Genomic DNA, 113,325 nt, shown 5'->3' on the forward strand with positions numbered 1-113,325 from the left:
GCCGAGACCGCGGCCACCGGATTCGAGCGGCTCCTGCGCGCCGACGACCCGGCGGGCCTCTGCGCCGCCCTCGCACCGGAGACCCGCGGCGAACTGGAGGACTCCGAGAAGGCGAGCTGTGAGAAGGCGATCTCCTCCCAGGACATCCCCCTCGGCAGCACCACCCACCGCGTGGACCTCTACGGCCGCCAGGCCCGCGTCGTCCTGGACGCGGACACCCTCTTCCTCTCCCTGTTCCCCGACGGCTGGAAGGTCGTCGCGGCCGGCTGCACCCCCCGCCCGGACCGGCCGTACCAGTGCACGCTCCAGGGAGGCTGACGGCGTATGCGGACCATGTTCACGCTCTGTCTGGTCGTCGTCCTCAGCGGCCTCGTCTACTTCACCGCCGTGGGGTTGATGCACCGATGACCACGCACACTACGACCACACGCACCCGCGGCTTCCTGCGCGACAACGGGCTCGGCCTGGCCTTCGGCATCGGATTCCTGCTCGCCCTCGCCGGCCAGGCGATCGCGGGGTACGCGGAGTTCAACAACCAGCTCACCACCGAGGGACTCGCCCAGGTCGGCTTCGGCGAATACCTCATGTCCTCCGACTTCGCCGTCGACGTGACGGAGAACTGGCAGTCCGAGTACCTCCAGTTCTTCCTCTACATCACCGCGACCGTCTGGCTCCTCCAGCGCGGCTCACCCGAGTCGAAGGAGATGCACAAAGCCGGAACCGAGTCCGACCAGGACCAGCGGGTCGGACAGTACGCCCACCGGGACTCCCCCCGGTGGGCCCGAGCCGGCGGACCGCGCCGGGCGCTCTACTCCCACTCCCTCGGGCTGGTCATGGGCACCATCTTCGCCCTCTCCTGGCTGGCCCAGTCGATCAGCGGCGTCGCCGCCTACAACGAGGAGCAACTGCGCCGACTCCAGGCCCCCGTGAGCTGGAGCGGCTACATCGGGTCCGCGGACTTCTGGAGCCGTACCCTGCAGAACTGGCAGTCCGAACTCCTCGCGGTGGCCTCCATGGCCATTCTCTCGGTCTACCTCAGACAGCGCGGCTCACCGGAGTCCAAGCCGGTCGGGGCGGCCCACACCTCGACGGGCGTCGAAGGATAGGACCGCCCGCGACCCGCGACCCGCGACCCGCGACCCGCGACCCGCTATCCGGCGTGCACGTCGTCCGTCGCCGCGATCTTCTTCCACGACTTCGGCCGCACAGGCGCGATCGACGTCTTCGCGACGGACGCACCCCGCGCCGCGGGCGCCCCCGGCTTCGACGGCTGGAACAGCCACGTGTCGAACAGCGCGGCCAGCGGCCGCCCCGACACCTCCTCGGCGTACCTCCGGAAGTCGGCGACCGACGCGTTGCCGTACGCGTACTTCCGCGGCCACCCCTTCAGCGCCGCGAAGAACGCCTCGTCCCCGATCTCGTTCCGCAACGCCTGGAGGGCCAGCGCGCCCCGGTCGTAGACGGCGATGTCGAACTGGTTCTCCGGCCCGGGGTCACCCGGCCGCACTGTCCAGAACGCGTCGTCGGCCGGGTGCGAGGCGTACACGTAGTCGGCGAGTTCCTGCGCGGTCCCCTCGCCCTCGTGCTCGGACCACAGCCACTGCGCGTACCGCGCGAACCCCTCGTTGATCCAGATGTCCTTCCAGCCGCGCACGGACACCAGGTCGCCGTACCACTGGTGGGCCAACTCGTGCACGACCACCGAGGTGTTGGACCCGTTCGCGAACTGCCGGGGGCTGTAGAAGGGGCGGGTCTGGGTCTCCAGCGCGTACCCGGTGTTCGTGTTCGGCACATAGCCGCCGAGCGCGTCGAAGGGATACGGCCCGAAGTACGAGCTCAGCCAGTCGGCGATCTCGCCGGTCCGCTCGACGCTGGCCCGCGCGGCACCGGCGTTGGCGCCGAGGTCCTTGCTGTACGCGTTGACGACCGGAATGCCGCCGTCGGTCGTCCCGGTCGTGAGGTCGAACCTACCGACGGCGAGGGTCGCGAGATACGTGGCCTGCGGTTTGTCGGAGCGCCAGTTCCAGCGGGTCCAGCCGAGGCGTGAACTCGTGGACTGGAGCGTGCCGTTGGAGATGGCCTGGCTGCCGTCCGGCACCAGGACCGACACGTCGTAGGTGGCCTTGTCGAGCGGGTGGTCGTTGCTCGGGAACCACCACCAGGCCGCCTCGGGTTCGTTCGCCCCGACCCCGCCGTCCGGCGTGCGGTGCCAGCTCGTGAAGCCGTACGCCTGCTTCGACGACGGCACCCCGCTGTAGCGGACCACCACGGTCACGGAAGTGCCCTTGGGCAGCGGCGACTTCGGCGTGATCTCCAGCTCGTGCTCGCCCGAGGTGCTGAACGACGCCTTGGTGCCGTTGACCCGCACCTCGCTCACGTCGAGGAGGAAGTCCAGATCGAAGCGGGACAGGTCCTGCGTGGTCGTCGCCAACAGGGTCGCCGTGCCCTCCAGTTCGTCCGTCGCCGGCTGGTACTTCAGCCGCAGGTCGTAGTGGGAGACGTCGTATCCGCCGTTGCCGTAGTCCGGGTAGTAGGGGTCGCCGATGCCCGGAGCGCCGGGAGGAAAGCCCGCCGCCGACGCCGGGATCGCCAGCATCAGGGAGGCCGCCGCGAAGGCGCCCGGTGCGATGAGTCTGCGGTGCACGAGAACTCCAAGTCGTGGGGGGACGAAGTCTGTTCGCAGCCTATTCACCACCTGTGAGCTGGATGTGTCCATGGCCACCCCCGTCACACGATCGTCATTCGGCCGTCACGGACCCAAGGGGCCCTCTTTTGTGCGGGAGTTGACCGCAGTACCGTCCGCGGCATGTCGAAACGCACGCGCTTCACGACCTGGAGACCGCTCGCGACCGCCGCCGCGGCCACCGCCGCCCTGCTGGCGACCTTCCTGGCACCCGCGACCGCCCAGGCGCAGACCGACAAGGGCCCGCGGGAGAGCCGACCGATCTACTCGTACGAGAACGCCGTCCGCGAGGCCGTCTGGGTGGACACCCGGCTCGACGGCGACGGAGACGGAAGGACCGACCGCGTCGCCGTCGACATCGTCCGGCCCCGCGAGCCCGCCCAGAAGGGCCGCAAGGTCCCCGTCATCATGGACGCCAGCCCCTACTACTCGTGCTGCGGGCGCGGCAACGAGAGCCAGTTGAAGACGTACGACGCCGACGGCGACGTCGTCCAGATGCCGCTGTTCTACGACAACTACTTCGTGCCCCGCGGCTACGCCTTCGTCGGCGTCGACCTCGCCGGCACCAACCGCTCCGACGGCTGTGTGGACGTCGGCGGCCGCTCCGACATCCAGTCCGCGAAGGCCGTGGTCGACTGGCTCAACGGCCGGGCCACCGCCTACACCAGCCGCACCGGCACCCAGAGGACCAGGGCCACCTGGACCAACGGCAACACGGGCATGATCGGCAAGAGCTGGGACGGCACCATCGCCAACGGCGTCGCCGCCACCGGTGTCAAGGGCCTGCGGACCATCGTCCCGATCAGCGCCATCTCCACCTGGTACGACTACTACTTCTCCCAGGGCGCCCCGCTCTACGACTCCGGCCCCGACTGGCTCTCGGACTACGTCGACAGCCCCGACGCCCGCGCCAAGTGCGCCGCCGTCCAGCAGAAACTCGTCGACCAGGCGCCCCGCACCGGCGACCGGACCCCCCTCTGGGCCGAGCGCGACTACGTGAAGGACGCCAAGAAGGTCAAGGCCAGCGTCTTCCTCGTGCACGGCATGCAGGACCTCAACGTCCGCCTCCAGCACGTCGGTCCGTGGTGGGACGCCCTCGCGAAGAACGGCGTCGAGCGCAAGATCTGGCTCTCCCAGACCGGCCACGTCGATCCCTTCGACTTCCGTCGCGCCGAGTGGGTCGACACCCTGCACCGCTGGTTCGACCACGAGCTCCTCGGCTACGACAACGGCATCGACCGCGAGCCCATGGCCGACATCGAGCGTCACCCCGACCAGTGGGTCACCTCCACCTCCTGGCCCCCGCGCGGCACTTCGGCGGCCACCCTGCGCCCCGCCCACGGCACCCAGCCGGGCGTCGGCACCCTCGGCCTCACCAAGGCCAAGGGCACCGAGACCTTCACCGACGACCCGGCGCTGAGCGAGACCGACTGGGCCGCCCGGATCGACACCTCGACCCCCGACAAGGCGGGCTTCACCACCGGCACCCTGACCAAGGACCTCCGCCTGTCCGGCTCCTCCAAGGTCACCGTGACGGCCACGCCGACCACCGCCACGGCCCACCTCTCCGCCGTCCTCGTGGACCTCGGCCCCGACACCATCCGCGACTACGCGGCGAGCGGGGAAGGGATCAGCACCCTGGCCGACCGCACCTGCTGGGGTCTGAGCACCACCGGCGACAGCGCCTGCTTCAAGCAGACCCGGGCGAAGACCACCGCCGTCGACTACACAGTCGTCAGCCGCGGCTGGGCCGACCTCGGCACCTACGCCGACCCCGCGAAGGGCGTGCCGCTCACCCCGGGCAAGGCGTACACCATCACCCTGGACCTCGGCGCCACGGACCATGTCGTCCCGACGGGTCACCGCCTCGCCCTGATCGTCGCGGGCACCGACAAGGACCTCATCGACCCGCCGTCCACCCGGCCCACCCTCACGCTCGACCTGACCCGCACCTCGGCCCGCGTCCCGCTGGTCGGCGGCGCCTCCGCCTTCGCGCACGCGACGAAGGGCGCCGAGAGGGTCGTACCGCAGGAGGCAGGAGCCCTCGACGGTGTCCGGGCTCCGCGCACCGCCCACCGCGTTCCGGAGGCAGGACGGTGATCCGGGCCGTCACCGCGAGCGTGGCGGCGCTGGCCGCGTCCCTGGTCGCGACACCGGCCGAAGCCACCGAGCCCCCGCCCCGCACCGGCTTCGAGCGGACCGCGGGCGCCCGCTGGACGAGCGAGGCCGAGGAACAGGACTTCCTCGCACAGGTCGACCGAGCCAGCGGCCGGGTCTCCCTCGGTCGCATCGGTACGACGAGACAGGGCCGCCCCCTCCACCTCGTCCAGGTCGGCGCACGCCACGCCCCGAACAAGGTCCTGCTCGTGTGCAGCCAGCACGGCGACGAGCCCTCCGGCCGCGAGGCCTGTCTCACCGAGGTGCGCGACCTGGCGTACGCGAAGGACGCGCGCACCCGGCGCTTCCTGGACCGCACCACCGTGCTGGTCGTGCCCACCGCCAATCCGGACGGCCGGGCCGCCGACACCCGCGGCAACAGCGACGGCGTCGACATCAACCGCGACCACCTCACCCTGGCCACCGCCGAGGCCCGCGCCCTGGCACAGGTCGTACGGGACCGGCAGCCGGACGTGATCTACGACCTGCACGAGTACTCGGCCACACCCCGGTACTACGACAAGGACCTCTTCGACCTCTGGCCCCGCAACCTCAACACCGACGAGGCCGTGCACGACGAGGCCGAGACCCTGTCCCGGGCGTATGTGCGACCGGCCGCGCAGAGAGCCGGCTACTCGACCGGCACGTACGGCATCTGGACCGACCCGGTCACCGGCGACCCGGTCCGACAGGTCGCCGGTGACGGGCAGGAGCGCATCCTGCGCAACATGTCCGGCATCAAGCACGCGATCGGCCTGCTGATCGAGAGCCGGGTCGAGCCGCTCGCGGACACGGACGCGCCGAGCAACAACCGGCGCCGGGTGGGCTCTCAACTGGCCGCGCTGAAAGGCCTGTTCTGGTTCACCGCCGAGCGCCGCGGCCAGATCGAGAGGGCCACGACCGCGGCCCGTCACAGGCCCTCGTCCGGTCCCGTCTTCCTCGGCGGCGCCGACAACGACCCGCCCGAACCGGCCGAGGTGATCCAGGACCCGCCCTGCGGCTACCGGCTCACCGACGCCCAGTACACGGAGGTGAAGGACGAACTCGCCCTGCACGGAGTGCGCACGACGGGCACCTACGTCTCCTTGAGGCAACCCCTGCGCGCCCTCGTCCCGCTGCTCCTCGACGGACGCGCCCCGTACCACCTCACGGCCGGGGAACCGGTCGGAGGGTCCGACACCGGCTGCTGAATCGGTCGAGATCTGCGGCACCTGTGGTAGGTCCTGGGGAACTGCGTGAAAACTGGTGTAACCGCCGCCCCAGGGGAAGGTGCCGCAGATGACTGAAGACCTGAAGAAGAGAGGCGGCCGGAGAGACCCCGCGGGCATCCTCGGCCACGAGACCGACCGGGTGGTGTTCGGCGTCACCGCCGTCATCACCCTTGCCTTCGTGATCTGGGGCTGGGCGGCGACGGACTCCCTGGAGGACGTCTCGACCACCATGCTGGGCGGGCTCATCCACAACGGCGGCTGGGCCTTCATGCTGGCCGCCTCGTGCTTCGTGGTGTTCGCCCTGTGGCTCGCCATGAGCCGCTACGGCCGCATCCACCTGGGCGCCGAGGGCGAGGAACCCGAGTTCAAGACCGTGTCGTGGGTCGCCATGATGTTCAGCGCCGGCATGGGCATCGGCCTGATGTTCTACGGCGTCAGCGAGCCCCTCTCGCACTACACGACCCCGCCCCCGGGTACGAACCCCGCCAACTCCGGTGAACGCATGGAGACGGCGATGGCCACCACCCTCTTCCACTGGACCCTGCACCCCTGGGCGATCTACGCGGTGGTCGGCCTCGGCATCGCCTACAGCACCTTCCGCAAGCGCCGGCGCCAGACCATCAGCGCCGTCTTCACCCCGCTCATCGGGGAGAAGCACGCCAACGGCACCGCGGGCCGGGTGATCGACATCCTCGCGATCATCGCCACCGTCTTCGGCTCCGCGGCCTCCCTCGGCCTCGGCGCCCTCCAGATCGGCTCCGGCTTCCAGGAGCTGGACTGGATGGACCACGTCAGCACCGGCCTGCTCGTCACGATCATCGCCGTGCTGACCCTGGCCTTCGTGCTGTCGGCCGTCTCCGGCATCGAGCGTGGCATCCAGTGGCTGTCCAACACCAACATGGTGCTCGCCCTGATCCTCGCGGTGTTCGTGTTCATCGCGGGCCCCACGATCATCGTGCTCGACCTGCTGCCCACCTCGGTCTTCTCCTACCTCGGCGACCTGCCCCAGCTCGCCGGGCGCACCGAGGCCAGCGGCGGCAAGGGCGTCGCGGACTGGCTGGGCAGCTGGACCGTCTTCTACTGGGCCTGGTGGATCTCCTGGACGCCCTTCGTCGGCATGTTCATCGCCCGCATCAGCCGCGGCCGCACCATCCGCCAGTTCGTCGGCGGCGTCATCCTCGTGCCCAGCACGGTCAGCCTCGTCTGGTTCGCGATCTTCGGCGGTACGGCCATGAAGCTGAAGGAGGGCGGCGCGCTCGGCGGTGAGTCGACTCCGGAGGGCCAACTCTTCGGCGTGCTCCAGGAGTTCCCCATCGCGACAGTGACCAGCCTGCTCGTGATGATCCTGGTCGGCATCTTCTTCGTCTCGGGCGCCGACGCCGCGTCCATCGTGATGGGCACGCTCTCCCAGAAGGGCGCGCTCGAACCCGGCCGTTTCGTCGTCGTGTTCTGGGGCGTGGTCACCGGAGCGGTCGCCGCCATCATGCTGCTCGTCGGCAGCGGCCAGGGCGACGCCCTCACCGGACTGCAGAACCTCACGATCCTGGCCGCCGCGCCCTTCGTCCTCGTGATGATCGGCATGTGCGTCGCCCTCATGCGCGACCTGCGCCGGGACCCGCTCATCGTGCGCGGCGAGATGGGCTCCGAGGCCGTCGAACTCGCCGTGATCGAGGGCCACCGGAAGTACGACGGCGACTTCGGGATCCAGATCGGCCCCGGCCCCGGCACCGAGACGGAGGGCGACCCACTGGGTCACGACCACAGCTGAGTTCGGCGCATGCCGGAGGAGGCGAGCCGTTCCGCCTCCTCCGCGCACCACGGTCACGCCCTCTCCGACCGACCCCCCTTCGACCACGCGTACGCCGCCGCGCACCCACATCGAGCGACGCGACACCCCGCCTCAGCGGAATGACTCATGCCGTGCTCAGACCGGCCCAAAGCCGGGAATACTCACACCATGTCTGCCGCATACGCGACCTTCGGCCTGGCACCGGCGATGCGTGCCGGTGGAGTCCTCGCCAACGGTGACTTCCAGGTGCACCGGGACTTCGTGGACTTCGTCGTCGACGGCCGCCCGCTCCTCTTCCAGCTCTCCGACCTCGACGCCGTCTCCCCCCTCGCCTCCGACGTACCGCCCGCGATCTTCACCGCCCAGGTCCGCAGCCTCCTGGGCGAGACGGACGCCCCGCTTCCGAGCGGCCGTCACGTCATCTACGGCTGCCCCGAGTGCGAGGACCTCGCCTGCGGTGCCGTCACCGCCGTCATCGAGCGGGACGGCGACGACTTCATCTGGCGGGACTTCGCCTGGCAGACCACCGAGGCCGTCGACCTCCAGCTCAACGGCTACCACGGCATCGGTCCGTTCCGTTTCCAGGGCACCGAGTACCGCGCGGCGCTCGCCTCCCTGCTCCGGGGCGACAGCGAAGCCGAGGGCGCCCGCCGCCGCGTCCTGCTCATCGGCGCCCGTGTCGCCGTCCTCGCCAAACTCGCCGCCGCCCTGCGCACCATCGGCATCGGCGCCGACATCACCCGCGAGGTGGGCGACGTCCCCGCCGACGAACTGCGCGGCTACGGCGCCGTCGTCTTCGGCCGCGCGGTCTCCGAGGAGGAACGTGCCGCCGTACGCCGCTCCTTCACCCGCGCCGGCGTCGACGTGGCCTACGTCGACGGCCTCGCCCCGATCGTCCCGCTGCTCGTGGCCCAGACCGAGCACGCCCTGGACCGCAGCCCCGTCGAACAGCGCCGTCTGACCCGCCTGGTCGCCGCCGACGGCGAGGCGGGCGTCGAGGTCACCTCGCCGTGCCGGGTGCGCCTGACGGCGTACCGGATCGACCGGCTGTACCGCACCCACGCCCAGGAGGTCTTCGACGGCGTCCTGGAAGCGGGTCGGCACCGGATCGCCCTGGACGCCAAGGCGGTGCGGGGGGAAGCGTTCGTGGTCGCGCGGACCTCGGGAGGTGTCCTGGTGGAGGCGATGGCCCACTGAGAACCGGAACGCCGGGCCACCACCGCCGCCGTTAGGATCGACGGTCTGATGACTGCCACCCTCGTCGCCAAGAACCTCGCCGCCGGCCACGGCGACCGTTCCCTGTTCAGCGGGCTCGACCTCGTGGTCGCGCCCGGAGATGTGATCGGCCTGGTCGGGGCCAACGGCGCGGGCAAGTCCACGCTGCTCAGGATGCTCGCGGGCCTGCTGGCACCGGAGGAGGGGGAGCTCAGGCTCTCCCCGCCGACCGCCACCGTCGGACACCTGCCGCAGGAGCCGGAGCGGCGCCCGGGCGAGACCGTGCGCGCGTTCCTCGCCCGCCGCACCGGAGTCGCCGAGGCGCAACGCGTGATGGACGAGGCGACCCAGGCCCTGGTCGACGGGGCCCCCGGCGCCGACGACGCGTACGCCACCAGCCTGGAGCGCTGGCTGGACCTCGGCGGCGCCGACCTCGACGAACGGGCCGAGGAGGTCGCCGACTCCCTGGGCCTCACCGTCGACCTGGACCAGCCGATGACCTCCCTGTCCGGCGGCCAGGCGGCCCGGGCCGGCCTCGCCTCCCTCCTGCTCTCCCGTTACGACGTCTTCCTCCTCGACGAGCCCACCAACGACCTCGATCTGGACGGCCTGGAGCGCCTGGAGCGGTTCGTGAAGGGCCTGCGGGCCGGCACGGTGCTCGTCAGCCACGACCGCGAGTTCCTCACCCGCACCGTCACCAAGGTCCTCGAACTCGACCTGGCCCAGCAGCAGATCACCCTCTTCGGCGGCGGCTACGAGGCCTACCTGGAGGAGCGCGAGGTCGCCCGCCGGCACGCCCGGGACGACTACGAGGAGTACGCCGACAAGCGGTCCGCGCTCCAGGACCGGGCGCAGATGCAGCGCTCCTGGATGGACAAGGGCGTGAAGAACGCGCGCCGCAAGGCGAGCAACGACAACGACAAGATCGGCCGCAAGTTCCGCAGCGAGGCCAGCGAGAAGCAGGCCGCGAAGGCCCGCCAGACCCAGCGCATGATCGAACGCCTCGACGTGGTCGACGAACCGCGCAAGGAGTGGGAGCTGCGCATGGAGATCGCGTCGGCTCCCCGCTCGGGCGCGGTCGTCGCGACGCTGAGGGACGCCGAGGTGCGCCACGGCGACTTCGTCCTCGGCCCGGTGTCCCTCCAGATCGACTGGGCGGACCGGGTGGCGGTCACGGGCGCGAACGGAGCCGGCAAGTCCACCCTGCTCGGCGCCCTGCTGGGCCGCGTGCCCCTGACCGCCGGCCAGTCCTCGCTGGGCTCCGGCGTCCTGATCGGCGAGGTCGACCAGGCCCGCGCGCTGTTCCACGGCGAGGAGTCACTGCTGGACGCCTTCTGCGCGGCGGTGCCCGACACCGAACCGGTGGAGGTCCGCACCCTGCTGGCCAAGTTCGGCCTGAAGTCCGACCACGTCACACGCTCGGCGGCGACGCTCTCCCCGGGGGAGCGGACGAGGGCGGCGCTCGCGCTGCTCCAGGGCAGGGGCGTCAACCTCCTGGTCCTGGACGAGCCGACGAACCACCTGGACCTGCCGGCCATCGAGCAGCTGGAATCAGCGCTCGACGCCTACGAGGGCACGCTGCTGTTGGTCACCCACGACCGCAGAATGCTGGACGCGGTGAGGGTGAACCGCCGCCTGGAGATCGCATCAGGCAAGGTGACGGAAGCGCCCTGAAGGGGTTCGGGGAACTGCGCGACCAGCCACAACCGGCCCGCAGTTCCCCACAACCCGCTACCGCCCCTTTTTCTTGGAATCAAGCAGTCCGGCCTTGCGCAAGGCATCAGCCATCGCACTGTTCCCCGGAGCAGGCGCCGACCGCTGCTGCTGACGCGGCTGCTGCTGCCGCTGCTGAGGCGGCCGCCCACCCCGCTGCGGCTGACGGCGTTCCCCACCGGAGGTCTTCGCCTGCGCCTCGTCGTCGAGCCGCAGCGTCAACGAGATCCGCTTGCGCGGGATGTCGACCTCCAGCACCTTCACCTTGACGATGTCACCCGGCTTGACGACATCCCGCGGATCCTTGACGAACGTCTTCGACAACGCGGAGACATGCGCGAGTCCGTCCTGGTGGACGCCGACGTCGATGAACGCCCCGAACGCCGCCACGTTCGTCACGACCCCCTCCAGCACCATCCCGGGGGACAGGTCGGAGATCTTCTCGACGCCCTCCTTGAAGGTCGCCGTCTTGAACGCGGGCCGCGGGTCGCGCCCGGGCTTCTCCAGCTCCTTGAGGATGTCGGTCACCGTGGGCAGACCGAACGTCTCGTCCACGAAGTCCTGCGGACGCAGCGACCGCAGCACTCCGGTGTTGCCGATCAGGGAGGCGACCTCCTGCCCCGCGGTCTTCACCATCCGCCGCACCACCGGATACGCCTCGGGGTGGACGCTGGAGGAGTCCAGCGGGTCGTCGCCGCCACGGATCCGCAGGAAGCCCGCGCACTGCTCGTACGCCTTGGGGCCGAGCCGGGCCACCTTCTTCAACTCGGTGCGCGACTTGAACGGGCCGTTGGCGTCCCGGTGCGAGACGATGTTCTCCGCCAGCCCGGAGGTGATGCCGGAGACCCGGGCCAGCAGGGGAGCGGACGCGGTGTTGACGTCGACCCCCACGCCGTTCACACAGTCCTCCACCACCGCGTCCAGCGAACGCGACAGCTTCACCTCGGACAGGTCGTGCTGGTACTGGCCGACGCCGATCGACTTCGGGTCGATCTTCACCAGCTCGGCCAACGGGTCCTGGAGCCGGCGCGCGATGGAGACCGCCCCGCGCAGCGACACGTCCATGTCCGGCAGCTCCTGCGAGGCGAACGCGGAGGCCGAGTACACGGAGGCGCCCGCCTCGGAGACCATCACCTTGGTGAGCTTCAGCTCCGGGTGCTTGGCGATCAGTTCCCCGGCGAGCTTGTCGGTCTCGCGGGACGCCGTGCCGTTGCCGATCGCGATCAGCTCGACCGCGTGCTCCTTGGCGAGCCGGGCCAGCTTGGCGATGGCCTCGTCCCACCTGTTGGCCGGGACGTGCGGGTGGATGACGTCGGTGGCGACGACCTTGCCGGTCGCGTCGACCACGGCGACCTTCACGCCCGTACGGAATCCGGGGTCCAGGCCGAGTGTCGCGCGCGTGCCCGCCGGGGCGGCGAGCAGCAGGTCGCGGAGGTTGGCCGCGAACACGTTGACCGCCTCGTCCTCGGCGGCCGTCCGCAGCCGCAGCCTGAGGTCGATGCCGAGGTGCACGAGGATGCGCGTCCGCCAGGCCCAGCGGACGGTGTCCGTCAGCCACTTGTCGCCGGGACGGCCGCGGTCGGCGATCCCGAACCGCGAGGCGATGATCCCCTCGTACGACGAGGGACCAGGCTGCTCGGAGGGCTCCTCCGGCTCCAGGACGAGGTCGAGGACCTCTTCCTTCTCGCCGCGCAACATCGCCAGGATCCGGTGCGAGGGCAGGTTCGTGAAGGGCTCGGAGAAGTCGAAGTAGTCGGCGAACTTGGCGCCCGCCTCCTCCTTGCCCTCCCGCACCTTCGCGGCCAGCTGCCCGCGCACCCACATGCGCTCGCGGAGCTCGCCGATCAGGTCGGCGTCCTCCGAGAAGCGCTCGGTGAGGATCGCGCGGGCGCCGTCCAGCGCGGCCTGCGCGTCGGGTACGCCCTTGTCGGCGTCGACGAACGCGGCGGCCGCGGCGAGCGGTGCGACACCCGGGTCACCGAGCAGGCCCTCGGCGAGCGGCTCCAGACCGGCCTCGCGGGCGATCTGCGCTTTGGTGCGGCGCTTCGGCTTGAACGGCAGGTAGATGTCCTCCAGGCGCGCCTTGGTCTCCGCGCCCAGGATCCGCGCCCGGAGCTCCTCGGTGAGCTTGCCCTGTTCACGCACCGAGTCGAGGATCGCCGTGCGCCGCTCCTCCAGCTCCCGCAGATACCGCAACCGCTCCTCGAGCGTGCGCAACTGCGCGTCGTCGAGCATCTCGGTCGCTTCCTTGCGGTAGCGGGCGATGAAGGGAACCGTGGAACCGCCGTCGAGCAGTTCCACGGCAGCCTTGACCTGCCGCTCCCGTACGCCGAGTTCCTCGGCGATCCTGCTTTCGATCGACCCTGCGCTGGTGGACCCGCTGGACCCGGGTGTCGTCACGATCCCGTACCGCCTTCTCACTGAGGTTGCGCGGCAATTGTGGCAGGCGGCACCGACAGTCGGGGATCAGGGCGCGGTCATCGGGCCGTGGTCGTCAGGCCCTGCGGCTCCGCGTGGAGCCGGACGCACCGCCGAAGAGCCGGGCCAGCGCCCGGAAGGGCAGGGTGACCACGGTGGCGATGGCGCCACCGATCTGGCGCAGGACGTCTGCGATCGCGCGGAACATGTGAAATCCCCTTTCCTCTCCCGGCCAAGACGGCCGGGAGAAGAACGGGTACCTCCGAGACGGCCCCGCAATCTTCGAGGCGCCGAAAGATCAGCGCTTGCCGATCAGGTCCGCGGGATAGGCCCCGGCGGCCGCCGCGGTACGCGCGAACCCCACCGCGAGCTCCGTCAGCCGTCGTACGCCCTCGGCCCCGAGGTGCTCGTAGGGGGCCCGGTCCAGCCGGTCAGTCTCCGCCTCGATCCCGTCCCGCAGGGCGACGCCCCGCTCGGTCAGCTCGCCGTCGGCGTCCAGCAGCCCGCGTGCGCGGAGCCGTCCGACGGCCGCGTCCCACTCCTGCCGGGTCCACCCGCGCGTGGTGAACACCCAGGACGGCGTCATGCCCCGGCCCGTCGCGGTGTGGGTCACCAGGGCCTCCAGGCCGTCGAGCTCCGCGGACATCAGGGCGGCGAGATGGCCGTCGCCCCGGTGCTCGCGCAGCAGCGTCGCGGCGTGCCAGAGCGCCAGGTGGGGCTCCTGGGGCACCGGCAGGTCGGCGTGCGCGGAGTACAGCGGGCGCGCGGCGCGCGAACAGGCCTCGGTGGCCCGGAGCGCCAGCCGTGCCGCCTCGGCCATCGCGTCCGTTGCCACGGTCTCGTCGCCGAGCAGGCGGCGCAGGGTCGTGTCGACGGCACGCGCGCGTGCCGCCAGGACCTGTTCGGGCGTGGCGGTCCGCCACACGGCGGGCACGTGCTCGGCCACCAGCTCGTGCTTGTAGTTGTAGAACGCGGCCGTCACCGCTCCCGGTCCGACCGGCCCCAGGGCGGCGGCCCGCACCGCGAAGTTGACGGCCCTCGGGTGCGTGACCCCGATCGCGGCCAGCTCCTTGCCCAGGTCGGGGGAGAAGTAGTGCGCGGCGTGCAGGGAGTTGAGCGGGTTGTGACAGCGGCGGCCGGCGCGCGGTTCCAGGACGGCAGTAGTCATGGAGTGCAGGTTACCGACCGCTTGGTATCCCCTCGACGGGTGTGCCCGGCATGGCAGAAAAGGTGGGGAACTCGTCATTGCGGCCATCGCGAAGCCACCCAAGAATCGAGGGCATGGCCCAGCGAACCGTTCTCTTCGTCCTCTTCGACGGCGTGCAGAGCCTCGACGTCTTTGGCCCGCTGGAGGTCTTCGCCGGGGCCGAACAGCACACCCCGGGCACCTACCGCATCCGTACGGCCTCGCTGGACGGCGCTCCCGTCCGCACCTCCAGCGGCCTGACCGTCGTACCGGACGAAGACCTCGCGCGGGCCGACGCCCCGCACACCCTCCTCGTGCCCGGCGGCCAAGGCACCCGGCGACCCGACGCCCTCCTCACCGACTGGTTGCGCGAGCACGGGCCCCGGGCCGAACGCCTGGTCTCGGTGTGCACCGGCGCCATCCGCCTCGCCGAGGCGGGGCTCCTGGACGGCCGCCGGGTCACCACGCACTGGGCGTACTGCGACAGGCTGGCCCGCGACCACCCGGGCATCGAGGTGGACCCCGACCCGATCTACGTGCGCGACGGCCGGGTGTCGACGTCCGCCGGCGTCACCTCGGGCATCGACCTCGCGCTCGCCCTGGTCGAGGAGGACCTGGGCCGGGACGCCGCCCTCGCCATCGCCCGACACCTGGTCGTCTTCCTGCGCCGGCCCGGGAACCAGGCCCAGTTCAGCGCCCAGCTCGCCGCCCAGACCGCGCAGCGCGAGCCGCTGCGCGAGGTCCAGCAGTGGATCACCGAGCATCCCGCCGACGACCTGGGCGTCGAGGCCCTCGCCGCCCGGGCCCGCCTCTCGCCCCGCCACTTCGCCCGCGCCTTCCAGACCGAGACCGGCATGACACCGGGCCGGTACGTCGACCGGGTCCGGCTCGAACACGCCCGCCGCCTCCTGGAGGACACCTCCGACGGCATCGAGGAGATCTCCCGCGCCAGCGGCTACGGCACCCCCGAGGGGATGCGCCGCGCATTCATCAAGGCCCTCGGCACGGCCCCCTCCGAGTACCGCCGCCGCTTCCACCCGACCCCGGCCCACTGAAAGGCTCACCGTGCAGATCGCCATCGTCCTCTATGACCGCTTCACCGCCCTGGACGCCGTAGGACCGTACGAGACCCTCGGTCGCCTCCCCGACGCGGAGACCGTGTTCGTCGCCGAGCGGGCCGGTCCCGTGCGCACCGACACCGGCAGGCTCGCCCTCACCGCCGACAGGACGCTCGCCGAGGTGCCGAGCCCCGACATCGTGCTCGTGCCGGGCGGCCCCGGACAGACCCCGCAGATGGAGAACACGGCGCTGCTCGACTGGCTGCGCGCCGCCGACGCCACCAGCACCTGGACCACGTCCGTCTGCACCGGGTCCCTGCTGCTCGCGGCCGCGGGCCTGCTCCGGGGCCGCCGCGCGACCTCCCACTGGCTGGCCCTGGACCTCCTGAAGGAGTTCGGCGCCGAACCGACCGGCGAGCGGGTCGTGTTCGACGGCAAGTACGTCACCGGCGCCGGAGTCTCCGCCGGCATCGACATGGGGCTCACGCTCCTCGGCCGGATCGCCGGCGACGAACACGCCCAGGCCGTACAGCTCGGCATCGAGTACGACCCGCGGCCGCCCTACGACGCCGGCTCGCCCGAGAAGGCGCCCGCGCATCTCGTCGACAAGCTCCGCTCCGGGAGCCGCTTCATCCTGACGTAGTCCAGGTGAAGCGCGGTGTCCTGCGCTCCAGGAAGGCGGCGACCCCCTCCGCGGTGTCGCCGCTGCCGCGCGCCTGTGCGGCCCAGTGGGCGTCCCGGTCGGTGCGGCCGTTCGCGAACTCCTTCGCCGCGGCCTGCGTGAGCTGCGAACGGGACGCCAGGATCCGGGTGAACTCCCCGACCCGCTTGGCGAGTTCACCCTCCGGCAGCACCTCGTCGACCAGGCCCGTGCGCAGCGCCCGCTCGGCGTCGATCAACTCACCGGAGAACAGCAGGTACTTGGCGGTGGCTGGACCGACCAGCGACACCAACCGCCGGGTGGAGGACGCCGGATACACGATCCCGAGCTTCGCAGGCGTCACCCCGAACAGCGACCCCTCCTGGGCGAACCGCAGATCGCAGGCCGCCGCGAGCTGCGACCCGCCGCCCACGCAGTGCCCCCGGATCGCCGCCAGCGTCGGCTTCGGGAACGCGGCGAGGGCCTCCTCGGCACGCACCGCGAGCCCCTGCGCCTCCTCGGACGACCCTCGCAAGGTCGAGATGTCGGCGCCCGCGCAGAACGTCCCACCCTCCCCGGTCAGCACGAGTACCCGGACACCGGGATCGGCGGCCAGCGCGTCCAGCAGCGGCGGCAGCGCCCGCCACATCGCGGCCGTCATGGCATTGCGCTTGGCCGGATGGTGGACCACGACGGTGGCGACCGCGTCGGTGACGGTGTGCAGAAGCTGCGGTTCCGGGTACTCCATGCGTCGGATGCTAGCCCCACGCCCCGACCGAACGATCAAGAAGGGGTCCGCAGTGCGAGGAGGCCCCGCATGGCAGTGAACAAGGCGGAGAACCCGGAGACGGCCAAGCTGAGCCGCGGGTTCGGCTGGCTGGCGGCGCTCGGTGTGATCCTGGTGATCGCCGGACTCGTCGGACTGGTCTACACCGGGGTGGCCACGCTCACCTCGATGATCCTGTTCGGCTGGCTGCTGCTGATCGGTGGTGTGGTCGGCCTGCTGCACGCGGTCCAGGCCCGGGGCTCCAACTTCTTCTGGCTCGGTGTCGTGGTCGCCGCCCTGAACATCGCGGCCGGTGTCGTCGTCATCGGGCGACCGGAGGCGGCGGCAGCGGCACTGACCATGTTCGCCGCGTTGCTCTTCCTGACCGGCGGGGTGTTCCGGCTGGTCGGCAGCCTGGTGGTGCGGGGACCGCAGTTCGGCTGGACGCTTGTGCAGGGCGCCTTCGGTCTGCTGCTGGGCATCCTGGTGCTGGCCTCCTGGCCGAGCAACAGCAAGTACGTGATCGGCTGCTTCTTCTCGCTCGGTCTGCTCTTCGACGGCCTAGGGCTCGTCGCCACCGGCTACGGCGGACGCAAGATCGTCGGAATGGTCACCGAACAGCACGAAGCGGCCGCCAAGCCGACACAACCCGAGTAGTTCCGCGCGGATCCGGTCAGAGGCGCTCGATATGCGCTGACTTCTGTTCAGGTATCCGGAGTGGGGCGAAGCGCTACCAACACTCGACCTGTGGTGACAATCGAGCGCAAGGGTGGCGACCGAAGAATGGACGACCATGGGCGCGGGTCCGGCCCCCGCCCGACGGGGAGCGGCGAAGACCCCCTTCAACCGCCTCCCCCCGACCCGGGTGAACCGGACCCGCTGCCGTACGAGGGGGTGTGGCGGTTCACCGCCCCCGCCGTCGACGCCTCGGTCCCGCAGGCGCGACACGCCGTGCGGGACCTGCTGTACCGCCAGGGAGTGCCCGTCTCGGACGACCTCGTCCAGGGCCTCCTGCTGATCGTGTCCGAACTCGTCACGAACGCCGTCCGGCACGCGGCCCTGCTCTCCCCGATGCTCGCCGTGGAGGTGGCCGTGGGCGCGGAGTGGGTGCGCGTGTCCGTGGAGGACAACCACCCCTACCGGCCGACCGCCCTGGAGGCCGCGCACAGCGAGACCGGGGGGCGGGGACTGCTGCTGGTGCGGGAGATCACCCTGGAGGCGGGCGGCGCCTGCGACGTCGAGCACACCTCCAGCGGTGGCAAGGTGATCTGGGCCGCCCTGCCGCTCAAGGCCCTGCGCGTGTCCTGAGCGCCCGGGGCCCTCACCAGCCGGCGGACGGGCCCGTCAGCTCCCTGACCGCGGGACGGGCCGCGTCCAGCACCGTCATGAACCAGGCGGAGAACGTGTCCTTCGCGTGCCGCTCCGCCAGCTCGGCCGGGGTCACGAAGGCGGTCGTGGCGACCTCCTCCGGGTCCGGGCCGAGCGGGGACTGCACCATGCCGACGAACAGGTGGTTGTACTCCTGCTCGACCAGGCCCGAGTCCGGGTCCGGGTGGTTGTAGCGGACCGTGCCCGCCTCGGCGAGCAGCGACGGGGAGACCCCCAGCTCCTCGTACGTGCGCCGGGCCGCCGCGGCGAAGGGCGCCTCGCCCGGGTAGGGGTGGCCGCAGCAGGTGTTGGACCACACACCGGGCGAGTGGTACTTGCCCAGCGCGCGCTGCTGGAGGAGCAGCCGGCCCCGCTCGTCGAAGAGGAACACCGAGAAGGCGCGGTGGAGCTGCCCCGGCGGCTGGTGGGCGGCGAGCTTCTCCGCGGTGCCGATCGTCACACCGTGCTCGTCGACCAGTTCCAGCAGGATCGCGTTCGCGGCGCCGTTCGACGGAGTGTGCGTCGTGGTGGCAGGTGTGGTCGGCATACCCATCCTTCACATCGGTCTTCGCGCCCCAAGTGTGCCGCACGGATCCGGCACTCCCGGCTGTTGATCGTGCCCGGCGCGGCGTGTGGGCAACCGCTCGGCGCGGGGCTGTGGGATGGAGGACGCGAAGGTGCGCCGGATCGCTGCATTCCGCCAGAACGGGCGTTTCATGCGCCGTACACCTGTCTCAGTGGCACAGATGCGCCTCGTGCTCCGCGTGCCCGCCCGGCTCCAGTTGGAAGGTGCAGTGCTCCACGTCGAAGTGGTCGCCGAGGCAGTTCTGGAGCTCGTGCAGCATCTTCTCGTGGCCGATGGCGCTGAGGACGTCGGTGCGCACGACCACGTGCGCGGAGAGCACCGGCATCCCCGAGGTGATCGTCCAGGCGTGCAGGTCGTGCACGTCCTCCACGCCGTCCAGGGCCAGGATGTGGGTCCGCACCTCCGTCATGTCGACGTCCTTGGGTGCCGCCTCCAGCAGGACGTCGAGGGTCTCGCGCAGCAGCTTGAAGGTGCGCGGCACGATCATCAGACCGATGACGAGCGAGGCGATCGGGTCGGCGGCCTGCCAACCCGTGGTCAGGATCACCGCCGCCGCGATCAGCACCGCGAGCGAGCCCAGCGCGTCCGCCGCGACCTCCAGGAAGGCCCCTCGCACGTTCAGGCTCTCCTTCTGACCGCGCATCAGCAGGGTCAGCGAGATCATGTTCGCCACCAGACCGATCGCACCGAACACGAGGGTCAGCCCGCCCTCGGTGTCGGCCGGCGTGACGAACCGCTGGATCGCCTCGTACAGGACGTAGCCGCCGACCCCGAGCAGCAGCAGACAGTTGGCGAGGGCGGCGAGGATCTCGGCCCGGGCGTAGCCGAAGGTGCGGTTGCCGGTCGCGGGGCGGTTCGCGAAGTGGATCGCGAGGAGAGCCATGCCGAGGCCCAGCGCGTCCGTCGCCATGTGCGCCGCGTCCGCGACCAGGGCGAGGGAGTCCGCGACGACTCCGCCGACGATCTCGACCACCATGACGGTGAGCGTGATCGACAGTGCCACCCGCAGTCTGCCGACGTACGCCGCGGTCGCCGTACCGCCGGCCGGCGCATGTGAGTGCGCGTGCCCGTGGTCGTGCCCTGCCCCCATGGAAGCCGCCTCCTACTGTTGACCCGGAACAGCCGAACGGCCCGCCCGGGATCACAGTCAACTACGGGCGGGGGGTATCGGGCAACGCGGCACTGAACACCGTTGTCATGTGCCCTGACCTGCGGAAACGAAGCGCAGGTCAGGGCAGGCCCCATGGTGGTTCAGCGGTGGTGCAGCTGCCATCCGCTCCAGGCGGACTCGATCATCTCGCGCACCCCTCGCCGCGCGCTCCAGCCCAGCGTCTCGGCGGCTCGGGCGGCCGAGGCCACCGACACCGGGGCGTCCCCGGGGCGCCGGGGCTCCACGACCGCGGGCCGTCTGTCTCCGGTCACCTCGCCGATCACCGTGACCATCTCGCGCACGGAGACGCCCTCGCCGCGACCGATGTTGACCGTCAGGTCACCGTGCTGTCCGCCTTCGGACAGCCGCCGGGCCGCAGCGAGATGCGCCTCGGCGAGGTCGGACACATGGATGTAGTCACGGACGCAGGTGCCGTCCGGTGTCGGATAGTCGTCGCCGAAGATGCGGGGGGCCTCGTCGCGGGTGAGCCGGTCGAAGACCATGGGCACGATGTTGAAGACACCGGTGTCCGCGAGCTCCGGCGCCGCGGCCCCGGCGACGTTGAAGTAGCGCAGGCAGACCGTGGAGATCCCGTGTGCCTGTCCGGCCGCCCGCACCAGCCACTCCCCGGCGAGCTTCGTCTCGCCGTAGGGGTTCACGGGCGCGCACGGTGTCTCCTCCGTGATGAGTTCCACAGCGGGGTTGCCGTAGACGGCCGCCGAGGAGGAGAAGAGGAAACGTTCGATCCCGGCCTCCGCGACCGCCTCCAGGAGGGTCGCGAGACCGCCGACGTTCTCCTGGTAGTAGCGGGTCGGCTGGGCCACCGACTCGGCGACCTGCTTGCGCGCCGCGAGATGCACCACACCCGTCACCGCGTGCTCGGCCAGCACCCGCTTGAGCAGGCCGCCGTCCAGCGAGGAGCCGCGGACCAGCGGCACGTCGGCGGGAAGCCGCGCGGGCACCCCCGCCGAGAGGTCGTCCAGGACGAGCACCCGTTCCCCGGCCCCCGTCATGGCCCGCGCCACATGCGCCCCTATGTACCCGGCACCGCCGGTGATCAGCCACGTCATGGTCGCCCACCCTATGCCGACGCCCCCGGACCCTCACGATGTCCCGGATGTCCGCTCTGCGGGGCACGGTTTGTGAGCGGGGCCCCGGATCACCGATGATGATCGCGGCAAAGGCCGGGGGAGACGCTGTTGATCGGTCCGTTAACGGGCGGTGAACGCCGCCTTCTTGGCATCCGATAGCCTCTGCCGACATGCCGCCCGCCTGGCCCGGCCAAGGGGCGCCCCCATCGTGCACATGACCGGCGCCCGCGCGTCGGCACCCAGGGAGTGAGTTCGGTTGTCGACCGCCATCCTCACCGGTCAGCCGGTCCCCGGATCGTCGATCGAGGGTGATCTGCGGTCCCTCGGCTTCGACGTGCGGGTCGCCGCGGACGCCGCCGACGCCGAGCGGCTGGTCGCCGAGGCCCCCTGCGACCAGCGCGTCGCCCTCGTCGACGCCCGGTTCGTCGGCCACGTGCACGCTCTGCGCCTGGGCCTCACCGACCCCCGCTTCCCCCTCGCCGCCGTGCCCGGCGCGGTCACCGCGCAGCCCGACGGCCGTGCGACCCTGACCCGCGCGCTGGCCCGCCAGAACTCCACGGGCGGCGGCACGGCGGTCGCTGTGGACAGCCTCCCGGACCGTCTCGTCGCCGCGCTGGTCGACGACGGCGCCGACGTGCACCGCCCCGAGCTCGGCAGCCTGGTCGCCGCCGTCCCCGCCGACCCCCAGGCCCGCAACGAGGCACGGCAGGCCGTCGCGGACGTGGACGACGAGGCCGTACGCCTGAAGTCCGCCGTGAAGTCCCGAGACGGCTTCTTCACCACCCACTTCATCAGCCCCTACTCCCGCTACATCGCCCGCTGGTGCGCCCGCCGCGGCCTGACCCCGAACCAGGTCACCACGGCGTCCCTGATCACCGCGCTCATCGCGGCGGCCTGCGCGGCCACCGGCACCCGGGGCGGCTTCGTGGCCGCGGGCGTCCTCCTCATCGCGTCCTTCGTCCTGGACTGCACCGACGGCCAGCTCGCCCGCTACTCCCTCCAGTACTCCACCCTCGGCGCCTGGCTCGACGCCACCTTCGACCGGGCCAAGGAGTACGCCTACTACGCCGGCCTCGCCCTCGGCGCGGCCCGCGGCGGCGATGACGTCTGGGCTCTCGCCCTCGGCGCGATGGTCCTCCAGACCTGCCGGCACGTCGTCGACTTCTCCTTCAACGAGGCCAACCACGACGCGACCGCCAACACCAGCCCCACGGCGGCCCTCTCGGACAAGCTCGACAGCGTCGGCTGGACGGTGTGGGTGCGGCGGATGATCGTCCTGCCCATCGGCGAGCGCTGGGCGATGATCGCGGTGCTCACGGCCGTCACCACCCCGCGGATCACCTTCTACGTCCTTCTCGTCGGGTGCGCCTTCGCCGCGACGTACACCACGGCGGGCCGGGTGCTGCGGTCGCTGACCCGCAAGGCACAGCGCACCGACCGGGCCGCGCAGGCGCTGGCGGACCTCGCGGACGACGGACCGCTGGCCGGGCTGCTGGCGCGTGTCTCGCTGGCCCCTCTCGGGGGACCCCGGGTGGTTGTGGCGCTGGCGGGCACCGTAATCCTGACCGGCACCCTCTTCTCCGGGGACACCTGGGCGCCCGTCGGCGGTGCCTTCGTCTACGCGATCGCCGCCGGTCAGGCCCTGTACCGCCCCCTCAAGGGCGCCCTCGACTGGCTCGTCCCGCCGCTCTTCCGCGCCGCCGAATACTGCACGGTTCTCGTCCTCGCGGCCGAAGCGGACGTGCACGGAGCGCTTCCCGCGGCTTTCGGCCTGGTGGCGGCCGTCGCCTACCATCACTACGACACGGTGTACCGCATCCGCGGCAACGCCGGAGCGCCCCCGGCCTGGCTGGTGCGCGCCGTCGGGGGACACGAGGGACGGACGCTGCTCGTCACCGTCCTGGCCGCCGCGCTCACCGCCTCGCAGTTCACGGTCGCGCTCACGGCCCTGGCCGTGGCCGTTGCCCTGGTGGTCGTCGTCGAGAGCATCCGCTTCTGGGTGTCCGCTGGGGCGCCCGCCGTACACGACGAAGGAGAAACCGCATGATCGGCCTCGTGCTGGCGGCCGGCGCCGGACGCCGACTGCGCCCCTACACCGACAGCCTCCCCAAGGCGCTGGTGCCGGTGGGCCCCGCGGGCATAGAGGGCGAACCCACGGTTCTCGACCTCACCCTCGGCAACTTCGCCGAGATCGGCCTGACCGAGGTCGCGGTCATCGTCGGCTACCGCAAGGAAGCCGTGTACGAGCGCAAGGCCGCCCTGGAGGCGAAGTACGGCCTCAAGCTCACCCTCATCGACAACGACAAGGCCGAGGAGTGGAACAACGCCTACTCCCTGTGGTGCGGCCGTGACGCCCTCAAGGACGGCGTGATCCTCGCCAACGGCGACACCGTGCACCCGGTCTCCGTCGAGAAGACGCTGATCGCCGCCCGCGGCGAGGGCAAGCGGATCATCCTCGCCCTGGACACGGTGAAGAACCTCGCCGACGAGGAGATGAAGGTCGTCGTCGACCCCGAGCGGGGCATGACGAAGATCACCAAGCTGATGGACCCGGCCGAGGCCACCGGCGAGTACATCGGCGTCACCCTCATCGAGGGCGACGCCGCCCCCGAACTGGCCGACGCGCTGAAGACGGTCTGGGAGACCGACCCGCAGCAGTTCTACGAGCACGGCTACCAGGAGCTGGTGAACCGCGGCTTCCGCATCGACGTCGCGCCGATCGGCGACGTCCCGTGGGTGGAGATCGACAACCACGACGACCTCGCCCGTGGACGGGAGATCGCGTGCCGGTACTGACAAGGCTGATCCCCTCACCGGTCGTCGTGGACATCCGCCCGGGTGCCCTCGAGGACCTGGCGTGCGTGCTCGCCGACGAGCGGATCTCCCACTCCGGCAAGCTGGCCGTCGCGGTCAGCGGCGGCTCGGGCGCGCGACTGCGCGAACGCCTTGAGCCGTCCCTGCCCGGGGCCACCTGGTACGAGGTCGGCGGCGGCACCCTCGACGACGCGATCCGGCTGGCCGGGGAGATGAAGGCCGGCCACTACGACGCGGTCGTCGGACTCGGCGGCGGCAAGATCATCGACTGCGCCAAGTTCGCCGCGGCACGCGTCGGCCTGCCCCTGGTCGCCGTACCGACGAACCTCGCGCACGACGGCCTGTGCTCACCCGTCGCCACCCTCGACAACGACGCGGGCCGCGGCTCCTACGGCGTGCCCAACCCGATAGCGGCCGTCATCGACCTGGACGTCATCCGCGAGGCCCCGGTGCGCTTCGTGCGCGCGGGCATCGGCGACGCGATCTCCAACATCAACGCGATCGCCGACTGGGAGCTCGCGAACCGCGTCAAGGGCGAGAAGATCGACGGACTCGCCGCCGCCATGGCCCGCCAGGCCGGCGAGGCCGTGCTCCGGCACCCGGGCGGGGTCGGCGACAACGACTTCCTCCAGGTGCTCGCCGAGGCCCTGGTCCTCACCGGCGTCGCGATGTCGATCTCCGGCGACTCACGGCCCGCGTCCGGCTCATGCCACGAGATCAACCACGCGTTCGACCTGCTCTACCCCAAGCGCGCCGCCGCCCACGGCGAACAGTGCGGCCTGGGCGCGGCCTTCGCGATGTACCTGCGCGGAGCCCATGAGGAAGCGGCCTACATGGCCGAGGTGCTGCGCCGGCACGGACTTCCGGTACTGCCGGAGGAGATCGGCTTCACGCCCGCGGAGTTCGTGCGCGCTGTGGAGTTCGCCCCGCAGACGCGCCCCGGCCGCTACACCATCCTCGAACACCTCGACCTCAAGACCGACCAGATCAAGGACATCTACGCCGACTATGTCAAGGCCATCGGTAGCTGAACTCCGTCCGGTCGTCCACCCCGCAGGGGTCAAGGACCGGCGCAGCGGTGAGCACTGGATGGGACGCCTCTACATGCGTGAGGTGTCCCTGCGGGTGGACCGCTACCTGGTGAACACCAAGGTCACGCCCAACCAGCTCACGTACCTGATGACCGTCTTCGGTGTCCTCGCGGCCCCGGCCCTCCTGGTGCCGGGGATCCCGGGCGCCGTGCTCGGCGTGGTGTGCGTCCAGATGTACCTGCTGCTCGACTGCGTCGACGGCGAGATCGCGCGCTGGAAGAAGCAGTACTCCCTCAACGGCGTCTACCTGGACCGGGTCGGCGCGTACCTGACCGACGCGGCCGTGCTCGTCGGCTTCGGCCTGCGCGCCGCCGACCTGTTCGGCAGCGGCCGTATCGACTGGCTGTGGGCCTTCCTCGGCACCCTCGCCGCCCTCGGCGCGATCCTCATCAAGGCCGAGACGGACCTGGTGGGCGTCGCCCGGCACCAGGCAGGCAAGCCGCCCGTGCAGGAGGCCGCCGCCGAGATGCGCTCCTCCGGCATGGCACTGGCCCGCAAGGCCGCCTCCCTGCTCAAGTTCCACCGGCTGATCCTCGGCATCGAGGCGTCCCTGCTGATCCTGGTCCTGGCGGTCGCCGACCAGATGCGCGACGACCTGTTCTTCTCGCGGCTCGGGGTCGCGGTGCTGGCCAGCATCGCGCTGCTCCAGACCCTGCTGCACCTCGTGTCGATCCTCGCCTCCAGCAGGCTGAAGTGAGCACCGGCATGAAGGTCGGCGCGGTGATCATCACCATGGGCAACCGGCCCGAGGAGCTGCGTGCCCTGCTCGACTCGGTCGCCAAGCAGGACGGCGACCCGGTCGAGGTGGTCGTCGTCGGCAACGGCTCGCCCGTCCCGGACGTCCCCGACGGCGTCCGGACCATCGAACTGCCCGAGAACCTCGGCATCCCGGGCGGCCGCAACGTCGGCATCGAGGCCTTCGGCCCCAGCGGTCGAGACGTCGACATCTTGCTCTTCCTCGACGACGACGGCCTCCTCCCGAACCACGACACCGCCGAACTGTGCCGCCAGGCCTTCGCCGCCGACCCGAAGCTCGGCATCGTCAGCTTCCGCATCGCCGACCCCGACACCGGCGTCACCCAGCGCCGGCACGTCCCCCGGCTGCGGGCCGCCGACCCGATGCGCTCGTCCCGGGTCACCACCTTCCTCGGCGGCGCCAACGCCGTACGCACCCAGGTCTTCGCCGAAGTCGGCGGCCTCCCGGACGAATTCTTCTACGCCCACGAGGAAACCGACCTGGCATGGCGGGCCCTCGACGCGGGCTGGATGATCGACTACCGGTCCGACATGGTGCTGTACCACCCCACGACCGCGCCCTCGCGGCACGCGGTCTACCACCGCATGGTCGCCCGCAACCGCGTCTGGCTCGCCCGCCGCAACCTGCCCGCGCTCCTCGTCCCGGTCTACCTCGGCGTCTGGATGCTGCTCACCCTCGTGCGCCGCCCCTCACGGCCCGCCCTGAAGGCGTGGTTCGGCGGCTTCCGGGAAGGCTGGAGCACGCCGTGCGGTCCGCGCAGGCCGATGAAGTGGCGTACCGTCTGGCGCCTGACCCGACTGGGCCGGCCCCCGGTCATCTGACAAGCTCGTTCCTGAGAGCGGCCGGGCCGCACCACGGCCCACGCTCGTGCCCTGCCCCCACAGGCCGCGCATCCCGAGGCATCCCGAAGAGGAAAGCTATCCATCAGTGAGTGAGACAACGCACGACGGCACGGTCGCGGTGAGCGCGCCCGCGTCGCCCGACGAGGGCCTCACGGCGGCACAGCTCGCCGGCCGGTACGGCCTGACCGTGAGCGGTGCCCGGCCCTCGCTCCTCGACTACGTCCGCCGGCTCTGGGACCGGCGCCACTTCATCCTCGCGTTCTCGCGGGCGAAGCTGACCGCCCAGTACAGCCAGGCCAAGCTCGGTCAGCTCTGGCAGGTCGCGACGCCACTGCTGAACGCGGGCGTGTACTTCATCATCTTCGGCGTCATCCTGAACGCCAGCCGGGGCATGTCGAAGGACGTGTACATCCCGTTCCTGGTCACGGGTGTCTTCGTGTTCACCTTCACGCAGAGCTCCGTCATGGCGGGCGTACGCGCCATCTCCGGCAACCTCGGCCTGGTCCGCGCGCTGCACTTCCCGCGGGCGTCCCTGCCGATCTCCTTCGCGCTCCAGCAGCTCCAGCAGCTGCTGTTCTCGATGGTCGTGCTGTTCGCCGTGGCGGTCGGCTTCGGCCACTACCCGGACCTGTCCTGGGCACTGATCGTGCCGGTGCTGATCCTCCAGTTCCTCTTCAACACCGGCCTGGCGCTGATCATGGCCCGCGCGGGTGCCAAGACGCCCGACCTGGCGCAGCTCATGCCGTTCGTGATGCGTACCTGGATGTACGCGTCCGGCGTGATGTTCTCGATCCCGATCATGCTGGCGGACAAGCCGCAGTGGGTCGCCACGGTCCTCCAGTGGAACCCGGCGGCCATCTACATGGACCTCATGCGCTTCGCCCTGATCGACGAGTACGGCGCTGAGAACCTGCCCGACCATGTCTGGGCGGCCGCGGGCGGCTGGGCCGCGCTCTTCGCGCTCGGCGGTTTCGTGTACTTCTGGAAGGCGGAGGAAAGGTACGGCCGTGGCTGAGGACACCAGGGACGAGCACATCCCCACGGTCATCGCGGACGAGCTGCACATCGTCTACCGCGTCAACGGCGCCAAGACCGGCAAGGGCAGCGCGACCGCCGCGCTGAGCCGCATCCTCAAGCGCGGGGAGGAGCGGGGCGTGCGCAAGGTGCACGCCGTCAAGGGCGTCTCCTTCGTCGCCTACAAGGGGGAGGCGGTCGGCCTGATCGGCTCCAACGGCTCCGGCAAGTCGACCCTGCTGCGCGCCATCGCCGGTCTGCTGCCCGCCGAGAGCGGCCGCGTCTACACCCACGGCCAGCCCTCCCTGCTCGGCGTCAACGCGGCCCTGATGAACGACCTGACCGGCGAGCGCAACGTCATCCTGGGCGGCCTCGCCATGGGCATGTCCCGGGAGCAGATCAAGGAGCGCTACCAGGAGATCGTCGATTTCTCCGGGATCAACGAGAAGGGTGACTTCATCACCCTTCCGATGCGCACGTATTCCTCCGGTATGGCGGCCCGATTGCGCTTCTCCATCGCCGCCGCCAAGGACCACGACGTCCTCATGATCGACGAGGCCCTGGCCACCGGTGACCGCAAGTTCCAGAAGCGCTCCGAGGAACGCATCCGGGAACTGCGCAAGGAGGCCGGCACGGTGTTCCTCGTCAGTCACAACAACAAGTCGATCCGTGACACCTGCAACCGCGTCCTGTGGCTGGAGCGCGGCGAGCTGCGCATGGACGGCCCGACCGACGAGGTCATCAAGGAGTACGAGAAGTTCACGGGCAAGTAGTCCACCCCGCCCCGGACGAACAACACCGCTCCGCTCGACCGGGCCCCGCCGGAACTGTTCCGGCGGGGCCACACGTCTGCAAAGGAAGCGTCAACTTCGGCGCCCCTTAGGAATCTTGGGGCCAATCGGTGTGTTGTTGTGATGTGCAGGACACCCCGACGATCCTTGCCGCGTTGTACAACGTAAGCTGTACCGGTGCCCAATCGCGGCAAGTGGGGCGATAATGCGCGACACCCGATCGCAGGGAAACCGCGCGGACGGCTGGGCGGCGTGTCCGAAATAGTGTGTATTGGGTCGGCGGTGTAGAACGGGAGATGTGACGGCGATGGCTACGGAAACTCCCCAGCTCAACGCAGCACGTGCCGTCCCCGCCCCGGGCAGGCAGCGATGACGGAGACCGGCACGACGCGCCCCGGCACAACGGAGCGCGGAACGCTCGACAAGGCCGCGGCGGAGAACTTCCCCGTGGCTCCCTTCTTCCTGCCCAAGGACTGGCGCACCGACCTCATGGCGGTCTACGGCTTCGCGCGCCTCGTCGACGACATCGGCGACGGCGATCTCGCCCCCGGCGGCGCCGACGCCCGGCTGCTCGGCGTGGAGCCCGAGGAGGCCGAGGACCGGCTGGTCCTGCTGGACGCCTTCGAGGCCGACCTGCACCGCGTCTTCTCCGGAGAGCCCCGCCACCCGCTGCTCCGCCGGCTTCAGCCCACGGTCCGCCGCCGCTCCCTCACCCCCGAGCCCTTCCTCGGCCTGATCGCCGCCAACCGCCAGGACCAGCTCGTCACGCGCTACGAGACCTACGACGACCTGCTCGCCTACTGCGAGCTGTCCGCCAACCCCGTCGGCCGTCTCGTGCTCGCCGTCACCGGCACCTCGACCCCCGAGCGGAACCGTCTCTCGGACGCGATCTGCACGGCCCTCCAGATCGTCGAACACCTCCAGGACGTCGCCGAGGACCTCGGCAGCGACCGGATCTATCTGCCCGCCGAGGACATGAAGCGCTTTCACGTCCAGGAGGCGGATCTCGCCACGAAAACCGCGGGCGCATCGGTGCGCGCTCTGGTTGCATACGAGGCACAACGCGCCCGCGAACTCCTGAATGAAGGCGCCCCCCTGGTGGGTAGCGTCCACGGCAGACTGAAGCTGCTGCTCGCAGGGTTCGTGGCGGGGGGAAGGGCGGCGCTCCGCGCGATCTCCGCCGCCGAACACGACGTACTTCCCGGCCCGCCCAAGCCCGGCAAGCTCCAGTTGCTGCGCGAGGTGGGCGTCACTCTGCGAGGAGAGGGGTGATCCGGACGGTGGAGGCACCACCACACGCGTCCGCACCGGTACTCGCCGCCTACAGCTACTGCGAGGCCGTGACCGGACAGCAGGCCCGTAACTTCGCGTACGGCATCAGGCTGCTGCCGACGTCCAAGCGGCGTGCGATGTCGGCGCTCTACGCGTTCTCGCGGCGCGTCGACGACATCGGCGACGGAGCGCTGGCGGCCGACGTCAAGGCCGCGAGACTCGAGGACACCCGGGCGATGCTGACCCGGGTGCGGGAGGGCTCGGTCGACGAGGACGACACCGATCCGGTGGCCGTCGCCCTCGCCCACGCGGCCGAGACCTTCCCGATTCCGCTGGGCGGCCTGGACGAGCTGATCGACGGCGTCCTGATGGACGTACGCGGCGAGACCTACGAGACCTGGGACGACCTCAAGGTGTACTGCCGCTGTGTGGCGGGTGCCATCGGGCGGCTGTCGCTCGGCGTCTTCGGCACCGAACCTGGGGCGCGCGCCGCCGAACGCGCGCCGGAGTATGCCGACACGCTTGGTCTGGCGCTCCAGCTCACCAACATCCTCAGGGACATCCGTGAGGACGCCGAGGGCGGGCGCGTCTATCTGCCCGCCGACGACCTCGCGAAGTTCGGCTGCTCCGCCGGCTTCAAGGGGCCGAAGCCACCGGAGGGCGCCGACTTCGCGGGCCTCGTGCACTTCGAAGTGCGACGGGCCCGCGCCCTTTTCGCCGAGGGCTACCGGCTGCTCCCCATGCTCGACCGGCGCAGCGGAGCCTGTGTCGCCGCCATGGCCGGCATCTACCGCCGCCTGCTCGACCGCATCGAACGCGACCCCGAGGCGGTGCTGCGCGGCCGGGTCTCGCTGCCCGGGCGGGAGAAGGCGTACGTCGCCGTCCGCGGCCTGTCCGGCCTGGACACCCGGCATGTGACGCGGCGGGCCGTCAGGAGGCGCGCCTGATGGATGGGGTGGACAATTCGGTCCAAGGTGATGCCGCCGGAGGAAAACGGCACGCAACCCTCCGCTCGAAGACGGCGTCCCTGACTGCGACGGCCGGCCGTGCACCGTTCGAGCACCACGGCGTCCGGGCAGGGGAGGGTGTGCGATGACCGACGGACAGCGGTCCGGACGGGACGCCGTCGTGATCGGCGGCGGGCTCGCCGGGATCACCGCCGCGCTCGCGCTCGCCGACGCCGGGGTGCGCGTCACCCTGCTCGAAGGCAGGCCGCGCCTGGGCGGGCTCGCCTTCTCCTTCCAGCGCGGCGAACTGACCGTCGACAACGGACAGCACGTCTACCTGCGCTGCTGCACCGCCTACCGCTGGTTCCTCGACCGTATCGAGGGCGCGGCGCTGGCGCCGTTGCAGGATCGTCTCGACGTGCCCGTACTCGACCTGGCCCGGCCGGAGGGCCGACGGCTCGGCAGACTGCGGCGCGACGCGCTGCCGGTCCCCCTGCATCTGGGGCGCAGCCTCGCGACCTACCCGCATCTCTCGCTCGCCGAGCGGGCCGCCGTAGGACGTGCCGCGCTCGCGCTCAAGGGACTCGACCTCGCCGATCCGAGCCTGGACGCACAGGACTTCGGCAGCTGGCTGACCGCGCACGGTCAGTCGGCGCGTGCCGTGGAGGCCCTGTGGGACCTGGTCGGGGTCGCCACCCTCAACGCGGTCGCGGGCGACGCCTCGCTGGGGCTCGCCGCGATGGTGTTCAAGACCGGTCTGCTGTCCGACCCGGGCGCGGCCGACATCGGCTGGGCGCACGTCCCGCTGGGTGAACTGCACGACCGGCTGGCCCGCAAGGCGCTCGACTCCGCGGGCGTGCGTACCGAGGTCCGTACACGCGTCACCTCCATCTCCACTGACGAGAACGGCACTTGGAACGTTCAGGTTCCCGGGGAGACGCTCCGGGCCGACGCGGTCGTGCTCGCCGTGGCCCAGGGCGAGGCGGCTGACCTGCTGCCGGAGGGTGCGCTGGACGCCCCCGAAAATCTTCGGGAGATCGGCACCGCGCCGATCCTCAACGTCCATGTGGTCTACGACCGCAAGGTGCTCGACAAACCCTTCTTCGCGGCCCTCGGCACCCCGGTCCAGTGGGTCTTCGACCGCACCGACGCCTCCGGGCTGCGCGAGGGCCAGTACCTCGCCCTGTCCCAGTCGGCCGCGCACGACGAGATCGACGAGCCCGTGGCCGAGCTGCGCCGGCGCTATCTGCCCGAGCTGGAGCGGCTGCTGCCGCCGGCCCGCGGCGCCGAGGTGAAGGACTTCTTCGTGACCCGGGAGCGCACGGCGACGTTCGCTCCGGCCCCCGGCGTCGGACGGCTGCGGCCCGGCGCCCGTACGAAAGCCCCCGGCCTCTACCTGGCCGGCGCGTGGACCGCCACAGGGTGGCCCGCGACCATGGAGAGTGCGGTCCGCAGCGGTGTGAGTGCGGCGGACGCCGCCCTCGCCGCCCTGGGCCGGCCCCGCCCCGCCCGTCTCTTCGAGTTCGAGGAGGCCGCGTGATGCTCGACCAGCACGGCGTATCCGGCCCCAGCACCTCCGGTACCGCAACAAGAGGAGAGACTGTGCCCACTGTGCCCCCGGCCGAGACGGCCGCTGCGAGGTCCGCGGTGGACGTGACCGCGCTCCTGGAGCGCGGCCGGACCCTGGCCACTCCGGTGCTGAAGGCGGCCGTCGACCGCCTCGCATCCCCGATGGACACCGTTTCCGCCTATCACTTCGGCTGGATCGACGCCGAGGGCAACCCCGCGGACGGGGACGGCGGCAAGGCCGTGCGGCCCGCCCTCGCCGTCCTGTCGGCCGAGGTCACCGGCGCCGCGCCCGAGACCGGCATCCCCGGCGCGGTCGCCGTCGAACTGGTCCACAACTTCTCCCTGCTGCACGACGACCTGATGGACGGCGACGAGCAGCGCCGCCACCGCGACACCGTGTGGAAGGTGCACGGCCCCGCCCAGGCCATCCTGGTCGGGGACGCCCTGTTCGCCCTCGCCAACGAGGTGTTGCTGGAGCTCGGCACCGTCGAGGCCGGGCGCGCGACCCGTCGGCTGACCACCGCCACCCGCGCCCTGATCGACGGCCAGGCGCAGGACATCTCCTACGAGCACCGCGACCGCGTCAGCGTCGAGGAGTGCCTGGAGATGGAGGGCAACAAGACCGGCGCCCTGCTGGCCTGTGCCTCCTCCATCGGCGCCGTGCTCGGCGGCGCGGACGACCGCACCGCCGACACCCTGGAGAAGTACGGCTACCACCTGGGCCTCGCCTTCCAGGCGGTCGACGACCTCCTCGGCATCTGGGGCGACCCGGTCTCCACCGGCAAGCAGACCTGGAGCGACCTGCGCCAGCGCAAGAAGTCCCTGCCCGTCGTGGCCGCGCTCGCGGCGGGCGGTGCCGCCTCCGAGCAGCTCGGCGAGATCCTCGCCGCCGACGCCAAGAGCAGCGACTTCGAGAACTTCTCCGAGGAGGAGTTCGCGGCCCGCGCCGCCCTCATCGAGGAGGCCGGCGGCCGCGAGTGGACCGCCGGAGAGGCCCGCCGTCAGCACACCATCGCCATCGAGGCCCTGAACGCCGTCGACATGCCCGACCGGGTGCGGGACCAGTTCACGGCGCTCGCCGACTTCGTCGTCGTACGGAAGAGATGATCACTATCGGTCGAATAGCCCTCGCGTAGTCGCCGGCCGGTGCTGCGAGGAAAGGAAAGGCACCGGCCGACGGCGGACCCACAGCAGAGCACCACATTGCACACTGCACGAAGGGGAAGCCATGACAGCGACGACCGACGGAAGCACCGGGGCCCTGCCGCCCCGCGCTGCCGCGGCCAGCGAAACCCACCTCGAGACCCCCGTGGCGGCCGGGATACAAGAAGCCGCCGTGCGTGCCGTCCAGCGCGCCACCGACCACCTGCTCGCCCGGCAGGACGCCGAGGGCTGGTGGAAGGGCGACCTCGAGACCAACGTCACGATGGACGCCGAGGACCTGCTGCTGCGCCAGTTCCTCGGCATCCGCGACGAGTCGACCACCCGCGCCGCCGCCAAGTTCATCCGCGGCGAGCAGCGCGAGGACGGCACCTGGGCCAGCTTCTACGGCGGGCCAGGCGAACTCTCCACCACCGTCGAGGCGTACGTCGCCCTCCGCCTGGACGGCGACGCGCCGGACGCCCCGCACATGGCGAAGGCCTCCGCCTGGATCCGTGCCCAGGGCGGTATCGCCGCCGCCCGGGTCTTCACCCGGATCTGGCTCGCCCTGTTCGGCTGGTGGAAGTGGGAGGACCTGCCCGAACTCCCGCCGGAGCTCATCTACTTCCCCAAGTGGGTCCCGCTCAACATCTACGACTTCGGCTGCTGGGCGCGCCAGACCATCGTCCCGCTGACGATCGTCTCCGCGAAGCGTCCGGTACGCCCCGCGCCCTTCCCGCTGGACGAGCTGCACGCCGACCCGGCCGACCCGAACCCGGCCAAGCCCCTGGCTCCGGTGGCGAGTTGGGACGGCGCCTTCCAGCGGCTCGACAAGGCCCTGCACCAGTTGCGCAAGGTCGCCCCGCGCAGACTGCGCAGAGCCGCCATGAACAGCGCGGCCCGCTGGATCATCGAGCGGCAGGAGAACGACGGCTGCTGGGGCGGCATCCAGCCCCCGGCCGTGTACTCCGTGATCGCCCTGCACCTGCTCGGCTACGACCTCCAGCACCCGGTCATGCGGGCCGGCCTGGAGTCGTTGGACCGGTTCGCCATCTGGCGCGAGGACGGGTCCCGGATGATCGAGGCCTGCCAGTCACCGGTGTGGGACACCTGCCTCGCCACCATCGCGCTCGCCGACGCGGGCGTGCCCGCCGACCATCCGCAGCTCGTCAAGGCCGCGGACTGGATGCTCGGCGAGGAGATCGTGCGGCCCGGCGACTGGGCGGTCAAGCGACCCCAACTGCCGCCGGGCGGCTGGGCGTTCGAGTTCCACAACGACAACTACCCCGACATCGACGACACCGCCGAGGTCGTCCTCGCGCTGCGCCGGGTCCGGCACCACGACCCCGAGCGGGTGGAGAAGGCCATCGGGCGCGGGGTGCGCTGGAACCTCGGGATGCAGTCGAAGAACGGCGCCTGGGCCGCGTTCGACGTCGACAACACCAGCCCGTTCCCCAACCGGCTGCCGTTCTGCGACTTCGGCGAGGTCATCGACCCGCCGTCCGCCGACGTCACCGCCCACGTGGTGGAGATGCTCGCCTTCGAGGGGCTCTCCCACGATCCGCGCACCCGGCGCGGCATCGAGTGGCTGCTCGCCGAACAGGAGCCGGACGGCTCGTGGTTCGGCCGCTGGGGCGTCAACTACATCTACGGCACAGGGTCGGTGGTGCCCGCGCTGACGGCCGCCGGTCTGCCCGCCTCGCACCCGGCGATCCGGCGCGCGGTGGCCTGGCTGGAGAAGGTCCAGAACGACGACGGCGGCTGGGGCGAGGACCTGCGCTCCTACAAGTACGTCAAGGAGTGGAGCGGCCGCGGCGCCTCCACCGCCTCCCAGACGGCCTGGGCGCTGATGGCGTTGCTGGCCGCGGGGGAGAAGGACTCCAAGGCGGTCGAGCGCGGCGTCGAGTGGCTCGCGAGCACCCAGCGCGAGGACGGCTCCTGGGACGAGCCCTACTTCACCGGCACCGGCTTCCCCTGGGACTTCTCCATCAACTACCACCTCTACCGGCAGGTCTTCCCGCTCACCGCCCTGGGCCGTTACGTCCACGGAGAACCGTCCTCCAGGACCGAGGCCGTCTGATGAGCACCCAGCCCGCCACCGCCCCGCTGCTGATCGCCTGCGCCCTCGGCATCGAGCACCTCGCCCTGCGCACCGGCGAGCGGGGCGGGGCCGGCGGGCCGGTCACCCTGCTCAGGACGGGCATGGGCCCCAGGGCGGCGGAACGGTCCGTCACCGGGCGCCTGGCCGACCCCGCCCTCGCCGGGGCCGCCGTACTGGCCACCGGGTTCTGCGCGGGACTCGCCCCCGGGATGCACCCCGGCGACCTGGTCGTCGCCGAGGAGACCCGGGATCCGGACGGAACCGTTCCGTGCGCGGAGACCGACCTGCTCGTCAAGGAGCTGGTACGGGCCGTGCCGGGACGTACCGTGCACACCGGACCCCTCACCGGCTCCGATCACGTCGTCCGCGGTCACGAGCGGTCGGAGCTGCTCGCGACCGGCGCGATCGCGGTCGACATGGAGTCCGCGGCCACGCTCCTGAGCGCCGTGCGCACGGGCGAGCGCCCCGTTGCGGCCGTCCGGGTGGTCGTGGACGCTCCCCAACATGAACTCGTCCGGATCGGCACGGTACGCGGTGGAATATCAGCCTTCCGCGTTCTTCGTTCCGTCCTTCCCGCTTTCTATGAATGGCACCGTTCCTTGCTGCTCCCCAGGAGGTGAGCCAGATGGCCATGCCGCTGCGTCAGTCCATCAAGGTCGCTACATACTTGGCCGAACAGAAGCTCCGCAAGCGGGACAAGTTCCCGCTGATCGTGGAGCTGGAGCCCCTCTTCGCGTGCAATCTCAAATGCGAAGGCTGCGGCAAGATCCAGCATCCGGCGGGCGTTCTCAAGCAGCGCATGCCGGTGGCCCAGGCCGTCGGGGCGGTGTTGGAGTCCGGTGCGCCCATGGTGTCCATCGCCGGCGGTGAGCCGCTGATGCACCCCCAGATCGACGAGATCGTGCGGCAGTTGGTGGCGAAGAAGAAGTACGTCTTCCTCTGCACCAACGCCATGCTGCTGCGCAAGAAGATGGACAAGTTCACGCCCTCGCCCTATTTCGCCTTCGCCGTGCACATCGACGGGCTGCGGGAGCGGCACGACGAGTCCGTCGCCAAGGAGGGCGTGTTCGACGAGGCGGTGGAGGCGATCAAGGAGGCCAAGCGGCGCGGCTTCCGGGTCACCACCAACTCGACCTTCTTCAACACGGACACCCCGCAGACCATCATCGAGGTGCTCAACTTCCTCAACGACGACCTCAAGGTCGACGAGATGATGATCTCGCCCGCCTACGCCTACGAGAAGGCGCCCGACCAGGAGCACTTCCTGGGCGTGGAGCAGACCCGCGAGCTGTTCAAGAAGGCCTTCGCGGGCGGCAACCGGCGCAAGTGGCGGCTCAACCACTCCCCGCTCTTCCTGGACTTCCTGGAGGGCAAGGTCGACTTCCCGTGCACGGCCTGGGCGATCCCGAACTACTCCCTGTTCGGCTGGCAGCGCCCCTGCTACCTGATGAGCGACGGGTACGTGCCGACGTACCGCGAACTCATCGAGGAGACCGACTGGGACAAGTACGGCCGCGGCAAGGACCCGCGCTGCGCCAACTGCATGGCGCACTGCGGCTACGAGCCCACCGCCGTCCTCGCCACCATGGGCTCGCTGAAGGAGTCCCTGCGGGCCATGCGCGAGACCGTCAACGGAAACCGCGAGTAGCGCCATGACCGCCATTCCTCTGGGCGTCCCCGAGGTACCGGTCCGGCCGATCGCCGAGCGGCGCGTGTCGCGGCAGATCATGGTCGGGCCGGTGGCGGTCGGGGGCGGGGCCCCGGTGTCGGTGCAGTCGATGACGACGACCCGTACGTCCGACATCGGCGCCACCCTCCAGCAGATCGCCGAACTCACCGCGTCCGGCTGCCAGATCGTCCGCGTCGCCTGTCCCACCCAGGACGACGCGGACGCCCTCGCGACGATCGCGCGCAAGTCGCAGATCCCGGTGATCGCGGACATCCACTTCCAGCCCAAGTACGTGTTCGCGGCGATCGAGGCCGGCTGTGCGGCCGTACGCGTCAATCCCGGCAACATCAAGCAGTTCGATGACAAGGTGAAGGAGATCGCGCGGGCCGCGAAGGACCACGGCACGCCGATCCGGATCGGGGTCAACGCCGGGTCGCTGGACAGGCGGCTGCTCCAGAAGTACGGGAAGGCGACTCCGGAGGCGCTGGTCGAATCGGCCCTGTGGGAAGCGTCGTTGTTCGAGGAGCACGGCTTCCGGGACATCAAGATCTCCGTCAAGCACAACGACCCCGTGGTGATGGTGGGCGCCTACACGCTGCTCGCCGAGCAGTGCGACTACCCCTTGCACCTCGGGGTGACGGAGGCCGGGCCCGCCTTCCAGGGGACGATCAAGTCGGCGGTGGCCTTCGGGGCTCTGCTGTCGAGGGGGATCGGCGACACCATCCGGGTGTCCCTGTCCGCGCCGCCCGCCGAGGAGGTCAAGGTCGGCATCCAGATCCTGGAGTCGCTCGGGCTCAGGCAGCGGCGCCTGGAGATCGTCTCGTGTCCGTCCTGCGGGCGGGCGCAGGTGGACGTCTACAAGCTGGCCGACGAGGTCACCGCGGGTCTGGAGGGCATGGAAGTGCCCTTGCGGGTCGCGGTGATGGGGTGTGTGGTCAACGGTCCCGGCGAGGCGCGGGAGGCGGACCTGGGGGTCGCCTCCGGCAACGGCAAGGGGCAGATCTTCGTGAAGGGCGAGGTCGTCAAGACCGTCCCGGAGTCGAAGATCGTGGAGACCCTCATCGAGGAGGCGATGAAGATCGCCGAACAGATGGAGCAGGACGGCGTCGCGTCGGGGGAGCCGGCCGTCACCGTGAGCTGAACAGCACGGACCGAAGGGGGCCCGACCGTGACCATTCTGGAGAACATCCGGGGACCACGCGACCTGAAGGCGCTGTCCGAGTCGGAAATCGGTGAACTCGCCGAAGAGATCAGGGAGTTCCTGGTGCACGCCGTGGCCAGGACCGGCGGACACCTCGGGCCCAACCTGGGGGTGGTGGAACTCTCCATCGCGCTCCACCGGGTCTTCGAGTCGCCGGTCGACCGCATCGTGTGGGACACCGGCCATCAGAGCTATGTGCACAAGATCCTGACGGGACGTCAGGACTTCTCCAAGCTGCGCTCCAAGGGCGGCCTGTCCGGCTATCCCTCGCGCGCGGAGTCCGAGCACGACATCGTCGAGAACAGCCACGCCTCCACCGCCCTCGGCTGGGCCGACGGGCTCGCCAAGGCCCGGCAGGTGCAGGGGGAGCAGGGACATGTCGTCGCGGTCATCGGCGACGGGGCGCTCACCGGCGGGATGGCCTGGGAGGCGCTCAACAACATCGCGGCCGCCAAGGACCGCCCGCTGATCATCGTCGTCAACGACAACGAGCGGTCGTACTCGCCGACCATCGGCGGTCTCGCCAACCACCTGGCCACCCTGCGCACGACCGACGGCTACGAGAAGGTGCTGGCCTGGGGGAAGGACGTACTCCTGAGGACCCCCGTGGTCGGCAGCACCATCTACGAGTCCCTGCACGGTGCGAAGAAGGGCTTCAAGGACGCGTTCGCGCCGCAGGGCATGTTCGAGGACCTCGGGCTGAAGTACGTCGGCCCGATCGACGGACACGACATCGGTGCCGTCGAGTCGGCGCTGCGGCGGGCGAAGCGCTTCCACGGGCCGGTGCTGGTCCACTGCCTCACCGAGAAGGGGCGCGGCTACGAGCCCGCCCTCGCCCACGAAGAGGACCACTTCCACACCGTCGGCGTGATGGACCCCCTGACCTGCGAGCCGCTCGCCCCGTCCAACGGGCCTTCCTGGACCTCGGTGTTCGGCGACGAGATGGCGGCGATCGGGGAGGAGCGGGAGGACGTCGTGGCGATCACGGCGGCCATGCTGCATCCCGTCGGGCTGGGCAAGTTCGCGGCGCGCTTCCCGGACCGGGTGTGGGACGTCGGCATCGCCGAGCAGCACGCGGCGGTCTCGGCGGCGGGTCTCGCGACGGGCGGGCTGCACCCCGTCGTCGCCGTGTACGCCACCTTCCTGAACCGGGCCTTCGACCAGCTCCTGATGGACGTCGCCCTGCACCGGTGCGGGGTCACGTTCGTCCTCGACCGGGCCGGGGTCACCGGAGTCGACGGGGCCTCCCACAACGGCATGTGGGACATGTCGATCCTCCAGGTCGTGCCCGGACTGAGGATCGCCGCGCCCCGGGACGCCGACCAGCTCCGGGCCCAGCTGCGGGAGGCGGTCGCCGTGGACGACGCGCCGACCCTGGTGCGGTTCCCGAAGGAGTCGGTGGGTCCGGCGGTGCCGGCGATCGACCGGGTGGGCGGCCTGGACGTCCTGCACCGGTCCCCGAGTGCGCCGGAGGTCCTCCTGGTCGCCGTCGGCGTGATGGCCCCGGTCTGCCTCCAGGCCGCCGAGCTGCTGGAGGCACGGGGCATCAACTGCACGGTGGTGGACCCCCGTTGGGTCAAGCCAGTCGATCCCGCGCTGCCGGGCCTCGCGGCGGAACACCGGCTGGTGGCCGTCGTCGAGGACAACAGCCGGGCCGCCGGAGTGGGCGCCGCGGTGGAGCTGGCCCTCGGTGACGCCGAAGTTGACGTGCCCGTACGGCGGTTCGGGATCCCGGAGCAGTTCCTCGCGCACGCCAAGCGGGGCGAGGTGCTCGCCGACATCGGTCTGACGCCGGTCGAGGTGGCGGGACGGATCAGCGCGAGCCTGGCCGTGAAGGCGGCCGCGCAGGAGCAGGTCGAAGTCAAGGAGACAGCACAATGACCACCGAGTTCGACCTCGGCAGACTCCTGGCCGAGCGCGGGGCCGAGCGCTACGAGCTGCATGGCAGGTACCTGAACCACCAGCTCCCGCGCATGCTGCACACCATCGGCTTCGACAAGGTCTACGAGCGCGGCGAGGGCGCCTACTTCTGGGACGAGGACGGCAACGACTACCTCGACATGCTCGCCGGGTTCGGAGTGATGGGCCTGGGGCGCCACCACCCGGTCGTCCGCAAGGCACTGCACGACGTCCTCGACGCCTCCCTCGCCGACCTCACCCGCTTCGACTGCCAGCCGCTGCCCGGGCTCCTGGCGGAGAAGCTGCTCACCCACAGCCCGCACCTGGACCGGGTGTTCTTCGGCAACAGCGGCACCGAGGCAGTGGAGACCGCGCTGAAGTTCGCCCGGTTCGCCACCGGCAGGCCCCGCGTCCTGTACTGCGACCACGCCTTCCACGGGCTGACCACGGGCTCGTTGTCGGTCAACGGCGAGTCCGCCTTCCGGGACGGATTCGCGCCCCTGCTGCCCGACACGGCCGTGCCCCTCGGCGATCTCGACGCCCTGGCCCGGGAGTTGAAGAAGGGCGACGTCGCCGCCCTGGTCGTCGAACCGATCCAGGGCAAGGGGGTGCACGAGGCGCCACCCGGGTACCTGCGGTCCGCGCAGGAGCTGCTGCGCAGGCACAAGGCGCTGCTCATCGCCGACGAGGTGCAGACCGGGCTCGGCCGGACCGGGGACTTCTACGCCTACCAGCACGAGGACGGGGTCGAGCCCGACCTGGTGTGCGTCGCCAAGGCGCTCTCCGGCGGCTATGTCCCGGTCGGCGCCACCCTCGGGAAGGACTGGATCTTCAAGAAGGTCTACTCGTCGATGGACCGGGTGCTGGTGCACTCGGCGAGCTTCGGATCCAACGCCCAGGCGATGGCGGCCGGGCTCGCCGTCCTCTCGGTCATCGAGAACGAGCAGATCGTCGCGAACGCCCGCGCCACCGGCGATCTGCTGAGGTCCCGGCTCGCGGAACTGATCGACAAGTACGAGCTGCTCGCCGACGTGCGAGGCCGGGGCCTGATGATCGGCATCGAGTTCGGCAGGCCGAAGTCGCTGAAGCTGCGCAGCCGCTGGACCATGCTCCAGGCCGCGCGCAAGGGCCTGTTCGCGCAGATGGTCGTCGTACCACTGCTCCAGCGGCACCGGATCCTCACCCAGGTCTCCGGTGACCACCTGGAGGTCATCAAGCTGATCCCCCCGCTCGTCGTCGGGGAGAAGGAAGTGGACCGGTTCGTCGACGCCTTCACGGACGTCATGGACGACGCGCACAGCGGCGGCGGGCTGATGTGGGACTTCGGCAAGACGCTGGTGAAGCAGGCGGTGGCCAACCGGTAACGGCCCACCGCAAGGCTTTTGCCTCTGAGGCAAGAAATTTGCCGCAGAGGCAAAGCTGCGTCTCAATGGAGGTATGACCTCCCCGGAAGCCTTCACGGAGCTGCCCTCGGTGGCTCCCCAGCTTCGCGCGCTGCGCCGTCGCGCCTCCCTCACCCTGGAGGCGGCGGCCGGGGCCGCGGGGCTGTCGCCCGCCCATCTCTCCCGGCTCGAGACCGGTCAGCGCCAGCCCTCGCTGCCGATGCTGCTCGCGCTGGCCCGCATCTACGGTACGACGGTCTCGGAACTTCTCGGCGAGACGGCCGCCGACCGGGACGCCGTGGTCCGCGCCGCCGACATGGAACCGACCGAGGCGGGCGGCTGGACCTACTTCCAGGCGGGCGCGGCCGGCCGTGGCATGCAGGCCCTGCGGGTGCAGGTGCCGCACGGATCCCAGGGTGACATCGTGCGCGTGCACCCCGGCGAGGAATGGCTGTACGTCCTCAGGGGGCGGCTCCGGCTCCGCCTCGGGGACACCACGCACCGGCTCGGCCCGGGCGACAGCGCGCACTTCGACTCGCTGACCCCGCACCGCATCGCCGCCCAGGACCCCGACGGTGTCGAGCTCCTGTTCGTCCACACCCTTTTGCAGAGTCCCACGGCCACGCTGTGCCTGGGCCCCACCCCTGGAGAGACGTCATGAGCGACATGGAGGAGAAGTTCCCCCGCGCCCTGTGGGTGCGCCTGATCATCTACCTGGCGGTCGGCCACGTCTTCGCGGCCTTCATCTACTTCCTCTTCGAGGTGGGAGCCGGGCAGTAGCGGCCGTACTGTTCAGTCGAGCAGGCGCTCCCGCAGCCGCTCACGGATCTCGGGGGTCAGGCCGAGGCCCTCTTCCAGATACGCCTCAACACCGCCCCACGTCTCCTCGATGGTCTCGAAGGCCGCCGTCAGATACTCGGCGCGCGCCTCGAACAGAGGGCTGAGCAGCTCCATGACCTCGGGGGAGTAGGCGTCGGCGGAGGCGCTGGTGCGGCGGACCTTGTAGCGGCGGTGCTTGGCGTTCGACTCCAGGTAGTCGGCGATGATCGCCTCGCGCTCCACCCCCAGGGCGAGCAGGGTCACGGCGATGGACAGACCCGCGCGGTCCTTGCCGGCCGCGCAGTGCATGAGGGCGGGCACGCTGTCCTCGGCGAGCGAGCGCAGCACCTGGGAGTGTTCGGCGGTGCGCTCCTTGACCATCGTGCGGTAGGAGCCGATCATGCGCTCCGCGGCCTTGCCGTCACCCAGGAGCTCACGGAGCTGCTCTATGTCGCCGTCGCGGACCATCTTCCAGAACCAGGTGCCCTCCGCCGGGTCGCTCAGCGGCAGGTTCACATTGGTGACGCCCGGCAGGTCGACGTCGGGGCCCTCCAGCTTCTGGTCCGCCGAGTTGCGGAAGTCGAAGATCGTGTGCAGGCCCAGGGAGGCCAGGAAGGCGGCGTCGTCCTCGGTCGCGTGCGCGAGGTGACCGCTGCGGAACAGCACTCCGTACCGCACCCGCCGTCCGTCCGCCGTCGGCAGTCCGCCCACGTCACGGAAGTTGCGAACACCTGCCAGTTCGGGTTCGGTCGACGGGATCTGCTGCGTCACGGGGGCTCCTCCCAGCCGGGCTCCGCCGACGCGGCTCGTCGACGGGGCACGTTCTCGACGATACGACATGGGTTCCTGGGGCAATGAAGTTGTCCACAGGGGCGGCAATGACTTGTCCACAGCCGTTGCAGCCAGGGCTGTCGGCCATTGATGATGTTGGGGCCTGAGTGCACCTGTTGGCACCTGTTCGGATCTGTGAGGAAGCACCATGCTGGAGATCGCCGAGAACGGCCGTACGTGGATTCTGTCCGGGCCGGCCAGCAGTTACGCCCTGCACCTCACCGCCGAGGACGAGCTGCTGCACCTGCACTGGGGGGCGAGGATCGCCCTGGCCGACGCCGAGGCCCTCGCCGTCCGCCCGCTGCCCGAGTACTGGCCCTTCGAGGCCCCGCTCGACGGACGCGAGGAATACCCCGTCGAGGGTGGCCCCCGCTTCACGCGCCCCGCCCTGTCCGTGCGCACCGACGAGCGGCGCGGTACCGAGTGGATCTTCGAGGCCTACGACACCGATGACGACGAACTGCGGCTGCGGTTCCGCGACGGCGGGCTGATCATCACGCTGCACTACCGGATGCGCGACGACGTCCTGGAGCGCTGGGTGACCCTGGACAACCAGGGCCCGGCCCCGGTCGAGCTGCTGCGCGCCGACTCCGCCACCTGGACCCTGCCCGACCGCGAGGACGGCTGGCGGCTTTCCCAGCTGCACGGCCGCTGGGCCGCCGAGTCCCTGCTCACGCGGACCCCCCTCACGTACGGCGAGAAGGTCGTCGGCAGCCGCCGCGGCCACACCGGGCACCAGCACCTGCCGTGGGTCGCGCTCGACACCGACGCCACCGAGGAGCGGGGCGAGGTCTACGGCGTCGCCCTCGGCTGGTCGGGTTCCTGGCGGATCGCCGTGGCGCAACTGCCCGACGCGCGTGTGCAGATCACCGGCGGCGCCGGATACGACGACTCGGGTCTGCTCCTGCTGGCGGCCGGGGAGTCCTTCACGACCCCCCTCTTCGCCGGTCTCTGGAGCGACGGCGGCTACGGCGGCGCGAGCCGCGCCTGGCACGCCTACCAGCGGGCGTACGTCATCCCGGACGCGGACCAGGACAGGCCCGTGCTGTTCAACTCCTGGGAGGCCACCAACTTCGACATCTCCGAGGAGCAGCAGGGCACCCTCGCCCGGCGGGCCGCGGCCATCGGTGTCGAGCTGTTCGTGGTGGACGACGGCTGGTTCGGCGCCCGGACCAGCGACCGGGCCGGGCTCGGCGACTGGACGCCCAACCCCGACCGCTTCCCGTCCGGCCTCAAGCCGCTCGCCGACTACGTGCGCGCGCTCGGCATGCAGTTCGGCATCTGGGTCGAGCCGGAGATGATCAACCCGGACAGCGAGCTGTACCGCGCCCACCCGGACTGGGTGCAGTACCAGACAGGGCGAAAGCGGACGGAGTTCCGCAACCAGCTCGTGCTGAACCTCGCGCGCGAGGACGTCCAGGAGTACTTGTGGGAGCAGCTCGACACTTTGCTCTCCTCGGCCCCGATCGACTATGTGAAGTGGGACTTCAACCGCTGCTTCACGGACGCGGGCTGGCCCGGTGAGCCCTACCCGCAGCGCCTGTGGGTCGACCATGTGCGCGGCTTCTACGCCCTCCTGGACCGGTTGCGGGCGGCTCACCCGGGTGTGGCCTTCGAGTCCTGCTCCGGGGGCGGTGGCCGGATCGACCTCGGGGTGCTGAGCCGTACCGACCAGGTGTGGACCTCGGACAACACCGACCCGCTCGACCGGCTCGCCATCCAGCACGGCTTCAGCCAGATCCATCCCGCGCGGGTGATGGCCGCCTGGGTCACCGACAGTCCCAACACCCAGCTCAACGACCGGGTGAGTTCTCTTCGGTTCCGGTTCGTGAGCGCGATGGCCGGCGTGCTCGGAGTCGGCGGCGACCTCGCGGAGTGGACCGAGGAGGAGCTGGCCGAAGCCGGTCGGTGGGTGAACCTCTACAAGGAGATCCGCCCCGTGGTGCAGCGCGGCGACCTCTACCGGCTGCGGCCTCCGCGGGGTGGGCTGAGCGCGGTGCAGTACGTCCTCGGGGACGAGACCGTCGTTCTCGCCTGGCTCCAGGCGCAGAAGTACGGCGAGTCGGTCCCCTCGCTGCGGCTGCGCGGACTTGACCCGACAGCAACGTACGAATGCCGTGAAACGGGCGAAGTGCACCGAGGGGGCGTACTGCTGCATCACGGACTTCGTACCGGCTTGCGCGGCGACTTCGATGCCACGGTTATCCGCCTGCGTCGCATCTAGGGCTTCTGTCCGAATTAATGGCTTCCTTCCAACTCCGCCCAAGATGAGGGTTCCTGTGAATTCGTGACGTGAGGAGCGTCATACCCGTGACCGTGTGTCGCCCGTCATGTTCACGTAATTCGCAGGTTTGGCAAGGGGATTTGTGTGGGGGAAGGGCGTCCGATTCACGCAGCGTGACCGGCAATTCTCATTAGGGATCAACAAAAACGCATACCCGCGCAACCTCTCACTTGTCCCTTTGCGTCTTGCTCGTTTACGTTCGCCACCGATCCGGTCGGACGCCCAATCCTGCCGCCGAACGGATTCCCCACACTCACTCACCCGTGCACGGCAGGAGCGGGGGACCCACAGGTATCAACGCCTGTTTCGGTTCCCGGAACAGGCTTGGGGTTAAGTCGCGTCTCGGCGCGGCCGGGCATCTCCAGCTCGCACCCGACAGCTCACCTCGCAGGCGCCGGAGAGGAATTCGCCATGCCCGCGAAGGGTAAGCACCGCCGTCCGAAGTCCCAGCGCTTCACCCGCTCGATCGCCGTCGCCGGAACCGGGGGTGCCGCGCTCGCCCTCCCGCTCATGGGGGCCACCGGCGCGCACGCCGCCACTTCCCAGTCCGTGTCGGAAAAAGCGGTTCAGTCGCTTCCGGTCACGCAGAAGTCCGCCGAGAAGTCCGCTGAAAAGACGGCTGCGAAGAAGAACTCCGCGAAGACCCCGACCGTACGCACCTATTCGGTGCGGGTCGGCGACTATCTCTCGAAGATCGCCGACGAACAGCACGTCAGCGGTGGCTGGAAGAAGCTCTACGCCGACAACCGTGAGGTCGTCGGCGACGACCCGTCGTTGATCCACCCGGGTCTGAAGCTCACGATCGGCAAGAAGGCCAAGGCGAGCACGGCGAAGACCCAGTCCTCGGCGCCGTCCTCGGCGAAGGCCGAGAAGACGGAGTCGAAGAAGTCGTCCTCGAAGCCGGCGACCGCCACCCAGAGCTCCGACACCGCCGGCTCCAGCGGCTACACCCTCCCGGTCAGCGGCGCCACCGTCGGCACCGGGTACCGCGTCGCGGGCAGCATGTGGTCCAGCGGCTACCACACCGGCGTCGACTTCGTCGTCCCGACCGGCACCTCCCTCAAGGCCGTGGCCGCGGGCACGGTCGTCTCCGCGGGCTGGGGCGGCGCCTACGGCAACCAGGTCGTCATCAAGCTGAACGACGGCTACTACGCCCAGTACGCCCACCTGTCCCAGCTCTCCGTGTCGGCCGGTCAGACCGTGACCGAGGGCCAGCAGATCGGCCTCTCCGGCGCAACCGGCAATGTGACCGGCCCGCACCTGCACTTCGAGATCCGCACCACGCCGGACTACGGCTCCGACGTGGACCCGGTCGCCTACCTCCGCTCGAAGGGCGTCGCCGTCGGCTGACGATGCCTCCCTGTGCCACCGAAGGCCGGACCCCGATCCCCGGGTCCGGCCTTCGGTGTTTTCTCGGAAGCCTTGAGAAGCCCACAGAAGCCTTTTGAGAAGCCTTCAGAAGCCTGAGAAGTCTTCAGAAGGGCTTCAGAAGCCTTCCGGAGTCTTTTCAGGAGCGGGAGGCCGACCGTGCTTGTCGGCGCCCGCATGGTCACTTCGTGGCGTTCTTGTGGCAGGCGCGCCCGAGGCGTCGACAGGTGGGGGAGGGGCGCGGCAGAGTGAACTCCGTTGCTGTGCAAGCGCTTTCTAACGGCTTCGGAGTTCATCCCCTTCCCGGAAGGAACCGTCCCCCATGACGACCACGCGCAGAGCCTTCGGGGCTCTCGCCGCCGGCGCCGCCCTGGGCGCCCTCGCCCCCGCGGCCACCGCGAGCGCCTCCCCCCGCCACCGCCGCCTCGTCGCTCACGACGACTTCCGCCACGGTCTGGGCCGTTGGGCCGTCGAACTGGAGCAGGGCGGCACGGTCACCGCACGGCGCGGGGTCCTGGAGGTCGACGTGCCGGCCGGTGCGACGATCTGGTTCCGGCAGCCGCTCGAAGGGCCGTACGTCCTGGAGTACACCGCCACGCCCGTGTCCGCGGGCGGGGTCAACGACCGGGTGTCCGACCTGAACAACTTCTGGAACGCGGTCGACGTCCGGTCCCCCGACGACCTCTTCGCCACGCCCCGGAACGGGGCGCTGGCGGAGTACGACTACCTGAAGACGTACTACTCCGGCTACGGCGCCAACTACAACACCACGACACGGCTGCGCCGCTATGTCGGAGAACCCGGCGTGCGGCCCCTCGTCCGCGACTACACCGAGCCGCTGCTGGTCGCGAACGAGCCGAACCGGGTGCGGATCGTCTCCGACGGCGCCGCGGTGCAGTGGTGGAACAACGGGCGGCTCGTCTTCGACTACACCGACCCGCAGCCCTACACGAGCGGGCACTTCGCCTTCCGGACCACCTGGAGCCACTTCCGGATCCGGGACTTCGGGGTGTGGCGGTCGCAGCGTCAACATCACTGATGAAAGGCCTATTCCTAGTTTGGCCAACACTTTAGGAGTGGCTTATCTCACCGCCCGTCAAGCCCTGCCTACGGTCGCGTAGGTCACATTCGAAGGTGAATCATGAACGGCTGTGGCAGACGATTCGAAGAATGACAGCAGCTCAGTGATCGGGTCGTACGTGGCGGTGGGGGACAGCTTCACCGAGGGCGTCGGCGACCCCGGCCCCGACGGGGCGTTCGTCGGCTGGGCCGACCGGTTCGCGGTACTCCTCGCGGACCGGCGGCCCGAGGGCGACTTCAGGTACAGCAATCTCGCCGTACGCGGGAAGCTCCTGGACCAGATCGTCGAGGACCAGCTTCCGCAGGCCGTCGACATGGCACCGGACCTGGTGTCGTTCTGTGCGGGCGGCAACGACATCATCCGGCCCGGCACCGACCCCGACGAGGTCGCCGAACGCTTCGAGCGGGCGATCGCCCGGCTCACGCAGGCGTGCGGCACGGTCATGGTCACGACCGGCTTCGACACCCGTGGTGTGCCCGTGCTCAAGCATCTGCGCGGCAAGATCGCCACGTACAACGGACATGTGCGGGCCGTCGCCGACCGGTACGGGTGCCCGGTGCTCGACCTGTGGTCCCTGAAGACCATCCAGGACCGGCGGGCCTGGGACAGCGACCGGCTGCACCTGTCTCCCGAGGGCCACACGCGTGTGGCCCTCCGTGCGGGACAGGTGCTGGGACTGGAGGTGCCGGCGGACCCGGACCAGCCCTGGCCGCCGCTACCCCCTCGCGGGCCGCTGGACGTGCGGCGGGACGATGTGCACTGGGCGCGTGAGTTCCTGGTGCCGTGGATCGGGCGCCGGCTGCGGGGGGAGTCCTCCGGGGACCATGTGACGGCCAAGGGCGTGCTGTCGCCGGACGACATCAAGTCGCGGATCGCTCCGGTGGCTTGAGCCGTGCGCGGTGCTGGTGCTGGTGCTGGTGCTGGTGCTGGTGCGCCGGGTGCCGGGCCGGTCTCGGCCGGCGCGCGCGGCCGGGTCGTCCCTCGGGGCGGCCCGACCACGCTCCGCCGCTAGACCGAACTCGTGCCGTCCAGCCCGAGTTCGCGCGCCAGGGCCTCGTCCACCCACTCCTGGGCCCGGTACCTGGCCACCGCGCCCGCGTAGGACGTCAGCTGGACGGCCAGGCCGTCCAGCAGGGCGGTCAGGCGCAGGGCGGTGGCCTCCGGGTCCGGGCAGTGGAACTCGCCCGCGGCCACGCCCTCGGCGATCACCTCCGTGAGCGCCGCCTTCCAGCGCCTGTCGAGGTCGCGGGTGACCTCCTGGAGCGCCGGCTCGCGCAGGGCCACCGCCCAGCCCTCGATCCACAGGCGCCAGCCCTTGGCCTGGCCCGTCGGGGCGTACCAGCGCACGGCCGACCGGAGCCGGCGCAGGGCGCTGGTACGGCGGCCGAGAAGCTTGCGCAGATGGGCCAGGTCGTCCTCGGCGGCGTAGGTGAACGCGGCGGCGACCAGCTTCTCCTTCGTGGAGAAGTGATAGAGCACCAGGGCGTTGCTCACCCCGAGCGCCGAGGCCACGTCGGCGATCCTGACGGCCGCCACACCCCGCGCCTCGATCTGCTCGATGGCGGCCCGCAGCAACTCCTCGCGCCGCTCGGCCACTGTCAACCGCACTCTCGCCACGGGGTCACCCTAGTCCGTCCCGCGACCGGCACAGCGTGACGGGCCAGGTCAGCGGTACCGGCCGAACCGCTCCGCGATCACCGGCAACCGGTCCGCGACCAGCGCGTGTGCGGCGGCCCGGGGCGAGGTGCCGTCCGCCTCCGCGCGCGCCAGCAACTGCTCCACCAGGGCGCGCATGGAACGCCGTATGTGCGCGAAGGCCTCGTCCGCGTCCGCGCCGATGTCGCCGAACAGGGTCCACCACCACCAGGCGTTCGTCCCGGAGTTGACCACCACGTCCGGCAGTACGGTCACCCCGCGCGCGGCCAGCAGCGCCTCCGCCGCGGGCAGGACGGGCATGTTGGCCGCCTCGACGATCCAACGGGCCCGGATCCGCTCCTGGTTGCCGGAGTCGATCGCGTAGGACACCGCCGCGGGCACGAGCACCTCCGCGTCGAGCGACAGCCAGGCCTCACCGGGTAGTTCACGGTCGGCGGGGCGCAGGGCGGAGCGGTCCACGGTGCCGTGGGCGTCCCGCGCGGCCAGCAGCGCCTCGACGTCGAGCCCTGCCGGGTTGAAGACCGTGCCCTTGATGTCGGCGACGGCCACGACGGTGAGCCCCGCGCGCGTGAGGAAGCGGGCCGTGGCCCCGCCCATGGTGCCGAGACCCTGCACGGCCACGCGCGTGCCCGCGTACGGCACCCCGGCCGCGTCCAGGGCCGCGAGCGCCGACTCGGCCACCCCGCAGCCGCCCGCCAGCTCGTCGAGCCCGATGCCGTCCACCTCCACGGCGAAGGCGTCCGCGAGCCGCCGCCGGGCCGCGGCCTCGTCGTCGAGCAGGGGATAGACCGCCTGGATCGAGGAGACCAGGCCTGCCTCCGCGGCCGCCCGGTCCACCAGGTCCTGGCTGAGACCGAGGTCCTCGCCGGTCGTCCAGAGGCTCTCGATGTACGGCCGCAGGGCGCGCAAGTAGCGCACGAGCAGGCCGTACGCCTCCGGGTCCCGGGGGTCGCAGTCGATGCCGCCCTTCGCCCCGCCCAGCGGGACGTACCGCGCCGCGGGGTCGTAGTGCAGGGCCTCCTTCATGGTCATGCCACGGGCGAGCCCGGCGACCTCGTCCAGCGTGCAGCCCGGGCGCATCCGCAGACCGCCGCTGGCGACTCCCCGCACCAGCCGGTCGACGACCAGGAAGCCCTGGCGGCCGGTGACGTGGTCGGTCCAGGTGAGCGACAGCAAGGGGGTGGTCACGCGGGCTCCGGTACGGGCGGGCGGTTACTGAACGGGGAGTCAGTATTTGCATCCGGGGGCGCCCTGTCAACGTGATCGGCTCCGGCGGCGTCCTCACCGGTGTGACCGGGCAGTCCCGGCGCTGTCAGAGGGGCGGACCATAATGGATGCCTCAGCGACTCCACCTGGAGGTACCGTGACCGGCTTCCGTCCCCTGAGCTCCGGGCTCCGCGCGCTGCAGCCCGCGGCCTTCGGTGCGGACCCGAGCGGTGAGCGCATGGCGCGCATCCGCAGATCCCCCCACTTCGCGAACGGTGTCTTCCAGAACCCCGGCGGAACCGCCCGGATCCGGCCCGAGGGGTCGGCGACGTTCGCCAGGACGTTCTTCGACAGCGACGGCCGAAAGCTGCGGGCTCCGGAAGGCCGGATCCCGGTGCATGCCACCACGCTCGCCGACCTCTCCAAGCCCCCTGCCACCGGCCTGCGGCTGACCTGGATGGGGCACTCCAGCGTGCTCGCCGAGATCGACGGGCAGCGGGTGCTGTTCGATCCCGTGTGGGGCGAGCGGTGCTCCCCGTTCCCCTTCGCCGGGCCCAAACGCCTGCACCCCGTGCCCCTGCCGCTCGGCGCGCTCGGGCCGGTCGACGTGGTCGTCATCTCCCACGACCACTACGACCACCTCGACATGCCCACGATCAAGGCACTGGCCGGGACGGACACCGTCTTCGCCGTGCCGCTCGGGGTGGGGGCCCACCTCGAGCACTGGGGCGTGTCCGCGGACCGGCTGCGTGAGCTGGACTGGCACGAGTCGACGCAGGTCGCCGGGCTGACGTTGACGGCCACCCCGGCGCGGCACTTCTGCGGACGGGGGCTGCGGAACACCCAGCACACGCTGTGGGCGTCCTGGGTCGTCGCCGGCGGGGAGCACCGGATCTTCCACAGCGGAGACACCGGGTACTTCGAGGGGTTCAAGGACATAGGCGCGGCCTTCGGGCCCTTCGACGCCACGATGATCCAGCTCGGCGCCTACTCGGAATTCTGGCCGGACATCCACATGACGCCCGAGGAGGCCGTGCGGGCCCATCTGGACCTGCAGGGCGGGGACGCGGCGGAAGGGGTGCTGCTGCCGATCCACTGGGGGACCTTCAACCTGGCTCTCCACGCGTGGGCGGAGCCGGGGGAGTGGACGAAGGACGCGGCCGCGGAGGCAGGCCAGGCGGTGGCGTTTCCGCGGCCGGGCGAGCCGTTCGAGCCGGCGGGGAAGCTGCCGGTCGAGCCGTGGTGGCAGACGGTCTCCGGTCCGATCGCGCACCCCTGGCGACGTCCCCGGAACGCGGAGGGTGTGGGCGAGCCGAACAAGGGTGATCTCGACCTCGCCGGTGGGCGGTGACGTCGATCGGGGACGAGTCGTAGATGGCCCGGATGCTGGAACGTCTCACGGGCTGAGGAGCGGCATCGAGTGCTGGGAGCCTTGGACGGGGCGCCCCGTGCGGAGCGTGAAGCCACTGCTCAGCCAGGGGGTGTCTTCCCGGCCGCCTTGCGGGCGGTGACGGCCGCTCAGGTGCTCGTCGCAGTTCACCGCCGCCACCGGTATCCCGGTCTGCTTCTGCGCCCCAGTCGGCCCCTGGCACGGTGGATCGAGCGAGACCACCAATGGACTGCTGCGCCAGTACTTCCCCGAGGGCACCGACCTGTCCCGCCACACGGCACGCAAGACGCTCGGCTGGGAGACTCCGGCCGAGCGTCTGTCTGAACTGTTCGCGGCTTGATCAACTCACCACGGGTGGCAACGCCCCCTCGAAGGCGCCGTTGTGGCCGCGGCCCCGCTCGGGCGTTTGGGTCAGGACGGATCGCCGTACTGGAGGCCGCGTCCGTTGGACCCGACGTAGACGCGGCCGTAGGTGTCGGGGTCGCCGGTGATGACGCCGACGCTGCCGATGGCGCCCCACTGGTGGGCCTCGTCGTTGACGCGGAGCCAGGTGGCGCCCTTGTCGGTGGAGCGGAACACTCCGGTGACGTTCTTGACGGTGCCGATCAGGTACAGGGCCTGGTAGTTGGCGCCCGGCTTGGCCTTGCCGAAGCCGAGGGCGGAGGCGGACCGCACCGAGCTGAGCGTGGTGAAGGTGCGGCCGCCGTCGGTGGAGTGCAGCAGCCCCTTGCCGCCGCCGGCGATCCACAGGTCACCGGCGATGCCGGGGACGGCGGTGAGCCGGCCGGAGGGCAGGCCGCGGGCGCGGGCGGTGAAGGACGCGCCGCCGTCGGTGCTGGCGTGGAGCGTGCCGCCGGACAGTGAGTAGAAGGTCCTGCCCGAGGAGCGGTCGGCGACGACCACGGCGTCGGCGCCCAGGCCGTCGACCCGCGACCAGCTCGACCCGTTGTCGGTCGAGCGGTAGGGGGCCTGACCGGCCTGGGTCCAGACGACGGTGGAGCCGTTCGCCGCGAGCGCGACATGGCCGTCCTGGGCACTGGCCACCGGCTCCGCCTTGAAGCCGTGCCAGCTGCGGCCGCCGTCGGAGGAGTAGGCGCCGTCCTGCGCGCCGCCGCGGCCGACGCGGACCATCAGCGCGGGCTTCGACTGGGCGAAGTCGATGTCGGTGCTGTTGGTCATCATCGGGTTCTTCAGGCGCCCGGAGGGCACCTTGGTCAGGGAGTCGTGCCGGAAGCCGCCCTGGTCGCCCATGGAGGTGATGACGGTGGCGCCGCCGGGCGGGGCGATCGCGTCCAACAGCGCGCTCTCCTCCAGTCCTCGGGCGCCCATGCTCCAGTGGCTGGTGCCACCGCTGTCGGAGGCATTGGCGTCCTTGCTGCGCAGGATGCCGTTGCCGGTGCCGTACAGCACGTGCCCGGAGTTGAAGGGATCGATGGCCAGGGCGGTCATCCAGTGCCCGGTGTGAGTGCCGACGTAGGGAGCGGCGGAGGCGTTGCGCACCGACTTGTCGGCCAGTGCCTTCCAGGTCGCGCCGCCGTCGGTGGTCCGGTAGATCTCGTCCTCGGGCCACCAGCGGCCGAGGGTGGTGACCATCACCGTGGACGGCTTGCGCGGGTCGACGGCCAGACCGGAGAACCCGTAACTGCCCTGCGAGGGGGAGATGTTCTTCCACGACCCGCCGGCCGGTGTGTACCTCCACACCGAACCCGCCGTCACGCCGTTGGGCCCCAGGTTGTCGGTGTACGTCAGGTACAGCGAGCCGTCACGGGAGAGCACCCCGTGCTGCGGCAGCCGGCCGGTCGGCTGCCCTGAGACGGCCTGCCAGGTGCCGCCGCCGTCGGTGGAGCGGTACAGGGAGGTGGATCTGTCGTTGACGCCGACGTAGATCGTCTTGCTGCCGGCCGGGCCGTACGTCACGAACGAGATGCCCGCACCGCTGCCCGCCCCGTCCTTGACGGGGAACGAGGAGACCTGACGCCATGTCACGCCGTGGTCGGTGCTGCGCCACAGGCCGTTCTTGCGGGTGCCCAGCAGCAGGGTGCCGTTGTCCGCGGGGTCGACCACCAGCCGTTCGCCCGCCCCGCGGCCGTCCTCGTTGCCACCCACCTTGAACGGCAGGTCGGTGCGCTTGAAGGTGCGGCCCCGGTCGGTGGAGCGCAGGATCGCGCCGTTGCCGGCCCAGTCGTTGGTGTAGGTGCCCGCCGAGAGGTAGAGCCGCTTGGGGTCGACGGGGTCGGTGGCCACCGAGTCGATGCCCAGCAGGTTCCAGTCCTTCTCGCCGATCCAGTCGGTCAGCGGGATCCACCGCTCGGCCGCGGTGTCCCAGCGGTAGGCGCCGCCCATGTCGGTGCGCGCGTACAGCAGGCCCTTCTCCCGCGGGTTGAACACCAGCCCGGTGACGTAACCGCCGCCCACCACCTGGGCGTTCTTCCACACGTACGGTCCGGCCGCGACCGAGGACTTCGCACTGTCGGCCTGAGAGTCGTCCTGCGTGAACACGAGGTACGGCACGACGGCGGCGGGCACACCGAGCAGTACGGCGGTGGCGGTCAAGCGGCGGCGATGACGCCCGCGGCGCCCGCCCTTCACGTTGTTGCTCATGGGGGGTGAGGTGCTCCTTGCATGCTGTCACTGGAGGAAAGCCGGCCACCGGAACTGGCCGGATCCGCTCCCTTGTCGTCGCAGATTCCTCACACGGTTGCCTTGAGCCGGGAACTTTTTCAGGTCATTCCGTGGTGAGGTGGACGTCGACCAGCGTTCACGCGGGCGTCGGGGCCCGCACACCAGCGGCGTCCACGGACCGTTTCCCGGGCGGATGACGCCCGAGGAGGCCGTGCGGTTCCCATCTGGACCTGCAGGGCGGGGACGCGGCGGAAGGAGTGCTGCTGCCGATCCATGTGGGGCACGTTCCACCTGGCGACGCATCCCTGGGTGAAGCCCGCCGAGCAGACGATGCGGCTGTCACAAGGCCGGCGTCACCATGGCCGCGCCTCGGCCGGGTGAGCCGGGGCGGTGCCGGGAGTCGAGGGCGGGGGCTGGCGGTGGCGCCTGTCGGGGGGGGGGTGGGCCGCTTTGCCTACGGCCTTGGGGGCGCGGGAGGCTGCGGCTGAGCGGTGAGGTGAGGCGAGGGGTGGGGCTGGTGGCGGGGCCGGTGGTGTCGCCTCCCGTTGCCGGCCGGTTCTCCTTGCCCAGTCGTCGGCTGGTTTCCGCCGGGCGGGGACGGTCAGCGCCTACAGGGCGGGGTGACGTCCGTGTCGTCGAAGTGGAGCATCATGGCACGCGGGTGGATCGACACGGTCAGTGACGATCCGGAAGGTTCAGGCCAAGGGTCCTGAGGGGTGCGGGAGAGCCTGCCGTACCTGAAGGACGGGCCGGTTCGGCGACCGGGGTGCGCGTACGCGTCCGGCTCTCGCCGGTCATGCGTGACCGGTTCTGACCAGGGGTGATCGGTATTCACTCGTTCGAGGGTGCTCTGCCGTTCGACTTGTCGGTCTGTCGTGCGAGTCCTCATACCAGAGCGGGACGCTCCGCGGAGGAGTTTGTCAACTGCCGCTCGCACATGATGCGTTGGCGACTACTGTGAGTGTCCGCCGGGCGACGAGGGGTTGAAGTCTTCGGTTCTCTCGACCGGTACGCCATGACGCATGCCCACGGCGAACAGCCGAGCTGCGGGGAGGAGGGAGGCGACGCGCCGGTGACCGACGACCATGCCGCCGCGCGAGCCGCCCGGCAGACCGCCCCGCAGCCCGTGGGGCCACGCGCCGGAGGCCGCCGACCCGGGCCGCCCGGCCCGGAGCCCTCCGGCCAACAGGACCGACGGACCACTACAAGGACACCGATGTCTCACCTCCGCGCACCGGCCGCACGCGCAGACCGCCGCGAGAGCGGGCGGCACGGGCGGCCGGTCGCCCGCCCCGCCCCCTCGCTGCCTGAGACGCACATACGGCCCCAACTGCTGCGGCTGGCCGTGCTCCCGCCGACCGCGGTCGCCCTCAGCGGCTGCGCGGCCGTCCTGTTCACCGTCCGCTCCACCGGGACACACCCCGGCCTCGTCCTGTGGGGTGTCCTGGCCGGCGCCGTCTCGGTGACCCTCGCGGGCATCCTCATCGCCGCAGTGGCGGCAGACCGCGCCGCGAAGACGGTGAGCGACCGCGTCGGAGCGTTGCGCCGCAGCAGCGCGCGCAGCGAGGCCGACCTGCGGACCCTGGTCGAGGGACTGCGCCGCGGCGAGGTGCCGCCCGGGCGCACCCCGCACGGCGGACCGCCCGACGACGCGGACGACTTCGAACTGCTCGCCGCCGACCTGGCCCGTGCCCACGACGGGGCCGTCACCGCCGTCGTCCAGGCCGCCCAGCTCTCCAGCCAGGCCGGCAGCGAACAGAAACTGGAGGTCTTCGTCAACCTCGCGCGGCGGCTTCAGTCGCTGGTGCACCGCGAGATCTCGATCCTCGACGAGCTGGAGAACGAGATCGAGGACCCCGACCTGCTCAAGGGGCTCTTCCACGTCGACCACCTCGCCACCCGGATCCGCCGGCACGCCGAGAACCTCGCCGTCCTCGGCGGTGCCGTCTCGCGTCGGCAGTGGAGCAACCCCGTCTCGATGACCGAGGTGCTGCGCTCCGCCATCGCCGAGGTCGAGCAGTACTCGCGGGTCAAGCTGGTGCCGCCGATCGACGGCACGCTGCGCGGGCACGCCGTCGCCGACGTCATCCACCTGCTGGCCGAACTGGTCGAGAACGCCACGGTGTTCTCGGCTCCGCACACCCAAGTGCTGCTGCGGGCCAACCTCGTGACCTCCGGGCTCGCCGTCGAGGTGGAGGACCGCGGGCTCGGCATGCCGGTCGCCGAACAGCACCGCATGAACGCCCTGTTGGCGGACCCGGACCAGGTCAACGTGGCGAGTCTGTTGGCGGACGGGCGCATCGGGCTGTTCGTGGTCTCCCAGCTCGCGAAGCGGCACGGGATCCATGTCCGGCTCCAGACCAACATCTACGGCGGCGTCCAGGCCGTCCTCGTCGTGCCGCAGGCGCTGCTGGGTTCGGCGCCGGGAGCGGTCGGGGCGCGGCCGCCGGAATCGGCGGGGACGGGCGGGGTCGCGGTGGCGGCCGTATCACCCCAGGGGCCGGGCCATCCGCGGCCGGCGCACGAGGCACGGCACGCGGGAGCGCCCGCGGAGCCGCGTCCAGGAGCCGATCCGCAACGGCGGGAGTACCGGGGCGCGGAGTCCGGCCCCAACGGCGGTACGGCGCCCGCGGTGAAGAGCGGCGCGGCGGAGCCGCAGGGTGCCCGGCACGGACGGGCCGGCCGGGGGTCGGGGTTGAACGGGCACGGTCGCGCGCCGAGTGACGGTGGCGGCGCGACGGAGCCGGGTGGCGGCGAAGGCGTTTCCGTCGGCGACGGGGCTGTGACGGACGGCGGGGGGACCGTGTCGAGCGGCGGCGGGCCTGGCGCCGGCGGGCGTGGGCTTCACGGCGGCGAACGTCCGCCCAGTGGTGGCGGGTCCTTCTTGAACGGCGTTTCGGGGGCAGCGGTCGGCGGCGGGACCGTTCCGTATGAGGGCGGGAGCGTCTCGCACGAGGGCGGGCGGCTGCCCGATGATCGCGCGCCGAGCCGGTTCGGCGGGGTTTCGCCGGACGGTGGCGGAGGCGTGGCGGGCAGTGGCGAAGGCGTGCCAGGTGGTGGCGAAGGCGTGCCGGGTGGTGGCGGGCACATGCCCAGCGGCACCCAGGCGTCTGGCGGTGATGCGTTGCCCAGGGGTGGCGGAGCCTTTCTGAACAGTGGCGCGGGGGCGCCGGGTGACGGTGGTCCGGTGCCTGGCGGTGATGCGCTGTCCAGCGGAAGCGGGTCCTCCCGCAACGGTGGCTCGGCCGTACCGAGCGGCGGGAGCGGGCCCCTGGCCGGTGGCGAGACAACGGTGACCGACCGCCGGCTCGGTGGTGAAGGCGGTCCGGGCGGCGGCGGAGCACGTTCCGGGCGTCCCGCGCCGCTGCCCGTGCGCGGGGCCCGCGGGGCGCGGCCCACCCCCGCCGACGCCGTGCCCGGGATCAGGCCCGACGACCGGCGGCTGGTCGCGGAGCACGTGGTCGCGCCGCCCACCCCGCGCGCCGGGGCCGTGCGCGGCACCATGGGCAAGCCCCAACTGCCCCGGCGCCGCGCCCAGGAGCACATCGCACCCCAACTGCGCGGCGGACCGGCCCCCCGGCAGGACGCCGAGTACCTCACCGGCCACGACCCGGGACTGATGGCGGCCTTCCAGCGCGGGATCAGCCTCGCCGAGGCTCAGCAACATCTGGAACCGGAGGACGGTGAACCCGCCACGGCGGCGCCCCTGCCGGTGCCGTCGCCGCGCAGGGAGTTCGGCCCCATGAAGCCCGCCCCCGAGGAGGCGGCCCACATGGACCCGACGCACATGGACTCCACGCACATGGACTCCACGAACATCGACTCCACCCACATGGCCTCGGCCCACACGGACACGGCAGCGACGGCCCGTACGCAGAGGGACACCGCCTACACAGGTACGGCCGCCAGCGACACCGGATCCTCGGCATCCGCCTCTCTGGAGTCCCGGCCCGCCCCGTCCCCCGACCCGTCCGCCTCCTTCGGCTTCGACCTCGACCCGGCCGCGCGCCGCACCGACGCCGCGCCCCCGACCGACGCCGCCGCCCTAGACGTAACCCCCATGGAGCGGCCCCACATATCCGAACCGCACGGCCTCGATCACGACCGCACCACCCACCGGCACGACGGGAGCGCACCCGCCGGATGACCAACCCCGCGTTCACCCCACCCCCCAGCGCTCCCGCACACCTTCGTACCTCAAGGAGTCGATCCACCATGGCGAGCGAAGCGCCGACCGGCCATGTATCCGATCTCGACTGGCTGATGAGCGGCCTCGTGCAGCGCGTGCCGCACACCAGCAGCGCGGTCCTGCTGTCCTGCGACGGGCTCGTGAAGTCGGTCCACGGCCTCGACGGGGACAGCGCCGACCACATGGCTGCCCTGGCCTCCGGCCTGTACTCCCTCGGCCGCAGCGCGGGCGTCCGCTTCGGCGACGGCGGAGAGGTCCGCCAGGTCGTCGTCGAGCTCGACTCGACACTGCTGTTCGTGACCACCGCCGGTTCCGGTACCTGTCTCGCCGTCCTGGCGGGACGGGAGGCCGACGCCGCCGTGCTCGGCTACGAGATGGCGATGCTCGTCAAGAGCGTGCGCCCCTACCTGGTGACCGCGCCCCGGCAGCACGCCGTCGAATCCCCGGCGATGAGGCCTTGAGCGTGGCGGCGGCCGGCGACGGGCCCTGGCTCGACGACGCGGCCGGGCGGCTGGTGCGGCCCTTCACGGTCAGCAACGGTCGCACCCGGCCGTCCATCGCGTTCGACCTGCTGTCGCACGTGATGGCCACCGGTGCCACCCCCATCGGCTACCTCGGCCCCGAGCACGCGCAGGCGCTCGACCTGTGCCGCGCGCCCGTCTCGGTCGCCGAGGTCGCCGCCCATCTCAAGCTGCCGGCGGTGGTCACCAAGGTGCTGCTGTCCGACCTCGTCGACTGCGGGGCGCTGACCACCAAGCCCCCCGAGTTCACCCACAACCCGACTGACCGGGCTCTTCTGGAGGCAGTGCTCGATGGACTACGACGACAGCTCTGATCCCTTCCCCACCGCACTGAAGATCCTGGTGGCGGGAGGGTTCGGGGTAGGCAAGACGACCTTCGTGGGCGCGGTCAGCGAGATCGCTCCCCTCAGCACGGAGGAACTGCTCACCACGGTCAGCGCCGCGACCGACAGTCTCGACGGCATCGAGAACAAGGTCGAGACCACGGTGGCCATGGACTTCGGCAGGATCACCCTCGACCCGGAACACGTCCTGTACCTGTTCGGCACGCCCGGACAGGAGCGGTTCTGGTTCATGTGGGACGAGCTCTCCGAGGGCGCGCTCGGCGCGGTGATCCTCGCCGACACCCGCAGACTGGAGGACTGCTTCGCGGCCGTGGACTTCTTCGAGCAGCGCGGCCTCGGATTCATCGTCGCGATCAACGAGTTCGACGGGGGGTACCGCTACGACCCCGAGGAGGTCCGCGCCGCCATCGACCTCCCGCCGGAGATCCCGATCGTGCGCTGCGACGCGCGGATCTCCAGTTCCGGGGTACAGACCCTGCTCACCCTCGTACGGCATCTCATCGCCCACAGCCCGGCGCCCGCGCCGAGCCACGGCGCCCACATGTGACCCCCGCACACACCGCCACGGAGCCGCACATGACCGACGTCGACAGCGACGGCCGCCCATGACCTACGACCCACCGCGCCCGGTCGGCCGGCTGCTGCTCACCCCGGAGGACAAGGAGGCCCCGGACCGGGCGCGACGGCTGCGCCTGCTCGGGCTGGGGGAGCATCCGGAGCCCGCCCTCGACACCTTCGCCGAGTGGCTCGCCGGGCACGCGGGGGCGCCGTACGCGATGGTCAACTTCCTGGGCGAGCACCGGCAGTTCTTCGCCGGTCTCAGGATTCCGGCGGCCCGGCCCCCGGCGGACGGCGAGGAGGCCAAGCCGGAAGTGGGCCGCTATATGGCGCGCGACCATGGGTTCTGCCCCCATGTGGTCGCCCGCCGCAAGGCACTGGTCCTGGAGGACGTCCGTGACTACCCGCGGTTCGCGGGCAACCCGGTCGTCGACGAGTTCGGCATCCGTTCCTATCTGGGCGCTCCGCTCATCGACTCCACGGGCATGGTGCTGGGCACGGTGTGCGCGGCCGACGTGGAGCCGCGGAGCTGGGGAAAGTCCGGGCTGGAGATCATCAAGTCGTCGGCGGCGGACCTGGTCGCACGTCTGGAGCGACGGGAGGCCGACGGGCTCCCCGTGCTGTGACGGACGGGACGGCCCGCATTCCTAGCCGACCGGTCTAGTACCCACGTACACTCGCCGTGTGGGACGCACCAGTGACGCCAGGCAGAAGATTCTCGGAGCCGCGCGCTCGCTCATCGAGGGGCGCGGTTACTCGGCGCTGGGCGTGGCCGAGATCTGCAAGGCGGCCGGGGTGCCGAAGGGCAGCTTCTACTACTTCTTCGAGTCCAAGGAGGCCCTCGCGCTCGCCGTCGTCGACGAGCACTGGGCGGCTCAACGTGCCGAGTGGGAAAGCGCGTTGGGCGCGGACACGGACCCCTTGCGGCGGCTGCGTGCGCTCTTCGAGCAGACCGAGGCCGGCCAGCGCGCCGTCCAGGAGGGCTGCGGCACGGTCTCGGGCTGTCTGTTCGGGAACCTCGCCCTGGAACTGAGCAACCACGCCGAGCCCGTGCGCGGACGGCTTCAGGAGATCTTCGACGCGCAGGTCGACATGGTGGAGGCCGTCGTCGCCGAGGCCCGGGACCGCGGCGACGTCACCGTGTCCGACGCGCGGCAGACGGCGCGGGCGGTGGTGGCCCAGTTGGAGGGCCAGGTGATGTTCGCCAAGCTCTACAACAGCCCCCAGCGCCTGAGCGCCCTCTGGGACAACTGCCGGGCACTGCTCGGCGTGTCCGGCTCCTAGTAACCGCGCCAGACGTTGTCGAACGCGGCGTTCTCGATGGCCTTCCGCTGGCGTACGGCCTCCAGCTCCATCACGGCGTCCCCGACCGCGGCCAGCACGGCGGCGGTCTCGTCGGCGAGTTCACCGGCGGGTTCCTCGCCGATCCCGGCGGCGGCCGCCAGTGCCGCGAGGACGGGTTCGCCCGCCGCCCAGCGTTCCTCGGCCTGCTGCCGGGCCGCCGAGTCGACCAGCTCCGTCCGCCCGGTCCGCAGCGGGATCCGCCGACCGCGGCGCCGGCTCGCGAGCCCGGTCCGTTCCAGGTCGTCGACGTAGGCCGCGGACAGCCCACGGCCCCGGCGCCACAGCCAGTCCTCGACCGACTCGTACGGCTCCTGCCGTACGAGGGTCTCGGCGGCGTCGTCCAACAGGCGGTCGCCCGTGGGGGATTGGGCCTGGGGCAGGATGCGGTCGCCGTCCAGGACGAGGGCGCGGGCGTCGAGGAGGTCGAACACCTCGGCCCCCGCCAGCGCGAGCGAGAGATCGCCCTGCTCCACCGGTTCGTCGGCGGTCACGTCGAGGGCGACGATCGCGAGGTCCCGTGCGGTGGTCATCGGCGGCTCCAGGTCAGTCGGCCGGGTACGGCGGTGCGTGCTGAGGGAGGCCGGCCGCGGTGGACCGGGCGTCCTCGGTCGATTCTCGCTGCTGTTCGCGGCCCGTGTGCCCCAAAACGACCATGTGGTGCGGGAATCCGATCCGCAGCACGCCGGCGGCCGCGGCCGCCGCCAGGACCACGAGGGCGGCCGGCAGCAGCGCCCGGTCGTAGCCGCGGTGCAGCAGCGGGGCGACGGCCGGCGGGCCCAGGAGCTGCCCGACCGAGTACCCGGCGGTCAGCAGGGCGACCGAGCGGGGAAACCGCAGGTGGGCCCCGATGCCCAGGGCGAGCGTGCTGATGCCGATGAACGTGGCGCCGAACAGGACCGCCGAGCCGAGGGCCGCGGCCGTGCCGCCGACCAGGGCGGGCAGGGCGATGCCGGCCGCCTGCACCACGAGCGCCGTGAACAGCAGTCCGGGCCGTGACCAGCGGCGACCCAGCCAGGCCCACAGCGCCGCTGACGGTACGGCGGCCAGGCCCACGAGCACCCAGGCACCGCTGCCGACCCAGCCGGGGGAGCCCTGTCCGACGGCGGCGACCAGGAAGGTCCCGGCGACGATGTAGCCGACGCCCTCCAGCGTGTAGCTGACGAACAGCGCCCCGAACCAGCGGTGCGTGCGGGGCCCCGCGGTGCTGCCGTCCACGGCGGCGACGGGTGCCTCGTCCGGCCGTAGGTTCCACGAGACGGCGCCGAGCAGCGCGGTGAGGACGGCGGCGGCCCACCAGGCGGTGCGCCAGTTGGCGACGGGCCGCACGACCAGGACCAGCAGGCCGGACAGCGCGATGCCGGCACCCACCCCGCCGAACGCCCAGCCGGGCAGGTGCGGCGGGTGGTCCCGCAGGTGGTGCAGGAGGGCTGCGGCCGCGACGACGAACACCAGGGCGCTCGCCATGCCGGCCGCCAGCCGCAGCAGGCTCCAGACGGCGGTGCTGTGGGTGAGGGGCATCGCGGCGAGCGTGCCGGTCAGCACGAGGAGACAGGCACGCAGGACGGCGCGCGACCGGACCAGCGCGGGGGCCAGGATGCCCGCGAGGGCGCCGACGAGATAGCCGGCGTAGTTGGCGGTGGCCAGGTTCGCCCCGGCCCCGGCGGACAGGCCCGCCTGGGTGTGCATCAGGGGCAGGATCGGGGTGTAGACGAAGCGGCCGACCCCCATGGCCGCCGCGAGCGCGGCCGCGGCCCGGACAACATGGCTCCAGGGGGATGAGGCGCTCACTTCGTGCCGGGCTCGTCGGGGTGTGACTCGGGCTTCGTGCCGGGGTCGTTGGGGTGCGGCTCGAGCGGGGTGACCGTGAGGGTCATCCACGGGCGCAGGGGCAGCGTGCCGAGCACCTTGGCGTGCAGCTCCTCCTCGTCGGCGGCCCGCCACACGCCGATGCTGCGCAACTCGCCCACCGGGCGCCACAGTCGGGTCAGATGGCCGGTCGCGGCCAGTTCCCTCGCGCGGACGGCCTCGGCGGCCCGCCGCCGGTCCACCTCCGGCTGTCCGATGCCCTCGGGAACGGTGGTGGTGATCTCGACCAGGAACTCTCGCATGACGCGCTCCGCTCGTCGTAGGTGAGCCCATCCTGCGCGCCCCACCTGCGCCGATGCCACGACCGGCTTCCTCGCTGCTGATAGGCGCAGGCTCCCACGGGCGTACGATGGCGCCCGTGGAACTGCGCCAGTTGCGGTACTTCGTCGCGGTCGCCGAGGAGCTGAACTTCGGCCGGGCCGCCGAGCGGCTGCTCATCGCCGGTCCCTCGCTCTCCCAGCAGATCAAGGCGCTCGAACGGGACCTGGGCGTCCGGCTGTTCGACCGGGACCGCCGCAAGGTCTCCCTCACCGCGGCCGGTGCCGCCCTCCTCCCGCACACCCGTGCCCTGCTGGACCGCGCCGACGACCTCAAACACCGGGCCGGCCGCCTGTCCGGCTCGCAGTCGGTGCGGCTCGGATACGTCAACTGGCTTCCCCCGGACCTCATGTCGCGTACGGCGGCGGTGGCGCAGGTGCACGTCGACGCCTGGGTCGCCCCCTCCCACACCCAGGCCGCGCGCGTCGCCGACGGCAGCCTGGACCTCGCCGTCTGCTGGGTGCGCACCGAGGATCTCCGCAGGCTCGGGCTACGGGCACGGCTGATCGGCGCCGACCGGCTCTACGCCGTGTCCAGGGGCGGCGACAGCGGCGACGTGCCTGAGGTGACGGCACGGGACACCGACGTGCTCATCGACGACGACGTCACCGCCTGGGCGTCCTGGAACGTGTACGGAGAAGAGCTCGCGCAAGCCACCGGCGCCCGTACGGTCCGCATCTCCGACGGCGCGATCACCGGCCCCGCCTTCTTCGACCACGTGCGCCGCTGCACCCGCCCGGTCGTCAACTCGCCCAAGGGACAGACGAGTCCGCTCCCGCCCGACCTCGTCCGCCGCGAGATCGTCGCACCGAAGGTCTACTGGACCTGGTCCCTGGTCCAGCGCGAGAACGAGGACCGCGCCCATGTCCTGGCCGTGGTCGGCGCCCTGTGCGAAGGCGTCGGTGACCTCGGCCTCCATGCCCCGGACGCCTGGCTGCCCGCCGACGATCCGTACGCGCTCCCCGGCTGACCTGCGCTGGGAGCCGGTGCCTCCCAGACGGGAGGAAGCCGATCCTTCCGTGTCGTGCCGGGACCGGCCTACCTTCCAAATAGTCGACCGGTCGGCTAGGACCGGTCACCGACTCGGAGAAGGTCACCATGAGCACGCAGAACCAGAAGGTCGCCATCGTCACCGGCGCCTCGCAGGGCATCGGCGCCGCGCTCGTCGAGGGCTACCGCAAGCTCGGATACGCCGTCGTCGCCACCTCGCGCACCATCGCGCCCGTCGACGACGCGGACGTCCTCACCGTCCAGGGCGACATCGCCGACCCGGCGACCGCGGAGCGCGTGGTCGCGGCCGCCGTGGAGCGGTTCGGCCGCGTCGACACCGTGGTCAACAACGCGGGTGTCTTCGTCGCCAAGCCGTTCACCGAGTACACGGCCGAGGACTACGCCGCCGTGACCGGCATCAACCTCGCCGGTGTCTTCCACCTCACCCAGCGGGCCGTCCCGCACCTGCTGGCCCGGGGCGGCGGCCACATCGTCAATGTGACCACCAGCCTGGTCGACAACGCCGACTCCAGGGTCCCGTCGGTGCTGGCCTCACTGACCAAGGGCGGTGTCCAGTCCGCCACCAAGTCGCTCGCCGTCGAGTACGCCACCCGCGGCATCCGCGTCAACGCCGTGTCGCCCGGCACCATCAAGACGCCCATGCACACCGAGGAGGCCCATGAGTTCCTCGCCGCGCTGCACCCGGTCGGACGGATGGGCGAGGTGAGCGACATCGTCGACGCCGTGCTTTTCCTGGAGACGGCGCCGTTCGTCACCGGCGAGATCCTGCATGTCGACGGCGGTATGAGCGCGGGTCACTGACGAACCGTCAACGCGCCTACAGGGAAGCGAAAATGATCACTACACTCGACGAGAAGACGATCCTGAGCGGCGTCCTCGACCGCTGGAAGTCCGGCGTCGACGCCCACCGACCGGACCGTGTGGCCGCCCTCTTCACCGAGGACGCCGTCTTCCAGGGACTGCACCCGTACAGCGTCGGACGGCAGGGCGTCGCCGAGTACTACGACTCCCAGCCGCCCGGCATGAAGGCGGCCTACCGGATCCTGGAGACGCGGCGCCCCGCCGACGGCCTCGTCCTGGGCTACCTGGACGCCGAGTTCACCTTCACGGACCGCCCCCCGGTCACGGTCAAACTGGCGGTTCTCCTGACCCGCACGGGCGACGACTGGTCCATCGCCCACTACCAGGTGTCCCGCCTCGACTAGGGGCCGCGGGGGCGTCGGTGGGCTGTGTCCTCACGTCGGGCCCGCAATGATCGCGGGCCCGGTCGTGGGGTGCCGGGTGCCGGCCGGCGCCGGTACTGCCCAGGCTCACTCCGGTGGCCTACACCGCCGACCCGGCGCTGGTCGGCCAAAGGCTCGGCGGACCGTTCAGCGGCGGCGAGTTCCGGGTCCCCGTGCGAAGGTGTGAAGCGGAGCTGTGGCACCGCTTAAGAAAGTCTCGATGGACCGCGGCGGTGTCGTACGGCAGATTGCTGGGCGTTTCCACCCCTCGCACCCACAGGAGCCGTACCTTGAAGGCGCTGGTCAAGGAGAAGGCGGAGCCCGGGCTGTGGCTCGCGGACGTTCCGGAGCCGGCCGTCGGGCCCGGTGACGTGCTGATCAAGGTGCTGCGTACCGGTATCTGCGGCACCGACCTGCACATCCGGAACTGGGACGGCTGGGCCCAGCAGGCGATCCGGACCCCGCTCGTGCTCGGGCACGAGTTCGTCGGCGAGGTGGTGGAGACCGGGCGCGATGTGCCGGACGTCCGGGTCGGCGACCGGGTGAGCGGCGAGGGGCACCTCGTCTGCGGCAAGTGCCGCAACTGCCTCGCCGGGCGGCGGCACCTGTGCCGGGCCACGGTCGGGCTGGGTGTCGGCCGGGACGGGGCCTTCGCCGAGTACGTCGTCCTGCCCGCCGCCAACGTGTGGGTGCACCGCGTCCCCGTGGACCTCGACGTGGCCGCGATCTTCGACCCGTTCGGCAACGCCGTGCACACGGCGCTGTCCTTCCCGCTGGTCGGTGAGGACGTGCTGATCACCGGGGCCGGGCCGATCGGGCTCATGGCGGCGGCGGTGGCCCGGCACGCCGGTGCCCGCAACGTCGTCGTCACCGACGTCAGCGAGGAGCGCCTCGAACTGGCCCGGAAGATCGGCGTGAGCCTCGCGCTGAACGTGTCGGAGGCCCAGATCGCCGACGGACAGCGGGAGTTGGGGCTGCGGGAGGGCTTCGACATCGGCCTGGAGATGTCCGGACGGCCGGAGGCCCTGCGCGACATGATCGCCAACATGACGCACGGCGGCCGGATCGCGATGCTGGGACTGCCGGCCGCGGAGTTCCCGGTCGACTGGGCCCGGATCGTCACCTCGATGATCACCATCAAGGGCATCTACGGCCGCGAGATGTTCGAGACCTGGTACGCGATGTCGGTCCTCCTGGAGGGCGGCCTCGACCTCGCCCCCGTGATCACCGGCCGGTACGGCTACCGCGACTTCGAGGCGGCGTTCGCCGACGCGGCGAGCGGCCGCGGCGGCAAGGTCATCCTCGACTGGACCAACTGACTTGACTGGACGACGGACTTAGGGACTGACGATGTTCGACTCCGTGCGCGACGACCTGCGCGCCACCCTCGACGAGATCCGCGCCGCCGGGCTGCACAAGCCCGAGCGGGTGATCGACACCCCGCAGTCGGCGACCGTGAACGTCTCCGCGGGCGGCCGCCCCGGCGAGGTCCTGAACTTCTGCGCCAACAACTACCTCGGTCTCGCCGACCATCCCGAGGTGATCGCCGCCGCGCACGAGGCCCTGGACCGCTGGGGCTACGGCATGGCCTCGGTCCGCTTCATCTGCGGCACCCAGGAGGTCCACAAGGAGCTGGAGGCACGCCTTTCCGCCTTCCTCGGCCAGGAGGACACGATCCTGTACTCCTCCTGCTTCGACGCCAACGGCGGTGTCTTCGAGACGCTGCTCGGCCCCGAGGACGCGGTGATCTCCGACGCCCTCAACCACGCGTCCATCATCGACGGCATCCGGCTCTCGAAGGCCCGCCGCTTCCGCTACGCCAACCGCGATCTGGCCGATCTGGAACGGCAGTTGAAGGAGGCCGCGGGCGCGCGCCGGAAGCTGGTCGTCACGGACGGCGTCTTCTCCATGGACGGTTACGTGGCGCCCCTCCGCGAGATCTGCGACCTCGCCGACCGCCACGACGCCATGGTCATGGTCGACGACTCCCACGCGGTCGGCTTCGTCGGCCCCGGCGGCCGCGGCACCCCCGAGCTGCACGGCGTCATGGACCGCGTCGACATCATCACCGGCACCCTCGGCAAGGCGCTCGGCGGTGCCTCCGGTGGTTACGTGGCCGCCCGCGCCGAGATCGTCGCACTCCTGCGCCAGCGCTCACGGCCGTACCTCTTCTCCAACACCCTGGCCCCGGTGATCGCCGCGGCCTCCCTGAAGGTCCTCGACCTGCTGGAGTCGGCCGACGACCTGCGGGTGCGGCTGCGGGAGAACACCGCGCTGTTCCGGCGCCGGATGACGGAGGAGGGCTTCGACGTCCTGCCCGGCGACCACGCCATCGCGCCCGTGATGATCGGGGACGCGGCGAGGGCGGCACGCCTCGCGGAGCTGCTCCTGGAGCGGGGCGTGTACGTGATCGGCTTCTCGTACCCGGTGGTGCCGCAGGGCCAGGCGCGGATCCGTGTGCAGCTGTCGGCCGCGCACTCCACGGACGACGTCAACCGCGCGGTGGACGCCTTCGTCGCGGCCCGGGCGGAACTCGATGGCTGAAAAGCCCCCGTGACCTGAGAGAATCGTTCACATGATCGAAGCGCGGCGGCTGCACATCCTCCGTGCGGTGGCCGACCACCGCACGGTCACGGCGGCTGCCGCCGCGCTGTATCTCACACCCTCGGCGGTCTCCCAGCAGCTCACGGCCCTGGAGCAGGAGACCGGCCACCGCCTGGTGGAGCGCGGCGCCAAGGGCGTACGACTGACTCCCGCGGGCGAGATCCTGCTCAGCCACACCAACGCCGTCCTTGCCCAGCTGGAGCGGGCGGAGGCCGAGCTGGCCGCCTACAGCTCGGGCGCGGCCGGCACGGTCACGGTCGCCTCCTTCGCGACCGGGATCGCCCTGGTCGTGGCGCCCGCGGTGGCCCGCCTCGCCGCGACCGCCCCCGGCATCCGCATCCGCGTCCAGGACGCCGAGGGCGACGCCAGTCTGCCGATGGTCCTGGACCGGCAGGTCGACGTGGCGGTCGCGGTGGAGTACCGCGGGGCACCCCCCGCCGACGATCCGCGTCTGGCGCACGTGCCGCTGTACGCCGAGCCCTTCGACGCGGTCGTGCCGGTGAGCCACCGGCTGGCCGACACGGACGAGGTGCCGCTGGCGGAGCTCGCCAAGGACCCGTGGATCGGCCCCTACCCCGGCAACCCCTGCCACGACGTCGTGGTCCTCGCCTGCGAGCACGCCGGTTTCCAGCCACGCCTGGAGCACTCCTCGGACGACTTCCGCGCGGTGGTCGCACTCGCGTCGGCCGACGCGGGGGTGGCGCTGGTGCCGCGCTCGGCGCTGATCGGCATGGACCTCGCCGGAGTCGTCGTACGGCCGGTCGACGGGGTGGCCCCGACCCGCCGGGTCTTCGCCGCCGTACGGCGCGGAGCCGAGGAGCACCCCCTGATCCGTCCGGTCCTCGACGCGCTCGAAGCGGTCGCCGAGGGATAGGCAACCTTGGGACTGGAGGAGATCCCGGATATGGGATAGCGTCCCGAATGTGAGACAAGACGACTCCGTGCCCGATCCCGTCGACACCCGGCTGGGCGTCAGGCTCGCCGAGCTGCGGGCCGAACGCGGGTGGTCGCTGGGCGAGTTGGCCGAGCGCAGCGGCGTCAGCAAGTCCACCCTCTCCCGTGCCGAGCGGGCCGAGATCAGCCCCACCGCCTCGCTGCTGAACCGGCTGTGCGGGGTGTACGGGCGGACCATGTCCCAGCTGCTCAGCGAGATCGAGGCCGAGGCCGAGCCCGTGCCGCTGGTGCGCAGCGCCGAGCAGCCGGCGTGGGAGGATCGGGCCTCCGGGTTCCTGCGGCGGTCCGTGTCGCCGCCGCACCCCGGGCTCCGCGGCGAACTCGTCGAGGGACGGCTCGCGGCCGGTGCCGACATCGCCTACGACCGGCCGCCCGTACCCGGCCTGGAGCAGCACATCTGGGTCCTGGAGGGCGTGCTCGACGTCACCGCCCAGGACGTCGAGCACCACCTCGACACGGGGGACTGTCTGCGGCTGCGCGTGTGGGGGCCGACGCGGTTCCGGTGCGCGGGCCCGGACGCCGTGCGGTATGTGCTGGCGGTGGTCCTGCCGTGATCGTCAACCGACTCGACCAGGGCCAACTCGCGCACTGCGTAGCTGAGTTGGCCGATCTGCTGATCGACACCGTGGACGGCGGCGCCTCCATCGGGTTCCTCGCGCCGATGGACCGCGCGGCGGCCGTCGCGTGGTGGAAGGAGCGCGTCGGCGCCGTGGCCGCGGGACACCTGGCGGTGTGGGCGGCGTACGACGGTCGCCGCGCGGTCGGCACCGTCAGCCTGGCCTTCCCCGACAAGCCCAACTCCCGCCACCGCGCGGAGCTGGTCAAGCTGATGGTGCACCGGGACGCGCGGGGCCGGGGCCTCGGGCGGCGGCTCCTCGGTACCGCGGAGGAGGCCGCCCGCTCGGCCGGGATCACCCTGCTGCACCTGGACACCGAGACCGACAGCCCCGCCGAACGCCTCTACGGCGCGGCCGGCTGGACCCGGGCCGGTGTCATCCCCGACTACGCGGCCGACCCCGCCGGGGTGCTGCGGCCGACGACCCTGTACTACAAGCGGCTCGGAGCGACCGCTCCGACCAGGTGATTGTCAGTGCCAGCCGCTACGGTGCCTGTCATGCCGGACGCCGAAGACGTACGCCGTATCGCCCTGTCCCTGCCGGACACGACGGAGAAGATCGCCTGGAGCATGCCCACGTTCCGGGTAGCGGGCAAGATGTTCGCCACGCTGCCCGAGGACGAGACCTCCATCGCCGTGCGCTGCCCCAAGGAGGAGCGCGACGAGCTGGTGCTGGCCGAACCGGGGAAGTTCTGGATCGCCGACCACGAGGCGCAGTTCGCCTGGGTGCGCGCCCGCCTCGCCGCGATCGAGGACGAGGACGAACTGCGCGACATCCTCGCCGACTCCTGGCGGCAGGCCGCCCCGTCCCGGCTCCTCGACGCGTACCCGGAGCTGGGGCTGTCCGATCCGCCCAGGGGGTGAGGCGGACGAAAGGGGTGCGCGACCACCGACCCGAGTGCGGTATGGTTTCTCTGCACGTTCGGCCAGGGGAAACCCCAGGTCAGGCGGGCATCGGGACGTGGCGCAGCTTGGTAGCGCACTTGACTGGGGGTCAAGGGGTCGCAGGTTCAAATCCTGTCGTCCCGACTGGAGACAGTTGCAGGTCAGGGCCGGTTTCGGAGGTATCCGAAACCGGCCCTTGATCGTTTTTGAGGGGCCGGCGGACAGGACGCGCTGAGCGGCCCCGCGCAGGGAACCGGGATGATCGGCCGATCGTCCTAGTGGTCGTGCCTCGTGCTCTCACCCCTGGAATCGGCCCGTACACGGTGCCTGGCACGGGTAACGACGTCATGCGTGCGGCTTTTGACCAGAAACCGGCGCGCCGTGGCGAACGTTCCACTCACGAGGCGGCGGCGAAGGGGCGACCGTGACCGAGGGGTGCGCCCTGCCCCGTGCGCAGGCACCGGGTCGGCGGAAACCTCCAGGCGTCTCTACAATCCTGGCGACCACATCGGGGGAAAGGCCGTATGGAAACGATCATTGTGCAACCGCCCGGCCCGTCACGGCCGAGTGAAGTCGACGTCGGCGGACCCGGGCTGCTCCACATGGGACCGGGGGACGTGGCCGACTTCGGGCGCGGGACGCCCGGCGGCCGGGCAGTCTCCATCGTCCTGCCCGACCCCGGGATCTCCCGGCGTGCGGGACGGCTGGAGGCGGCCGAGGACTACTGGCGGCTGTCGAACTTCAGCCATGACACCGCGTATGTGGTCGAGAACCTGGAGGGGGCCGGCGAATACATCACCGTCGCGCCAGGTCGGCTCGGAGCGCCGGTGCCCTTCGAATTCTCCAGAGTCGTCCTGCCCGCGCTGGGCGGGACCGTCGACTTCAAGGTGTTCGCACCGCAACACGCCTATCTGGACGAGCAGTCTCCGCCCGGCGCCGGGGAGTTGACCGTGCATCCCTACGCGCTCGACGCGACGGCGAAGTACTTTCTGGTGCTGGTGGCCCTGTGCGAGCCGCGACTGCGGAACCCCTCGGACGACGTACTGCCGGGCGCCGGGGACATCGCGGAGCGACTTCGCCCGCTGGAGAGCTGTCGTGGTCTGACCCGCTCCGCGGTGAACTACCACATCGACTACCTGGCCTTCGCCAAGCTGCGCCTGGACCTCGGCGACGAGCCCGGCGCCGACGCCAACGGCCGCACCGGCGTCAAGCGCGCTCGACTGGCCTCCCTCGCCCTGCGCTTCGGCCTGGTGCGCGAAGAACACCTCGCCCTGTTGCCGTCCCGCAGACGGCCCGTCTCCCAGGAGAGCGACGCATGACCTCCTCAGGCGCCGAGCGGGGCGCTCTCGAATCGCCGCGGCTGCCCACGGGTTTCCGCATCGAGGGCTGGCAGGTGGACGCCGTCATCGGGTCGGGCGGCTGGGGGACCGTGTACGAGGCCCACGCGGTCGACGATGACGCGGTCGTGGCGGTGAAGGTGCTGCCGACGAACGCCCTGGCACCCGGTCAGCGTGCCGCGCTCGGCGAACTCGTCGCGCGCGAGGTGCGCTTCAGTGCCGAGGCGGACCACCCGCACCTCGTACGGACCCATGCGGTGTGCACCGTGGACGCGCCCGAGCTGCCCGCGCTGGACGGTGCCATCGCGCTCGTCATGGACCGGGCCGAGGCCAGTCTGCGTCAGGTGCTGGACGCCGCCGCGACAGGCCGCCCGATCCCGGACGCCGTGCGGGTCCTGCGCGGCGTCGCCGCCGGACTCGCCCATATGCACGGCGCCGGTTGGGTGCACGGCGACCTCAAACCCGCCAACGTGCTGCTGGGCACGGACGGAGCGGCCTGGCTCGCCGACTTCGGCCTGGCCGCCGAAATGGAGGGCACCCACGCCTATGTGCCGCCGCTCGGCACGCTCGACCATGTGCCGCCCGAGTGGTGGTCCCAGCGCACCGGGGCGGCCGGGACGATGGTCCGGCCGACCGCCGACATCTGGGCCTTCGGCGTCCTCGCCCACCAGGTGCTCACCGGTGGCCTGCACCCGTTCCCCGGCGCCACCGCCCGCGCCCGCTCGCTCGCCGCGCAGGCCTACGCCCGGGGCACCGCGCCGCTGCGTCTGGACCCCGGGCTCGACGACAAGTGGCGCCGGCTCATCGAGGACTGTCTGGCGCCCGATCACGCGGGCCGCCTGCGCCACACCGCCGCGAACCTGTCCGCCCGCATCGAGCGACTGGCACACCCGGGCAGTCGGCGCCGCCTGCTGCCGGTCGCCGCCGTGCTCGCCGTGCTGTCGGTCGCCGCCGTCGGCGGGGCCGCGCTGCTCGGCGGCGGAGGCGGAGGCGGAGGCGGGGGAGGCGACGAGGAGGACCAGGGGCGGCGCGCACCGGCCGTCGTCACGGGCGCGCACAGCCCGGCCGCCGGGGAGATCCCGGAGGACTCCGACGTACCCGAGGCACTGCGACCGGTCATCGTGAAGGCCGCCCACCGTTGCACCGACGCGGAGGTCACGCCCGCGTTTCTCGCCGCCATGCTCAAGGCGGAGAGCGGGTTCGACGTGAACGCGGCCCGCCCGGCCAGCGAGGAGTACGGCATCGCCATGTGGACGCCGTCGGTGTTCCGGGCCTGGGCGGTCGACGGCGACGGCGACGGGGACAAGGACTACCGGTCGCCGCCGGACGCGATCTCCACGATGTCGCTGTACGTGTGCTGGCTCGACCAGCAGTTCAAGGAGGCCGACATGCCCGCCAAGGACCTTCAGGCGCTGATGGTGGCCGGCTATCGCACGAGCGACCGCACGGTCATCACGGAGGGCGGCGTCCCCGCACGGGTGCGTCCGCACGTCGAGAAAGTGCTCCGCTACCTCGCCGACTACGAGCGGTGAGGTGGCGGAGCTGTCGCCCGGGGCCGTTCAGCAGTCCTTGACGTCCGGCATCTTGTTGTCGGGCGAGTTGATGTAGATGTTGGAGATCCAGCCGTCGTACCGGGGGAGGTACGCCCACCACTCATTGGTGTAAGGCGGTACGTTCACCACCTCGCCCCTGGCCTGGCAGCCCACCAACACCTCGACGCCCGCCGGGAGTTGGGTGATGGCTGCGTCACCTGTGCCGGGCTTGGGGCGGACGTTCACATGGTCGCTCCACGTGCCGTACCACCATCCCGCGGGCCGCGCGGCCCCCGGGACGTTCAGGGAACGGGTCAGCCGTCCGATGTCCGTGTACGCCTTCCCGTACGAGGTGCCGACGGGATGCAGTGTGAACACGGCCACGATGGACCGGTCACCGGCGCCCACGGTGCCCGTGCTGTGCAGCGCGGGCCGCGTCAGATCCACGTCCGCGGCCGGACTCCCCGCCCGCGCCACGGACGCGGTCACGGTGCGCTTCGGGCCGCAGGTGCCTTTCTCGTACGAGGATCCCGACCAGCCCTGCTTCACCGCCCACGGCTTGTCGAACGCCCCGGCGATGCCGAAGTGCTGGTCGAAGCCGTCCGAGGCACAGCGGGTGGACTGTCGCAGGTTGCCCATCATGAAGTCGCGCACGGGGCCGGGCGCAGAGTCCAGGAGGTAGCGGTAGATCGTCACCGTGTCGCGGGCGGAGAGTGCGGTGTAACCCCAGTAGCCCTCGTACCCGGTGGGCGGCGGTGCCGTGTCCTTGAGGCCGAGGCGGTCGACCATGCGGGTGATGATCGCCGTACCGCCGTGGTCCGACCAGTAGGCGCTGGCCGCGTCGTCGTCGCTGGCGCGCAACATCGGCTCCAGCCATGCCCGGTCGGCGGCCGGCACGGTGTAGTCGGGGCCCCGGTTCCACAGGTGGTCCAGGGCCAGCAGCAGCTTGACGACCGAGGCGGACCGGAAGCGGGTGCTCGTGTTGAGCTGCTCGGTGAAGGTACCGGTCTGCCGGTCGAAGACGGCGACCCCGGCACTGACACCGGCGGGTACCTCGGCGGACGCGGTGGCGGGACGGGCCGGCTGTCCGGCCGGGGCGTCGGCAGCGGCGGAGCCCGCCGCGCCGCCGATCAGCAGCAGCGCGGCGGCCCCAGCGAGAAGTCGGCGCCTCACTGGTAGTGCTCCCTGAGGTTGAGGGAGTTGATGGGCGTGAGGTCGACGTACCAGCCCTCCTGCGGAGGGATGGACTCGTGGCAGTCCGTGTTGACGGACTTGCACAGCTCGACGAGGGCGCCGTCGTACTGGTTGTTGAGGATCCAGTGGTTGCCGTACTGGTTGTAGATGGGGTGGAAGCCGTAGGAGTAGAAGATGTGGCTCGGGTGCGGGTTGGTGGCCGGCGTCACGTTCTCCGGGTAGATGCAGACGGCGCCGTAGGGGCAGCCGTCCCATGTGCCGCCCTCGGCCTGGGCCTGGGCGGCTCCGGTGAGAACGGCGGCGGCGGTGAAAGCGAGCGCGGCGGCGCCGCGCAGGATTCTGCGCATGGTCATGCCTTTCGGGTGAGTGCCGGGAAGCGGGAACGGCGGGCGGGCTCTACCACCAGTCGGAGCAGCGGACCACGCCGTCCGACTTCAGCGAGCCGCAGACGCGGAACTGGTACTGCGGGTCGGTGCTGGTGCGGCGGAACGGTGTGGTCAGGCTCTGCCCGGCCGAGCGGACGGTGAAGGGCCCGCACTGCAGCCAGGGGGACACGGCGTTCCGGTCGCGGTCCCAGCCGTCGGCACGCCAGTCCATCCAGAGGTTGTCGCCGGGCTGGGTCCGGCCGCTGATCTTTCCGAAGGCGATCTGCTGGCCGACGTAGGCGCCCTTCTCCAGCGTGATGCGGACGCTGCCGAGGCTGAAGTCGGCGGGCTTGTCGGTGTCGCCCTCGGCGTTGTCGGGGTGGTCGCGGAAGCCATGTGCGCCGCCTTCGCAGTCGGAGGCCAAGGCGTGTGCGGGCTGCGCCGGTTGAGCGACGAGGACGCCGCTCGTGATCGCGGTCAAGGCGGCGGCCGTGGCGAGAGCGGAGCGGAACGGGCGCATGGGAGCTGTCTCTTCCTGTCTGTGGAGGGTGCCCTGCGATACCGCCGGGCCTGGAAGACGACTCGAACCTTAGAAAGGGGAAGGGGACCGGCGGTCCTGACGGATGTCAGGGTGGCGGTCGGATGCGGTGGCCCCCTCGGTTGCCCTGACATGTGTCAGGACCTCGTCAGCCGCGCCCTCGCTAGGTTCTGTCCACGTCGCTGTTTCGGGTCAGCACCTTTGCTTCCAAGGCCTGTTGGGCCGTCCCAAGGGGGAATCACTCATGATCAATTCCGTGAGAGCCGCCGCCGCGGCCACGGCGTCCACCGTCATCGCCGCCGCCGGCCTCGTCTTCGGTACGGCGGGCTCTGCCCACGCGACCGGTCACGGCGAGGGCTACTACGGCGTCTGGGCCTCCGGCGTCAATGTCCGTGCCGGTGGCGGGGAACAGTGCTACCTGTATCCGTCGGCCGCCAACTGCCCGGACGTGCAGACCACAGTGAGCAGCCCGGCCCAGGTGTGGGTGTACTGCCAGCAGGAGGGGGCTCAGAGCGTCGGCGGCAACCCCTACTGGGTCTGGGTGCTCACCCCCAGTGGTCACCGCGGCTACATGGCCAGCTACTACACCGACAACGCCACCAACTCGATCGACGGTCTCGAGCGCTGCTGACCCCTTTCCGGGCCGGTGCGCGCACCGGCCCGGGCAGTCGTCAATCCCGCCGCAGCCAAGGTGCGCGTGAAAGGACACAGCATGGCCGACCAAATGGTCATCGAGGCACAGAGATTCATCAACTCCTACAACGTCGCAGGAATCCCGAAGGTCGAGGAGAACGGCCGCACCGGCTGGGCCGTCATGTTCGCGCTGACCCGGGCGCTCCAGTACGAGCTGGGCATCACCTCCCTGTCCGACAGCTTCGGCCCGACGACGCTCGCCACCCTCCAGGCCCGCCACCCCGTCATCAACGCGGGCACCCGGCACGAGAAGGTCCTCAAGATCGTGCAGTCCGCGCTGTACTGCAAGGGCTACGACGGCGGCGGCATCGATGGCACCTACAACGACTCCGTGGCGGCGTCGGTCCGCGAGCTGAAGCAGAACATGGGCGTCGGCGGCGCCTTTGCGGACGGGGTACCGCCGAAGGTGTTCAAGGCCCTGCTCACCATGGACGCCTATGTCGTCACCGAGGGCGGGAGCGAGCCGACCCGCGCGGTACAGCAGTGGATGAACGGCCGCTATGTCGGCCGCCGGAACTTCTTCATCGTGCCGTGCGACGGTCACTTCTCACGGGACGTGCAGAAGGCACTGATGCTTGCGATCCAGTACGAGATCGGCATGAGCGACGACGTCGCGAACGGTGTCTTCGGCCCTGGTACCCAGCAGGGCATCAGGAACAACCCCCTCTCGGAGGGCTCCTCGGGGACCTGGGTGAGTCTCTTCACCGCCGCCATGATCTTCAACAAGCGCGCCGGGGTGTCGTTCAGCAGCGCCTTCGACGCCGACCTGGCAACACGCGTGCGCAGCTTCCAGAGTTTCGCGAAGCTCCCGGTAACCGGCCGAGGGGACTTCCAGACCTGGGCCTCGCTGCTGGTGTCCACCGGTGACGCCACCCGCAGGGGGACCGCGGCCGACTGCGTCACCGAGGTCACCGACGCGCGGGCGGCGGCGCTCAGGGACGCGGGGTACCAGATCGTGGGGCGCTACCTGTCCAACGTCCCGGGCACCTCACTCGACAAGAAGATCAAGATCGGTGAGCTGGGCCGGATGGCCGCGTACGGTCTGAGCTGCTTCCCGATCTACCAGACCTGGGGCGGGGAGGCGGCCTACTTCCGCCGCGCGCAGGGAATCGCCGACGCCTTCGCGGCCATCGAGCGGGCCAAGTACTACGGCTTCAAACCCGGCACCCGCATCTACTTCGCCGTCGACTTCGACGCGCTCGACTACGAGGTGACCGACAACATCCTGCCGCATTTCCGTGGCATCCGGGACATCATGAACGAGCACGGCCAGGGGTACCTGACCGGCATCTACGGACCCCGGAACGTGTGCAGCCGGGTCGCCGCCGCGGGCTACACCTCGGCGAGTTTCGTCTGCGACATGTCCACGGGCTTCTCCGGGAATCTCGGCTATCCGCTGCCCGACGACTGGGCCTTCGACCAGATCTCCACGGTCTCGGTGGGAGCGGGCAGCGGTCTCATCGAGATCGACAACGACATCGTGTCGGGCCGTGACGTCGGCCAGAACACCTACGGCACCGGGCAGGTCACCGGAATCCTGGACGTCAATATGGACATGTCCATGCGGGGCGCCCTGCTCGCGGACGTCCAGTCGTATCTCCTCAACAGCATGGGCGTGCCGGAGACGGGCGGAAACCAGGGCGCCCAGGCGCTCACATACCGGTCGACCACCGAGGCGTTCGACCTGCTGATGAGCTTCGACGGGCTGGTGACCCAGCTCGCGCGCACCTTCAGAATGCGCAAGGCCATCATCCAGGCCCCGCTCCTGTGGGAGATGCGGATGTACAACACCCTGGACGTCGTCGGCGACGAGGCGGTCATCGACCACTACGACGGGACAGGGCTGAGCACGAAGACCGACTCCAGCACCGGTCTCGCGCAGATCTTCGCGGCCACCGCCATCCGCGGCCGCAACCACTGCATCCTGGCCGGCCTGATCGGCGGCAGCCTCATGCTCCCCTCCGACGAGGACGACCTGTGGAACGTCTGGCAGCAACTGCACAACGACCACGACTACAACATCCGGACCGTGCCGACGGTCCTGATCGAGGGTGCCAACGACGTCGGCGTTCCCCGGCCGTCCATGTTCACGGGCGAGGAGGACACCCGCCGCACACTGGCCCGCTACAACGGCACCGACGAGCGAGCTGAGGACTACGGCCGAGCGATGCTCGGCCTCCACCAGGTGTTCGAGAAGTACAACGCGCCCCTGCGCGGCCTGTGACGCACCGATCGCACCCATCGCAGTCCACACTCTCAGACAGGACGGACGTGACCATCTCATCCCCACACCCGCCGCGCCGCCGCGTACTGCGCACCGGCCTCGGCCTGACCGCGGCGGCGGGCCTCGCCACTGTCGCGGTCCCCTCTCCGGCGTCCGCGTCCACGCGAACGGCCGCGGACGGCTCGCCCGCGCACCACACCAGCGCCAACGGCTGGCCGACGGAATCGCAGGCCGACACCTCGGGAGCCATCTGGACCCGTCAGGTGCCGGGCAGTTCGGTCTCCGTGGCCCTGCGCATCGGCGAGGCCGCCACCGTGCTCGTACACGTCATCCGCCGCTACCACTACGAGATCGACACACTCGTCGACGGGGAGGTGATCGGCTTCCGCCCCCCGGACAGCACGCTGAAGGGCCACGCGACCAACCACGCCTCGGGGACCGCGGTCGCGATCCGCCCGACCTGGTACCCGGACGGCGCCAAGGGCGGTCTCTTCCCCCACCAACTGGCCACGGTCCGCGACATCCTCAAGGAATGCCAGGACGTGGTGGCCTGGGGTGGAGACTTCCGCCGTCCGAACGAGTCCCACTTCCAGATCGACGTAGCCCCCTCGGACGCGCGCCTGAAGCGGCTCGCGGCCAGGATCCGAGGCTGGGAGGACGTACCCGGCCAGGGGGCGGGGACGCTCTCCCTGGGCGCCTGACAGCCGATGTCGGGGACCCCACGGTGTGCGCGACGGCGCACGGCGGAGCGTCCGCCTTACGGTCGGCCGTACTCGCTCATCGCGTCCATCAGCCAGCGGGCCAGGTAGTCGGCGAACGAGGACCGCGGCAGCAGACGGTACGTCGGGGTGTCGTCGGTCTGCCAGAGCAGTACCGCGATCGGGCCGACCGTGGTCGACACCGCGCTGCCGGGGCCGAAGGCACGGGGGTGCAGGTCCAGCGGGCAGCCCTTCTCCAGCACCTCCCGGGCCGACGGGCCGCTCAGCTCCAGGGTGGTGCGGTTCGCCGAGACGTCCACGACCGAGCCGGGGTCGCCCCGCAGGGCTTCCCGCAGCTCGGTGGTCACGGTGCCGGCGTCGGCCCGGGAGAGCACGAGCCACTCGTCGGGGCCCAGCCAGACGGCCGTACGGTCGCCGTGGGTGGCGGTGTCGCCGCAGCGGCGGGGGAGCGGGGCCCCCAGTGCTCGCCCGATCCGGTCGGCCGCGTCGGAGGCGGGGTCGACCCGCACGTTCACCATCGTGAGGAACGGCAGCTCGGCCAGCGTCACGCCCCGGGAACCTGGGACGGCGGCGGCGCGCATCCGCTCCTCCAGGTGGGCCAGGGGGCTGGTGCGCAGGGCCACCGGGCCCGCCGTGATCGGTTCAGCCATCTCGCCTGGTCCCTTCGGGGTCGTAGAGGACGAAGTCGGTCACCTCGACCGGCACCAGCGCCTCGCCCACCGGGGCGAGCAGCGTCTGGCCCTTCCGCGACTGCCCGTCGGCGACGAGGGCGAGGGCGAAGGGGCGGCCGAGGGCCGGGCTGTGGTAGCTGGAGGTGACGTGGCCGAGCATCGGCACCGGCACCGTCCCCAAGTCCACGTCCGGTGCGACGAGTTGGGTGCCCTCGGGCAGCCGGGTCGTGCGGTCGGCCGGGAGCAGGCCGACCAGTTGCCTGCGGTCGGTGCGGGAGGTGTCGGCGCGGGCGAAGGACCGTTTGCCGATGAAGTCCTTCTGCTTCGAGACCACCCAGCTCATGCCCGCGTCCTGCGGGGTGACCGTCCCGTCGGTGTCCTGGCCGACGATGATGTAGCCCTTCTCCGCCCGCAGGACGTGCATGGTCTCGGTGCCGTACGGGGTGATGCCGTACGGCCGGCCGACCGCGTCCACCTCCTCCCAGACCGAAAGGCCGTACCAGGCGGAGATGTTGATCTCGTAGGCGAGTTCGCCGGAGAAGGAGATCCGGCAGATGCGGGCCGGGATGCCGGAGGCCAGGGTCGTCTCGCGGAAGGCCATGAACGGGAAGGCCTCGTTGGACAGGTCGACGTCCGGGGCGAGGTGGGCGACGACCGCGCGCGACTGCGGGCCGACGACGGCGATGGTCGCCCACTGCTCGGTCACCGAGGTGCAGTGCACGTCGAGTTCGGGCCACTCGGTCTGGAGCCATTCCTCCAGCCAGTCCAGGACGTTGGCGGCGCCGCCGGTCGTGGTGGTCATGAAGTACCGGTTGTCGTCGAGGCGCAGGGTCACACCGTCGTCGAAGATCATGCCGTCGGGCTTGCACATGACGCCGTAGCGTCCGGTGCCGGGCTTCAGCTTCTTGAAGGCGTTGGTGTAGATCCGGTTGAGGAACTCGCCCGCGTCCGCGCCCCAGATCTCGATCTTGCCGAGGGTGGAGGCGTCCATGAACGCCACCCCCTCCCGGGCCGCCCGGCACTCGCGGGCCACGGCAGCGTCCATGTCCTCACCGGCCTGCGGGTAGTACCGGGGGCGCTTCCACTGTCCGACGTCCTCGAACTCCGCGCCGTGCCCCACATGCCAGCCGTGGATCGAGGTGGTCCGCTCCGGATCGAACAGGTCACCGCGTTCCCGCCCCGCCAGGGCGGCGAAGGCGATCGGCGTGTACGGCGCCCGGTAGGCGGTGGTGCCGATCTCGCCCAGTGAGCCGCCGAGGGCCTCGGCGATCACCCCGATCGCGTTGACGCCGGACGTCTTGCCCTGGTCGTTCGCCGTGCCGAGGGAGGTGTACCGCTTGACGTGCTCGACCCCGCGCATGCCGGCGCCGGTGGAGCGCCACACGTCGGCGACGGTGACATCGCGCTGGAGGTCGACGAAGTGGCCGTCCCAGGTGCCGGGTTCGCCCTCGGGGGCGGGCACCAGCCACAGGGCGCGCGTCGGGCCCGGTGCGCGCCGCGTTCCCTCGGCCGGCACGGTCACCGGGAAGCCCGCCGCCGTCGCCGCCAGCGCCCCGGCCCGCGCCCCCTCGGCCAGGCAGCCGTCGAGGTCGTACGTCCCCCGCGCCGCCCCCACGACCTGCTGGTCCCGTACGCTCCCGTCCGGCACGAACGCGACGAGCTCCGCGTCCCAGCGCAGCCTGCCCTGGCGCTGCGAGTGCAGATGCACCACCGGGCTCCAGCCGCCCGACACGGCCAGCAGATCGCAGTCGAACGAGTCGGCCCCACCCGTGAGTTGCCCGTCGGCGTCGAGCGCCCGCACGGTGACGCCGGTGAGCCGGTGCTCGCCGGAGGTGTCGACCACCGCGCTGCCCGTCAGCACCCGCACGCCGGTCGCCGCCACCACCTCGGCGGCCCGGTCGGACAGTTCGGGGCGCGCGTCCACCACGGCGGCGATGTCGATGCCGGCCGCGTGCAGATCGGCGACCGTGTCGTAGGCGCTGTCGTTGGTCGTGCCCACCACGGCCCGCGAACCCGGCGCCACGGCATACCGGTCGAGGTACGTGCGCACGGCCCCGGCGAGCATCACACCGGGCCGGTCGTTGCCCGCGAAGACCAGCGGCCGCTCGTGCGCGCCGGTCGCCAGGACGACCTGGCGGGCGCGGATGTGCCACAGCCGCTGCCGCGAGACACCCTCGGGGGCGTCCGCTCCGAAGTGGTCGGTGCGGCGCTGGAGCGCCAGCACGTAGTTGTCGTCGTACGACCCGAAAGCCGTGGTCCGACGCAGTACGACGGCCTCGGGCGCGGCGTCGAGCGTCGCGCGCAGCTCGGGGGCACCCTCCCAGGCGCCGGGCTCGGACTGCTCGTCGACGAGGATCACGCGGGCGCCGGAGGCGGCGGCAGCGGTGGCCGCAGCGAGGCCGGCCGGTCCGGCGCCGACGACCAGCACGTCGGTGTGGACGTACTTCTTGTCGTAGACGGCGGGATCCGGAGTGGGGTCGAGTCGGCCCATGCCGGAGAGCGTGGTGGCGGACAGGCCGTCGTACAGCTCGACGGTCGTTGCCGGGAGCATGCCCTCCGAGCACGAACCACCCAGCTGCACCAGGGCGTTGGGCTCCTCGACGCCCGCGGCGACGATGCCGCGCGGGCGGCCGCGGTAGAGCGAGGGAGCGACCTCGACGAGGCCGTTCGCCAGCATCGCCGAGGCCAGGGTGTCGCCGGGGTGACCGGTCAACTCCCGCCCGTCGACGGTGAATCGCAGCAGGGTGCCGCGGTCGACACGGCCGCCTCGCGGCAGCCGGAAGCGCTGGTGGTCGGTCATCGGTTCCCTCCGGCCTGGGGCATCTCGGGGCGTGGCTCGTCGGGCCGGTACGAGGTCAGCACCTCGTGGGTGGCGGTGTCGCGCAGGACGTTGAACCAGCGGCGGCACCCGATGCTGTGCATCCACCGTTCCGCGAAAGGGCCCTTGGGATTGTCACGGTAGAAGACGTACTCGGCCCACTGCTCGTCGGTGAGGTCGGCCGGGGACGCGGGGTGGGGGACGTGTGCCTGTCCGCCGTAGCGGTACTCCGTCTCGTTGCGCGGACCGCACCACGGGCAGGTGATCAGCAGCATCAGGTCCTCCTCAGTGGGCCACGGCCGCGGCGCCGTGTTCGTCGATCAACGCGCCGGTCGTGAAACGGTCGAGGGCGAAGGGGGCGTTCAGCGGATGCGGTTCGCCCGTGGCGATGGTGTGCGCGAAGGTCCAGCCGGCCGCCGGAGTCGCCTTGAAACCGCCGGTTCCCCAGCCGCAGTTGACGTACAGGCCGTCCACCGGCGTGCTGCCGATGATCGGCGAGGCGTCCGGGGTGACGTCGACGATGCCACCCCAGGTGCGCAGCACATGCGCCCTCGCGAAGATCGGGAACAGCTCGACGGCGGCGGCCATCTGCTGCTCGATCACGTGGAACGAGCCGCGCTGGCCGTAGCCGTTGTACGAGTCGACGCCCGCGCCCATCACCAGCTCGCCCTTGTGGGCCTGGGAGACGTAGACGTGCACGTGGTTCGACATGACGACGGTCGGGTGCACCGGCTCGTGCAGTTCGGAGACCAGTGCCTGGAGGGGGTGCGACTGCACCGGCAGCCGGACGCCCGCCCGCTCGGCCAGCACGCTGCTGTGTCCGGCGGCCGCGAGACCGACCCGGCCCGCGTGGATGCGGCCGCGGTTGGTGTCGACGCCCACGACCCGGTCGCCGTCCTTGAGGAAGCCGGTGACCTCGCAGCCCTGGATCAGGTCCACGCCCAGTTCGTCGGCGCGGCGGGCCAGCGCCCAGGCGACGTGGTCGTGCTTGGCGATGCCGGCCCGGGGCTGGAAGGTGGCGCCGAGCACCGGGTACCGGGTGCGGGAGGAGACGTTGAGGATGGGGCAGACCTTGGCGACCTCGTCCGGCTCCAGCCACTCGGCGTCGACCCCGTTGAGCCGGTTGGCGTTCGCGCGGCGCACGCCCTCGCGGACGTCCTGGAGGGTGTGCGCGAGGTTGAGGACACCGCGCTGGCTGAACAGGAAGTCGTAGTCCAGCTCCCCCGGCAGCCCCTCCCACAGCTTCAGGGCGTGCTCGTAGATCGCCGCGCTCTCGTCCCACAGGTAGTTGGAGCGGATGATCGTGGTGTTGCGGGCCATGTTGCCGCCCGCGAGCCAGCCCTTCTCCAGGACGGCCACATTCGTGACGCCGTGGTTCTTGGCGAGGTAGTAGGCGGTGGCCAGGCCGTGCCCGCCCGCACCGACGATGACGACGTCGTACGACCGCTTCGGGTCGGGGTTGCGCCAGAGGAAGTCCGGGTGTTCCGGCAGCGGTTCGGCACTCATGCCGCGCCTCCGTCGAGGTGGGGGTAGAGGGGGAAGGCGGCGGCGAGCTTCTCGACCCGGGCGCGCAGTTCGTCCTCGGGGCGTTCGCCCTTCAGGGTCTCGGCGATGATGTCGGCGACCTCGCGGAACTCCGTCTCGCCGAAACCGCGGGTGGCCAGGGCGGGCGTACCGATCCGCAGGCCCGACGAGACCATCGGCGGGCGCGGGTCGAACGGCACCGCGTTGCGGTTCACGGTGATGCCGACGCGGTGCAGCCGGTCCTCGGCCTGCTTCCCGTCGAGCTCGGACTTCCTCAGGTCGACGAGGACCAGATGCACTTCGGTACCGCCGGTCAGGACGGAGATCCCGGCCTCGGCCACGTCGTCGGCCAGCAGCCGGCCGGCGAGGAACTTCGCGCCCCGCAGCGTCCGCCGCTGGCGCTCCTTGAACTCCTCCGAGGCAGCCACCTTGAAGGCCACCGCCTTCGCCGCGATCACATGCTCCAGCGGACCGCCCTGCTGACCGGGGAAGACCGCCGAGTTGATCTTCTTGGCCAGGTCGGCGCGGCTGAGGACGACACCGCCGCGCGGGCCGCCGAGGGTCTTGTGGGTGGTGGTCGTGACGACGTCGGCGTACGGCACCGGGCTCGGGTGCAGGCCCGCCGCGACCAGCCCCGCGAAGTGCGCCATGTCCACCAGCAGGTACGCGCCCACCGCGTCGGCGATCCGCCGGAAAGCGGCGAAGTCGAGCTGCCGGGGGTAGGCCGACCAGCCCGCGACGATCATCTTCGGCCGGTGCGCGAGCGCGAGCCGCTCCACCTCGTCCATGTCGATCCGCAGGTCGGACTCGCGGACGTGGTACGGCACGACGTCGTACAGCTTGCCCGAGTAGTTGAGGCGCATGCCATGGGTCAGGTGCCCGCCGTGCGCCAGGTCGAGGCCGAGGATCGTGTCACCGGGCTTCAGCAGGGCGAACATCGCGGCCGCGTTGGCCTGGGCGCCCGAGTGCGGCTGGACGTTCGCGGCCTCGGCACCGAAGAGCTCCTTCACCCGGGCGATGGCCAACTGCTCGACCACGTCGACGTGTTCGCAGCCGCCGTAGTAGCGGCGACCGGGGTAGCCCTCGGCGTACTTGTTGGTCAGGACCGAGCCCTGGGCCTCCATCACGGCGGCCGGGGCGAAGTTCTCCGAGGCGATCATCTCGAGGGTGGACTGCTGGCGGTGCAGCTCGGCGGCCACGGCGGCGGCGACGTCCGGGTCGAGTTCGCTGAGGGGGAGGGTGAGCGGCGAGGTGGGCGTGGTGAGCGACGTACTCGTTGCCATCTGTGCACCATCCTGAGAGCCAGCTAATGGGCAACTGATATATCAGCCTGTGCGGTAAGGTATGGGAGCTCGCCCGCACAGGTCAAGGGGGCATCGATGCAGCAGGTCGCGACCGAGATCGAGGAGCTGTCGCTCGCCGAGCGCGCATACCGCGCCATCCGGGACCGGCTCGTCATGCTGGAGATCCGGCCCGGCGCGCCGATCAACGAGGAGCAGCTCGGGCAGTCCCTCGGGGTCGGACGCACCCCCGTGCGCGAGGCACTCAAGCGGCTCCAGTACGAGCGCCTGATCACGACCTACCCCCGGCGCGGCACCTTCGCCACCGAGGTCAACATCACCGACCTCGCCCACATCTCAGAGGTGCGCCAGGAACTGGAACCCCTGGCCGCGGCGCAGGCCGCCCGGCGCGCCACGGCCACCGACCGGGCGAACCTGACGGCCCTGCGCCGGGAGCTCGACACCGCCGGGGCCTCGGGACGCACCTCCACCGAGCTCATGCACCTGGACCTCCAGGTCCACCGCGCCATCTACACGGCCACGCACAACCCGTACCTGGAGGACACCCTCGTCCGCCACGACAACCTCGCCACCCGCATCTGGTGCCTGTTCGTGGACCGGCTGTCCGACATGGCCGGCCACGTCGAGGAGCACGGACCGCTGATCGAGGCGATCGTCTCCGGCGAGGCCGACACGGCGGCACGACTCGCCCGCAGCCATGTCGAGGGTTTCGAGCAGGCGATCCGCGAGGCCATCTGAGCTCGGCGGGGCGGTGTGCGGCGGCTCTCTACTCGCCCGAGGGTGACGTCAGGGGGACTCCCAGGGCCACCGGGGTGCCGAAGTTCGGGGTGCCGTCGGCGTTCCAGGTGAACTTCTGGGCCCTGGTGGTGCGGTTCATGTCGCAGCCGCCGTTGGTGGAGTTGTTGGCGTGATAGACGATCCAGTCCTCGGTGCCGTCGGGCGACTTGAAGAAGCCGTTGTGGCCGGGGCCGTACACCCCGTTGGCGTTGAACCGCTGGAAGACCGGGTCGGGCGACTTGACCCAGGAGGAGGAGCTGAGCGGATCACCGCCGTTGTAGGTGAGCATCCCCAGCTTGTAGTCGGGCGTGGAGCAGTGGCTCGCCGAGTACACGATGAACGTCCTGCCGCCCCGCTGAAGCACCTCGGCACCCTCGTTGACGGCGCCGCCCACGGTCTCCCAGCTGTAGGTCGGCGTCGACAGCACACGCCGGGTGCCGCTCGCGGTCCACGGGTTCGACAGGGGCCGGATGAACATGGGCTGGGAGCCGTTGTAGAAGGTGCCCAACAGGTAGAGCTGTCCGTTGAGTTGGAGGATGCCGGGGTCCAGCTCCCAGGTGTTGTCCTGGCTCGGGTCGAGCAGGTCGGCCTTGAAGGTGTAGGGGCCCATCGGGTCGAGCCCCGCGCTCTCCAGCACATGGATCCGCTGGGTGCCGAGGTCGTACGGCTCTCTCCCGGCCGTGTAGTAGAAGTACCACCGCTTGCCGTTGGGACCGTCGAGCAGGTGGAACTCCGGCGCCCACATGGTGCCCGCCCCGTTGGGCCGGGTCAGGTTGAAGATCACCTGGTCGGGAGCGGTCGCGAGCCCTGCGAGTGTGCTCGCCTTGCGCATGGTGACCGTCGAGTTCCAGGTCGTCGTGGCGAGGTAGTAGGAGCCGTCGTAGTACGTCAGCCAGGGGTCGGGCCCGTGCTGGGAGAGCGGGTTGGTGAAGGTGCCCGGCGTGGTGCCGCCCCCGGTGAAGGCGGGCAGCCGCCACACCCGGCCGCCGCTGGTGGAGCACGGCAGTTGGACCAGGTCGGTGTTCGACGCCGACGAACCACCGCTCGGCGCGACGCACTTGCCCGAGCCGACCGACACCAGGTTGAAGGTCCTGTCGGTGCCGGAGACCGTGACCGGCACCAGCCGCCACCGCTGGTTGGCGCCGCTGTGGCAGGGCCACTGGATGATCGCCGCGTTGTCCGCCGTGGACGCGCCGGAGACGTCGACGCACTGACCGGACTGGGTGGTGATCGTGTAGGTGTCGCTCGTACCGGAGACGGGCGTGTAGGCGAGGTTCTGGTTGGCGCCCGACGAGCAGGTGGAGGCGCGGAGTTGAGCACCCGCCGTCGTCGAACCGCCCGGCAGGTCGAGGCAGTTGCCGCCGTTCTGGTTCACGGCCGTCGAGGTGAAGGTGACGGCGGCGGAGGCGGGCGGTGCGACGAGGAAGGCCGTCGCCAGGACGAGCAGGGCCAGGAGGAGTCTGGATCTGGTCACGGGCCGTACACCTTTGCTTCGAGGAGGCCGACGGAGTTGGTGCCGTTGCTCGTGAGCAGCACTCGGAGCCGCGTGGTGTTCGTGGCGGTGAAAGTGACGCTGTTGTACTGGTTCCTGGCGAGGGGATAGCCGCTCGCGCCCGGCACGTCGACGTAGGCGCTGCCGTTCCAGTACTGGAGCTTCCAGGAGCTCGGCATGTCGATGCCCTGGTCGTCGTCGAAGAAGTACACGTCGGCCTTGTTCAGGGTCTTCGCCGCTGGCCAGGTCAGTTCGGCGTACTGCTGGCCGGTCTCCGGCCAGGTGCCCCAGCGTGGGTTGGCGGTGTCGTTGGAGGAGGGCGGGTCGATGCCGTCGTTGATCGCGGCGACGCTCTCCCAGGGGGAGGTGTACGACGCCGAAGCCGTCGCCGAGGTGGCCTGGTTGGCCGGGGGCTGGACCCCGCCCCGGTTGTACACCTTGACCTCGGTCAGGCCCGTCCTGGCGCCGGAGGCGTTGGTCGCCAGGACGCGGACCCGCTGAGCGCTGATCGCCGGGAACTTCACCAGGTTGTAGTTGGCGCGCGGCGCGGCCGGACTCCTCGTCTGGCTCGGGGCGTCCACCCATGAACTGCCGTTGTGGTACTGGACGGTGTACGACGACGGGGCTCGGTAGGTGGTCGAGGCCGGGCGGCTGTCCTTGAAGTACAACCGGACCTCGTTGAGCGTGCGGGCCGTGCCGAAGTTCAGCTCGTACCAGTCCTGCGCGGCCGAGCCGGCGGCGCCCCAGAACGGCTCGTTGGTGGGGTACCCGTCGACCGCCCCGGCCGCGCTGCTGCCGGAACCGGTGGAGGAGGCGGTCACGGTCGCCCCGGCGGCGAGGTTGGTCAGGTCGGCGGTGAGGTCGACGCCGGCCTTGGCGAGCATGTCGGCCATGCGCGGGCTGTCCTGCACGACCTGGTTCGCCGCCTTGAGCCCGGAGACCGCCGTGTGGTGGGTGACCGTGCCGCTGGTGGTGACGTCACCGGTGGCCGGATCCCAGGTGAAGGGGACCAGCGAGCCGACCGTGGCGACCCGGTTGCCGTTCACGTAGATCGAGTAGCCCTCCGGGATGCCCGGGTAGCGCACCACGCCGTCGGCCGGGTCGTCCCAGACGATCGACAGGTCGGTGCCCCGGTAGCGGAGGTTGTTGACCGTGAAGTGGTCCCAGCCGATGTCGATCGGGGAGAGCTCCACCTTGGCGTCGCTGCGCGGTCTGAGGCCCGCCACGTCCTCGATCACGGTCCAGTTGCTGCTGCCGAGGATGTTGTGGTGGATCCAGGAACGGTAGTCGATGCTGCTTCCGTTCCAGTCGGCCCAGAACTCGTTGGCGTCCGGCCACTGGGTGTTGCCTCCGACGTACTGCGCCCAGGCGTTCCAGTAGAGGAGCTTCTTGTAGTCCGTCGCGTTCATCCAGGAGTTGGGGTAGTTGCGCAACACCGAGGAGTAGAGCCGGAACTGGACCGTGGAGTTGATGGTGGAGAAGTTGTTGGAGCCGGGCTCGCCCGCGTCGGCGGCCGCCTTCTTGTCGACCTGGTTGGCCGTGTAGAAGGGGAAGACCGGGTACTGGGCCGGGTCGTCGTACAGGCGCAACGCCTGCTTGTACTGGGTGGTGTTGGGGACCGCTCCGACCGCGAACGGGTAGTAGTTGTTGATCTCCTTCCAGGGCACCCACTCGTTCGTCGACTTCAACCGGTGCTCGAACAGCTGCCGGTCGGGGTTCCACAGCACGTTGACGATGGCGTCCTTGATCTGGTTCGCGAGCGTGCGCATCTCCGTCGCCTTGGCCGTGTTGCCGGTCGCCTCGTAGGCCTGTGCGGCGGCGAGGGCGCCGCTGTACTGGTAGGCGGACTCGGCCCGGTCCATGTTTCCGGGCTTCCAGTGGAAGGAGACGGCGTCGGCGTCGTTGCCGGTCAGGGCGCCCCAGTCGTACTCGATGAGCTTGTTGTTGTCGTGGTCGTAGTAGGCCAGCTGTCCCTTCACGTCGCCCTCGGCGTAGTGGGCGAGCTGGTTCGCGATCGCCGGCTGGCCACCGTGGATCTGGTAGCTCTTCCAGGCCGCCTCGGCGATGTACTGGGTGTAGCTGTTGGACCAGTTCGCCGGGTCACCCGGGTTGTCCAGGAACCGTCCGCCCTTGGACACCTGGCCGACGCTAAGCCAGTCGCCGTACGCGTAGGCCGGGTCGCGCAGGTACTTGAGGTCGTCGATGTGCATCGGCTGGGTCAGCGCGATCGCGTTGTTGTAGCCGAGGACGCCCTCGGTGGAGGTCGGGAACTGGAAGGTCTGCCCGGGGATGTCGGCGTCGAGGTTGTTGAAGCGCATCAGCCACCAGCGGTAGTAGATGCTCTTCTTGATCGCCGGTTCGGGCACGTCGATGTAAGGCACGTTCCGGGCCCACCACAGGTTGTAGGCCCGCACGTGCGTGGCGAACGCGGGGGCCGCGGAATAGCCCGCGTAGGCGTTGTACTCGGTCAGTGACTGCGGGATCTCGTCGGTGACGAAGCCCATCACCACCTTGGCGGTCACCGTGGCCCCGGCCGCGACGGTCACCGAGCGGTTCAGGCCGCCGCCGGAGACCATGAAACCGTCGCCGGTCAGCCGGGGCCGGACGGTGGTGAGGTTGTTGTAGGCGTTGACCTGGCCGGTCAGCTCGCTGCCGGTGCCCGTGGTGGCGTACGGCGAAGTCGCCCGCAGTTGCAGGGTGGTCGAGCTGCTGCCGTTGTTCTTGATGGCCAGGTTGGTCACGGCCACGTTGTTGTCGGTGATGAACTTGGTCTGCTCGACCGAGACCGAGCCGCCGGTGTGGACGCTCTTCCAGTGGCTGGGCGTCTGGCGGCGCTGGGAGACCTGCTCGGTGAAGGTGCCCGGGGTGATCGCGACCGTGTACGCGCTGTTGTCGTTGACGCTCTCCCAGTAGGCGACCTTGCCGGCGAAGCCGAGGCGTGCGGGGTCGTGCTCCTTCATGAAGAGGGCACGCCCGCGGCTCATCAGCCAGGGCCCGGCCGGGTCGTCGCCGGTACGGGCGAGCAGGCGGTCCATCCAGAAGTCGGTGCCCGAGCTCTCCGCGTCGTAGATCGCCCGCATCATGTCGCCGGTGGTCTGGGCGACGGGCGGGGCCGGGATCGCGGGCCCGGTGAAGGTGGGGAAGCCGATGGTCTGCGCGGCGCGGGCGGGGGCCGCGAGGGAGACGGAACAGAGCAGGAGCGCCAGGACCACGAGGAGGCGCTGGGGGACGGTCCCTGCTCGTCGTCGCGCCGGAGTTCGTCTTCGCATCGGCTGCTCCCCTTTGCTGAAACGACCTAAAAGGTTTTCGCAACGTAGGAGCGAGCTGATGGAGTGTCAAGGGAGGCCGTTGGTGGCGGTGTTGGCGGACCGCGCGGTTCAGGACAGGTGAGCCGTGGACCCCCGGATCACGACCCGGCAGGGCAGCGTCTCCACCCCGGCGCGCGGAACGCCGTCGATCGCCCCGAACAGTGCCTGCGCGGCCGCCCGCCCGACCTGCTCCAGGTTCATGTCGACGCTCGTCAACGGCGGCCGGGTGGCCGAGGTCAGGATCTGCCAGTTGTCGAAGCCCATGACGGCCACGTCCTCCGGCACCCGGTGACCGCGCTCCCGCAGGATCTCGACGGCCCCGCGCGCGATCTGGTCGCTGCCGCACAGCACCGCGTCCACGTCCGAGTGGCGCTCCAGCAGCATGGCGGTGGCCGCCCGCCCCCACCCTTCCGACCACTCCGAGAACCGCGGCTCCCCGACGAAGGCCAGTCCGGCCTCGGCGAGCGCCGCCCGCGCCCCGTCCGCCCGCTCCCGGGCCGCCAGATATCCCGGGTCACCGGTGATGTGCGCGATCCGGGTGCGGCCGCAGGCCAACAGGTGCTCGACCGCGATCCGGCCCGCGTCCACGTTGTCGGGCACGATCGACAGATCCGCCGGATCGTCCGAGGGCGCGTAGGCGTACACGACGGGAACGGGCAGGTCACGGCCCAGGGAGGGCCGCGGATCGGTCCGGCTGCCCACCACGATCAGACCGTCGACCCGGCGCCCGAGCAGGGCCCGCACATGGTGCTGCTCGCGGATCGCGTCCCCGCGCGCGTCGCACAGGAACACCGCGACCTCGCCCGCGCCGAAGGCGTCCTCCGCGCCCATGAGGATCGGGATGCTGAACCTGCCCTCCAGGTCACTGGTGAGCAGTCCGACGGTGCCCGTGCGCCCGGCGAGCAGTCCGCGGGCGAGCTGGTTCGGCCGGAACGACAGCCGCTCGGCCGCCTCGACGACCCGCTGCCGGGTCTCGGCCCGCACCTGGCTGCGGCCGTTGAGGGCCTTGGACGCGGTGGCCACGGAGACGCCCGCCAGCCGGGCCACGTCGGTGAGGGTGGCGGTGTGCGAACGAGAGGGGCCGGGGGTGGGTGTCATGCGTGTCTCCTGTCGCTCGTCGCGTGTCCAAACGGTACGCGAGAATTTTCGGCCGCTCACCCGAACCCGTTGTCGTGCCAAAGGGATTGACGGGTCTTCAGCTCGGTTCTAGCTTGACGAAAGCCTTTTCGGCTCGTTTCTTCCGGGTGCTCGTCACGAAGGGGGATCGTCATGGGGAGCCCGACCGGATCACCGGGGCCCGTCCGCCGTCTCGTCACCGCCGCAGTCGCCCTGGTCGCCACCGTCGGCCTGGCCACGGCCTGCGGATCGGGGGACGACGACCCGGGCGGCGGGGGAGGAGGGGGCAAGGCGGACGCGAAGGGCGTCGACGACGGGGCCACGCTGACGATGTGGACCCGAGCGGCGACCCGTCCGCAGAGCGAGGCCCTGGTCAAGGCGTACAACGCGAAGCACAGGAACAAGGTCGAGCTGACCGTCGTGCCCACCGACGACTACCAGGCCAAGGTCGGCGCCGCGGCCGGCTCCAAGGACCTCCCCGATCTCTTCGCCTCCGACGTGGTGTTCGTCCCGAACTACACTTCCAGCCGGCTCTTCGCCGACCTCACCGACCGCATCGACGCCCTCCCCTTCGCCGCCGACCTCGCCCAGTCGCACATCAAGGCGGGCACGTACGACGGCAGGAAGTACGTCGTCCCCCACACCCTCGACCTCTCGGTGCTCTTCTACAACAAGGACCTCTACCGCAAGGCGAAGCTCGACCCCGGCAAGCCGCCCACCACCCTTGCCGAATGGGACCGACAGGCGCGTGCCGTCGACAAGTTGGGCGGTGGCGTCAACGGCACCTTCTTCGGCGGCAACTGCGGCGGCTGCGGTGTCTTCACCTGGTGGCCTTCGATCTGGGCCGCCGGCGACGACGTGCTGAACGACGACGGCACCGAGGCCGACCTGGCCTCCGACACCGCCAAGAAGGTCTACGACACCTACCGCGGCTGGGTCCAGGACGACATCGTGGCCCCCGGCGCCCGCGACGAGACCGGCGTGACCTGGACCGGCGTCTTCCCGAAGGGCGAGGTCGGCGTGATGCCCATGCCGTCGACGACGCTCGGTCTGATGCCCAAGGACCTCGACCTCGGCGTCGCCCCGATCCCGGGCCCCGACGGCGGCAGGTCCACCTTCGTCGGCGGCGACGCCATCGGCATCTCCGCCACCAGCGACAAGATCGACCAGTCCTGGAACTTCCTCGCCTGGTCCCTCGGCGACGAGGCCCAGGTCGACGTGGTCGCCGCGCACAAGGACGTGGTGGCCCGCACCGACCTCGCGTCCAACAAGTACTCCGCGGCGGACCCGCGCCTGGTCACCATCAACGAGCTGGTCGCGGACGGCCGTACCCCTTACGCCCTGAAGTTCGGCCAGACCTTCAACGACCCCAACGGGCCCTGGCTGACGCTGATGCGCGACGCCGTCTTCGGCGACGCGGCGAAGGTCGACCAGGACAACGAGGCCGTCACCGCCTCCCTGGGCGACTGACATGCGGGTGCAGACAGCGGACCGGGCGACCACCGAAACCCCGGTCCGGACGGACCCGCCGCACCGCCGCCGCGCGATGCGATGGCACTCCCGCACCCTCCAGGGCCTCGGATACGCAGCCCCCACGGCCGCGTTCGTCGCCGTCCTCTTCGTCCTGCCGCTGCTCCTCGTCGGCCGGATGTCGCTCCACGACTGGCCGTTGCTCACCGGCGACCAGGGCGGCAACGCCCCGGAGAACTACTCCGACATCACCGACAGCACCCTGTTCTGGCCCGCCGTCCGCTTCACCCTCCTCTACACGGGGATCGTCACGGTCCTCCTCCTCGGCCTCGCGCTCCTCCTGGCCCTGCTGGTGCAGCAGTCCCGCCCCGGCACCGGCTTCTTCCGCACCGTGTACTTCCTGCCCGGCGCCCTGGGCCTCGCCTCCGCCTCCCTCCTCTTCTGGGGCATGTACAGCCCCACCACCGGCCCCCTCAGCCACCCCCTGGAGCACCTCGGCCTGGTCGACGGGCCGGTGTCCTTCCTCGGCACCCCGACCTCCGCCCTGCTGGCCACGGTGTTCCTCGTCGTCTGGAAGTTCGCCGGCTTCTACATGCTGATCCTGCTGGTGGGCCTCCAGCGCATCCCGCACGAGCTGTACGAGGCGGCCCGCATGGACGGCGCGAGCCGCGGGCAGGTCTTCCGCTCCATCACCCTGCCCCTGCTCCGGCCGTCCCTCGCCCTGTCACTGCTGCTGTGCGTGACGGGATCGCTGCTCGCCTTCGACCAGTTCTTCGTCCTGACCAAGGGCGGCCCGGACAACAGCACGGTGACCGTGGTGCAGTTGATCTACCGGGAGGCCTTCCAGCGGCTCGACCTCGGTACGGCGGCGGCCCTTTCGATCATCGTGCTGGCCGTGCTGCTCCTGCTCAACGTCCTTCAGTTCCGCGGTCTGCGCCACACCGACGCGTCATGAAGGGAGACCTCGCCGTGCGCACCCGCGCTCTCGGACAGACGCCGTACTACGTCGTCGCCTCGGGTCTGGCCGTCATCTTCCTCTTCCCGTTGCTGTGGAACACCTGGGCCTCGGTCAGCGCCCAGCCCGGCACCGCCCAGGAGTCCGGCTACGGCCTCGGCAACTACCGCACCCTCCTCGACTACGACGCCGGCCTGTGGCGCTACCTCCTCAACTCGACCCTCGTCTCGGCCCTCACGGTCGCCCTCACCGTCGGCGTCTCGCTCCTCGGCGGCTACGCCTTCGCCCGCTTCGGCTTCCCCGGCAAGAACCTGCTGTTCCTGCTGACCCTGGCCATCCTGATGGTCCCGTACGCCACCCTCCTCATCCCGCTCTACGTCCTCCTCGGCCGCCTGCACCTCCAGAACTCCCTGATCGGGCTGAGCCTGGTCCTCGCCGTGTTCCAACTCCCCTTCGCCACCTTCATGATGCGGATCTCCTTCGAGTCGGTCCCCCGCGAACTGGAGGAGTCGGCCCTCGTCGACGGCTGCGGCACCGCGGGCGCCCTGCGCCGGGTACTGCTCCCGGCGGTCAGGCCCGGTCTGATCACCGTGGGCCTGTTCGCCTTCCTCGCCGCCTGGAACGACTTCATCGCCCCGCTGATCCTCATCTCCGACAGCGAGAAGGCGCCCCTGCCGCTGGCCGTGGCGAACCTGCGGCAACAGAGCATGGGCGCCGTCGACTACGGCGCCACCGAGGCGGGCGTGGTGGTCCTCGCCGTGCCGTGCCTCCTCGTCTTCCTGCTGCTGCAACGGCACTACGTGCGCGGATTCATGTCGGGCGCCCTGAAGGGATGATGCGTTGAAGCCGAACCCGAGGTCGCAGCACACGCACACGCACACGGACCGTGCCGTACCGGTCGCCCCGAGCCGAAGCCGCCTGCGGCCCCTCGGCCTCGACGAGGTCCGGATCACCGGCGGCTTCTGGGCCCGGCGCCGGGAGGTCAACGCCACCGCCACCCTCGACCACTGCCGCGACTGGATGGAACGCGTCGGCTGGCTCGGCAACTTCCGCGCACCCGTGCAGGCCCGCCGGGGCCGGGAGTTCGCCGACTCCGACGTCTACAAACTGCTCGAAGCCATGGCCTGGGCAGGCACCGGGTCCGACCCGGTCACCGAGACGATCGCCGCCGCCCAGGAACCCGACGGCTACCTCAACACCCACTTCGGCCGCCCCGGCCAGCAGCCCCGGTACAGCGATCTCGAATGGGGCCACGAGCTGTACTGCTACGGCCACTTGATCCAGGCGGGCGTGGCCCAGATCCGCACCGGGGGCGAGGGCGAGCTGGCGAAGACCGCCCTGCGGGCCGCGGACCACGTGTGCGCCACCTTCGGCCCCGGCGGCATCGAAGGCGTCTGCGGACACCCGGAGATCGAGACCGCCCTGGTCGAACTGGCCCGCGCCACCGGCGAACAGCGCTATCTCGACCAGGCGGCGCTCTTCATCGACCGCCGAGGCCGGGGCACGCTCGCCGACGGCGAGTTCGGCCGCGCCTACCACCAGGACGACATGCCCGTCCGGCAGGCCACGGTCCTGCGCGGCCACGCCGTCCGCGCCCTCTACCTCGCCTGCGGGGCCGTCGACGTGGCCGTGGAGACGGGCGACGAGGAACTCCTCGCGGCCGTCGTACGGCAGTGGGAGACCACGGTCGCCCGCCGCACCCACCTGACCGGCGGCATGGGCTCCCACCACCGCGACGAGTCCTTCGGCGACGACTTCGTCCTCCCGCCCGACCGCGCCTACTCGGAGACCTGCGCCGGTGTCGCCGCCGTGATGCTCGGCTGGCGCCTGCTCCTCGCCACCGGCGAACCACGCTTCGCCGACCTCGCCGAACGCACCCTGTTCAACGTCGTCGCGACCTCACCCGCCGAGGACGGCCGCTCCTTCTTCTACGCCAACACCCTGCACCGCCGCCGACGCGGCACCGTCCCCGCACCTCACGCCGTGAGCCCACGCGCCGAATCGGGCCTGCGCGCCCCCTGGTTCGAGGTGTCCTGCTGCCCGACCAACGTGGCCCGCACCCTGGCCCTGCTGCCCACGTACCTGGCGTCCGTCGACGACCACGGCATCCAGCTCCACCAGTACGCCGACGCCGAGATCTCCGTCGACGGCGTCGCCCTGCGGGTCCGTACCGACTACCCGTCCGGCGGGACCGTGACCGTCCGGATCGCCCGGTCCCCGGACCACCCGTGGACCCTGTCCCTGCGCGTCCCGGCCTGGACGGAGGGCGCCACGACATGGCTGGTCGACGCGGACGGCACCCGCCCTACGGTCGCGCCGGGCACGGCCGCGGTCACCCGGGTCTTCCGCCCCGGCGACGAGATCCGGCTCGAACTGCCCGTGGCGCCCCGCTGGATCGCGCCGGACCCCCGCGTCGACGCGGTCCGCGGCACGGTCGCCGTCCAGCGCGGCCCCCTGGTGTACTGCGCCGAGTCCGTGGACCTGCCGGACGGACGGGAGGTCGACGCCGTACGGGTGGACACGAGCGCCGAGCCCGTGGACGGCCCGGAGGACACGGTCGTGGCGCCGGGTGAACTCGCCGAGCCACCGGACGGGCCCTGGCCGTTCCGGCCACTGGACCAGGTGGACGCGTCCGCCGCCGAAAGCCGGGGGATCGTGCTGGTGCCGTACCACTCCTGGGCGAACCGCGGCCCTTCGACGATGCGCGTGTGGCTGCCGACGAACCAGCCCTGACGGAACCGACGATCGGAGACCGAGCATGTCCCGACCCCCCACCCGCAGACGCGTGTTAGGTCTGGCCGCCGCGACGGCGGCCGCCGTGCCCCTCGCGCAGACCGCCACGCCGTCCTACGCGGCCGCCCCCGCGACCCGGTCCGCGTCCTGGGCGGTGCGTCCCTTCCCCCTCGACCAAGTCACGCTCGGCGAGGGCGTGTTCCGCCGCAAGCGCGACCTCATGCTCGACTACGCCCGCTCCTACCCCGCCGACCGGATCCTCGCCGTCTTCCGCGCCAACGCCGGCCTCGACACCCGGGGCGCCCGGCCGCCCGGGGGCTGGGAGACCGCCGACGGCAACCTGCGCGGCCACTACGGCGGCCACTTCCTGTCGCTGATCGCCCAGGCGTACGCCGGCACCGGGGACCCCGCGCTCAGGACCAAGCTCGACCACCTGGTCGCCGGTCTCGGCGAGTGCCAGCGGGCCTTCGCCGAGCACGGCTCGCCGAAACCGACCCACCCCGGCTACCTGGCGGCGTACCCGGAGACCCAGTTCATCCTGCTGGAGAGCTACACGACCTACCCCACGATCTGGGCGCCCTACTACACCTGCCACAAGATCATGCGCGGGCTGCTCGACGCGCACACGCTGGGCGGCAACCAGCAGGCGCTGGGGATCGCCTCGGCGATGGGCGACTGGGCACACAGCCGCCTGTCCCGGCTGCCGAAGGCCCAGTTGGACCGCATGTGGTCGATCTACATCGCCGGTGAGTACGGCGGCATGAACGAGGTGCTGGCCGACCTGTACACCCTCACCGGACGCCCCGAACACCTCGCCGCCGCCCGCTGCTTCGACAACACCGCGCTGCTGGACGCCTGTTCCGAGAACCGGGACGTCCTCGACGGACGCCACGCCAACCAGCACATCCCCCAGTTCACCGGCTACCTGAGGCTGTTCGACGAGACCGGGGAATCCCGGTACGCCGACGCGGCCCGCAACTTCTGGGGCATGGTCGCGGGCCCCCGCACCTACAGCCTGGGCGGCACCGGGCAGGGCGAGATGTTCCGGGCCAGGGGCGCCGTCGCGGCCACCCTGGGCGACAACAACGCCGAGACCTGCGCGACGTACAACATGCTCAAGCTGAGCCGGCAGTTGTTCTTCCACGACCCCGACCCGAAGTACACGGACTACTACGAGCGGGCCCTGACCAACCACATCCTCGCCTCCCGCCGGGACACCCCGAGCACGAGCAGTCCGGAGGTCACCTACTTCGTGGGCATGGGCCCGGGAGTGGTGCGCTCGTACGACAACACCGGTACCTGCTGCGGCGGCACCGGCATGGAGAACCACACCAAGTACCAGGACTCGATCTACTTCCGCTCCGCCGACGGCACCGCCCTGTACGTCAACCTCCACCTGGCCTCCACCCTGCGCTGGCCGGAGCGCGGGCTCGTCGTCGAGCAGACGAGCGCCTACCCGTACGAAGGCGTCCGCACCCTGACCTTCCGCGAGGGCGGCGGCAGACTCGACCTGAAGCTGCGGATCCCGTCCTGGGCCACGGCAGGCGTCACCGTCACGGTCAACGGCGTAGGGCAACGGGTCGCGGCCGTACCGGGCAGCTACCTCACCCTGAACCGGGACTGGCGGACCGGCGACCGCGTCGGCCTCTCCACCCCCTACCGGCTGCGCGTCGAGCGGGCGCCGGACGACCCGACGGTCCAGTCGCTCTTCCACGGCCCGGTCCTGCTGGTGGCGCAGAGCCCGGCCACGACCCTCCGCGAGTTCTCCTTCTACAAGGACCTCACGCTCCGAGGCGACCTCGCCGACGTGATCCGCCCCGAGGGACGTCCGCTGCACTTCACCACGCACGGCCTCACCCTCGCCCCCTTCCACATCGCGGACGACACCCGGTACCACGCCTACTTCAGACGCGCGGAACCGGTCGTCGTCTTCGGCGGAACCGACTCTGGCGTTCCGAACCGGGCCCGCGGCGACGGCCTGACCTTCCTCGACGTGCTCTGGGCCCAGGCGCCCTTCGCGTCCTCGGGGGCCTTCGTGCGGGCGGTACGCGCCCTCTCCGGCACCTGGGTCTCCGCGGGGCTGTTGAGCACCGCGGAACGGGACCGGGTGATCACGGTCGCGCGGAACGCGGGCTTCAGGCGCTGACCCCGTCGCCGTCGAGGTCGGTGCACTGCCGCAGCACCCGCAGCTCGTCGCCCTCGACCCGCATCTCGTACAGCTTCCCGCGCGCGTTCTCGAAGGGACGGTGGAGGATCATCATCAGCCGGCCGTCGAAGGCCCGGAACAGCATGCCGTGCCCGCTGTCCTCCCGGACCAGCGGCCGGCGCTGTTCCCAGGGCCCGGTCAGCTCACCGGACCTGGAGACGGCGTAGGTCTGCACGTACCCGCCGCTGACGGTGCCGTCCGCACCGGCGGTGTTCTTCTCGTACGTCGACCAGAGCATGAGGAGGGCGCCGCCAGGGGTGCGGTGCAGCTGCGGACCGTCGGTGACGTAGGGCGCGAGCTGGTGCGGGACACCAGCGGGGATCTGCTCACCGAGCCAGAACGCGTCCGAACCCTTGAACAGGAAGACGGGCTCGCCGACCGTCCGGGTCAGGTCGGGGGCCAGCCGGACGGCTTCCATCGTCCCGTCGACGGTCTGGAGCCACTCGTGCGCGTACACCATCCAGGGCTGCCCGTCCGGATCGACGTGGAGGGTGCCGTCGAGGGTCATCAGGTGCGCGGGCGGAGTGGGCCCGGACGGGTCGACGACGGTGAAGGGCCCGAGCAGCGAGTCGGACACGGCGGTGATCGTGCCGCGCGCGTGGTTCGGCAGCGGGAAAGGCGTACCCCAGCGCCCGGCCGGTCGCACCGGCAGCATCCGGCCCTCGTCGTGCAGGGTGGTGAACAGGTAGTACCTGCCGGCCCACGTGTGCACCTCCGGCGCCCACCCGCCGTCCCGCGCCCAGATCCCCTCCTGGTCGTCCGTGCGGAACACCACGACGGGCCGCGTCCAGTCCCGCAGGTCCCGACTGCGGTAGACCATCGTCCCGACACCCTCCACACCCGACACGGAGGACTCGTTCGACGTGTACAGGTAGTAGGTCCGCGTCGCCTCGTCCGCGACGACGAACGGATCGTGCAACGGCATGTCGGGCAGCCGCAGGGGCTCGATGTCGGTCACGGCTGAACGATACGGGGACGTCAGCGGACGGAAGTCCCGGGCCGCGAGGGGCCGCGCTCCACTAGAAGCGGACCGTCATCTCCACCCGCACCTCGTCCCCCGCAACGAGCCCCTCCGGCTTGCGCACCGCGTTCTTCAGGGGCAGCAGATACCCGCCGTCCTTCGGGAACAGAGACGTAGTGAAGGCGACCTCGCCGATCCGGGCCTCGACCGGGATCACGCCCCAGCCGTACGTCGCCGTGCGGGCCACCTCACCGATGTCGGCGGACTCCTGGTCGGGCACCGGGACGAAGTAGTAGGGGGCCGGGCCGCGCCATTCGATCACCTGGCCGGTGAAGGTGAGCTGCATGAGACCCCGTTGTCCCGACGACGTCAGGACCGTCTGTACCGCGCCGCGATGTCCGTGAGATATCCGCGCAGCAGGATCTTCGCCTCCTCCAGCAGGGCCGCGTCCCCCTTGGTGTCCCGGCGGAAGGCCTCCTGGGCGAGCGCGTCGGCGGCGAGGATCGCGGCGTGGCAGACGCGGGCGAGGGTCTCGTCGTCCTCGGCGAGACGCAGCGCGAGCAGGATGCGGCGGATCCCGTCGGCCATCCGGTGCTTGTGCTCGCGGTCCGCGGCCCGGGTCCGCTCGGTCAGTCCGCTGCCGAACCACAGGGCGCGGAAGCCGTGTTCGGTGCGGTAGATCTCGGCGTACGCGTCGATGAGGACGCCCACCGGGTCCTCCCAGCGCTCGGCGGCCGCGGCCTCCACGAGCGCGTCCATCGCCGCTTCCAGCTTCGCGAAGTATCCGGCCGCGAGCGCCTCGATGATCGCCCCGCGGTCGGGCAGGTACTGGTAGAGCGAGCCGACCGACACCCGTGCCTCGGAGGCGATCCGGGTGGTGGTGAGCGACTCGACGCCCTCCTCCACCAGGATGCGCTCCGCGGCCTCGAGCACCCTGGCCAACCGGGCCCGGCTGCGGGCCTGTTGGGGAGTGCGGCGCAGAGACGCGATCCATGCGGCCGGGTCGGTGTCCGGGACGGACTCAGCCACGGCACGACCTCCGCTCACCACGTGACAGCCTCACGCGACAACCTCCGAACGTGAACGTGACTTTGTTTCAGGTTTAGGTTAGCGTCGCGCGCATGACCGACTCAAGCCCGGCGCTGAGCGAGGAGCGGGCCGCCGTGGCCGACGCCTGCCGCCGTCTGGGGGCCGAGGGGCTGCTCATCGGCACCGCGGGGAACGTCAGCGTCCGCGTCGGGGGCCGCGTGGCGATCACCGCGACCGGCGCGGTCCTGGCGGAACTCACCCCGGACCAGGTGACCGTCGTCGACCTAGACGGGGAGATCGTGACCGGCAGCCTCCTGCCGACCTCGGAACTCGACCTCCACCTCGGCGTCTACCGCCGCTACGGCACCACCGCGGTCGTGCACACCCACGCCCCCATGGCCACCGCGCTCTCCCTCGTCCTCGACGAACTGCCCTGCATCCATTACCAGTTGCTGGCCCTCGGCGGCACCGTCAGGGTCGCGCCCTACGCCACCTTCGGCACCCCGGAACTCGCCGAGTCGGTCCTCACCGCGCTGGAGGGCCGGGGCGCCGCCCTCATGGCCAACCACGGGGCCGTCACCCACGCCCCGAGCCTCGACAAGGCGGTCGAGCACGCGCTGCTCCTGGAGTGGGCCTGCGGTGTCTACCAGCGCGCGGCCGCCCTGGGACCGCCCCGCGCCCTCGACGAACAGCAGCAGATCGCGGTGATCGAGGCCGCCCTCGCCCGCAACTACGGCACCACGCAATCCGCACAGGAGGGGAACAGATGAACGTCGTCACCATGGGCGTGCACGTACTGGACGTCCTGGTCCGGCCGGTCGAGGAGATACCCGAGGGCCAGGGCGCGACCCTGGTCGAGGACATCCGCATGACCGCCGCCGGCACGGCCGCGGGCACCGCCCTCACCCTCGCCAAGCTGGGCGCCACGGTGCGCACCGCCGGAGCGATCGGCACCGACCCGACGGGCGACCTGCTGACGCGGCTCCTCGACAAGGCGGGGGTCGACACCGGGCTGCTCGTCCGCCGCATCGACACCTCCACCTCCGCGACCGTCCTGCCCATCCGCCCCAACGGCGACCGCCCCACCCTCCACCTGCTCGGCGCCAACATCACCTACGGCCTAGACGACGTCCCCTGGGACGCGGTCGCCGAGGCGAGCCACCTGCACCTCGGCGGCCCCGAGCTCATCGGCGCCGACGTCGCCGCACGCATCCTGGCGCACGCCAAGGAACACGGCGTGGTCACCTCGGTGGACCTCCTCGCCCCGGGAGAGCTTGGCACCTTCGACCAGATCGAACCGCTGCTCCCGTACGTCGACTTCCTGCTCCCCAACGAGGACCAGGTCCTCGGCTTCAGCGAGGAACAGGACGTCGTCACCGGCGCGAAGAAGTTCCTGGCCGGCGGGGTGGGCCTGGTCGCGGTCACCCGTGGCGGCGAGGGCGCCCTGCTCGTCACCGCGTCGGGCACGGAGACGGTGCCCGCCTTCGAGGTCGAGGTCGTCGACACCACCGGATGCGGCGACGCCTTCTCGGCGGGCTTCCTGCGCGGGATGAGCCTGGACCGCACGCCACGCGAGGCGGCGATCCTGGGCAGCGCCGCGGCAGCCCTGGTGGCGCAGGGCCTCGGCAGCGACCACGGCGACTTCGACCTGGCGGAGGCCGACGAGTTCTCCATGACGAACAGGACCCGCTCCTAGCCGGGCCGCCCTTGCCGCGTGGTGTGCGAGGGGTGCGGAATGGGCTTGGGGCGGCCGGTGTTGCGGCAGCATCGGGTCCGTACCGCGCCCCCCCGCACTCCTGGGAGTTCCCATGCCCCGCTCCGAAGCCCGCGTCGCCACCGACCGTCCGCACCGCTACGCCAAGCAGCTCGCCTCGCACCTCGGGCGCCGCAGCGAGGCCACCTGGGACGAGGAGAGCGGTGAGGGCAGCCTGCTCTTCCAGAACGGAGGCAGGGGCTCCCTCACCGCCACCGAGGGCGCGCTGCTGCTGATGCTGGAGACGGAGTCCGAGCACCTCGATCTGCTGGAGGGTGTCGTCGGCAGCCACCTGGTCCGCTTCGGCAGCAAGGACGAACTCGTCGTCGAGTGGACCCGCGACGGCGGCGAGCCCGGCACGACACAGCGCAAGGAGACCGACTGACCGGGGGCGCGCGGGGGCCTCAGATCGCGCAGCCCACGTGCGCCAGCGCCTGCTTGAGCAGCACCCCGTGACCGCCGGGCATCTCGCTCGACACCGCCGGTGACAGGGCTTCCTGAGGGCTGAACCACACCAGGTCCAGGGCGTCCTGCCGCGGACGGCAGTCGCCGGCCACCGGGACGACGTAGGCGAGGGACACCGCGTGCTGACGCGGGTCGTGGAACGGCGTGACGCCCTGGGTGGGGAAGTACTCCGCCACCGTGAACGGCTGGAGCGAGGACGGGATCCTGGGCAGCGCCACGGGTCCCAGGTCCTTCTCCAGGTGGCGCAGCAGGGCGTCCCGGACCCGCTCGTGGTGCAGAACGCGGCCGGAGACCAGCGTCCGGCTGACCGTTCCGTCGGGTCCGATGCGCAGCAGCAGGCCGACGCTGGTGACTTCGCCGCTGTCGTCGACGCGCACGGGCACGGCCTCGACGTACAGGATGGGCATCCGGGCGCGCGCCTGCTCGAGATCGTCGGCGCTCAGCCAGCCGGGCGTGGTATCGGTCAAGTCAGACATTGCTAGATCATACTTTCCGGGGACGGCGGGCGCTCAGGCGCGCCCGCCTGGTGGGACGGGGACGGGGCGGGAAGTCCGTAGAGGCGGCGGGCGTTGTCGCCGCTCGTCCAGGCCGCGATGCGCAGCGCGTCGGACAGGCTCAGCTCGTCGGCGTCCACCCGCTCCTGGAGCAGCCCGGCCAAACCCTGCCGGAAGGACACCGCGCCGAGCAGGTGGAATTCGGCCACTCCGTACGCGTCGGAGCTGTACAGCAGCTTGCGGAACGGCGTGATCTCCAGCGCCTCCGCCAGGATCGCCCGGGACCGCGCGGGGCCTACATGGTGCAGGGTCAGGCCCACGTCCAGGTACACCTGCTCGAACACCGCGGACAGATAGGCTGCCTGCCGCTGGTACGGCCAGCAGTGCAGCAGCAGGACCGGGACGGTGCCCGCGGTCAGGTGCAGCCAGTCGGTGAGGTGGGTCGGATCGACGCGGTGCATCCGGATGTCGCTGTCGCCGAACCCGGTGTGCAACTGGAGCGGCAGCCCCAGGTCCACGGCGGTCCACAGCAGATGCCGTACGAGAACGGGGTCGGCCAGTCGTCCACCGTGGGCCAGCCAGGCGGCGGCGGCTCGGGTGACCTCCGCGTCCGAGGGGCGCGCCGGGTCCAGGTCGAAGCCGGTGCGGTAGGCGGCGACCGACTTCACCGCCACCACGTCCGGACGCCCCACGGCCTCCAGAGCGGCCGCCCGGAACACGTCGGCGTACGCGCCCGGCTCCACGCCCCGCGCCGCCACCGCCTCCGCGACGCTCTCCAGCCGTACGACCTCGTAGGCCGTCCCGCCCGCGATCGCGGCCAGTTCCCCGGGCGAGGTGATGCGGTCCGGCGTGTACCCGGTGTCGACGCAGAACACGTCCGTGCCGGCGGCGGTCAGGAAGCGGCGGTTGACCTCGTGCGGGCCGAGCTCGGCACGGCGGGCCAGGTAGGCGTCGGCCGGCGCGTGGCGGGGGAGGTCCAGCAGGGGTGCGCAGTGCCGGCGGACCGCCACTCCGACGGGGCTGTCGAAGGGTGAGATCCCGGGCCAGACCGTGCCCTCGGTGAGCAGTGACTCGAAGCCCGTCCGGTCGAGCCCGTCGGTGACGACGCCGTGGCAGTGGTGGTCCACCAGCCGGGCGGCGGCGAGGGCCTCGTGCACACGTCCGCTCATGCTCAGTACTTCCACCGGTACGCCGCCGCGATCTGCTCGTCGTCCAGGTCGGCAACGCAGTCGCTCTCCCCGAAGCGCACGGCGACCACGGCGTCGGCGAGGACCGGCCCCAGAGCGGCCCGCAACCGCTCGTCGGCGCGGAACGCCCGGACCGCCTGGGACAGGGAGGTCGGCAGCCGGCGTACGCCCAGGGCGGCGGCCCGGTCGGCGGCGAGCAGGGCCGGATCGCCGGTGATCTCCCCGGGCAGGGGCATGGCCGAGGTCAGCCCGTCGAGTCCGGCGGCGATCAGACCGGCGAGGGCGAGGTACGGGTTCGCGGCCAGGTCGACCGGCTTCAGCTCCAGGTTCGCGGCCCGGTCGGTCAGGCCCGCCGTGCCGGTGACGATCCGCACCGCCGCCTCCCGGGCCTCGCGGCCCCAGGCGGTGAACACCCCGGCCCACTGGGAGGGTTGGAGGCGCAGATAGCTGGCCGGGCTCGGCGCGGTCAGGGCCGTGAGCGCGTGCAGGTGGGCGAGGACACCGGCGACGAACGACTCGGCCTCGCGCGTCATGCCGTACCGGCCCTTGCCGCCCGAGTGCAGGTTCACGCCCTCGCGCCAGGCGGAGAGATGGAGATGGCCGCCGTTGCCGACGCCCTCCGCGAAGACCGCGGGGGAGAAGGAGACGACGAGCCCGTGCCGTTGGGCCACGGCACGGATGGTCTGCCGTACCAGGACGCTGACGTCGGCCGCCGCCACCGGGTCCAGGGCACCCGTCGAGATCTCGAACTGCCCCGCCGCGTACTCGGGATGGAGCTGCTCCACCTCGACACCCTGCGCGGCGCAGGCCGCCAGCAGGTCGGCCGTGTAGTTGCTCAGCTCCACCTGCCGGGTGGCGCCGTATGCCGGTCCCGACACGGCCGGCACGAAGTCACCCTCCGCCGCCGGGCCCCGGCCCACCGCCCACTCGATCTCGATGCCCGCCTTGAAGGTGATCCCGTGCCGCTCGGCGGCCTCGGTGACGATTCGCCTGAGGACCGTGCGGGAGCAGCCCGGGTGGCGCTCGCCCTCCTGCGTGATCCGGTCGACCGGAGCCCACGCCCAGCCGGGTTGCCCGGCCAGTGCCACGAGCCGGTCGAGATCGGGATACAGGCGCAGATCGCCGTCGGGGGAGCCCAGGGTGTCCGTGGTGACGATGGAGTCGTTCGCCAGGAACGTGTCGAACACCGGCGACATGCCCACACCCCAGGCCGCGGCGGAGGCCAGGTTCGCCGTCGGGATCGTCTTCACCCGGCAGATGCCCGCGGTGTCGACATAGGCCAGCACCACACCGTGCACGCCCTTCGCGGACAGCTCTTCGCCCAGTGCGGTGGCCCGGTCCACGTCCCCGGGACGGCCTCCGGGGACGGGGTCGGCAAGGGTGGTCATACGTCCTCCACGACGGGCTCGGCCGATCGGATCCCGCGTCAGGGTTTCACGGCCACCGCGCCGAACTGCGGTACCACGGCCGGGGAGTCGGACTCGGCACGCCACTGCGAGCAGGAGACCAGACCCGGTTCGAGGAGGTCGAGTCCCTCGAAGAACGTCGCGATGTCCTCGCCGCTGCGGGCCGTGATCGGCGGAGTGGCGTTCTCGTTCCAGAACTTCATGGCCGGGATCTGGCCCTCGCCGCCGAGCTCGGCGTCGAACGTGGGGTGCGTCAGGGCCAGATGGCTGCCGGCGGGCATCGCGGCCATGATCTCGCGCGCGATCCTGCGCGCCTCGTCGGTGTCGAGGACGAAGTTGAGGATGCCGAGCATCATCACCGCGACCGGCTTGCTGAAGTCCAGCGTCCGCGCGGCCCGTTCGAGAATGGCGGCCGGGTCGTGGACGTCGGCGTCGATGTAGTCGGTGACACCCTCGTGCGTGCTGGTGAGCAGGGTGCGGGCGTGGACGAGGACGATCGGGTCGTTGTCGACGTAGACGATCCGCGCGTCGGGCGCGATGCGCTGGGCGATCTGGTGGGTGTTGTCCACCGTGGGCAGCCCGGTGCCGACGTCGAGGAACTGCCGGATGCCCTGCTCCTCGGCGAGGAAGCGCACCGAGCGGCCCAGGAACCAGCGGTCCGCGCGGGCGATCTCCCGGATGATCGGGAACATCCCGGCGACGTGGTCGCCGACCTGCTGGTCGACCTCGTAGTTGTCCTTGCCGCCGATCCAGTAGTTCCACACGCGCGCGTTGTGCGCCACACCTGTGTTCAGCCTCGCCGACGCACCCGACGGGGTGTGGCTCTCGCTCACGACTGTGCTCCTTCTCGCGCCTGCGGCCGTTGCCGCCATTGTGCCGTCCGATGATCAGCTTGTCCCGGAAACCTCAGCTCTCCGGACGTGCGTGCCCGTGCTGCCAGGCCCAGGCGGCGATCTCCACGCGGTTCCGCGCGGCCAGTTTGATCTGGACGCTGGAGAGGTGGGTCTTGACCGTGGAGAGCGAGACGTACAGCTCGGCGGCGATCTCGGCGTTCGTACGGCCGAGTGCGACCAGGCGGACCACGTCGAGCTCACGGTCGGTCAGGGGCTCGGTGGCCCGTGCGGGACGGGCCGCGACGACCGGCTCGGGCGCCGGTTCCGCCGTGACGTGCCGGAGCAGGCGCACGGTGACCGACGGGGAGACCAGCGAGTCACCGGCCGCCGCCGCCCGGACCGCCTCGGCGAGGAGGGTGGGCCCGGAGTCCTTCAGCAGGAACCCGCAGGCGCCGCCGCGCAACGCGCCGTAGACGTACTCGTCGAGATCGAAGGTGGTGACCACGACCACCCGCAGGGGGTCGGCGACATCGGGCCCCGCCAGCAGCCGGGTCGCCTCCAGCCCGTCCAGCTTCGGCATCCGGATGTCCAGCAGACACACATCGGGCCGCACCTCCCGGGCCAGCCGCACCGCCGTCTCCCCGTCGGCGGCCTCGGCGACCACGGTGATGTCGGGCTGCGCGTCCAGGAAGAAGCGGAAGCCGGTACGGACCATGTCCTGGTCGTCGGCGATCAGCACACGGATGGGCGCGCTCGGCGGGGTGGGGCTCGTCATGCGTCGATCATGCCTCAGGGAGAAACGGACGTGGGGCGGCTGTGGACAGGGCCGGGACGAGCGGTGGCCGCTTCGTCGGCCGGTGCGGTCGCAGGCCCGGTCCGGTGGTGGCACCGGGCACGGTTCGGTGGTGGCACCGGACACGGCCGGAGAGTAACGGCCGGCCCGGTGTCGGTCCGCGGCCCGGGGTGCTCGTGAGGCCGGCACAGCCTCCGCCGCACATCCGCGGGGGCGGAGAGGCCGGGGCGGCCCTTCCCCGGGCGACACGTCAGTCCGCGCTCCGCACCGCGTCCTGCGTCACCCTCCGCAACAACGGCCTGCTCCCGCCGATCGCCGCGAACATCGCCAGCGCGCCCACGGCCACGCACGCGGCCAGCTCCAGGGCGCCCGTCACGTTGAGCGAGGCGCCGAAGGCCTTGTTGAGGCGGTAGGAGGCGTAGACGCCGGTGGCGGTGGTGCCGCCGGCCAGGACGACGAGGGGGATGACCGTCTCGCAGACGCGGGCCCGGTCCAGCACCTTCAGGGGCGTACCGGCGAGGCGGAGGAGACCGTAGATCCGGCGCCGGTCCAGGACACCCGCGGCGGCGGTGAGGCCGGCGGAGGCCGTGGCGACCAGGAAGCTCAGGGCCAGGGTCGCCGTGCTGACCTCGGCGAAGCGGCCGATGGCGGTACGGTCGCCCGCCGTCGCGTAGTCCTGGGTCACGGGCGGCCGGGCCGGGTTCGCGGCCGTCAAAGCGGTGACGGCGGTGTCGAGTCGGGCCTGGCCGCCGCCGGATATGTGGGCGATCACGCCCGGCGTGCCCGTCAGCAGCCCGTCCCAGTCGTCCTCGCCCACCGTGTCGACGGTGGCGGTGACACCGGCGTCCCGCAGGAGCGTACAGACCTGGGAGGCGTGCGCACCGGCCACCGCGACCTGGTCCCGGTGCGTGGAGCCGTCCATGCCGACCATGCTCACGGCGAAGAACCCCGCCGCGAACCCGGCCAGCACCAGACCGCTGACCGTGCGCCACGCGCCGCGCGGATCGTCGCTCAGCCGACGGCCCGCCAGCAGGGTCGCCGGGCCCCGGGCGAAACGGCTCACCAGTCGGCCCAGCCGGTCCACCACCCACGGCCCGAACAACCAGAACGCCCCGTAGAACAGCAGCAGCAGACCGACCACCTGCCGGGTCGACAACTGGCCGCCGCCGGTGGAACCCCAGACGTAGAACAGGACCGCGACGAACAGCACGAGCCGGATGAGCCGGGTCCGCCGCGGGTCGGCCTGCTGGGCGACACCGAGCGGCGAGGTCGCGACCTGACGCAGCATCGACACCGCGCTGACCGTGATGAGTCCGGTGACCGCCACCACGACCGTCACCAGCCACCGCAGCCCCACCCAGAGCTGACTCACGTACCAATCGCCGACGCCGTACGGGATCTCTGCGAGCACGGGCAGCAGCACCCCGTACACCACCGCACCGGTCAGGGCGCCGACCGCGCCGAGGGCCGCGGTCTCCAGCACGGTCATGCCGATGATCTGCCGCGGGGTCGCCCCGGCCAGCCGCAGCGCGGCCAGTTGCTGCTCGCGCCGGGCCGCGCCCAGCCGCCCGGACGCCGCCGCGAGAACCACCACCGGCATCACCAGCAGCGCCACACCCACCAGGGCCGTCTGCTGGTCGTAGGCGGTGAACAGGCTCGCCCGGGTACCCGAGAAACCGGCGATCGAGGCACGCGCGGACTGATCGATGTCGGACACCGTGGACCCCTCCGCCTCCTTGGACACGGCGGGATCGGTCGGCGCACGCCCGACGACGGCCACCAGTTCGTCCGGCGAGGCCAGACCGGCGGCGCCGATCGTGCCGTACGAGGACACCTTCGGGAAGCGGTCGGCCAGTTGGTTCGCGGGCAGCCTGTGCAGCAGCGAGGCCAGGGCGGGGGAGACGTACACCTCGCCCTTCTCCGGGAAGGAGGCCAGGCCGGGCGGGGCCGGGGTCTCAGGGCGTCCGGGGAGCTGGGCGAGGGAGACGACGGTGACAGGCTCGTGGCGGACGTACGTCGTCGCCAGGGCCTGGACCGCCGTGGCCTGTCGCGCGGGCTCGGGGGTGCGCCAGGCGGTGCGGTCGGCGCGGGCGCCGGAACCGAGGGCGGCGGCGACCATCACCAGCAGGACGAACGTGCCGACGGCGGCCGCACCGGCCGCGAGCAGCCGGCTCTGCAGTCCGCGGCGACCGGAGGACCGGACGATGTGCCATGTCAGGGGCAGGACGGGGGAACGCATGACATCTCCTGCCGCTCAGGCGACCGTGTACTGGCTGTGGCCGCTGATCCGGCCGTCGCGTACCTGAAGGACGCGGTCGCAGTGGGCGGCGACCTCCGCGTCGTGGGTGACCATCACCAGGGCCGCGCCCTGCTCGCGCGTGACGGACGTCAGCAGCCGGACCACCTCGGTGCTGGTGGCCTGGTCCAGGGCGCCGGTCGGCTCGTCGGCGAAGACCACGTCCGGTTCCACGGCCAGGGCCCGGGCGATCGCCACCCGCTGGGCCTGACCGCCGGAGAGCTGGCCGGGCCTGCGGTGCGCGAGGCCGTCGAGGCCCAGGGGCGCGAACCAACGGCGGGCCTGCTCGACGGCCTGCCTGCGAGGCATGCCCTCCAGCATCAGCGGCAGCGCCACATTCTCCTCGGCGGGCAGCTCCGGGAGGAGTTGGCCGGACTGGAAGACGAACCCGAACCGCTTGCGGCGCAGCGCGCTCAGCCGGTTCTCGCCGAGCCGGTCGATGCGCGCCAAGCCTTCGGCCGGGCGGGCCCCGGTCTCGCTTCGTTCACCGCGCAGCAGCACCTCGCCGCCGTCCGGGCGGACGATCCCCGCCAGGGTGTGCAGCAGGGTGGACTTGCCGGAGCCGGAAGGCCCCATGATCGCCAGCGAGTCCCGCTCGCGGACCTCGACGTCCACCCCGGCGAGCGCGGTGGTGGAGCCGTACTTCTTGACGAGGCCGTAACCGGCCAGGACGGTGTTCAGCACGTGAGCCGGTCCTCTGCTAGCGGTCGAACTTCCAGGTGACGGACTTGGCCGTGGCCTTGACCACGCTGACGGGTATGTCCACGGTCCCGCCGCCGCTCTTCGTGCCGGTGCAGGTGAGGGTGGCACCGGGGACGGCCTTGAGCCCGCTCGGGCAGGAGACGTCGGTGACCTTCACACCGATCCACGGCAGCGGGTGGTACTTGCTCCGGGTGCGGCCCTCGACGACGTACGCGGCGAGAGCCTTGTGACCGCCGACGGACGCCGTGCTCCGTCCGTCCAGGGCGGTGGTCGACTCGGTGCCGGCCAGGAAGTGGCCGCCGAGTCCGAAGACGACGGCCGCGCCGGCCGCCGCGCCGACGGCACCTACGAGGTACTTGCTCTGCATCGCGTACTCCTGAGGACAGGGGGAGAGGTGCCTCCGGGGAAGAGGCGTCTCCTCGGAAGTCGCTCCACTCTCGCCCGCGGGGCCGGGCAGCCGCCTCGGCCGAACGGCCATGGTCCTGGGGCCCGGCACGGGGGCGCCTCGACCGTTCGGCCGATCCGCCGTGCGGCGGCTGCGCATACGGTGATCGGCATGAAGTCCGTTTCCGCCCGGGGCTGCGCGGGGGCCGCAGGCATCGGTGCCCTCGTCGCAGCGGCCGTCATCGACCTCCTCGCCTCGGCCTCCGCCCAGGGCGTCGCCTGGGCGCAGGCGGCCGTGCTGCTGCTCGGCGCCGCCGCAGTCCTGTGGCCGGCCCACCGGCGTCCGCCCTGGTTCACCCCGCAACTGCGCGTGGTCGTACCGGCCGTGGCGTCCCTCCTGTGCACGGTCGACTCCGTGGTGCGCACCGGTGCCCTGTTCGGGCCGGGCGAGCTGGCGATCCTGCTGTGCCTGCTGTTCGTCGCGGTACGGCACTGTCCGCGCACCTCGGTGGTGGCGTGCGCCTCGCTCGACGGCGCCGCGGTCCTCGCGCTGCCGGTACGGCCGTTCCCCGACGACGACGACCTGATGATGGTGTACATGCTGATCGGGTTCGTCCTGATCGGCCTCACCGTGGCGTTCGCCGCGTATCTGCGGTCGCAGGACTACCGGCGGACCGTGGCCGTCAGTGAGACCCGGCGGGCGGAGCGGCTGGCCATCGCCGCCGACCTGCACGACTTCGTCGCCCACCATGTCACCGGCATCCTGGTGCAGACCCAGGTCGCGCGCATGATGGCGGACACCGACGCCGACGAACTCGACCCCGTCCTCGCCGGCATCG

Annotated in this window: 103 protein-coding genes, 1 tRNA gene, 2 pseudogenes and 1 riboswitch (2 of these 107 only partly in view); of the genes and pseudogenes, 69 read left to right on the plus strand and 37 right to left on the minus strand. The window is 71.1% G+C overall.

What is annotated here, in order from left to right:
* Window positions 1-318, plus strand: partial view of a hypothetical protein gene (locus tag ABZ098_RS14075; RefSeq protein WP_356590634.1) — the 3' portion only. Its footprint begins 96 nt before the window's first position; 318 of the gene's 414 nt are visible here — the last part of the coding sequence; the start codon falls outside the window, past its left edge; its stop codon occupies window positions 316-318.
* Window positions 319-404: 86 nt separating this feature from the next.
* A complete protein-coding gene (locus tag ABZ098_RS14080) occupies window positions 405-1,106 on the plus strand; it encodes a DUF6766 family protein (protein WP_356590636.1) in 702 nt (233 codons plus the stop codon).
* Window positions 1,107-1,150: 44 nt separating this feature from the next.
* On the opposite strand, the gene ABZ098_RS14085 is transcribed toward ABZ098_RS14080, so the two are convergent.
* Window positions 1,151-2,644, minus strand: coding sequence for a M1 family metallopeptidase (locus ABZ098_RS14085; RefSeq protein WP_356590638.1), 1,494 nt, complete (start codon window positions 2,642-2,644; stop codon window positions 1,151-1,153).
* A gap of 162 nt (window positions 2,645-2,806) precedes the next feature.
* Here ABZ098_RS14085 and ABZ098_RS14090 point away from each other — a divergent pair, with 162 nt between their 5' ends.
* The 5 genes from ABZ098_RS14090 to ABZ098_RS14110 all read left to right on the plus strand — a co-directional run bounded on the left by ABZ098_RS14090 (window position 2,807) and on the right by ABZ098_RS14110 (window position 10,729).
* The gene (locus tag ABZ098_RS14090) at window positions 2,807-4,783 is read left to right on the plus strand and encodes a Xaa-Pro dipeptidyl-peptidase (protein WP_356590640.1); all 1,977 of its coding nucleotides are present in this window, start codon (window positions 2,807-2,809) and stop codon (window positions 4,781-4,783) included.
* Complete coding sequence (locus ABZ098_RS14095) at window positions 4,780-6,030, plus strand: M14 family metallocarboxypeptidase (RefSeq protein ID WP_356590642.1); 1,251 nt, start codon at window positions 4,780-4,782, stop codon at window positions 6,028-6,030. Before ABZ098_RS14090 ends, ABZ098_RS14095 begins: the two co-directional genes overlap by 4 nt.
* Before the next feature lie 88 nt (window positions 6,031-6,118).
* Entirely contained in the window at window positions 6,119-7,819 is a 1,701-nt protein-coding gene (locus tag ABZ098_RS14100) for a BCCT family transporter (RefSeq protein WP_356590644.1), read from the plus strand.
* Between the two features lie 189 nt (window positions 7,820-8,008).
* On the plus strand, window positions 8,009-9,037 hold the full coding sequence (locus ABZ098_RS14105; RefSeq protein ID WP_356590646.1) for an oxidoreductase: 1,029 nt from the start codon (window positions 8,009-8,011) through the stop codon (window positions 9,035-9,037).
* Between the two features lie 48 nt (window positions 9,038-9,085).
* Entirely contained in the window at window positions 9,086-10,729 is a 1,644-nt protein-coding gene (locus ABZ098_RS14110) for an ABC-F family ATP-binding cassette domain-containing protein (RefSeq protein WP_356590648.1), read from the plus strand.
* Between the two features lie 57 nt (window positions 10,730-10,786).
* On the opposite strand, the gene ABZ098_RS14115 is transcribed toward ABZ098_RS14110, so the two are convergent.
* The 3 genes from ABZ098_RS14115 to ABZ098_RS14125 form a co-directional block, all read right to left on the minus strand.
* On the minus strand, window positions 10,787-13,168 hold the full coding sequence (locus ABZ098_RS14115; protein ID WP_356590650.1) for a Tex family protein: 2,382 nt from the start codon (window positions 13,166-13,168) through the stop codon (window positions 10,787-10,789).
* Between the two features lie 94 nt (window positions 13,169-13,262).
* A complete protein-coding gene (locus ABZ098_RS14120) occupies window positions 13,263-13,394 on the minus strand; it encodes an LPFR motif small protein (RefSeq protein WP_252100555.1) in 132 nt (43 codons plus the stop codon).
* Window positions 13,395-13,484: 90 nt separating this feature from the next.
* On the minus strand, window positions 13,485-14,354 hold the full coding sequence (locus ABZ098_RS14125) for a hypothetical protein (RefSeq protein WP_356590652.1): 870 nt from the start codon (window positions 14,352-14,354) through the stop codon (window positions 13,485-13,487).
* 113 nt (window positions 14,355-14,467) lie between these two features.
* Between ABZ098_RS14125 and ABZ098_RS14130 the strand changes: the two genes are divergently transcribed.
* Window positions 14,468-15,427, plus strand: a complete 960-nt coding sequence (locus ABZ098_RS14130; RefSeq protein ID WP_356590654.1) for a GlxA family transcriptional regulator — start codon at window positions 14,468-14,470, stop codon at window positions 15,425-15,427.
* 10 nt (window positions 15,428-15,437) lie between these two features.
* The gene (locus ABZ098_RS14135; RefSeq protein ID WP_356590656.1) at window positions 15,438-16,073 is read left to right on the plus strand and encodes a DJ-1/PfpI family protein; all 636 of its coding nucleotides are present in this window, start codon (window positions 15,438-15,440) and stop codon (window positions 16,071-16,073) included.
* On the opposite strand, the gene ABZ098_RS14140 is transcribed toward ABZ098_RS14135, so the two are convergent.
* Complete coding sequence (locus ABZ098_RS14140; RefSeq protein ID WP_356590658.1) at window positions 16,060-16,818, minus strand: enoyl-CoA hydratase-related protein; 759 nt, start codon at window positions 16,816-16,818, stop codon at window positions 16,060-16,062. The genes ABZ098_RS14135 and ABZ098_RS14140 overlap by 14 nt on opposite strands.
* Before the next feature lie 69 nt (window positions 16,819-16,887).
* Between ABZ098_RS14140 and ABZ098_RS14145 the strand changes: the two genes are divergently transcribed.
* Window positions 16,888-17,493 (plus strand): DUF308 domain-containing protein, encoded by a 606-nt coding sequence (locus tag ABZ098_RS14145; protein WP_356590660.1) that lies wholly within the window; start codon window positions 16,888-16,890, stop codon window positions 17,491-17,493.
* A gap of 126 nt (window positions 17,494-17,619) precedes the next feature.
* A complete protein-coding gene (locus ABZ098_RS14150) occupies window positions 17,620-18,144 on the plus strand; it encodes an ATP-binding protein (RefSeq protein ID WP_356591404.1) in 525 nt (174 codons plus the stop codon).
* Between the two features lie 13 nt (window positions 18,145-18,157).
* On the opposite strand, the gene idi is transcribed toward ABZ098_RS14150, so the two are convergent.
* The 3 genes from idi to galE form a co-directional block, all read right to left on the minus strand.
* Window positions 18,158-18,751, minus strand: coding sequence for an isopentenyl-diphosphate Delta-isomerase (idi, locus tag ABZ098_RS14155; protein WP_031036715.1), 594 nt, complete (start codon window positions 18,749-18,751; stop codon window positions 18,158-18,160).
* Window positions 18,752-18,938: 187 nt separating this feature from the next.
* On the minus strand, window positions 18,939-19,880 hold the full coding sequence (locus tag ABZ098_RS14160; protein WP_356590662.1) for a cation diffusion facilitator family transporter: 942 nt from the start codon (window positions 19,878-19,880) through the stop codon (window positions 18,939-18,941).
* Between the two features lie 161 nt (window positions 19,881-20,041).
* Window positions 20,042-21,010: a UDP-glucose 4-epimerase GalE gene (galE, locus tag ABZ098_RS14165; RefSeq protein ID WP_356590664.1), complete on the minus strand. Its 969-nt coding sequence runs from the start codon at window positions 21,008-21,010 to the stop codon at window positions 20,042-20,044.
* Window positions 21,011-21,287: 277 nt separating this feature from the next.
* Between galE and ABZ098_RS14170 the strand changes: the two genes are divergently transcribed.
* The 20 genes from ABZ098_RS14170 (at window position 21,288) to ABZ098_RS14265 (ending at window position 42,300) form a co-directional block, all read left to right on the plus strand.
* Entirely contained in the window at window positions 21,288-23,078 is a 1,791-nt protein-coding gene (locus ABZ098_RS14170) for a DUF5941 domain-containing protein (protein WP_356590666.1), read from the plus strand.
* Window positions 23,075-23,827, plus strand: a complete 753-nt coding sequence (locus ABZ098_RS14175) for a phosphocholine cytidylyltransferase family protein (RefSeq protein WP_356590668.1) — start codon at window positions 23,075-23,077, stop codon at window positions 23,825-23,827. Before ABZ098_RS14170 ends, ABZ098_RS14175 begins: the two co-directional genes overlap by 4 nt.
* A complete protein-coding gene (locus ABZ098_RS14180; RefSeq protein ID WP_356590670.1) occupies window positions 23,815-24,876 on the plus strand; it encodes an iron-containing alcohol dehydrogenase family protein in 1,062 nt (353 codons plus the stop codon). Before ABZ098_RS14175 ends, ABZ098_RS14180 begins: the two co-directional genes overlap by 13 nt.
* Window positions 24,854-25,633 carry a CDP-alcohol phosphatidyltransferase family protein gene (locus ABZ098_RS14185; RefSeq protein WP_356590671.1) on the plus strand — a complete coding sequence of 260 codons (780 nt, stop codon included), beginning with the start codon at window positions 24,854-24,856 and terminating at the stop codon, window positions 25,631-25,633. The genes ABZ098_RS14180 and ABZ098_RS14185 overlap by 23 nt, the downstream gene beginning before the upstream one ends.
* An 8-nt stretch (window positions 25,634-25,641) precedes the next feature.
* On the plus strand, window positions 25,642-26,514 hold the full coding sequence (locus ABZ098_RS14190; RefSeq protein WP_356591406.1) for a glycosyltransferase: 873 nt from the start codon (window positions 25,642-25,644) through the stop codon (window positions 26,512-26,514).
* A gap of 106 nt (window positions 26,515-26,620) precedes the next feature.
* The gene (locus tag ABZ098_RS14195; RefSeq protein WP_356590673.1) at window positions 26,621-27,550 is read left to right on the plus strand and encodes an ABC transporter permease; all 930 of its coding nucleotides are present in this window, start codon (window positions 26,621-26,623) and stop codon (window positions 27,548-27,550) included.
* The gene (locus ABZ098_RS14200; RefSeq protein WP_356590675.1) at window positions 27,543-28,322 is read left to right on the plus strand and encodes an ABC transporter ATP-binding protein; all 780 of its coding nucleotides are present in this window, start codon (window positions 27,543-27,545) and stop codon (window positions 28,320-28,322) included. The genes ABZ098_RS14195 and ABZ098_RS14200 overlap by 8 nt, the downstream gene beginning before the upstream one ends.
* Before the next feature lie 387 nt (window positions 28,323-28,709).
* Window positions 28,710-29,612: a squalene synthase HpnC gene (hpnC, locus tag ABZ098_RS14205; RefSeq protein WP_356590677.1), complete on the plus strand. Its 903-nt coding sequence runs from the start codon at window positions 28,710-28,712 to the stop codon at window positions 29,610-29,612.
* Complete coding sequence (hpnD, locus tag ABZ098_RS14210; RefSeq protein ID WP_356590679.1) at window positions 29,609-30,559, plus strand: presqualene diphosphate synthase HpnD; 951 nt, start codon at window positions 29,609-29,611, stop codon at window positions 30,557-30,559. Before hpnC ends, hpnD begins: the two co-directional genes overlap by 4 nt.
* Entirely contained in the window at window positions 30,559-30,708 is a 150-nt protein-coding gene (locus ABZ098_RS14215) for a DUF6380 family protein (RefSeq protein ID WP_356590681.1), read from the plus strand. Before hpnD ends, ABZ098_RS14215 begins: the two co-directional genes overlap by 1 nt.
* Window positions 30,705-32,099 (plus strand): hydroxysqualene dehydroxylase HpnE, encoded by a 1,395-nt coding sequence (gene hpnE / locus ABZ098_RS14220; protein ID WP_356590683.1) that lies wholly within the window; start codon window positions 30,705-30,707, stop codon window positions 32,097-32,099. The genes ABZ098_RS14215 and hpnE overlap by 4 nt, the downstream gene beginning before the upstream one ends.
* A 71-nt stretch (window positions 32,100-32,170) precedes the next feature.
* Window positions 32,171-33,235: a polyprenyl synthetase family protein gene (locus ABZ098_RS14225; protein ID WP_356591408.1), complete on the plus strand. Its 1,065-nt coding sequence runs from the start codon at window positions 32,171-32,173 to the stop codon at window positions 33,233-33,235.
* 121 nt (window positions 33,236-33,356) lie between these two features.
* Entirely contained in the window at window positions 33,357-35,348 is a 1,992-nt protein-coding gene (shc, locus tag ABZ098_RS14230; RefSeq protein WP_356590685.1) for a squalene--hopene cyclase, read from the plus strand.
* The gene (locus ABZ098_RS14235) at window positions 35,348-35,989 is read left to right on the plus strand and encodes a 1-hydroxy-2-methyl-2-butenyl 4-diphosphate reductase (RefSeq protein ID WP_356590687.1); all 642 of its coding nucleotides are present in this window, start codon (window positions 35,348-35,350) and stop codon (window positions 35,987-35,989) included. Before shc ends, ABZ098_RS14235 begins: the two co-directional genes overlap by 1 nt.
* 5 nt (window positions 35,990-35,994) lie before the next feature.
* Entirely contained in the window at window positions 35,995-37,017 is a 1,023-nt protein-coding gene (gene hpnH, locus ABZ098_RS14240; protein WP_356590689.1) for an adenosyl-hopene transferase HpnH, read from the plus strand.
* 4 nt (window positions 37,018-37,021) lie between these two features.
* Window positions 37,022-38,179, plus strand: a complete 1,158-nt coding sequence (ispG, locus tag ABZ098_RS14245) for a flavodoxin-dependent (E)-4-hydroxy-3-methylbut-2-enyl-diphosphate synthase (protein WP_356590691.1) — start codon at window positions 37,022-37,024, stop codon at window positions 38,177-38,179.
* A 27-nt stretch (window positions 38,180-38,206) separates the two neighbouring features.
* Entirely contained in the window at window positions 38,207-40,120 is a 1,914-nt protein-coding gene (dxs, locus tag ABZ098_RS14250) for a 1-deoxy-D-xylulose-5-phosphate synthase (RefSeq protein ID WP_356590693.1), read from the plus strand.
* Window positions 40,117-41,502, plus strand: coding sequence for an aspartate aminotransferase family protein (locus ABZ098_RS14255; RefSeq protein WP_356590695.1), 1,386 nt, complete (start codon window positions 40,117-40,119; stop codon window positions 41,500-41,502). The genes dxs and ABZ098_RS14255 overlap by 4 nt, the downstream gene beginning before the upstream one ends.
* Window positions 41,503-41,575: 73 nt before the next feature.
* Complete coding sequence (locus ABZ098_RS14260; RefSeq protein WP_356590697.1) at window positions 41,576-42,181, plus strand: XRE family transcriptional regulator; 606 nt, start codon at window positions 41,576-41,578, stop codon at window positions 42,179-42,181.
* Window positions 42,178-42,300: a DUF6126 family protein gene (locus tag ABZ098_RS14265; RefSeq protein WP_037716072.1), complete on the plus strand. Its 123-nt coding sequence runs from the start codon at window positions 42,178-42,180 to the stop codon at window positions 42,298-42,300. The genes ABZ098_RS14260 and ABZ098_RS14265 overlap by 4 nt, the downstream gene beginning before the upstream one ends.
* Window positions 42,301-42,312: 12 nt before the next feature.
* On the opposite strand, the gene ABZ098_RS14270 is transcribed toward ABZ098_RS14265, so the two are convergent.
* A complete protein-coding gene (locus tag ABZ098_RS14270; RefSeq protein ID WP_356590699.1) occupies window positions 42,313-43,110 on the minus strand; it encodes a tyrosine-protein phosphatase in 798 nt (265 codons plus the stop codon).
* A gap of 208 nt (window positions 43,111-43,318) precedes the next feature.
* Between ABZ098_RS14270 and ABZ098_RS14275 the strand changes: the two genes are divergently transcribed.
* From ABZ098_RS14275 to ABZ098_RS14290, 4 genes are all read left to right on the plus strand, one after another.
* On the plus strand, window positions 43,319-45,394 hold the full coding sequence (locus tag ABZ098_RS14275) for an alpha-galactosidase (protein ID WP_356590701.1): 2,076 nt from the start codon (window positions 43,319-43,321) through the stop codon (window positions 45,392-45,394).
* Between the two features lie 308 nt (window positions 45,395-45,702).
* Window positions 45,703-45,861, plus strand: a riboswitch (cyclic di-AMP (ydaO/yuaA leader).
* Between the two features lie 4 nt (window positions 45,862-45,865).
* The gene (locus ABZ098_RS14280; protein WP_356590703.1) at window positions 45,866-46,804 is read left to right on the plus strand and encodes a peptidoglycan DD-metalloendopeptidase family protein; all 939 of its coding nucleotides are present in this window, start codon (window positions 45,866-45,868) and stop codon (window positions 46,802-46,804) included.
* A 340-nt stretch (window positions 46,805-47,144) separates the two neighbouring features.
* Window positions 47,145-47,861, plus strand: coding sequence for a DUF6250 domain-containing protein (locus tag ABZ098_RS14285; RefSeq protein ID WP_356590705.1), 717 nt, complete (start codon window positions 47,145-47,147; stop codon window positions 47,859-47,861).
* A 145-nt stretch (window positions 47,862-48,006) separates the two neighbouring features.
* On the plus strand, window positions 48,007-48,792 hold the full coding sequence (locus tag ABZ098_RS14290; protein ID WP_356591410.1) for an SGNH/GDSL hydrolase family protein: 786 nt from the start codon (window positions 48,007-48,009) through the stop codon (window positions 48,790-48,792).
* Window positions 48,793-48,911: 119 nt separating this feature from the next.
* Here the strand turns inward: ABZ098_RS14290 and ABZ098_RS14295 are convergent, their stop codons facing one another.
* The gene (locus ABZ098_RS14295; RefSeq protein WP_356590707.1) at window positions 48,912-49,520 is read right to left on the minus strand and encodes a TetR/AcrR family transcriptional regulator; all 609 of its coding nucleotides are present in this window, start codon (window positions 49,518-49,520) and stop codon (window positions 48,912-48,914) included.
* 48 nt (window positions 49,521-49,568) lie between these two features.
* Window positions 49,569-50,747 (minus strand): Glu/Leu/Phe/Val dehydrogenase dimerization domain-containing protein, encoded by a 1,179-nt coding sequence (locus ABZ098_RS14300; protein ID WP_356590709.1) that lies wholly within the window; start codon window positions 50,745-50,747, stop codon window positions 49,569-49,571.
* A 175-nt stretch (window positions 50,748-50,922) separates the two neighbouring features.
* On the opposite strand from ABZ098_RS14300, the gene ABZ098_RS14305 reads away from it, so the two are divergent.
* The gene (locus ABZ098_RS14305; RefSeq protein WP_356590711.1) at window positions 50,923-52,116 is read left to right on the plus strand and encodes an MBL fold metallo-hydrolase; all 1,194 of its coding nucleotides are present in this window, start codon (window positions 50,923-50,925) and stop codon (window positions 52,114-52,116) included.
* A 184-nt stretch (window positions 52,117-52,300) separates the two neighbouring features.
* Window positions 52,301-52,495: pseudogene (locus tag ABZ098_RS14310) on the plus strand (IS30 family transposase); the annotation flags it as partial.
* Between the two features lie 71 nt (window positions 52,496-52,566).
* Here ABZ098_RS14310 and ABZ098_RS14315 read toward each other — a convergent pair.
* The gene (locus ABZ098_RS14315; protein ID WP_356590712.1) at window positions 52,567-54,756 is read right to left on the minus strand and encodes a carbohydrate-binding protein; all 2,190 of its coding nucleotides are present in this window, start codon (window positions 54,754-54,756) and stop codon (window positions 52,567-52,569) included.
* 239 nt (window positions 54,757-54,995) lie between these two features.
* Here ABZ098_RS14315 and ABZ098_RS14320 point away from each other — a divergent pair.
* The 7 genes and pseudogenes from ABZ098_RS14320 to ABZ098_RS14350 form a co-directional block, all read left to right on the plus strand.
* Window positions 54,996-55,272, plus strand: a pseudogene (locus ABZ098_RS14320) (MBL fold metallo-hydrolase); the annotation flags it as partial.
* 721 nt (window positions 55,273-55,993) lie between these two features.
* The gene (locus ABZ098_RS14325; protein WP_356590714.1) at window positions 55,994-58,924 is read left to right on the plus strand and encodes an ATP-binding protein; all 2,931 of its coding nucleotides are present in this window, start codon (window positions 55,994-55,996) and stop codon (window positions 58,922-58,924) included.
* A 68-nt stretch (window positions 58,925-58,992) separates the two neighbouring features.
* Window positions 58,993-59,427 (plus strand): roadblock/LC7 domain-containing protein, encoded by a 435-nt coding sequence (locus ABZ098_RS14330; protein WP_057610220.1) that lies wholly within the window; start codon window positions 58,993-58,995, stop codon window positions 59,425-59,427.
* A gap of 2 nt (window positions 59,428-59,429) precedes the next feature.
* Complete coding sequence (locus ABZ098_RS14335) at window positions 59,430-59,801, plus strand: DUF742 domain-containing protein (protein WP_037716095.1); 372 nt, start codon at window positions 59,430-59,432, stop codon at window positions 59,799-59,801.
* Window positions 59,779-60,378, plus strand: a complete 600-nt coding sequence (locus tag ABZ098_RS14340; protein ID WP_007386183.1) for an ATP/GTP-binding protein — start codon at window positions 59,779-59,781, stop codon at window positions 60,376-60,378. The genes ABZ098_RS14335 and ABZ098_RS14340 overlap by 23 nt, the downstream gene beginning before the upstream one ends.
* Before the next feature lie 58 nt (window positions 60,379-60,436).
* Window positions 60,437-61,015 carry a GAF domain-containing protein gene (locus tag ABZ098_RS14345; protein WP_356590716.1) on the plus strand — a complete coding sequence of 193 codons (579 nt, stop codon included), beginning with the start codon at window positions 60,437-60,439 and terminating at the stop codon, window positions 61,013-61,015.
* A gap of 58 nt (window positions 61,016-61,073) precedes the next feature.
* A complete protein-coding gene (locus ABZ098_RS14350) occupies window positions 61,074-61,673 on the plus strand; it encodes a TetR/AcrR family transcriptional regulator (protein ID WP_356590718.1) in 600 nt (199 codons plus the stop codon).
* Here the strand turns inward: ABZ098_RS14350 and ABZ098_RS14355 are convergent.
* The 3 genes from ABZ098_RS14355 to ABZ098_RS14365 are packed head-to-tail and all read right to left on the minus strand — an operon-like array spanning window position 61,670 to window position 63,841.
* Entirely contained in the window at window positions 61,670-62,263 is a 594-nt protein-coding gene (locus ABZ098_RS14355; protein WP_356590720.1) for a GPP34 family phosphoprotein, read from the minus strand. The genes ABZ098_RS14350 and ABZ098_RS14355 overlap by 4 nt on opposite strands.
* Before the next feature lie 13 nt (window positions 62,264-62,276).
* Window positions 62,277-63,461, minus strand: coding sequence for a YbfB/YjiJ family MFS transporter (locus ABZ098_RS14360; RefSeq protein ID WP_356591412.1), 1,185 nt, complete (start codon window positions 63,459-63,461; stop codon window positions 62,277-62,279).
* 56 nt (window positions 63,462-63,517) lie between these two features.
* Entirely contained in the window at window positions 63,518-63,841 is a 324-nt protein-coding gene (locus ABZ098_RS14365) for a muconolactone Delta-isomerase family protein (protein WP_356590722.1), read from the minus strand.
* 107 nt (window positions 63,842-63,948) lie between these two features.
* Here ABZ098_RS14365 and ABZ098_RS14370 point away from each other — a divergent pair, with 107 nt between their 5' ends.
* From ABZ098_RS14370 to ABZ098_RS14425, 12 genes are all read left to right on the plus strand, one after another.
* Complete coding sequence (locus ABZ098_RS14370; protein WP_356590724.1) at window positions 63,949-64,887, plus strand: LysR family transcriptional regulator; 939 nt, start codon at window positions 63,949-63,951, stop codon at window positions 64,885-64,887.
* Between the two features lie 128 nt (window positions 64,888-65,015).
* The gene (locus ABZ098_RS14375; protein WP_356590726.1) at window positions 65,016-65,729 is read left to right on the plus strand and encodes an SDR family oxidoreductase; all 714 of its coding nucleotides are present in this window, start codon (window positions 65,016-65,018) and stop codon (window positions 65,727-65,729) included.
* Between the two features lie 32 nt (window positions 65,730-65,761).
* Window positions 65,762-66,133: a nuclear transport factor 2 family protein gene (locus ABZ098_RS14380; protein WP_356590728.1), complete on the plus strand. Its 372-nt coding sequence runs from the start codon at window positions 65,762-65,764 to the stop codon at window positions 66,131-66,133.
* Between the two features lie 308 nt (window positions 66,134-66,441).
* Entirely contained in the window at window positions 66,442-67,470 is a 1,029-nt protein-coding gene (gene tdh, locus ABZ098_RS14385; protein WP_356590730.1) for an L-threonine 3-dehydrogenase, read from the plus strand.
* Window positions 67,471-67,501: 31 nt separating this feature from the next.
* Window positions 67,502-68,695, plus strand: coding sequence for a glycine C-acetyltransferase (locus ABZ098_RS14390; RefSeq protein WP_356590732.1), 1,194 nt, complete (start codon window positions 67,502-67,504; stop codon window positions 68,693-68,695).
* A 31-nt stretch (window positions 68,696-68,726) separates the two neighbouring features.
* Window positions 68,727-69,629, plus strand: coding sequence for a LysR family transcriptional regulator (locus ABZ098_RS14395; protein ID WP_356590734.1), 903 nt, complete (start codon window positions 68,727-68,729; stop codon window positions 69,627-69,629).
* A 49-nt stretch (window positions 69,630-69,678) separates the two neighbouring features.
* Window positions 69,679-70,263 (plus strand): helix-turn-helix domain-containing protein, encoded by a 585-nt coding sequence (locus ABZ098_RS14400; protein WP_356590736.1) that lies wholly within the window; start codon window positions 69,679-69,681, stop codon window positions 70,261-70,263.
* Complete coding sequence (locus ABZ098_RS14405) at window positions 70,260-70,793, plus strand: GNAT family N-acetyltransferase (protein WP_356590738.1); 534 nt, start codon at window positions 70,260-70,262, stop codon at window positions 70,791-70,793. Before ABZ098_RS14400 ends, ABZ098_RS14405 begins: the two co-directional genes overlap by 4 nt.
* 30 nt (window positions 70,794-70,823) lie before the next feature.
* The gene (locus tag ABZ098_RS14410) at window positions 70,824-71,189 is read left to right on the plus strand and encodes an MmcQ/YjbR family DNA-binding protein (protein WP_356590740.1); all 366 of its coding nucleotides are present in this window, start codon (window positions 70,824-70,826) and stop codon (window positions 71,187-71,189) included.
* Window positions 71,190-71,280: 91 nt separating this feature from the next.
* Window positions 71,281-71,354: transfer RNA gene (locus ABZ098_RS14415), tRNA-Pro, on the plus strand.
* A 380-nt stretch (window positions 71,355-71,734) separates the two neighbouring features.
* Window positions 71,735-72,529: a serine/threonine protein kinase gene (locus ABZ098_RS14420; RefSeq protein ID WP_356590742.1), complete on the plus strand. Its 795-nt coding sequence runs from the start codon at window positions 71,735-71,737 to the stop codon at window positions 72,527-72,529.
* Window positions 72,526-74,079: a serine/threonine-protein kinase gene (locus ABZ098_RS14425; protein WP_356590744.1), complete on the plus strand. Its 1,554-nt coding sequence runs from the start codon at window positions 72,526-72,528 to the stop codon at window positions 74,077-74,079. Before ABZ098_RS14420 ends, ABZ098_RS14425 begins: the two co-directional genes overlap by 4 nt.
* A 27-nt stretch (window positions 74,080-74,106) precedes the next feature.
* Here ABZ098_RS14425 and ABZ098_RS14430 read toward each other — a convergent pair whose 3' ends face one another.
* The 3 genes from ABZ098_RS14430 to ABZ098_RS14440 are packed head-to-tail and all read right to left on the minus strand — an operon-like array spanning window position 74,107 to window position 76,158.
* Window positions 74,107-75,252, minus strand: coding sequence for a hypothetical protein (locus ABZ098_RS14430; RefSeq protein WP_356590746.1), 1,146 nt, complete (start codon window positions 75,250-75,252; stop codon window positions 74,107-74,109).
* A complete protein-coding gene (locus ABZ098_RS14435) occupies window positions 75,249-75,626 on the minus strand; it encodes a hypothetical protein (RefSeq protein WP_356590748.1) in 378 nt (125 codons plus the stop codon). Before ABZ098_RS14435 ends, ABZ098_RS14430 begins: the two co-directional genes overlap by 4 nt.
* 43 nt (window positions 75,627-75,669) lie before the next feature.
* Window positions 75,670-76,158, minus strand: coding sequence for a hypothetical protein (locus ABZ098_RS14440; RefSeq protein ID WP_356590750.1), 489 nt, complete (start codon window positions 76,156-76,158; stop codon window positions 75,670-75,672).
* A 262-nt stretch (window positions 76,159-76,420) separates the two neighbouring features.
* On the opposite strand from ABZ098_RS14440, the gene ABZ098_RS14445 reads away from it, so the two are divergent.
* The 3 genes from ABZ098_RS14445 (at window position 76,421) to ABZ098_RS14455 (ending at window position 79,794) form a co-directional block, all read left to right on the plus strand.
* Entirely contained in the window at window positions 76,421-76,807 is a 387-nt protein-coding gene (locus ABZ098_RS14445; protein WP_356590752.1) for a hypothetical protein, read from the plus strand.
* Window positions 76,808-76,888: 81 nt separating this feature from the next.
* The gene (locus tag ABZ098_RS14450) at window positions 76,889-79,093 is read left to right on the plus strand and encodes a glycoside hydrolase domain-containing protein (RefSeq protein ID WP_356590754.1); all 2,205 of its coding nucleotides are present in this window, start codon (window positions 76,889-76,891) and stop codon (window positions 79,091-79,093) included.
* Window positions 79,094-79,140: 47 nt separating this feature from the next.
* A complete protein-coding gene (locus tag ABZ098_RS14455) occupies window positions 79,141-79,794 on the plus strand; it encodes a hypothetical protein (RefSeq protein ID WP_356590756.1) in 654 nt (217 codons plus the stop codon).
* A 56-nt stretch (window positions 79,795-79,850) separates the two neighbouring features.
* On the opposite strand, the gene ABZ098_RS14460 is transcribed toward ABZ098_RS14455, so the two are convergent.
* The 5 genes from ABZ098_RS14460 to glyA are packed head-to-tail and all read right to left on the minus strand — an operon-like array spanning window position 79,851 to window position 86,108.
* The gene (locus ABZ098_RS14460; protein WP_356590758.1) at window positions 79,851-80,462 is read right to left on the minus strand and encodes a sarcosine oxidase subunit gamma family protein; all 612 of its coding nucleotides are present in this window, start codon (window positions 80,460-80,462) and stop codon (window positions 79,851-79,853) included.
* Complete coding sequence (locus ABZ098_RS14465; protein ID WP_356590760.1) at window positions 80,455-83,283, minus strand: sarcosine oxidase subunit alpha family protein; 2,829 nt, start codon at window positions 83,281-83,283, stop codon at window positions 80,455-80,457. The genes ABZ098_RS14460 and ABZ098_RS14465 overlap by 8 nt, the downstream gene beginning before the upstream one ends.
* A complete protein-coding gene (locus tag ABZ098_RS14470; protein ID WP_356590762.1) occupies window positions 83,280-83,576 on the minus strand; it encodes a sarcosine oxidase subunit delta in 297 nt (98 codons plus the stop codon). Before ABZ098_RS14470 ends, ABZ098_RS14465 begins: the two co-directional genes overlap by 4 nt.
* 10 nt (window positions 83,577-83,586) lie before the next feature.
* Window positions 83,587-84,807 carry a sarcosine oxidase subunit beta family protein gene (locus ABZ098_RS14475; protein WP_356590764.1) on the minus strand — a complete coding sequence of 407 codons (1,221 nt, stop codon included), beginning with the start codon at window positions 84,805-84,807 and terminating at the stop codon, window positions 83,587-83,589.
* A complete protein-coding gene (gene glyA / locus ABZ098_RS14480) occupies window positions 84,804-86,108 on the minus strand; it encodes a serine hydroxymethyltransferase (RefSeq protein WP_356590766.1) in 1,305 nt (434 codons plus the stop codon). The genes ABZ098_RS14475 and glyA overlap by 4 nt, the downstream gene beginning before the upstream one ends.
* 96 nt (window positions 86,109-86,204) lie before the next feature.
* On the opposite strand from glyA, the gene ABZ098_RS14485 reads away from it, so the two are divergent.
* Window positions 86,205-86,864, plus strand: a complete 660-nt coding sequence (locus ABZ098_RS14485; protein ID WP_356590768.1) for a GntR family transcriptional regulator — start codon at window positions 86,205-86,207, stop codon at window positions 86,862-86,864.
* Between the two features lie 28 nt (window positions 86,865-86,892).
* On the opposite strand, the gene ABZ098_RS14490 is transcribed toward ABZ098_RS14485, so the two are convergent.
* The 3 genes from ABZ098_RS14490 to ABZ098_RS14500 all read right to left on the minus strand — a co-directional run bounded on the left by ABZ098_RS14490 (window position 86,893) and on the right by ABZ098_RS14500 (window position 92,801).
* Complete coding sequence (locus ABZ098_RS14490; RefSeq protein WP_356590770.1) at window positions 86,893-88,377, minus strand: family 43 glycosylhydrolase; 1,485 nt, start codon at window positions 88,375-88,377, stop codon at window positions 86,893-86,895.
* Window positions 88,374-91,664, minus strand: coding sequence for a discoidin domain-containing protein (locus ABZ098_RS14495; protein ID WP_356590772.1), 3,291 nt, complete (start codon window positions 91,662-91,664; stop codon window positions 88,374-88,376). Before ABZ098_RS14495 ends, ABZ098_RS14490 begins: the two co-directional genes overlap by 4 nt.
* A gap of 108 nt (window positions 91,665-91,772) precedes the next feature.
* The gene (locus tag ABZ098_RS14500) at window positions 91,773-92,801 is read right to left on the minus strand and encodes a LacI family DNA-binding transcriptional regulator (protein ID WP_356590774.1); all 1,029 of its coding nucleotides are present in this window, start codon (window positions 92,799-92,801) and stop codon (window positions 91,773-91,775) included.
* A 171-nt stretch (window positions 92,802-92,972) separates the two neighbouring features.
* Here ABZ098_RS14500 and ABZ098_RS14505 point away from each other — a divergent pair, with 171 nt between their 5' ends.
* Genes ABZ098_RS14505 through ABZ098_RS14525 form a run of 5 tightly spaced genes read left to right on the plus strand, consistent with a single transcriptional unit; the run spans window position 92,973 to window position 100,123 of the window.
* Window positions 92,973-94,289, plus strand: coding sequence for a sugar ABC transporter substrate-binding protein (locus tag ABZ098_RS14505; RefSeq protein WP_356590776.1), 1,317 nt, complete (start codon window positions 92,973-92,975; stop codon window positions 94,287-94,289).
* A 1-nt stretch (window position 94,290) separates the two neighbouring features.
* Window positions 94,291-95,244, plus strand: coding sequence for a sugar ABC transporter permease (locus ABZ098_RS14510; RefSeq protein ID WP_356590778.1), 954 nt, complete (start codon window positions 94,291-94,293; stop codon window positions 95,242-95,244).
* 14 nt (window positions 95,245-95,258) lie between these two features.
* Window positions 95,259-96,080, plus strand: coding sequence for a carbohydrate ABC transporter permease (locus ABZ098_RS14515; RefSeq protein WP_356591414.1), 822 nt, complete (start codon window positions 95,259-95,261; stop codon window positions 96,078-96,080).
* Window positions 96,081-96,084: 4 nt separating this feature from the next.
* Entirely contained in the window at window positions 96,085-97,977 is a 1,893-nt protein-coding gene (locus ABZ098_RS14520; RefSeq protein WP_356590780.1) for a beta-L-arabinofuranosidase domain-containing protein, read from the plus strand.
* 25 nt (window positions 97,978-98,002) lie between these two features.
* Entirely contained in the window at window positions 98,003-100,123 is a 2,121-nt protein-coding gene (locus ABZ098_RS14525; RefSeq protein ID WP_356590782.1) for a beta-L-arabinofuranosidase domain-containing protein, read from the plus strand.
* Here ABZ098_RS14525 and ABZ098_RS14530 read toward each other — a convergent pair.
* The 3 genes from ABZ098_RS14530 to ABZ098_RS14540 form a co-directional block, all read right to left on the minus strand.
* Window positions 100,113-101,108: a glycoside hydrolase family 43 protein gene (locus ABZ098_RS14530; protein WP_356591416.1), complete on the minus strand. Its 996-nt coding sequence runs from the start codon at window positions 101,106-101,108 to the stop codon at window positions 100,113-100,115. The genes ABZ098_RS14525 and ABZ098_RS14530 overlap by 11 nt on opposite strands.
* A gap of 94 nt (window positions 101,109-101,202) precedes the next feature.
* Window positions 101,203-101,490 (minus strand): DUF1905 domain-containing protein, encoded by a 288-nt coding sequence (locus ABZ098_RS14535; protein WP_356590784.1) that lies wholly within the window; start codon window positions 101,488-101,490, stop codon window positions 101,203-101,205.
* Window positions 101,491-101,513: 23 nt separating this feature from the next.
* A complete protein-coding gene (locus ABZ098_RS14540; RefSeq protein WP_356590786.1) occupies window positions 101,514-102,173 on the minus strand; it encodes a TetR/AcrR family transcriptional regulator in 660 nt (219 codons plus the stop codon).
* A gap of 92 nt (window positions 102,174-102,265) precedes the next feature.
* Here ABZ098_RS14540 and ABZ098_RS14545 point away from each other — a divergent pair, with 92 nt between their 5' ends.
* The 3 genes from ABZ098_RS14545 to ABZ098_RS14555 all read left to right on the plus strand — a co-directional run bounded on the left by ABZ098_RS14545 (window position 102,266) and on the right by ABZ098_RS14555 (window position 104,311).
* The gene (locus ABZ098_RS14545) at window positions 102,266-102,943 is read left to right on the plus strand and encodes a class II aldolase/adducin family protein (RefSeq protein ID WP_356590788.1); all 678 of its coding nucleotides are present in this window, start codon (window positions 102,266-102,268) and stop codon (window positions 102,941-102,943) included.
* Window positions 102,940-103,869: a carbohydrate kinase family protein gene (locus ABZ098_RS14550; RefSeq protein ID WP_356590790.1), complete on the plus strand. Its 930-nt coding sequence runs from the start codon at window positions 102,940-102,942 to the stop codon at window positions 103,867-103,869. Before ABZ098_RS14545 ends, ABZ098_RS14550 begins: the two co-directional genes overlap by 4 nt.
* A 112-nt stretch (window positions 103,870-103,981) precedes the next feature.
* The gene (locus tag ABZ098_RS14555) at window positions 103,982-104,311 is read left to right on the plus strand and encodes a DUF2218 domain-containing protein (RefSeq protein ID WP_356590792.1); all 330 of its coding nucleotides are present in this window, start codon (window positions 103,982-103,984) and stop codon (window positions 104,309-104,311) included.
* A 19-nt stretch (window positions 104,312-104,330) separates the two neighbouring features.
* Here ABZ098_RS14555 and ABZ098_RS14560 read toward each other — a convergent pair whose 3' ends face one another.
* The 8 genes from ABZ098_RS14560 to ABZ098_RS14595 form a co-directional block, all read right to left on the minus strand.
* Window positions 104,331-104,867, minus strand: coding sequence for an NUDIX hydrolase family protein (locus tag ABZ098_RS14560; protein WP_356590794.1), 537 nt, complete (start codon window positions 104,865-104,867; stop codon window positions 104,331-104,333).
* A 2-nt stretch (window positions 104,868-104,869) separates the two neighbouring features.
* Window positions 104,870-106,054 carry an amidohydrolase family protein gene (locus tag ABZ098_RS14565; RefSeq protein WP_356590796.1) on the minus strand — a complete coding sequence of 395 codons (1,185 nt, stop codon included), beginning with the start codon at window positions 106,052-106,054 and terminating at the stop codon, window positions 104,870-104,872.
* A gap of 2 nt (window positions 106,055-106,056) precedes the next feature.
* Window positions 106,057-107,460 carry a glutamine synthetase family protein gene (locus tag ABZ098_RS14570; protein WP_356590798.1) on the minus strand — a complete coding sequence of 468 codons (1,404 nt, stop codon included), beginning with the start codon at window positions 107,458-107,460 and terminating at the stop codon, window positions 106,057-106,059.
* Window positions 107,461-107,498: 38 nt separating this feature from the next.
* On the minus strand, window positions 107,499-108,311 hold the full coding sequence (locus ABZ098_RS14575; RefSeq protein ID WP_356590800.1) for an SAM-dependent methyltransferase: 813 nt from the start codon (window positions 108,309-108,311) through the stop codon (window positions 107,499-107,501).
* A 73-nt stretch (window positions 108,312-108,384) separates the two neighbouring features.
* Window positions 108,385-109,086, minus strand: a complete 702-nt coding sequence (locus ABZ098_RS14580) for a response regulator transcription factor (RefSeq protein ID WP_356590802.1) — start codon at window positions 109,084-109,086, stop codon at window positions 108,385-108,387.
* A gap of 268 nt (window positions 109,087-109,354) precedes the next feature.
* Window positions 109,355-111,343 (minus strand): FtsX-like permease family protein, encoded by a 1,989-nt coding sequence (locus ABZ098_RS14585; RefSeq protein WP_356590804.1) that lies wholly within the window; start codon window positions 111,341-111,343, stop codon window positions 109,355-109,357.
* Between the two features lie 15 nt (window positions 111,344-111,358).
* A complete protein-coding gene (locus ABZ098_RS14590) occupies window positions 111,359-112,081 on the minus strand; it encodes an ABC transporter ATP-binding protein (protein ID WP_356591418.1) in 723 nt (240 codons plus the stop codon).
* Window positions 112,082-112,100: 19 nt separating this feature from the next.
* Complete coding sequence (locus ABZ098_RS14595; protein WP_356590806.1) at window positions 112,101-112,469, minus strand: DUF4333 domain-containing protein; 369 nt, start codon at window positions 112,467-112,469, stop codon at window positions 112,101-112,103.
* Between the two features lie 189 nt (window positions 112,470-112,658).
* On the opposite strand from ABZ098_RS14595, the gene ABZ098_RS14600 reads away from it, so the two are divergent.
* Window positions 112,659-113,325 carry the 5' portion of a sensor histidine kinase gene (locus ABZ098_RS14600; protein ID WP_356590808.1) on the plus strand. Its footprint extends 479 nt past the window's final position, so the window shows 667 of its 1,146 coding nt (coding positions 1-667); its start codon is at window positions 112,659-112,661; its stop codon lies beyond the right edge, outside the window.

Origin of the sequence: Streptomyces sp. NPDC006335 (genome assembly GCF_040612795.1) — a bacterium.
GTDB lineage: Bacteria > Actinomycetota > Actinomycetes > Streptomycetales > Streptomycetaceae > Streptomyces.

What these genes read in the sequence shown, in the direction of transcription:
- ABZ098_RS14080 (WP_356590636.1), top strand. Translation starts at nt 405, where the DNA reads ATGACCACGCACACTACGACCACACGCACCCGCGGCTTCCTGCGCGAC.
- ABZ098_RS14090 (WP_356590640.1), top strand. Translation starts at nt 2,807, where the DNA reads ATGTCGAAACGCACGCGCTTCACGACCTGGAGACCGCTCGCGACCGCC.
- ABZ098_RS14100 (WP_356590644.1), top strand. Translation starts at nt 6,119, where the DNA reads ATGACTGAAGACCTGAAGAAGAGAGGCGGCCGGAGAGACCCCGCGGGC.
- ABZ098_RS14105 (WP_356590646.1), top strand. Translation starts at nt 8,009, where the DNA reads ATGTCTGCCGCATACGCGACCTTCGGCCTGGCACCGGCGATGCGTGCC.
- ABZ098_RS14110 (WP_356590648.1), top strand. Translation starts at nt 9,086, where the DNA reads ATGACTGCCACCCTCGTCGCCAAGAACCTCGCCGCCGGCCACGGCGAC.
- ABZ098_RS14120 (WP_252100555.1), bottom strand. Translation starts at nt 13,394, where the DNA reads ATGTTCCGCGCGATCGCAGACGTCCTGCGCCAGATCGGTGGCGCCATC.
- ABZ098_RS14125 (WP_356590652.1), bottom strand. Translation starts at nt 14,354, where the DNA reads ATGACTACTGCCGTCCTGGAACCGCGCGCCGGCCGCCGCTGTCACAAC.
- ABZ098_RS14130 (WP_356590654.1), top strand. Translation starts at nt 14,468, where the DNA reads ATGGCCCAGCGAACCGTTCTCTTCGTCCTCTTCGACGGCGTGCAGAGC.
- ABZ098_RS14140 (WP_356590658.1), bottom strand. Translation starts at nt 16,818, where the DNA reads ATGGAGTACCCGGAACCGCAGCTTCTGCACACCGTCACCGACGCGGTC.
- ABZ098_RS14145 (WP_356590660.1), top strand. Translation starts at nt 16,888, where the DNA reads ATGGCAGTGAACAAGGCGGAGAACCCGGAGACGGCCAAGCTGAGCCGC.
- ABZ098_RS14150 (WP_356591404.1), top strand. Translation starts at nt 17,620, where the DNA reads ATGGACGACCATGGGCGCGGGTCCGGCCCCCGCCCGACGGGGAGCGGC.
- idi (WP_031036715.1), bottom strand. Translation starts at nt 18,751, where the DNA reads ATGCCGACCACACCTGCCACCACGACGCACACTCCGTCGAACGGCGCC.
- ABZ098_RS14160 (WP_356590662.1), bottom strand. Translation starts at nt 19,880, where the DNA reads ATGGGGGCAGGGCACGACCACGGGCACGCGCACTCACATGCGCCGGCC.
- galE (WP_356590664.1), bottom strand. Translation starts at nt 21,010, where the DNA reads ATGACGTGGCTGATCACCGGCGGTGCCGGGTACATAGGGGCGCATGTG.
- ABZ098_RS14175 (WP_356590668.1), top strand. Translation starts at nt 23,075, where the DNA reads ATGATCGGCCTCGTGCTGGCGGCCGGCGCCGGACGCCGACTGCGCCCC.
- ABZ098_RS14185 (WP_356590671.1), top strand. Translation starts at nt 24,854, where the DNA reads ATGTCAAGGCCATCGGTAGCTGAACTCCGTCCGGTCGTCCACCCCGCA.
- ABZ098_RS14190 (WP_356591406.1), top strand. Translation starts at nt 25,642, where the DNA reads ATGAAGGTCGGCGCGGTGATCATCACCATGGGCAACCGGCCCGAGGAG.
- hpnC (WP_356590677.1), top strand. Translation starts at nt 28,710, where the DNA reads ATGACGGAGACCGGCACGACGCGCCCCGGCACAACGGAGCGCGGAACG.
- ABZ098_RS14215 (WP_356590681.1), top strand. Translation starts at nt 30,559, where the DNA reads ATGGATGGGGTGGACAATTCGGTCCAAGGTGATGCCGCCGGAGGAAAA.
- hpnE (WP_356590683.1), top strand. Translation starts at nt 30,705, where the DNA reads ATGACCGACGGACAGCGGTCCGGACGGGACGCCGTCGTGATCGGCGGC.
- shc (WP_356590685.1), top strand. Translation starts at nt 33,357, where the DNA reads ATGACAGCGACGACCGACGGAAGCACCGGGGCCCTGCCGCCCCGCGCT.
- ABZ098_RS14235 (WP_356590687.1), top strand. Translation starts at nt 35,348, where the DNA reads ATGAGCACCCAGCCCGCCACCGCCCCGCTGCTGATCGCCTGCGCCCTC.
- hpnH (WP_356590689.1), top strand. Translation starts at nt 35,995, where the DNA reads ATGGCCATGCCGCTGCGTCAGTCCATCAAGGTCGCTACATACTTGGCC.
- ispG (WP_356590691.1), top strand. Translation starts at nt 37,022, where the DNA reads ATGACCGCCATTCCTCTGGGCGTCCCCGAGGTACCGGTCCGGCCGATC.
- ABZ098_RS14255 (WP_356590695.1), top strand. Translation starts at nt 40,117, where the DNA reads ATGACCACCGAGTTCGACCTCGGCAGACTCCTGGCCGAGCGCGGGGCC.
- ABZ098_RS14260 (WP_356590697.1), top strand. Translation starts at nt 41,576, where the DNA reads ATGACCTCCCCGGAAGCCTTCACGGAGCTGCCCTCGGTGGCTCCCCAG.
- ABZ098_RS14265 (WP_037716072.1), top strand. Translation starts at nt 42,178, where the DNA reads ATGAGCGACATGGAGGAGAAGTTCCCCCGCGCCCTGTGGGTGCGCCTG.
- ABZ098_RS14275 (WP_356590701.1), top strand. Translation starts at nt 43,319, where the DNA reads ATGCTGGAGATCGCCGAGAACGGCCGTACGTGGATTCTGTCCGGGCCG.
- ABZ098_RS14280 (WP_356590703.1), top strand. Translation starts at nt 45,866, where the DNA reads ATGCCCGCGAAGGGTAAGCACCGCCGTCCGAAGTCCCAGCGCTTCACC.
- ABZ098_RS14285 (WP_356590705.1), top strand. Translation starts at nt 47,145, where the DNA reads ATGACGACCACGCGCAGAGCCTTCGGGGCTCTCGCCGCCGGCGCCGCC.
- ABZ098_RS14315 (WP_356590712.1), bottom strand. Translation starts at nt 54,756, where the DNA reads ATGAGCAACAACGTGAAGGGCGGGCGCCGCGGGCGTCATCGCCGCCGC.
- ABZ098_RS14325 (WP_356590714.1), top strand. Translation starts at nt 55,994, where the DNA reads ATGTCTCACCTCCGCGCACCGGCCGCACGCGCAGACCGCCGCGAGAGC.
- ABZ098_RS14330 (WP_057610220.1), top strand. Translation starts at nt 58,993, where the DNA reads ATGGCGAGCGAAGCGCCGACCGGCCATGTATCCGATCTCGACTGGCTG.
- ABZ098_RS14340 (WP_007386183.1), top strand. Translation starts at nt 59,779, where the DNA reads ATGGACTACGACGACAGCTCTGATCCCTTCCCCACCGCACTGAAGATC.
- ABZ098_RS14345 (WP_356590716.1), top strand. Translation starts at nt 60,437, where the DNA reads ATGACCTACGACCCACCGCGCCCGGTCGGCCGGCTGCTGCTCACCCCG.
- ABZ098_RS14355 (WP_356590720.1), bottom strand. Translation starts at nt 62,263, where the DNA reads ATGACCACCGCACGGGACCTCGCGATCGTCGCCCTCGACGTGACCGCC.
- ABZ098_RS14360 (WP_356591412.1), bottom strand. Translation starts at nt 63,461, where the DNA reads ATGGGGGTCGGCCGCTTCGTCTACACCCCGATCCTGCCCCTGATGCAC.
- ABZ098_RS14365 (WP_356590722.1), bottom strand. Translation starts at nt 63,841, where the DNA reads ATGCGAGAGTTCCTGGTCGAGATCACCACCACCGTTCCCGAGGGCATC.
- ABZ098_RS14370 (WP_356590724.1), top strand. Translation starts at nt 63,949, where the DNA reads ATGGCGCCCGTGGAACTGCGCCAGTTGCGGTACTTCGTCGCGGTCGCC.
- ABZ098_RS14375 (WP_356590726.1), top strand. Translation starts at nt 65,016, where the DNA reads ATGAGCACGCAGAACCAGAAGGTCGCCATCGTCACCGGCGCCTCGCAG.
- ABZ098_RS14380 (WP_356590728.1), top strand. Translation starts at nt 65,762, where the DNA reads ATGATCACTACACTCGACGAGAAGACGATCCTGAGCGGCGTCCTCGAC.
- ABZ098_RS14390 (WP_356590732.1), top strand. Translation starts at nt 67,502, where the DNA reads ATGTTCGACTCCGTGCGCGACGACCTGCGCGCCACCCTCGACGAGATC.
- ABZ098_RS14395 (WP_356590734.1), top strand. Translation starts at nt 68,727, where the DNA reads ATGATCGAAGCGCGGCGGCTGCACATCCTCCGTGCGGTGGCCGACCAC.
- ABZ098_RS14410 (WP_356590740.1), top strand. Translation starts at nt 70,824, where the DNA reads ATGCCGGACGCCGAAGACGTACGCCGTATCGCCCTGTCCCTGCCGGAC.
- ABZ098_RS14420 (WP_356590742.1), top strand. Translation starts at nt 71,735, where the DNA reads ATGGAAACGATCATTGTGCAACCGCCCGGCCCGTCACGGCCGAGTGAA.
- ABZ098_RS14425 (WP_356590744.1), top strand. Translation starts at nt 72,526, where the DNA reads ATGACCTCCTCAGGCGCCGAGCGGGGCGCTCTCGAATCGCCGCGGCTG.
- ABZ098_RS14435 (WP_356590748.1), bottom strand. Translation starts at nt 75,626, where the DNA reads ATGACCATGCGCAGAATCCTGCGCGGCGCCGCCGCGCTCGCTTTCACC.
- ABZ098_RS14440 (WP_356590750.1), bottom strand. Translation starts at nt 76,158, where the DNA reads ATGCGCCCGTTCCGCTCCGCTCTCGCCACGGCCGCCGCCTTGACCGCG.
- ABZ098_RS14445 (WP_356590752.1), top strand. Translation starts at nt 76,421, where the DNA reads ATGATCAATTCCGTGAGAGCCGCCGCCGCGGCCACGGCGTCCACCGTC.
- ABZ098_RS14450 (WP_356590754.1), top strand. Translation starts at nt 76,889, where the DNA reads ATGGCCGACCAAATGGTCATCGAGGCACAGAGATTCATCAACTCCTAC.
- ABZ098_RS14460 (WP_356590758.1), bottom strand. Translation starts at nt 80,462, where the DNA reads ATGGCTGAACCGATCACGGCGGGCCCGGTGGCCCTGCGCACCAGCCCC.
- ABZ098_RS14465 (WP_356590760.1), bottom strand. Translation starts at nt 83,283, where the DNA reads ATGACCGACCACCAGCGCTTCCGGCTGCCGCGAGGCGGCCGTGTCGAC.
- ABZ098_RS14470 (WP_356590762.1), bottom strand. Translation starts at nt 83,576, where the DNA reads ATGCTGCTGATCACCTGCCCGTGGTGCGGTCCGCGCAACGAGACGGAG.
- ABZ098_RS14475 (WP_356590764.1), bottom strand. Translation starts at nt 84,807, where the DNA reads ATGAGTGCCGAACCGCTGCCGGAACACCCGGACTTCCTCTGGCGCAAC.
- glyA (WP_356590766.1), bottom strand. Translation starts at nt 86,108, where the DNA reads ATGGCAACGAGTACGTCGCTCACCACGCCCACCTCGCCGCTCACCCTC.
- ABZ098_RS14485 (WP_356590768.1), top strand. Translation starts at nt 86,205, where the DNA reads ATGCAGCAGGTCGCGACCGAGATCGAGGAGCTGTCGCTCGCCGAGCGC.
- ABZ098_RS14495 (WP_356590772.1), bottom strand. Translation starts at nt 91,664, where the DNA reads ATGCGAAGACGAACTCCGGCGCGACGACGAGCAGGGACCGTCCCCCAG.
- ABZ098_RS14500 (WP_356590774.1), bottom strand. Translation starts at nt 92,801, where the DNA reads ATGACACCCACCCCCGGCCCCTCTCGTTCGCACACCGCCACCCTCACC.
- ABZ098_RS14505 (WP_356590776.1), top strand. Translation starts at nt 92,973, where the DNA reads ATGGGGAGCCCGACCGGATCACCGGGGCCCGTCCGCCGTCTCGTCACC.
- ABZ098_RS14510 (WP_356590778.1), top strand. Translation starts at nt 94,291, where the DNA reads ATGCGGGTGCAGACAGCGGACCGGGCGACCACCGAAACCCCGGTCCGG.
- ABZ098_RS14525 (WP_356590782.1), top strand. Translation starts at nt 98,003, where the DNA reads ATGTCCCGACCCCCCACCCGCAGACGCGTGTTAGGTCTGGCCGCCGCG.
- ABZ098_RS14530 (WP_356591416.1), bottom strand. Translation starts at nt 101,108, where the DNA reads ATGCCGTTGCACGATCCGTTCGTCGTCGCGGACGAGGCGACGCGGACC.
- ABZ098_RS14535 (WP_356590784.1), bottom strand. Translation starts at nt 101,490, where the DNA reads ATGCAGCTCACCTTCACCGGCCAGGTGATCGAATGGCGCGGCCCGGCC.
- ABZ098_RS14545 (WP_356590788.1), top strand. Translation starts at nt 102,266, where the DNA reads ATGACCGACTCAAGCCCGGCGCTGAGCGAGGAGCGGGCCGCCGTGGCC.
- ABZ098_RS14550 (WP_356590790.1), top strand. Translation starts at nt 102,940, where the DNA reads ATGAACGTCGTCACCATGGGCGTGCACGTACTGGACGTCCTGGTCCGG.
- ABZ098_RS14555 (WP_356590792.1), top strand. Translation starts at nt 103,982, where the DNA reads ATGCCCCGCTCCGAAGCCCGCGTCGCCACCGACCGTCCGCACCGCTAC.
- ABZ098_RS14560 (WP_356590794.1), bottom strand. Translation starts at nt 104,867, where the DNA reads ATGTCTGACTTGACCGATACCACGCCCGGCTGGCTGAGCGCCGACGAT.
- ABZ098_RS14565 (WP_356590796.1), bottom strand. Translation starts at nt 106,054, where the DNA reads ATGAGCGGACGTGTGCACGAGGCCCTCGCCGCCGCCCGGCTGGTGGAC.
- ABZ098_RS14570 (WP_356590798.1), bottom strand. Translation starts at nt 107,460, where the DNA reads ATGACCACCCTTGCCGACCCCGTCCCCGGAGGCCGTCCCGGGGACGTG.
- ABZ098_RS14580 (WP_356590802.1), bottom strand. Translation starts at nt 109,086, where the DNA reads ATGACGAGCCCCACCCCGCCGAGCGCGCCCATCCGTGTGCTGATCGCC.
- ABZ098_RS14585 (WP_356590804.1), bottom strand. Translation starts at nt 111,343, where the DNA reads ATGCGTTCCCCCGTCCTGCCCCTGACATGGCACATCGTCCGGTCCTCC.
- ABZ098_RS14595 (WP_356590806.1), bottom strand. Translation starts at nt 112,469, where the DNA reads ATGCAGAGCAAGTACCTCGTAGGTGCCGTCGGCGCGGCGGCCGGCGCG.